This window comes from Aliibacillus thermotolerans, from assembly GCF_027853235.1.
Taxonomy (GTDB): domain Bacteria; phylum Bacillota; class Bacilli; order Bacillales; family Marinococcaceae; genus Aliibacillus; species Aliibacillus thermotolerans.
This window is the reverse complement of record NZ_WKJG01000083.1, coordinates 1-114,785: the sequence shown is the minus strand read 5'-3', so window position 1 is coordinate 114,785 and position 114,785 is coordinate 1. Positions and strand designations below refer to the sequence as shown.

The window sequence follows — 114,785 nt, the reverse complement described above, 5'->3', positions numbered from 1 at the left end:
TTCTTCTTTTGTTGATTACTTGGAAGAAGGAGATACCGTCGTACTAAATGATACGAAAGTGCTTCCTGCTCGTTTGTTTGGACAAAAAGAAACAGGTGGACAAGTGGAAGTGCTTTTACTTCATGAAGACAAAGATGACGAGTGGGAGACGCTGATTAAACCAGCGAAAAGAGTGAAAGTGGGAACGGTTCTCTCTTTTGGTGACGGGAGGCTAAAGGCGGAATGTATCGAAATGTTAGCTCACGGAGGAAGAAAGCTCCGTTTTTATTATGATGGAATTTTTTTAGAAATATTAGAATCCCTTGGAGAGATGCCCCTTCCACCATATATTAAGGAAACGTTATCAGAAAAAGATCGTTATCAGACGGTGTATGCAAAAGAAGTAGGTTCTGCCGCAGCTCCTACAGCAGGACTTCATTTTACAAAACATACGTTACAACTGTTGAAAGAGAAAGGGATAAACATTGCGAACATCACGTTGCACGTCGGCTTAGGAACATTTCGTCCAGTGACAGCTGAAACAGTGGAAAAGCATCAAATGCATCGGGAATTTTATCAAATGACAGAAGAAGTAGCGACCCTTCTGAATGAAACAAAAAAGAACGGCAAAAAAATCATTCCGGTAGGAACTACCTCTTTAAGAACGTTAGAGACGGTGATTCAAAAAGGAAAAGGGCAATTTCAAAAAGATGCAGGATGGACAGACATTTTCATTTATCCTGGCTATACATTCCAAGGAATTGATGGACTCTTAACAAACTTCCACTTGCCTAAGTCGACATTAGTGATGTTAGTGAGTGCCCTTGCTGGAAAAGATTTTTTATTTGACGCATATGAAGAAGCCATTAAAGAAGAATATCGCTTTTTTAGTTTTGGTGATGCGATGTTGATTATGAAAGGAAGTCATCATGTATGGCAGCAGTAACCTATGAACTAATAAAAACGTGCAAGCAATCCGGGGCACGTTTAGGAAAAATACACACCCCTCATGGGACGATTGACACGCCCATATTTATGCCGGTTGGTACCCTTGCCACCGTGAAAACGTTAAGCCCGGAAGAGCTCAACGAAATGTCGGCACAAATCATTTTAAGTAATACGTATCATCTTTGGTTGCGCCCCGGTGAAGAGATTGTGAAAGAAGCAGGGGGACTTCACTCATTTATGAATTGGCACAAACCGATTCTTACGGATTCCGGGGGTTTTCAAGTATTTAGTTTAAGCAAACTAAGGGATATTCAAGAGGAAGGCGTGTACTTTCGCAATCACTTAAATGGTGAAAAGCTATTTTTATCCCCGGAAAAAGCAGTGGAGATCCAAGAAGCACTAGGGGCGGACATTATCATGGCTTTTGATGAATGCCCTCCATATCCTGCCGAAGAGCCTTACATGAAATCCTCGGTAGAACGAACTTCCCGGTGGGCAGAGCGTTGTTTAGAAGCGCAAACGAACTCTGAAAACCAAGCATTGTTTGGAATTGTGCAAGGAGGAGCGTACGAAAAATACCGAAAGCAATCGGTCAATGATTTGTTGTCGTTAGATTTTCCGGGTTATGCCATAGGAGGATTATCGGTAGGAGAGCCGAAAGAAATCATGTATGAAGTATTGGAAATGACGACTCCTTTGTTGCCAGACGATAAACCGAGGTATTTAATGGGAGTAGGATCTGCCGATGCATTAATTGAAGGCGCCATTCGTGGCATCGATATGTTTGATTGTGTGTTGCCAACGAGAATTGCTCGAAACGGCACGTGTATGACAAGTACAGGAAGACTTGTTGTCAGAAACGCGAAATACGCCCGGGATTTTCGTCCAATTGATGAAAATTGTGATTGTTATACGTGCCGTAACTACAGCCGCGCCTATATTCGTCATTTAGTCAAAGCAAATGAAACTTTTGGTTTTCGACTTACTTCTTACCATAATCTCTATTTCTTGTTAAACTTAATGAAGAATGTTCGTGATGCTATTCAAGAAGATAGATTGCTTGACTTCAAAGAAGAATTTTTTGAGCAATATGGTTTCAACAAAGAAAATGCAAAAAATTTTTAAACAAGCGCATCACTAAAAATATGTGTAGATGAATGGAGGGAAATAACATGGAAGCGATTATAATGCTTATCTTAATGTTTGCGATTTTTTACTTTTTGCTCATTCGCCCCCAACAGAAAAGACAAAAAGAAATTCGAGAAATGCATGCGAATTTGCAAAAAGGAGATCAAATCATTACGATTGGCGGACTGCATGGCACAATTGAAGCACTTGATGAAGAGACAGTTGTTTTATCTGTCGGAAATAATCAAAAGCTCACTTTTGATCGCAACTCCGTCCGCGAAGTTGTCAACGAAGATTAACGTACATAAAAAAGGGACATGGACGAAAAATCGTCTATGCCCTTTTTTAAGAAGTCTTGTACTCTACATTTTGCGAAGCCGGATGGAAGTGGAGGATCCATTGACTGCGGACAAGGACAGGCTTTGTCTTGTTCAACTGTTCCGAAATTACACTCGAGGAGACCGGGGTTGCGAAGGCGTAGAAACGAGAAGTCTTCCACTAGCTAGTTCATTCTCCCACATTTACCCCGATGACCCCTCCAATCGAAGCGGAAAGAATAAAGCCTAGAAAGAGAAGCGCTTGGGTACTACCAACAGAAGTATCATACCCGAGAAATTGATAAACGATAAAAAGTAAAATTGCACCAAGGGCAGTAATGACTCCTGTAATGAATCCTTTTTCTTTCGTTTTTCTGCTTGCAATCCACCCTCCAATAAAAAAAATAATACAAGCGATACCTGTTAAAATCCATTGTAAAGATTGTTCGGCAATGGATGAGAAACGGAGTATCGTAGAGAAAATAACACTCATGATAAGAAACAGTACGATAATGACGACAATCCCTTTTCCGATCCCCGACAAATGCTCCATTTTTGGCATATCTATCCTTCCTTTCCCTTTTGTTACCCATTATTATGGACGAACAAAAGAAAATAGAAGCTTGACTTGAATAATTGTTGAAAGTGGGTGAATGATACACATAATGGCTTCATGAAAAGAAGGTGAAAAGCGATGGAATTTGGTACGATTATCGTCCGAACTGTCGTCGTTTACTTTTACTTATTAATGACGCTTCGATTAATGGGAAAGCGAGAAATTGGTGAATTGTCGGTGTTAGATTTTGTTGTTGCAATTATGTTTGCGGAATTTGCCGTCATTTCCATTGAAGATTTATCCAAACCGCTGTCGGTCACTTTTATCCCTATTTTTGTGTTGCTCATTATTCAAGTATTGCTCGCTTTTCTTTCTTTGAAATTCCCTCGTTTTCGTGAATTCATAGATGGAAAACCGTCATTTTTAATAAAAAATGGAAAAATAAATGAAAAAGAAATGAAAAAGCAACGATATAACTTTGATGACCTTCTTATGCAAATTCGCGACAAAAATATTAAAGATGTGGCGGATGTAGAATTTGCTATTTTAGAACCCACCGGGGAGTTATCGGTGTTTCCGAAAAAAGAGAAAGATCGAATTTCTTCTCCTTTTCCCCTTCCTCTCATTCTTGACGGAGAAATACAACGAGATCATTTGGAGGAAGCGGGAAAAGATGAATTATGGCTAAGAAGAGAACTACGAAAAGCCGGAATTACAAATATTAAAAAAGTTTCTTATTGCACGTTACAGGAAAATGGAATTTTATTTATCGATGTCAAAGATGACAATTTATAATCGATTCGTTGGAAGGATTCGTTTTATTTGATCCCATGGAAATACCCCAAACATTGAAAGTAACAGCATATATAAACTACCTGATAGGAGAGCGGAAAAAATGGTAGTCAAAAGAAGGGAGGTGTTTAATAATACCGTTGTTACAAATAAATAAGTGCTCATCATGGAAATAAAACCAGCAATGATCGTAAGAAAAATGAACTTCCCCTCAAAAATAAATCCGACCGCTTTTGTTATTACGTAAAAATGCAGTAACGTAACGAGAACCATATTGATAGCAATGGCAAGGGCAGCTCCTTCTATCCCTAATTCCGGTTGAGACGTCAGCATAAATAAAGCGATCATTTTAATCATGGCGCCAATCAATGTGTTCGTCATTGCTTGGCGAGCTAAATTTAATCCTTGTAAGACCGCTTGTAAAGGTCCTTGAACGTATAAAAATAAACTAAAGAGAGAAAGTATTTTTAAATAATACGCGGTTTCTGGTGCGTTGTATATGACAGTCATCACATGTTCCGCAAAAAAGTATAAAAAAAGAGCAGAAAAGCTTCCGGCGACGATTGCTGTTCGTAATGTTTGTCTTAGACGATGTTGAATGACATCGTATTTGTTGTTTAAGGCAGCTTCACTTACAGTCGGAACGAGGGTAACGGAAAAAGAATACGTAATAAAAGTAGGTAACGTTAAAATGGGAATGACAAATCCGCTTAACACCCCGTATTGGGCGGTAGCTACCGCAGTGGAAACGCCAGCTAAAGCAAGACTTTGAGCAATGATAATGGGTTCAAAAAATAACGAAATAGATCCGATCAATCGACTGCCAGTAGAAGGGAGTGCAATTTCCATTAACTCTCGGAATGTCCGCTTCCCCTGTCTTAACGTGCGAAAAAAAGCAGCTCTCATTTTCATCGGCTTTGTTTGTTTAAAAGTCTGTGCCATATAGAGAAGAGAGGCCATCTCTCCTATGACAGAAGCAATCATCGCCCCAGCGGCAGCGAATTCGAGACCATAGGGAAGCAATAAATTTGTACATATAAACACAAAAGTAATGCGAACAATTTGTTCCAACACTTGTGCAATTGCTGGAGGTTTCATGTTTTGACGCCCTTGAAAATACCCTCGTAGAACAGCCGATATGGCGACAATAGGTATAATTGGAGTGATTGCAAGTAATGGATAAAGGGCACGTTCATCGGTGAGGAAGTAGCCGGATAATATCGGTGCCAACCCCATTAACAGCGCTGTAAATATGATGCTTAAAACCCCCGTCACACTGATGGAAACGACGAGAATTTGCTTCATTTTTTCTTTATCATGACGGCTATCTGCTTCCGCAATGAACTTAGAGATTGCAACTGGGAGCCCTAACTGTGTTAATGTAATAATTAACAGCAATGCGGGAAAAGCCATCATGTAAAGACCTACTCCTTCAGCCCCTAAGATGTTTGCAGTAACAATTCGATTGATAAACCCAAGGCCACGAGTAAGAAGGCCTGCAATAATAAGGATCACTGTTCCTTGGATGAATGTTTGTTTTTGCATTCCATGTCCCGCCCTCACAAGATAGTGGTAAAATAGAAATATTCCTTTCTATATCTATGCGAAGGGGAAAGACAAGCATTCCATTTATAAAGAAATATTTTTACTTTCAAGGAGGTAATGGAGATGGATGTCACTCCTTTTTCCATGTGGCGAGAAGAAGTAGACGTTGTGTTAGAAAGCAAGCGCGAAGAGTTTGCCTTGCTAGGATATACGAAAGCAACCAAAGAAGATATTTGGAATTGTGTGATGGAAAAGTTAAAGAAAAAAGAGGTGTCGGTTCGTTTACATGTGTTAGTGAATGATATTTTGTCCCTTCGTCTCAACGAATATATGAATAAAGTAACAATTGACTCGTATAAAGAAGGAAGTACGTTCGCTTCTAACGTCGATTTGAACGATTTAATCGAAGATATTGAAACATATGCGTCAAACAATCGTCATTGACATCAATTTATGACCATCCGTATAATTGACATGTTGCATATAGGATGTTTCGTTACATAGGGTATGTCGTTGACCTAGGAACGGTCGATTTGAGGGAGGATAACATTCATGGTGAAAAAGTCGAGGATTATTTCCTTTTTTGTCATCGTTATCGCATTGGGCGTTTTAATTGCGCAAACGGCAATGGATACAGCAAAAGGAATCAACTTAGGACTAGATTTACAAGGTGGATTTGAAATACTATATGAAGTTCAACCCGTAGATGGAGAGGGAGAAATTACCGAAGATTCGTTACAAGCGACTGTTAGTGCACTAAACCAACGGGTGAACGTGCTCGGAGTTTCCGAACCGAATATTAGCATTGAAGGAGAAAATCGGATCCGGGTCCAGCTGGCTGGGGTAGAAGACCAGCAAACAGCGCGAGAATTGCTCTCGACAGAAGCAAATTTAAGTTTTCGAGATGTAGAGGATAATGAGCTATTATCCGGTGCCGATTTAGAGGAAAACGGGGCAGGTGTCGGTTTTGATCAAAATAATCAACCTGTTGTTACGGTCACATTGAAAGATGGAGACGCTTTTGGAGAAGTGACGGAACAAATTTTAGAAAAATATGAAGCACCGAATAATCGACTGGTCATTTGGCTCGATTATGAAGAAGGTGATTCTTTCGTTGAAGAGTCTCAAAAGCCGAATCCGAAATATTTATCTGCACCAGTAGTACACACTCCTCTTTATCATAAAAATATTCAAATTGAAGGGAATTTTGAATTACAAGAAGCTGAGTTTCTTGCAGAAGTGTTGAACTCCGGCTCATTGCCGGTGCAATTGGAAGAAGTGTATTCGAATGCAGTTGGTGCATCTCTTGGGGAAGAAGCGATGGAAAAAACGATTTTTGCGGGGTATATCGGTATCGCTCTCATCTTCCTCTATATGATTTTCTACTATCGCTTTATGGGAATCATCTCGGTCATTACATTAAGTGTGTATATTTACCTTGTCTTACTCGTATTTAACTGGATGGAAGGTGTCCTTACTTTACCTGGTATTGCAGCTCTTATTTTAGGGGTTGGAATGGCGGTTGACGCAAACATCATTACCTTTGAACGAATTAAGGAAGAAATTCGTGTTGGTAAATCCATTATGTCCGCCTTTAAATCAGGATTGCGTCGTTCACTTTCCACTATTTTGGACGCAAATATTACAACGATCATCGCTGCTGGTGTCTTGTTTTATTACGGAACAAGTGCCGTACAAGGGTTTGCGGTCATGTTAATTGTGAGTATTATCATTAGTATGATTACGTCTGTATATTTTACTCGTTTATTGCTTGGTTTATGGGTCAACAGCCGCATCTTCAATAAAAAACCGCGGGTGTTTGGAGTAAAGGAGAGTGAAATCAGTGATCTTTGATTCTAGAAAGAAAGTCATTCCATTTGTAAAACATCGAAAAAAGTTTTATATTTTCACACTGATTGCGACTCTCTTAGGAATTGTCCTTCTGTCAACCGCAGGACTTAATTTAGGTATTGACTTTGAAAGTGGAACACGAGTGGAAGTGATGGCAGAGGAGACATTAACGGAAGAAAAAGTGATGGAGGACTTTTCAAGTGCCGGTCAAGGATACGAACCGGATGACGTTACCTTGGCAGGAGAATCCAATCAAATGGCCCATGCCACGTTTATTGGGACATTGACACAAGAAGAAATTTTTGAAATTCAGGCATATTTTAGTGAAGCGTATGGGTCAGAACCAAGTGTGAGCACTGTATCGCCACAAGTAGGACAGGAACTTGCAAAAAATGCCTTTATTTCTGTCTTGATCGCCTCTCTTGGAATCGTTATTTATGTGAGTATTCGCTTTCATTATTTATTTGGTATTTCTACTATTATTGCTTTGATCCATGATGCATTTTTCATTATTGTGTTGTTCTCTCTCGTTCGATTTGAGGTGAATGTGCCATTCATTGCAGCAGTACTCACGATTGTCGGGTATTCGATCAATGATACAATTGTTACCTTTGATCGAATCCGCGAAAATTTGCGTGCCACAGACAAAATAAAAAATTTTGATGATTTGGCCTATGTCGTGGATCTTAGTTTAACGCAAACATTATCGCGAACGGTAAATACGATTCTAACGGTGATCTTTGCAGCTTCGGCTATTTTTGTATTCGGAGGAGAAGCAATACGATCTTTCGCTTTTGCGTTACTCGTTGGATTAATTGCAGGTACCTACTCTTCTTTATTTTTAGCGGCACAAATTTGGACGGACTGGAAGTGGAAAAGTATGCAACGAGAAAAAAAGAAGCCGAAAAAACAAGAAGAAGAGCTTGAACCTGAAATTTAATGCGAGTGTTTTCGGCGTAAGATGGTGAAAATAGTGAGAGGTCATGGTATTTACCGTGACCTCTTTTTTAGTAACGATCTTTGGAAGGCGAGTAACAAAGAGGTGATGATGTGACTCGTTATGAAGAAAAAAGATACAAAATGGTAAAAATCGGAGCGTATATTGGGATTATTGGAAATATTATATTAGCTCTTGTGAAAGGAGTGGTGGGAATCGTTGCTGAAAGTCGAGCGTTGATCGCGGATGCGATTCATTCCACTTCCGATGTCATAAGTTCGATTGCTGTTTTTATCGGAGTGCGAGCAGCGAAACGCCCACCTGACCGCGATCATCCGTATGGTCACGGGAAAGCAGAAACGTTAACTGCCATCATTGTTGCTGTATTGCTTTTTCTTGTAGGTGCGGAAATTGGCATCGAAGCGGTGAAAGATATTGGCAAAGAAGCAACTGTCCCTCATGCAATGGCACTTATTGCGGTTATTTTTTCTATTGTCGTCAAGGAAGGGATGTTTCACTATAAATATCAACTTGGTAAAAAGTATAAGAGCGATGCACTGATTACCGATGCATGGCATCATCGTTCCGATGCTTTTTCTTCCATCGCAGCGTTCGTAGGGATTGGCGCATCTCTTTTAGGTGATTGGATCGATGTTTCGTGGTTATTGTATGGAGATGTGATGGCGGGACTTTTTGTTGCTATTTTAATCATGAGAATGGCGTGGAAGCTTGGAAAAGATTCCATTCATAATGTGCTGGACCACGTGCTTCATGAAGAAGATACAAAAGAAATGCGCGAGATTGTTATACAAGTGGATGGAGTCCGGCGCATTGATGAGTTTTTCGCTCGCGAGCACGGATATTATGTGATTGTTGACATTAAAATTGCCGTAGATCCATCGATTACAGTAGAAGAAGGTCATGCGATTGCGAAAAATGTCAAAGAAGCATTGTTAACGATAAACAATGTGAAAGATGTGTTCGTGCATGTTAATCCAGATGTATCACCAGAAAAAAGGAGTGAGTGAAATGAAAGTGCAAGGGATGATGATATTAAGCCTCCTTCTCGCTTTACTTATTGCGATATTTGCTGTGGTCAATGTAGAAACGGTGGAAGTAAACTATATATTCGGTCAAGCAAAGTGGCCGCTTATCTTAATTATATTAGGTTCGGTCTTTATTGGAGCAACGATTACCGGATCCCTCAGCTTCCTTCGGATCTATCGCTTAGAACAAGAAATCAAACAATTAAAAAAACAAACAACGACAAGACAGGCGAACGAGGATCATCAAAATAAAGATCGGCCATTCGGCCAAAAAAACAGCAAAAAATAAATAGGAACGGTATTTCAAGATTGTAGTTTACCGAAGTTTATCGTTCTTGTTAATATTTGTCACCCTTCTGTGCCTCTAGTATAATTGAAAGGTCAGGGGTGTTAACATGTTACGACCAAAAATGAAATGGTTATTACAGGAAAACAATATGTCAGGCTATGATAAGCTGCAAAAAGCGCTTGGTGTTTCTTCGTTAACGGCCAAATTTCTTTGGAGCCGTGGTTTTCGTCATGAAGATGAAGCGAAGGAATGGATGTATCCGACAGATGAACAGTATCATGATCCTTTTTTACTCGATGATATGGAAAAAACGGTTGCTCGCATTCAACAAGCGATTGAATCGAATGAAAAAATATTAATTTTTGGTGACTACGATGCGGACGGTGTTACCAGTACGTCCATGTTAATGATGGCGCTCTTAGAGTTAGAAGCGCAAGTAGATTGGTACATTCCGAATCGTTTTACAGAAGGATACGGACCAAATATTCCTGCGTTTGAACGAGCAAAAGAGAATGATGTATCACTGATTATTACGGTAGATAATGGGATTGCAGCGGTTGCGGAAATTGAGGCTGCAAATGACCTTGGGATGGACGTGATTGTGACCGATCATCATGAACCCCCTCCTGAGTTACCGAACGCGTATGCGATTATTAATCCTAAAAAAGAGACTTGCGCTTATCCTTATAAAGAGTTGTGTGGCGCTGGGGTCGTATTTAAGTTGGTACATGCTTTACGCGGAACGTTCCCTCACGACCTATTAGATTTAGTGACGATTGCTACTATTAGCGATTTAGTATCCCTCACAGGGGAAAATAGAGCGCTCGTACAACAAGGATTAAAAGCATTATCCAACTCCAAACGACCGGGAATAAAAGCTTTAATGGATATAGCACATGTAAGTGGAAAAGTGGTGAATGAAGAGCACATCGGATTTGTATTGGGACCTCGTTTAAATGCAGCAGGACGTATAGACTCAGCGAATCCAGCAGTGCATTTACTTCTCTCTGAAACAATGGAAGAGGCCCTGACTTGGGCACAAGAATTGGAAAAAATTAATACAGTACGAAAAAACCTAGTGGACGACATTGCAAAAGAAGCAGTGAGAGAAGTAGAAGAGACATTTTCGGAAAACGATAAAGTAATTGTGATCGGAAAAGCCAATTGGCATAGTGGTGTCATCGGCATTGTGGCATCGCGTTTGTTAGAGCGTTTTTATCGTCCGGTGATTGTTTTTTCCATTGATGAAGAAGCAGGCGTTGCGAAAGGATCGGCAAGAAGTATAGAAGGATTTGATATGTTTCAGGAACTGTCTAAAAACAGAGATTTATTCATACATTTTGGCGGTCACGCCATGGCTTGTGGCTTAACGATGAAGACTGAGGATATAGAAACGTTGCGAATCCGTCTTTGTGAACAAGCAGAAGTTTCCATGAAAGAAGAGGATTTTATTCCCAAACTACCAATGGATGTCTCCCTATCAGTAGAAGATGTTACGGTGGAAGCGTTAACGGAGTTAATGCAACTTGGTCCATTTGGAATTGGAAATCCAAAGCCGATGTTTTTGTTTGAAGATGTCACCATTGTTTCCAAAAGGAAAATTGGAAGTGACAACAATCATATGAAGATGGAATTGTCATCGAACGGAGCGATGCTGGAAAGTATTGGTTTCCAATTCGGTCATTTGGTTGATCAATTAACAGAGGGTGTCACGGCCTCCGTTGCAGGAGAATTGTCTGTGAACGAATGGAATGGCTTTCGTAAGCCCCAACTGCAATTAAAAGACATGACTGTGACAGAATGGCAATTATTTGATTATCGACGTATCCGTCATTTGCGCGACATATTTTCTCACTTACCAGATGAAGAAGAAACATCCGTTATTTGTTTTCAAGAAAAGACATACGAACAACTACAGTCGTTTAGGCTTGACAACCTATATATGCACGACGAACTAAAAAAAGAAATGAACGGTCGAATGATCGCTATTGCTGATATGCCTCACGCAGTAAAAGAACTCACGGATGCATTAACTGCTTTTTCCCATATCGAACGTATTTATATGTTTTTATATGATACGGAAGAGACGTTCTTCCAACCCCTTCCGACGAGAGAGCAGTTTAAATGGTATTTTGCTTTTTTAAAAAACCAAAATCCGTTTCATTATGAAAAATATAAAGAAGTGCTTGCGCGAAAAAAAGGATGGACGGTCGAACACCTTTCTTGGATGACAAAAGTGTTTCTTGAGCTTCATTTTGTTACAATGGAGAATGGAGTAGTCTCATTAAATCCCGCGCCCGAAAAGAAAAGTTTAATGGAATCTTTTCATTATCGCAAGCGGCTGGAGAAACAAGAGGCAGAACAAAAATTACTTTATTCTACATATGCTGAATTAAAAAAGACGATTGCTCCATATATTCAAGTGAGGACAGAAATAGGTACGAAGGAGAAGGTTGGGAATGGATTATAAAAAACATATTACAGTGATTGAAGACTATCCTCAAAAAGGTGTAAGTTTTAAAGACATTACGACTTTAATGCAAAATGGGGAAGTATACCAACAAGCGATTCATGACATGGCAGCATTCGCACGGCAAAAAAATATCGATGTAGTTGTTGGTCCAGAGGCGCGAGGGTTTGTCGTAGGATGCCCGATTGCGTACGCACTTGGAAAAGGATTTGTTCCTGTGCGAAAAAAAGGGAAGTTACCTCGAGAAACGGTCGATGCCGATTACGGGTTAGAATATGGCAAAGATACATTATCCATTCATAAAGATGCGATTCAAGCCGGGCAAAGGGTATTAATTACAGATGATCTGCTTGCGACAGGCGGCACGATTCGAGCGACGATAGATTTGGTGGAACAATTAGGTGGTGAAGTGGCAGGTCTTGCTTTCTTAATTGAACTTCGTTACTTGGATGGCAGAAAAGGAATCGATCAATATGACTTATATTCATTAATGATATATGAATAAATATCATCGTGTGAAAACAAGGGAGGTGTCCAAAAGGATACCTTCCTTTTTATTCAAACATTGAATGAAGTTGTGATGTCTAAATACTTTACAGATTGATGATTTTTAAAGATAATGTAAGAAATATGCTCTATAGAAAGGCAGTAAAGGTGATTTCATGAACATCACTGAAGTACTAGATGAAGCGCGGAAATATTTATCGGAAGAAAATGTGGCTTTTTTAAAGAAAGCCTATGTATTTGCGAAAAAATCCCACGAAGGCCAATATCGAAAATCGGGGGAGCCGTATATTCATCATCCCGTGGAAGTAGCCGGAATTTTAGTCAAACTACAACTGGATCCAAATTCCATTGCCGGTGGCTTTCTTCATGATGTCGTAGAAGATACGGAGGTTACGTTAGAAGAACTGGAAGAAGAATTTAATGAAGAAGTAGCCATGCTTGTTGATGCTGTGACGAAATTAAAAAAAATAAAATATAAATCAAAAGAACAACAACAAGCAGAAAATCATCGAAAAATGGTAGTAGCCATGGCGCGCGATATTCGGGTCATTTTAATTAAGCTTGCTGACCGTTTGCACAATATGCGCACATTAAAACATCTTCCTCCGGAAAAACAGCGACGCATTTCCAACGAAACGTTAGAAATATTCGCTCCTTTAGCGCATCGACTCGGGATCTCGACCATTAAATGGGAACTAGAGGATACAGCATTACGTTATTTAGACCCACAGCAATATTATCGTATTGTTCATCTAATGAAGCAAAAACGGGCGGAACGAGAACAATATATTGAAGAAGTCATTGAAGATATTCGGAAAAGCATGAAAGATATCAATGTTACGCCGATTGATATTTATGGACGGCCAAAACATATTTATAGCATTTACCGAAAAATGAAGCTGAAGAAAAAACAATTCAATGAAATATATGATTTACTAGCTGTTCGCATCATTGTAAAAAATATTAAAGACTGCTACGCTGTGCTTGGTGTGATTCATACGTGTTGGAAGCCGATGCCCGGACGCTTTAAAGATTATATCGCGATGCCGAAAGCGAATATGTATCAATCACTGCATACGACGGTGATTGGACCAAAAGGAGAACCGCTTGAAGTACAAATTCGCTCGGAAGAAATGCATCGCGTGGCAGAATACGGGGTGGCTGCTCACTGGGCTTACAAAGAAGGTAAGAATGCTGCCAATAAAAAATCGTTAGAAGATAAATTAACATGGTTTCGTGAAATTTTAGAATGGCAAAATGAAACAAAAGATGCGGAAGAATTCATGGAATCATTGAAAATAGATTTATTTTCAGATATGGTGTTTGTTTTTACTCCGAAGGGAGATGTGATTGAGTTACCTCGGGGGTCTGTACCGATTGATTTTGCTTACCGCATTCATACCGAAATCGGGAACCGCACCATTGGGGCAGTTGTGAACAATAAAATGGTTCCGTTAGATCATGAATTAAAAACCGGTGACATTGTCGAAATTAAAACTTCGAAACATTCTTATGGTCCGAGTAAAGATTGGTTGAAATTAACCCAAAGTTCTCACGCAAAAAATAAAATCAAGCAATTTTTCAAAAAAGAAAAAAGAGAAGAGAATATTCAACGCGGAAAAGAGCTGGTGGAACAGGAATTAAAGGCACAAGATATCGACCCAAAAGAAGTGTTAACGGAAAAAAATAAGCTAGAAGTAGCTGCGAAGTTTAGTTTTTCTGGTGAAGATGATATGTTTGCTGCCGTTGGTTATAATGGGATTAGCCCAAAACAAATTGTAACCCGACTTACCGATGAATTGCGTCATAAAGATGATAAAGAAGAAAAATCATTGGAAGAAGCAGCAAAAGACGTTTCTACCAATCAGATTGTTAAGAAACAAAGCACCGGCGTTCGCGTCAAAGGAATGGACAACTTGCTCATTCGTTTATCGAAATGTTGTAACCCGGTACCAGGGGACGATATTATCGGTTATGTTACAAAAGGGCGAGGAGTATCCATTCATCGAAAAGATTGCCACAATGTCAATACAGAAACTGCGAAAAATCGTCTCTTGTCGGTTGAATGGGAAGGAGAAGCACAGCGAAGAAAAACATATAATGTGGATATTGAAATAACAGGTTATGACCGACGCGGTTTACTGAATGAAGTATTACAAACAGTTACAGAAACCCGTACGAACATTACTGCGGTTACTGGCCATTTAGAAAAAAATAATTTAGCCGTCATCGACATGACCATCGCTATTCGAAACGTTGATCATTTACATCATGTAGTAGAAAAAATTAAAAAACTACCTGATGTTTATGCCGTACGTCGAGTGATACACTAATCTTTTTAAAATTATCATCGTTAGTGAGGGAGAATAGCATGAAAGTAGTGTTGCAACGAGTGAAAGAAGCGAAATGTACTATAGGGAATGAAGTAGTAGGAGAAATAAAAAAAGGTCTCGTCTTACTCGTCGGTTTTACGCATGAAGACACAGTGAAAGATCTTGAATGGATGGTTCATAAAGTGATTCATTTACGTATTTTTGAAGATGAAGAAGGAAAAATGAATCGTTCCATTGTAGATACAGGAGGAAGCATTTTATCCATCTCCCAATTTACGCTCTATGGAGATGTGCGCAAAGGTAGACGTCCGAACTTTATGCAAGCAGCGAAACCAGAACAAGCCTCCGCTTTATATGATCAATTTAATGACATGTTAAGAGCGGAAGGCATTCAAGTGGAGACGGGACAATTTGGAAGCATGATGGATATATCTCTTACCAATCATGGTCCAGTGACGCTCATTCTTGATAGTCATACGGATGCATAGGCGGGTTGACAAGTGGTGAAACGATTCGTATGATGTATGAAGGGAAAATTGCATGACCGGCTGATGAGGGAGAAAGTAAGCAAGAGAACACTTATAACAGAGAGGAACTACGAGGCTGGAATAGTTCTATAAGTGACTTGCCGAAAGACGCTCCGTAGGCTTTTATTCTGAAAAACAGAGTAGGAATAAACGTATCCAGGCGTTAACTGTTCAAGTGGAAGCTTTCATGCTTCAATTAGGGTGGCACCACGGTCAATCCGTCCCTCGTTTGACACGAGGGATTTTTTTATTCAATCAAGAACAGCAAATGAAAGGAGTTTTAGGATGAAAATCCAAATTCCACGTGGGACGCAAGATATTTTGCCGATAGATGTGAAAAAATGGCAATACATAGAAAGAAAAGCTCATGAACTATGTGAGCGATATCGTTATGAGGAAATACGCACTCCGATTTTTGAACATACCGAGCTATTTGAGCGGGGAGTAGGAGATACAACTGATATTGTGCAAAAAGAAATGTACACGTTTAACGACAAAAGAGGTCGGAGTTTAACTCTTCGCCCCGAAGGAACTGCTTCGGTCGTACGTTCCTACGTTGAAAATAAATTATATGGTGCCCCGACTCAACCGCAGAAACTGTACTATATTGGTCCGATGTTTCGCTACGAACGACCACAATCCGGGCGCATGCGCCAATTTGTCCAGTTTGGAGTGGAAGCAATTGGAAGTGAAGATCCGACGATTGATGCGGAAGTGATTGCCCTTGCGATGAATTTTTATGAAGAACTTGGCTTAAAACGATTAAAACTAGTCATTAACAGTCTCGGTGACGAAGAAAGTCGACATGCTCATCGCGACGCATTAGTTCGTCATTTTGAACCGGTGAAAGAGGAACTATGTGCGGATTGTCAGTCTCGCTTACAAAAAAATCCTCTTCGCGTGTTAGATTGTAAAGTGGATAAGGATCATCCTGCCATGAAAACAGCTCCTTCTATTCATCGTTATTTGAATGAGTCGTCAAAGAACTATTTTGAAACGGTGAAATATTTACTGGATGAGATGGGAATTGCCTATGAGGTAGACCCGACTTTGGTTCGCGGTCTTGATTATTATAACAATACAGCGTTTGAAATTATGATTGATGAGGAAGGTTTTGGTGCGATTACGACCTTAATGGGTGGAGGTCGCTATAATGGGTTGGTGGAAGAATTAGGAGGTCCAAGTGCTCCTGGTATCGGCTTTGCGTTAAGCATTGAACGTTTACTATTAGCGTTAGAGACACAAAAAGTAACGCTTCCTGTTGAAGAAGGAATGGACTGTTTTATCGTCTCAATTGGTGCGGAAGCTGAGAAAAAAGCAGCGGTGTTACTAGCAAAATTACGTCAAGCCGGTATTTCGGCGGATAAAGATTACACCGGAAAAAAAATAAAAGGGCAATTGAAAATGGCAGATCGTCTTCAAGCAAGATTTTCGATTGTGCTTGGAGAAAATGAACTCAAAGAAGGAATAGCCAATGTGAAAGCAATGAAAACCGGGGAACAAGAAGATGTACCATTGGATCAATTAATCGAAGTCTTGACCCAAAAATTAAAGGAGGAACAACAATGAGAGGACGCACTCATTATTGTGGACATATATCGGAAGCATTGATTGGAGAAAAGGTAGAATTAAAAGGGTGGGCACAAACGAGACGAGATCTCGGTCAAGTGATTTTTATTGATTTACGTGACCGTACTGGCATCGTACAAGTGGTAGCAAACCCGGAAATTTCAGAAGAAGCATTACAAGTTGCTGACCGCGTGCGAAATGAATACGTCCTTTTTGTGAAAGGGACAGTAGTAAAACGCGATGAAGAAACTTACAACGAAAAACTGGCGACTGGAACGGTAGAAGTGTATGTGGAAGAAATGGTTATCTTAAATGAATCGAAACCAATTCCATTTCCAATGGAAGCAAATATCGATGTTTCCGAAGATGTACGATTAAAGTACCGTTATCTTGATTTGCGCCGTCCGGATATGAGAGAGACATTTCGACTTCGTCATCGGATCACGAAGATTGTCCGTGACTTTCTTGATGAGCATGATTTTTTAGATATTGAGACACCGATGCTTACTAAAAGCACACCAGAAGGAGCGAGAGACTACCTTGTTCCAAGTCGGGTGCATCCAGGGGAATTTTATGCTTTGCCTCAATCACCACAGCTGTTTAAACAACTACTCATGGTCTCAGGTTTTGAACGATATTATCAAATTGCGAGATGTTTCCGTGATGAAGACTTGCGGGCGGATCGACAACCAGAATTTACACAAATTGACATTGAAGCTTCCTTTTTAGAAAAAGAAGATTTGCTAGCAATGATGGAAGCAATGATGAAGCGCCTGATGAAAGAAATTCACGGCATAGACATTGAAACCCCATTCCCTCGACTTACTTATGAAGAAGCGATGAATCGTTACGGCTCTGATAAGCCCGATACTCGTTTTGGATTAGAATTGGTGGAATTATCGGAGATTGTAAAAGACAGTGATTTTAAAGTGTTTACGAATGCCATTAAAAACGGAGGGATTGTTAAAGGGTTAAATGTCAAAGGGGCAGCGGATAAAATGTCTCGGAAAGAAATTGAGGATCTGGCGGATTTTGTCGCAATTTACGGTGCAAAAGGTTTAGCATGGTTAAAAGTAGAAGAAACGGAATTAAAAGGACCTATTGCGAAATTTTTCTCTGAAGAAGAAACGGCACAACTTCGGGAAGCACTTGATGCAGAAGTCGGAGATTTGCTTTTCTTCGGAGCAGACAAAAAAGAAATTGTTTTTGCTTCCTTAGGTGCTCTTCGCCTCAAGTTTGGAAAAGAGTTTGGACTCATTGATGAAAATAAATATCATTTCTTATGGGTGACTGAATTCCCATTAATGGAATTCGATGAAGACGAAAAACGATATGTTGCGATGCACCATCCGTTTACGAGACCAGTGGACGAAGATATTGAGCTGTTACAGGAGCACCCTGAAAAAGTACGTGCGGAAGCATATGACCTCGTTCTAAATGGCTATGAATTAGGAGGAGGTTCGCAGCGGATATACGAGCGCGACCTTCAAGAAAAAATGTTTCAAGCGCTAGGCTTTACAGAGGAAGAAGCGCGAGAACAGTTCGGTTTCTTATTAGACGCTTTTGAATATGGCACCCCACCACATGGAGGTATTGCGTTCGGATTAGATCGAATCGTGATGCTCCTTGCGGGACGAGATAACTTACGGGATACGATTGCGTTTCCAAAAACGGCAAGCGCTAGCGACTTACTCACCGGAGCACCAGGAAAAGTGAGCGATGAACAATTGGAAGAGCTTTCCATAGAACTATTAACATTTGATGAAGAAGAATAACAACAAACGTATGCTTTTATGTATTAGAGAAGTTTAAATGAGAAAACTTGCCGGGTTGAATCAGATTTTTTCTTGACGATGGCGTTAGTGAAATGATATGATAGGAGTAACGAAAGATAGTTATAACACAACTTGAAGAGTCCTGAGGTGTACGTGGGACACTGATCGTTTTGAGCCAACACCAATTAAAACGGGAGCCTGCTGTTTCATTCTGAATAACAAGCCTCTTCTAAGTGGACGTTTTGCAGGAATGAACAAGGCACCCACCTGCGGAGAGCAGGCTTCAAAACTAAGTTCGTTTAACGGCACATCGGGACTCTTCACTATACATAAGATGCATCATAAAAGTCTATTTTAAAGGAAAACCTTTAAAATAGACTTTTATGTTTTAAGAGGAATTTGAAAAATTTTTGAGAGTGTTGTTTGTTTCCATTGGAAAAACATGAGGAAGACGGGATTCTCCTTCTTGATTAGATAGTTGTCGCACCCGGTTCATCATGGAAAGAATCATTGTGTATTCCTGATGAATTTCTTCCATGTGCTCTGTTAATTGTTTCACTTGTTCTTCTAATTGTTCTTTCTTTCCTTTTAATTCTTTCACTTCATTTTCTAGCTTTTCCGGAGAAGACTTATTTTCCTTCATTACTAATTTCATTTTTTCTAAATAGGAAATCACTTGTTCTAGAGTGAGTTCTGTTTGTTCCATTTGGGGAGTAGTGATTTGATGTGCTGCCCGTCTTGCTTTGTTCCGTATTCTTTGTTTTCGTTCCCGCTTTGCTTGTTTAATTTCTTCTTCATACTTTTGACGAATCAAGGCGTTCCATCGAAAACCACAGGCAGCTGAAGTGCGATCAAGTTCATCACCCACTTGATCAAAAGCTTTTAATTGGGTGCTTCCTGAGCGTATGTGCTCCAGTACCACTTCCGCTAACCGTCTATCTTCTTGATCCGACCATGCATCTTGACGATGAATCATCGTATTCTCTCCTTTAATTACTAGATTTACAGTTACTAGTATGGACGGATAAATTTGGTATTATACGTAAGTTTTTATCTTCCTTTTCCTTTCCGAATATTTTGATAGACTTCCTGGAGTGTTTTTTCAAATTTGCTCGTTTGTTTTGGAAAATAGTATTGATCGTTTTTTAAGTCATCCGGTAAATATTGTTGTGGGACCCAGCCGCGTTCATCATCATGAGGATATTGGTAGCCTTTTCCTCTTCCAAGCGTTTTTGCCCCTTTGTAATGAGCATCTTTTAAATGAAGAGGTATTTCTGGAGTTCCTTTTTCTAATAGGGCACTCCGGGCTTTATCCAATGCTTTATATGCACTGTTGGACTTCGGCGAAAGGCATAATTCTACAACGGCGACGGCAAGAGGAATTCTCGCTTCTGGAAAACCTAGTCGTTCCGCAGCTTCCACTGCTGCTAAGGCACGAGGTCCTGCTTGTGGACTGGCAAGGCCAATATCTTCATACGCAGTTACAATGAGTCGTCTCCCGATACTCGTTAAATCTCCTGCTTCAATGAGGCGTGATAAGTAATGCAGTGCTGCGTCCACGTCGCTACCTCGTATGGACTTTTGAAAAGCCGATAGCACATCATAGTGGGCATCGCCATCTTTATCGTGTTGAAAACGCTTTTTTTGAATACATTCTTCTGCAATTTCCTCATCAATAACAATGGTTCCGTCTTCATTATCGGGAGTAGATAACACCGCCAGTTCCAAAGCGTTGAGAGCACTTCTTACGTCTCCTCCGGCAGCTTCAGCTAAATGAAAAAGAGCCTCCTCGGTAATGGAGATGTTATATTTTCCTAACCCTCGTTCATGATCATTGATCGCTCGCACGAGGGCTTCTTTCACTTGTTCCGTCGTTAGGCGTGTTACTTCAAAAATTTGACAGCGACTGCGAATAGCAGGATGAATGGCATGATAAGGATTTTCAGTTGTTGCGCCAACAAGAATAATTAAGCCGCTTTCCAAATGAGGTAATAGGAAATCTTGCTTCGTTTTGTCTAAACGATGCACTTCATCCATAATCACAATGAGTTGATTAGATATTTTCGCTTCTTCCACCGCCATTTCCATATCTTTTTTATTATGAACGACTGCATTCATCATTTTATAAGGGGTTTCGGTACTCCCTGCAATAGCGGAAGCGATGGATGTTTTCCCTGTTCCAGGAGGACCATATAAAATCATGGAAGATAATTTTTTCGCTTGAATCATGCGGCGGAGTAACTTTCCTTCCGCTAATAAATGAGTCTGTCCAATCACTTCTTCAATAGACTTTGGTCTCATGCGATAAGCCAATGGTCGATGAGTCTTCAACAGTTTTCACTCCTTGTAGACAGTAGCCTTTTTCTAATATAACGCAATAATAGCGAGAAAGCATAGAGAAACAGTTGCCTATCGATGCAAAGGGATTTGTATTCATGATATAATATGAGCGGAATAAAACAACGGAAATGTAGAAAAGAGAGGGTTACATGGAGAGGACATTTAACCGAGGGGAACACCTATTTCTTCGATGGATGGTGTTTACAATAGGACTAATCATCATGGCGTTTGGCATTGCATTAATGATTAGAGCGGAATTAGGAAGTGCGCCGTGGGACGTTCTCCATGTGGGACTTCATTATCAAATCGGCCTGACAGTAGGAACATGGAGTATTATGATCGGTGTTATGATTATTACTCTGACCTCGATATTGGAAAAAGAATGGCCTCAAGTGGGTGGCATCGTCAATATGCTCACACTTGGTATTTTTATTGACATTTTTCTCTTTTTTCTATCCACCCCAGAATCACTTGTGTTAAAATTTGTCATGTTAATTGCCGGAATTATTTTCATCGCATATGGGATTGGAATTTACATCGCTCCACAATTAGGAGCGGGACCGCGGGATAGTTTAATGATTGCTATTCATAAAAAAACCGGTTGGAAAATAGCGCGAGTACGTGGATTAATGGAGATAACTGTCTTGCTTCTTGGTTGGTTGTTCGGAGGGCCTGTGTTTATCGGAACGCTCATTTATTGTTTTGGAATTGGTCAAATTGTCGGGATAGCTATGCCGCAATGCCAGCAAGCCGTTTATCGGATGATTAAAAGAGGTGATCAAAATGAAAATTTCTACAAAGGGTCGGTACGGACTGACCATTATGATGGCGTTAGCGAAAAAATACGGTGAAGGACCGATATCTTTAAAATCCATCGCAAAAGAACATGATTTATCTGAACATTATTTGGAACAATTAATAGCACCACTTCGTAATGCTACGCTAGTCAAAAGTGTACGGGGGGCCTATGGTGGGTATATGCTTGCTAAAGATCCAAAAGAAATTACAGCAGGAGACATTATTCGTGTTTTAGAAGGCCCTATTAGTCCTGTCGAAGTGTTGGAAAATGAAGAACCTGCTAAAAGGGATTTATGGATGAAAATCCGAGATGCGATTAAAGATGTGTTGGATAATACAACGTTAGAATATTTGGCAACATATGAAGGGGACGACGAAGACCAAGAGTATTATATGTTTTACATTTAACTCAGTTAGGAGATGTACGTACTGGCGGTGATGGAATGGAAAAAATTTATGTCGATCATGCTGCTTCTACCCCGATAGATGAGCGGGTAATCACAACTATGATAGAAGCAATGAAAAATCAATATGGGAACCCATCTAGTATTCATTCTTTTGGAAGAGATGCCCGAAAGCTGTTAGATGAAGCACGTCAGACACTTGCACAAACCATTGAAGCGAAACCGAATGAAATCGTCCTTACAAGTGGTGGAACCGAAGCAAATAATCTTGCCATTTTTGGTTATGCGAGAGCAAATAAGGCGAAAGGGAATCATATTATTACTTCGGCCATTGAACATCATGCCGTATTAGATGCGTGTAAACAGCTTGAAAAAGAGGGCTTTCGTGTTACTTATCTCCCGGTCAATAAAGATGGGTATATCACGAAAGAGCAAGTGGAAGAAAATATGACGGATGAAACGATTCTCATTGCAATGATGCATGCGAACAATGAGACTGGCGTCATCCAGCCGGCGAACGAGATTGCTCGCCTTGCCAAGGAAAAGAACATTGCATTTCATACGGATGCCGTGCAGACGTATGGCGTGTTACCAATATCGGTAAAAGAAATGCAACCAACGATGATGGCGGTATCTTCTCATAAAATTAACGGTCCTAAAGGAATCGGTTTTTTATATGTAAAAGAAGGGACAAAACTCATCGCGACGTTTGCTGGAGGAGAACAGGAGAAGAAAAGACGACCAGGGACTGAAAATTTGCCGGCAATCGCCGGTTTTGCCACCGCTGCAAAAGTTGCTTTAGAAGAGAGGGAACAGCGGGGCTCTTTTTATCAACATTTGACCGATTCTTTTGTATCTGCTTTAAAAGAAGAAGAGGTACCATTTCAAATAAATGGAGACGCTAATCACCGCGTTCCCCACATTGTAAATATTTATTTTCCATGGACGACGGTGGAATCCTTTCTCGTTCGCTTAGACTTTGCGGGAATTGCAGCTTCCAGTGGCTCAGCTTGCACCGCGGGGTCCCTTGACCCTTCGCATGTGCTTACTGCCATGTTTCCTGAAGAAGGACGTGCCCAGTCATCTGTTAGATTTAGTGTCGGCAAAGGAAACACGAAAGAAGAGATGGAATATATCGCTCGGGAAATAAAAAAAATGATGAAGACAATATAAAAGAAAGGAGGATAAGAATGTCGGTAAAACGAAAAGAAGATACGAGAGTTGTTGTCGGTATGTCCGGTGGCGTAGATTCCTCGGTGACCGCTGCGCTACTCAAAGAGGAAGGATATGATGTCATCGGCATTTTTATGAAAAACTGGGATGACACCGATGAATTTGGGGTTTGTACGGCGACAGCGGACTACGACGATGTCATTGCAGTGTGTAACCAGCTAGATATCCCGTATTATGCGGTGAACTTTGAAAAAGAGTATTGGGATCGGGTCTTTACGTATTTTTTAAACGAGTACAAAGCCGGTCGAACTCCAAATCCAGACGTGATGTGTAATAAAGAAATTAAATTCAAAGCATTTTTAGATCATGCATTAACACTCGGTGCTGACTTTTTAGCAACCGGTCATTATGCCCGCACGAGACGAACTGCTGATGGAAAAGTACAATTGCTACGTGGAGTTGACGACAATAAAGACCAAACGTATTTTTTGAACCAATTAAGCCAATCGCAATTAGAAAAAGTGTTGTTTCCCCTTGGCGAATTAACAAAAAAGGAAGTTCGCCATATTGCAAAAGAAAAAGGACTTGCCACTGCTCATAAAAAAGATAGCACCGGTATTTGCTTTATCGGTGAGCGGAATTTTAAAGAATTTTTGCAGTCCTATTTACCTGCTCAACCAGGAAAAATGGTGACCCCTGACGGAGAGATAAAAGGAGAACACGATGGACTGATGTATTATACCATTGGTCAACGCCAAGGACTTGGTATCGGTGGTGCAGGGGAACCGTGGTTTGTAGTCGGTAAAAATGTAGAAAAAAATGAATTGATTGTTGGCCAAGGATTTGAGCATCCTGATTTATATTCGGAAGGATTATACGCTTCTTCTGTTCATTGGATTGCAGGAGAGGAAATTGAACAACCATTGACATGTACGGCGAAGTTTCGCTACCGCCAACCGGATCAACAAGTAACCGTTTATCCAGCAATAAATGGAGAAACAAAAGTGATTTTCGAGGAACCGCAACGGGCAATTACCCCTGGACAATCAGTCGTTTTTTATGACGGAGAAGTATGTTTAGGCGGTGGAACAATTGAACGAGCAGTAAAAGGGGAAAGCGTCCTTCAATAAACGTTTTCCCCTCTTTCTCGTGAAACGAAAAAGGAGGACGATTTTTTGGGTAAAAATGAAGAGGCCATAGCGCTTATGAAAGAAGGAAAGATAGAAGAAGCATTTCAAACATTAAATGATGCTATTAAAGAAAACCCCGACGATCCCGTCCCTTTCATTAACTTCGGCAATTTACTTGCCCATATGCATGAAAACGAAAAGGCATTAAATTTTTATCAAAAAGCGGTTGAACTTGATCCATATGCAGGTTCTGCTTATTATGGAGCAGGAAATGTTTATTACAATAGTGAAAAATATAGTGAGGCGTTAACGATGTATCAACAAGCTCATCGAACCGGTTTAGACGACGCAAGTCTTCACTACATGATGGGGCTTTCATACTATCAAAGCGGACGTCTCCCTCATGCGTTGGCATCCTTCAAACGGGCATTGGAATTGGATGACACCGATACCGAAGCTAGATTTTATTATGGGTTATGTCTTGCACGACTCGAACAAACAAATGAGGCACAAGCTGCATTGATGCGCGTCGTGAAGGAAAATCCAAACCATGCTGATGCATACTATAATCTTGGGGTGATTGCGACTTTTGAAAATTCCTATGAAGAAGCGCTTGACTTTTTTCATCGTGCCGTAGAAATACAGCCAGATCATATCCTCGCTGTACACGCAAAAAAACAAGTGGAAGAACGTATGAAACAAGAGGATGAGTAACACGGAGGTTTTTCTTTCATGTCTGATACAATTACTTCTCCGCATGAAATGGAGGAATCTTTTATAACAGGAACGGCCGTGCATATTATTTTTCGAAATGAAGAGAACGGTTACTCCGTTGTGCTCGTTCGAGTAAAAGACTCCTTTCCTAAGCTAGAAGCAAAGAAGGTAACAGTTGTTGGTTATTTTCCTGCAATAGAAAAAAATGAACGATATCGTTTCGAAGGGTATTTTAAAGAACACCCTCGCTTTGGGAATCAGTATTACGTTACCTATTACCAAAAAGAGATACCGACAGAAACAGAAGCGTTAATTACATATTTATCTAGTGATCGTTTTCCTGGTATCGGAGAAAAAACAGCAGCGACGCTAGTTGAAAAATTTGGAAAAGACGTAATTTCTATCATTTTAGACGATCCGGAAAAACTTACCAAGATTCCCCACATGAACGAGAAAAGAAGAAATCAAATTTATGAAGCAATGATGGAAAACCAAGGGATGGAACGAGCGATGATGTCCCTTACTCGCTATGGATTTGGAATGGAATTGGCCGTGAAAATTTATCAAACCTACAGGGAAAAGACGCTTGAAATCATTGAAGAAAACCCTTATCAACTCGTTTGGGACGTGGAGGGAGTCGGATTTCATAAAGCAGATCAATTAGGGACTCGAATGGGAATCGAGAAAAATAATCCGGATCGATTGAAAGCGGGAATACTTTACATCTTGTATGAAAAAACGTTACAAGAAGGTCACGTCTATGTTCCGCGGGAAATCATGGTCAATGAATCGTTACGCTTATTAAATGACCGAGGGAAATCTATTACGACAGAAGATGTCAAGCAAGCGATGGAGTTTTTATTAGAAGAGGACAAAATTGTCGAAGAAGAAGATAGAATTTATATGAAATCGTTATATTTTGCGGAAATTGGGTTTGTCTCAAAGGTACGAAAGCTTCTGGATGCAAAGGAAGAGCGTACTTTTTCTGAGGCGGAATTTTTAAAAGCGCTCGGGGAAACGGAAGAAAAATTTCAAATTCAATATGAAACACAACAAGTCGAAGCAATAAGAAAAGCGATAGAATCACCTTTCATGATTTTAACCGGTGGACCAGGCACTGGGAAAACAACGGTGATTCGAGCCATTGTCGAAGTGTATGCTTCTTTGGAAGGGTTTTCTCTTGACCGTTCCACGTATGAAAAAGAGGAGCCGTTTCCAATACTGCTTGCTGCCCCCACAGGGCGAGCGGCCAAACGAATGAAAGAATCGACTGGACTATTAGCCACTACCATTCATAAATTATTAGGATTTAATGGACTTGATGGAATGGAAAAGTTTGAAAGAGATGAAGAAAATCCGCTCCAAGGGAAGCTTTTGATTGTCGATGAAGTGTCTATGGTTGACATGTGGCTTGCGAACCAACTGTTTCGCGCGATTCCGGAAGGGATGAAAGTCGTGTTAGTCGGTGATGAAGACCAACTTCCTTCCGTCGGTCCTGGACAAGTGTTACGAGATGTACTTATCGCTCAAAAAGTTCCGACAGTCACGTTGTCTGTCGTCTATCGCCAAGCAGAGGGGTCATCGATTATTCAATTGGCTCATGCGATGAAACAAGGTTCGTTACCTTCTGATTTAAAAAAACCTTTTCCAGATCGCCGCTTTTTTGTTTCTACGACAGATAATTCGTTGGATGTCGTTGTCCAAGTGTGTAAAGGAGCTTTAAACAAAGGCTATTCCCCAATGGACATTCAAGTGCTTGCCCCGATCTATCGTGGTCCTGTAGGAATTTATCGTATCAATCAAGAATTACAAACTCTCTTTAACCCTCACCAAGACAAAAAACGGAAAATCACGGTAGGAGAGACGATATATTCCACGGGAGATGTCGTGTTGCAATTGACGAATAATCCGGACGAAGAAGTCTTTAATGGAGATCGAGGAATCATAAAAGGCATCATTGACGCAAAAGAAACCGTCGAAAAACAGACGCAAATTGTCATTTCTTTTGATGGGAAAGAAGTGACCTATACGAAAAAAGATATGAATCAAGTGATGCTTGCTTATTGTTCCTCGATTCATAAAGCACAGGGGAGTGAATTCCCCATCGTGATTGTGCCAATGTTAATGTCTTATCGCCGGATGCTAGCACGCAATTTAATATACACAGCCATCACGAGAGCAAAAGATTATTTAATCCTTTGTGGAGAAGAACAGGCCTTTCAATTTGCCGTGGATAATGTACAAAAAGAAGAGCGATTCACGACGTTGAAAGAACGATTGCTTGGGGAAATATAGAGATGAAAGTTATAAAATGTTCCGTAATAGGACAGACTGAATACTATCTTTCAAACATGAGAGCAGAAAGGAAAGATAGTAACGATGGTTTGTCCTTATTGTTCTTCAAAAGAAGTTGGAAAAATCGGGGTAGCGCAATATTATTGTTGGAATTGTTTTCTCGAATGGGAGATAGATGAAAACGGAAAGTGTATTTTTTATCAAGTGGAAGAGGATGGCTCGTTAAGTTGCTTGAACGATATATTTGGGGATGACTGGTTTAAAGAAGCGTAGATTCCTACTTCGTATAAATGAGTTGTTTTGTCTCATTCTATAATAGAAGGAGGAAATGAGATGGACACTCAGAAAGAATGGATTTGGTTAAGACGCTTCATTCTCATTATTCTCGTGTTGTTAACGATCTATTTACTTATTCTTATCAAACCCGTTTGGTCCACCGTTTTTCTCGTTCTCGGAAAAGTAACTCTCCCATTTTTATTAGCAGCGATCATTGCTTATTTATTACATCCCATCATTGAAAGTTTACAGCAAAGACATATCCCCCGTCCTATTGCTATTTTAGGAGTGTATGTTCTTTTTTTTGGAGGGGGAGCCATTCTCATATGGTATTATAGTCCAGCAATATACTATCAATTGACACGTTTTATGGAACAATTGCCCGCTTATTTTCATCAGTGGCATTTGTTTTATTCAGAGCTTCATCATCGCATCGATCATTTACCTGTAGCATTACACGACCGCATTGAAAATATCTTTTTTACGACGGAACAGTATCTTACAAGCCAAACGGATCAACTGATTTATAAATGGAGACAATTTGTCGATTTTATTGTATTGTTGCTGTTGTTACCATTCCTTGTGTTTTACTTATTAAAAGATATTAAAGCCATTGAAAAATTAGTGAAGAAGCTCACACCGAAACAATGGCATGATGAAGGAGAATTACTTGCAAAAGCGACCGACCAAGCATTAGGAGACTACATTCGAGGACAAGTGATTGTCGCTGGTTCAGTCGGTGGACTGTCTGCCATCGCTCTTTGGTTGATCGGAATGGAGCATGCTTTTTTACTCGGAGCCTTCATTGCGGTAATGGATGTTATTCCGTACATTGGACCGATTATCGGGGCAATACCGGCCATTATGGTGGCTTCTACGATTTCAACGAGTAAAGTCATTTTAACGCTGATCATTTTGTTTGTCATTCAACAAGTGGAAGGAAATTTTTTGTCTCCCTATGTTGTCGGGAGAACGGTCAATCTTCATCCCCTTGTCGTCGTATTTGCATTACTACTAGGGTTTGAAACCGCTGGATTCATCGGACTATTACTTTCCGTACCATTATTCGTCGTCATCAACAACATTTATCACACGTTTAAGAAAGAACAACAATGATTGACATGAGAAGATATTTTTACTATAAATAGAAAGAGATAAATGGAAAGCGATGATGAGACAAGTATGTTGAAGCCCTCTGTACAGAGACCGTTTTAGTTTGCTGAAATAAAACGGCAGAGAAGATCAACAGAAAGCTATCTCGGAGTGTAGGCAAAACCTACCGTGAACCTGCGTTAACGGTGTAAGTTGGCAAGCATCTCGCTTGCAAACAGGGTGGTACCGCGAGTAAGCCTCGTCCCTGCATGTGGGAGGAGGTTTTTTTGTACTGTGAAAAAGTTGAAAACATCCGACATGCGCTTTGTGGCTTGGCAACTAGCTTTTTTCTCATATAGAAAATGTACAAGTGGAGGAGAGACTTATGAAGAAACTATCATCCCAACAAGTTCGTCAACTCTTTTTAGATTTTTTTAAAGAAAAAAATCATAAAATAGAACCGAGTGTACCGTTAGTACCGCAAGATGATCCATCTCTTTTGTGGATTAATAGTGGGGTTGCTACGTTAAAAAAATATTTTGATGGAAGACTCGTGCCGGAGAATCCCCGCATTGCGAACGTGCAAAAATCCATTCGCACAAACGATATTGAAAACGTCGGAAAAACAGCCCGTCACCACACATTTTTTGAAATGCTTGGTAACTTCTCCATTGGAGACTATTTCAAAAAAGAAGCGATTGAATGGGCGTGGGAATTTTTAACGGATGAACGTTGGCTCGGGTTTGATCCAGAACGATTATCGGTGACGATTCATCCGGAAGATGAAGAAGCATATAATTTGTGGAAAAATCATATCGGTTTAGAAGAAGAGCGGATTATTCGTTTAGAAGAAAATTTCTGGGATATTGGCGTAGGTCCAAGCGGTCCGAACACGGAAATTTTTTATGACCGGGGTCCGGAATACGGGGACGATCCAAACGATCCGGAACTTTATCCTGGAGGAGAAAATGAACGCTATTTAGAAATATGGAACTTAGTGTTTTCCCAATATAATCATCAAGAAGACGGCACTTATACTCCATTACCGAAAAAGAATATTGATACGGGGATGGGGTTGGAACGAATCGTATCTGTTATACAAGATGTGAAAACAAACTTCGACACTGATTTATTCATCCCGATCATTCGTAAAATAGAAGAGATAGCAAACGAGACTTATGGAAAAGACAAGGAAAAAGACGTTGCTTTTAAAGTGATTGCAGATCATATTCGTACGGTGAGTTTTGCCATTGGAGACGGGGCCCTTCCTTCCAATGAAGGAAGGGGATACGTACTTCGTCGCCTTCTTCGTCGGGCAGTTCGTTATGCGAAACAACTTGGAATTGAACGCCCATTTATGTATGAGTTAATCGCTACGGTTGGAGAGACGATGAAAGAGTTTTATCCAGAAGTGAGTGAAAAGGAAAGTTTTATCCAAAAAGTAGTTAAAAACGAAGAAGAACGATTCCATGAAACCCTCGCAGACGGTCTCGCTATTTTGTCTTCTATCATCGAGAAAGCGAAATCAAACGGGGAAAAAGTCCTTTCAGGAAAAGATGTGTTTATGCTGTATGATACGTATGGTTTTCCGGTGGACTTAACCGAAGAATATGCTGCAGAAAGTGGTCTTACTGTGGATCAAGAAGCATTTGAAAAAGAAATGGAAGCCCAACGAACAAGAGCACGGGAAGCTCGCAAAGAAGAGGCTTCTATGCAAACTCAAGATGGGATTTTAACTGATATTACAACGGAAAGCGAATTTATCGGCTACGAAACGCTTGAAAAAGAGACGATGGTAGAGACAATCATTTACGATGGTGAAATGATTGACACCGTATCTGCCGGTAAAAAAGTGCAACTGCTTTTAAAAGAAACACCATTTTATGCAGAGAGTGGTGGACAAGTGGCTGACACGGGGAAACTGTATAACGATCAAGTGGAAGCAAGTGTATTAGATGTCCAAAAAGCTCCGAATGGTCAGCATCTTCATACGGTTGAAATTACCCAAGGAACGCTTCGAAAAGGTGCCACGATAACGGCGGAAGTAGCGCGAGAAAGCCGCTTAGATATTATTAAAAATCATACGGCAACCCATTTACTGCACCAAGCATTGAAAGATGTATTAGGCGAGCACGTGAATCAATCCGGTTCCCTTGTGGAAAGCGAACGACTTCGCTTTGATTTCTCTCACTTCGGACAAGTGACAGAAGAAGAAATAGAAAAAATTGAACACATCGTCAATGAAAAAATTTGGCGTGCCATTCCTGTCGTCATTGAAGAGATGCAGTTAGAAAAAGCACAAGAAATCGGCGCCATGGCGCTATTTGGGGAAAAATATGGTGACATCGTGCGCGTGGTACAAGTAGATGATTATAGTATTGAATTATGTGGTGGCTGTCACGTTCAAAATACCGCTGAAATCGGCATGTTTAAAATCGTTTCTGAAGGCGGTGTCGGTGCAGGTGTTCGGAGAATCGAAGCAGTAACAGGAAAACGTGCCTACCAATATATGAATGAACAATATCGCTATTTAAAAGAAGCCGGAAAACGATTAAAAGCGAAACAATTACGAGAAGTACCGGAAAAAATTACTTCCCTCCAACAACAAATTCGTGCCTTAGAAAGAGAAAACGAATCCCTTCATGCCAAGTTAGGAAATATGGAAGCGATGGAGATTCTTGAGAGCGTACAAGAAGTAAACGGAATTCCAGTAATAGCGGCACAACTTTCTTCTCAAGATATGGACGGACTTCGTCATACCGTCGATGAACTGAAACAAAAATTAAAATCAGGTATTATCGTCGTCGGAACAGTAAAAAATAACAAAGTAAATCTCGTTGCCGGTGTCACAAAAGATATAGTGGCAAAAGGATATAAAGCGGGGCAAATAGTTAAAGAAGTGGCGCAAATATGCGGAGGAGGCGGTGGCGGCCGTCCTGACATGGCGCAAGCTGGTGGGAAACAACCGGAAAAATTATCAGAAGCGATAAAAGAAGTGCCAAATATTATTAAATCCATTTCCTAAAAGAGAATATTTGGTGTACAATGAGGGAAAGATGTGGAAAGTCATGCTCGGCCATTTCAGCAAGGGAGGTGTATGGAATGGGGTCAAATGACAACACAATGAAATTTAACGTTCAAGACGATCCATTAGATATAAATGCAGAAGAAGTACTATTCACTGTTTATGAAGCGCTCGAAGAAAAAGGGTATCACCCGATTAATCAAATTGTAGGCTATTTGTTGTCTGGTGATCCAGCATACATTCCTAGATATAAAGATGCTCGGAATTTGATACGTAAAATTGAAAGGGACGAGCTGATTGAAGAACTGGTACGATCTTATTTGACGAGTCACGGGAAGGTGCAGGAATGAAAATATTGTCTTTAGACGTTGGAATGAAGCGTATTGGCGTGGCCGTTTCCGATGAGCTCGGTTGGACCGCACAAGGATTGGAAACGATTCACATAAAAGGGGAAGATCCAAAGGAATCGTTTGCGCGCATTCGTTCCCTCGTGAAAGAACATCATGTCACAGAAATTGTCGTTGGACTTCCTAAAAACATGGATGGAACGATTGGTCCCCGCGGAGAACAATGTCAACAATTTGCAAGCGCGTTACAGAAGGAATTACATCTTCCGGTAAACATGTATGATGAACGTTTAACGACACAAGCTGCTGAAAGAACGTTGCTTGAAGCAGATATGAGTCGTAAAAAAAGAAAAAAAGTGGTAGACAAAATGGCTGCTGTGATGATTCTCCAAGGATATTTGGAACACCGAAAGATGAAGCAATCATAAAGAAAGAGGTGTTTTTTGTGGCACAAGAAGAACAAGAGCGCATTGTCATCCCCGATGAAGAAGGAAATGAACATTTATTTGATGTGTTGTTCACCTTCGATGTGGATGAAACGGAAAAATCGTATATCGTCTTGACAGAAGCAATGAAAGAAAACGAAGAAGAAGAAGAAGTTGAAGTGTTTGCTTTTGAATATAAAGAAGACGGAAAAGATGATTCGGACATTACGTTAATTCCGATTGAAACGGAAAGCGAATGGGATATGGTGGAAGAAATGATTGAAACGTTCAGTGCGAGTGAAGATATATAACATATACGACTAAAATAACTGTCCCGAATTTCAATCTTTCGGGACAGTTATTTGTTCTTTCATCGTCATGAATCATTTATTATTGTTAAAGGGGGGAGAAATGATGGGGAATAAAAAAAAGAGAAAAGGTTTCCGTGTTCTTTTGGGAGCATTTTTTGTTGTGGTTGTCATTGGAGTTGCAGGTTATTTTTACATATCTTTTTTATTACAGCCGGTGGATGAGACCGATACCGCCTCGACAGAAGTAGAGATCCCGCTCGGTTCATCTACGAGTGACATTGCGAAGAAACTTTCTGAACACGGTTTAATTCGCAATGCACAAGTGTTTGAATATTACATAAAGCTACAAAACGAAAATGGGTTACAAGCAGGTACATATGAATTGTCCAAATCAATGTCTGTCGCTGAAATGACAGAGGAGTTAAAAAAAGGAAAGGTCATTCAGGAAGCGCCCGTTACGTTCACGATTCCAGAGGGTAGTAATTTCGAAACGATTGCTGCTATTATTGCGGAAGCGACCACTTTTAAGGAAGAAGAGATAAAAGAAACATTCACACAGGAAGAAGTAATCAAAGGTCTCATTTCCAAGTATGACATTCTTACTGAAGAAATACTCGATGAACAGGTGCGCTATCCATTAGAAGGTTATCTTTTCCCAATGCGATATGATTTTTACGATGAAGATATTTCTATGGAAGAAATAATTGGTGCAATGATTGAACAGATGGAAAATATTTTATTACCGCAAAAAGACAGCTTAGCAAAGAAAGATTTGTCGTATCATGAGGTGCTAACATTAGCTTCTATCGTTGAAAGGGAAGCAAAGGAAGCTAAAGACCGACCGTTCATTGCAGGGGTGCTTTTTAATCGATTGGAAGAAGGAATGCGCTTAGCTGTCGATCCTACAGTTGCTTATGCATTAGGGGAACATCGCTATATGACTTCCTATGAAGATTTAGAAGTGGATTCTCCTTATAATACATATAAGTATGAAGGATTACCGCCGGGACCAATTGCTAGTCCAGGAGAAAAAGCAATTCAAGCAGTAATTCATCCGAAGGAAAGCAATTATCTCTTTTTCTATGCTCGTCCAAATGGAGAAGTGATCTATAACGAAACGTATGAAGAACATCGGAAAGTACAAGAAAAATACCGAAGTGAATGGGAAGAAGGTCGCCCAGACTCTTAATACGAATGTTACGACCGTAAGGAGATGAGGAAATGGAAGATATTACGACCTATGTCGATCAATTAAACAATATAGATTCCCATTTATTTCAGGAAATGGAGGAGTATGCAAAGGAACATCGTATTCCTATCATAGATAAAGACTCCCTTACTGTTTTATTAGAGCTTCTCCGTATCCATCAAAGCAAAAAAATTATTGAAATTGGTACTGCCATTGGATATTCTGCATTACAGATGGTGCATCACTTACAAGATTTGAAAGTAATTTCTTTTGAAAAAGATGAAAATCGCTATCAAGTTGCCATGCGGTTTCGCGATAACAGTAAATACCATGACCGGGTGACATTTGTGCATGAAGATGCCTTAACTGCCAATGTGATTCAAGAGAATGACTATGATGCATTATTTATCGATGCTGCGAAAGGAAAAAATCAATCCTTTTTTGAGAAGTACACCAACTATTTACGACCAGGCGCGCTCGTTATTACCGATAACGTTTTATTTAAAGGATACGTATTGCATCCGGAGTTAGCGCCAAAACGATGGCGTTCTCTTGCGAAAAAGGTACAGGCTTACAATGAATGGTTAAAAAATCACCCCGGTTACGAAACGACATTTTTAAATATAGGAGATGGGCTTGCAGTAAGTAGCAAAAAAGAGACATGAATATCACCTTCATTGCATAACTTGCAATAACGATGATAACAATACAAAATCATTGTATTTCTGTATAAACATGCGTATGATAATGTCAGAAATATTATCTCATAGAGTGATTATGATATTAGGAGTGACGGGACATGGCTGATGAGAAACAACATTACATGACAAAAGCTGGAAAAGAAAACTTAGAAAATGAACTTCATTACTTAAAAACAGAAAAACGTCAAGAAGTAGTAGAAAGAATAAAAGTAGCGAGAGCATTTGGCGATCTCTCGGAAAACTCCGAGTATGATGCAGCGAAAGATGAACAAGCCTTTGTAGAAGGACGTATTAATCAAATTGAAAAAATGTTAAAAAATGCAATTATTATTGAGGATGACGAAACAAATAAAACAGAAGTGGCGCTCGGAAAATCGGTGAAATTTAAAGAACTGCCGGATGGAGAAGAAGAAACGTATACGATTGTCGGAAGTGCGGAGTCCGATCCGCTCGAAGGTAAAATTTCAAATGATTCACCGATGGCACAAAGTCTTCTCGGGAGAAAAGTAGGGGAAATTGTAACGGTTCATACACCAGGCGGGGAGATTGAAGTCGAGATTCTTGAAGTGCATTAGCCGATGGAAAAAGCAGTGTTGTTTTTTGTAAACACTGCTTTTTTGACTTGTTAAGAGATGCAATCTTTCATTTCGTCAGGGACAAAACTCCTATCGCATCTTGTCGAAAAATTTTATATGATGAAAAGGGTGAAAGAGAAATGGTAGGTGATGATTTTGGAAGATAAAGAAGAATTGTCCCGTCAAGAAATGAGAAAAAGAAAACAAATGAATCGTTTATTAAATACAGCCATCGTTGTTGTCGGTGGTCTTATTCTCTTTTTTGCGGTTCAATTGTTTTTTATGAATGAGGAAGCTTCCATTGAAGAAGCAGATGACGATAGGATAGAGGAAACAGAACGAGCACCTGAATCTCCCCCTGAAACGAATGAACCAAATGAACGAGAAAACAAAGAAGAAGAGGAAGATACAGATGAAAAGGTAGGTGGTCCTGATCTAGGAGAATGGGAACCAGTAGGAACTTCTCAGACAGGTCCATTTCAACATGATTTTAATAGAGGAAGTCAAAATTGGAAAGAAATGGAGAACGCTCTTCGTTACGCCACTGCCATTCCAATGGAAGAAATGACAATTTGGCGTTTAGAAAATGGAGGAGAAAACATCGCAATCGGAACGGTAAGTGATGCGTCTACCCATGACCAGCCATATCAAGTGACAATGCAATTTGTTGAAAATGAAGGTTGGCAACCAATTGAAGTGATACAATTAGACCATAACCCATATCAATAAAAAATGACAAAGGAAGTGGAACAAATGAAGATAGCTGTCATTGGAGCAATGGATGAGGAAGTGGAATTATTAAAAAGTAAGATTGACGATCGTATTGATGAAGAAATTGGTGGTGCTTTTTTTCATCGTGGCCATATTGATCAACAAGAAATCGTTCTTGTCAAATCAGGAATTGGAAAAGTGAATGCGGCCATTAGTACCGCCATTTTAATTCATCAATTCCAGCCTGACGTTGTGATTAACACAGGAGCAGCCGGCGGTTTTAATCCGGAACTGGAAGTAGGAGATGTAGTTATTTCAAATGAAGTAAGATATAACGATGTGGATGCAACCGTCTTTGGTTATGAGTATGGACAGGTTCCACAAATGCCTGCCCGATATGTTGCAGATGAATCGCTGATTCAAATTGCAAAAGAAGCGGTAAAAGAAGAAGGTTTATCGGTGTTTGAAGGGTTAATATTATCAGGAGATTCCTTTATGAACAATGAAGAAAAAATCAAGTTTTTAAAGTCTTCGTTCCAAGATCCACAATGCGCCGAAATGGAAGCTGGAGCGATTGCGCAAGTCTGTTATCGATTCGATATTCCTTTTGTTGTCATTCGTTCTTTAAGTGATATAGCCGGAAAAGATGCCCGAGAATCTTATGACCAATTTCTTGAAAAAGCAGCTGTTCATTCTGCCAATGTTGTTTTAAAAATGATCCATTCGTTAAAAACATCAAAAGATAGGAATGTGTAACAGAAGAGCGAACCGATATCGTATGAAGCAATCGGTTCGCTCTCTCTATTGTTTTCACCGGTTATAATTCTTCAACAAAATGTCTCATAATACGTGCTGTAAGTCCCCAAATACAATAGTCTTCATAAAAATAAAAGTATTCGGGCATCGCTCCTTTTTTCCATGGATAATTTTTACCATGAGGAATCCATTCATACGGAAAACCATTTTCGGGTTCTACTTTTAAGTGGACATCGTAGCGTTTTGGTTCTGTTTCAAGGAAAAAGGAAAGAGGTACCGTAAATAGTTCATCGACCTCTTCTTGGTTAGGACAAAACGTTGCATTTTCATTTAAAAAGCCTACAAAGGGATAAATGATTTGATTAAAAGGTGAAATGATTTTGTCTAAATGACCAACAAGCTTCGTATCTTTTTCCGTTACGCCGATTTCCTCGCACAATTCTCGAACTGCAGCCTGAGCAGGAGAAGGATCACTTGCGTCTATTTTCCCGCCGGGAAAACAAATTTCTCCCGGTTGACGGTTCATATGTTTTGCTCGTACTTCAAATAGAACGTGTAATCCTTCTTCTTTTTTATCGATAATCGGCAAATATATCGCATACCTTTTCATATGGCGTTCATCAATAATGCCGTCTTTTCGGTGTTGGAACCGTTGAATCAATGATTCTTTTCGAATCATCTCATCATTTATCTTCATTGCTTCACCCCTCTCCCACAATACGGAAACCTACTCTCATCATAACAAATTTTTTCAATTCCATCATGAACAATGATTCATTTGAATTGCTATCCAACCATTACTTCATTCCAAGAAGATTGTAGAAAGAAATATTATTTTGGGATAAAATACAAGATAATGAGGAATATAAATATAAAAATAAGAAAAAAAAGGAAATTTCGGGGGAGAGATTGAATGAGGAGGAGTCGGAAACGAGAAACAATATTTTATACGTTAAAAAAGACATTTGAAGAAGAACTCGGCAGACCATTGAAAAAAGAAGAACAAGCCTTCCTTGCTGAAATGGTTCGCAACCAATGGAAAGAAAATGTAAGGCTTCGTAGCAAAAAGTAAGTAAATGAAAAGGACAAACAAAAAGCGTCATCTTCTTGCATAGGCTAGAAATAAGGCCGTGGACTTCACTGAGGAGGCGGTACCAATGTCTAGCTTACTTGCTCTATTCGTATATTTGTTTAAGGAACTGGCGCTTTTTGTTTCCTACGTAAAAAACAATGCTTTTCCTCAACCGTTGTCAAAAGAAGAGGAACAACGCCATTTAGAAAATATGCAAAAAAATAATAGTAAAGAATCAAGAAATATTTTGATTGAACATAATTTGCGCCTCGTTGCCCACATCGTGAAGAAGTTTGAAAATACGCGAGAGGATACGGAGGATTTAATTTCCATTGGCACAATTGGCTTAATCAAAGGGATTGAAAGCTATTCTCCGGAAAAAGGAACGAAGCTAGCCACGTATGCAGCGAGATGCATTGAAAATGAAATACTTATGCATTTACGCTCGTTGAAAAAAGTACGGAAAGATATTTCGTTGTACGATCCGATTGGAAGTGACAAAGAAGGAAATGAATTAAATTTAATGGATGTGCTTGAAGAAGATGGACCAGAGATTGCCGATATCATTCAGCTAAAAATGGAACAACATAAAGCGTATGAATTTATGAGCGTGTTAGATGAACGAGAAAGAGAAGTAATTATTTATCGTTTTGGGCTCGGGGAAGTAAAAGAAAAAACACAACGCGAAATTGCGAAAGAATTAGGAATATCTCGTAGCTATGTTTCACGAATTGAAAAGCGAGCGCTACTCAAATTGTTTCAAGAATTTTATAAAGAGGAAATGAGCGTTCCTTCGAAAGAGCGATAAACGCGACGTGGAAGTAAAGAAGCTTTTCTTCATGTTGAAATGAACGAAAAGCTTCTTTATCATGTATCGTGCAAATCAAAAAGCATGGAGATCATTGCCGAAGGAGACTGTAACATTAGCATCCAAACGACATGCTCTCTCTACTTTAATTTACAGCGTCTTTTAATTGTTTACCAGGACGGAAAGCAGGGTTTTTTGAAGCCGGAATTTCAATTTCTGCTCCTGTTTGCGGATTACGTCCTTTACGGGCTGCACGTTCACGTACTTCAAAACTTCCAAAGCCAACAAGTTGAATTTTGTCGCCTTTTTTAAGCGATTCTGTAATGCTATCGAAAACAGCATCTACAGCTCTTGCAGCGTCCTTCTTTGAAAGCTCTGCTTGTTCAGCGACTGCATTAATAAGATCTGTTTTGTTCATGCAAAAACTCCCTTTCATTCCTAATATTATCGAGTCCGTACACTACAAATTTACTTAGGAATCCTTGATATGTCAAGTGTTGACGCGGAATTTCCGTGAAATTAACGACGATATAAATGTATTATAAACAAAATCTTCCTTTTTTAAACGTATTTGTGCGAAAAAACTTGATAAACAGGTCTTTCTACATGCGAATTACGATGTTTTTGTCCGCTCTTTGTCTTTCTTTTCTTGCAGTTCATCGCGAATGCTTTCTTTACTTAATTGGACTCCTGAATAATGAGCAGCTCGAATCATTAAGTGCCCACCGACTGGCGCTGTCAAAAAGATGAACACAATCCCTAGCAAAACCCGTGCACTAACGTATCCTTCTACGAAAGCAAAGTAAAGAAAAACCCCTGTTAACACACAAAGTACACTAAAGGTAGCCGATTTGGTAGCTGCATGAGAACGTGTATAAACATCCGGGAATCGCACGACACCAATGGCACTAATAAAACTAATAAGGGCGCCAATGAAGATGAGTATTCCGACGATGAACAAGCTAATCTCGTTTCCGTTCAATGACAACACCCTTTGTAATAAATTTTGAAAATGAAACGGTACCAATGAAAGAGAGAATGCTTAACAACAATATTACTTCCAGAAAAGCGGTTGTGTTTAAAATGAGGGTAATGACTGCAACAAGACTAATTAAATTGACGCCAATCATGTCTAATGTGATGACACGATCGGGATTGGAGGGCCCTTTTACGACACGATATAACCCGATCAGACTAGATAAAACAATCAATACTGCAGAGATGTTTAAAATGATCGCAAACATTAAGGGGTCACCTCCTGAATCGCTTTCACAAACGTATTATTAATGTCATCTTTCGCTTTTTCAATGTCCGGTAAATGGATGGCATGAACGTATAACGTTTTATTGTCTTCCGAGATGTCCACGACGACAGTTCCTGGTGTTAACGTAATAAGAGAGCTTAATAGTGTAATTTGCCAATCTTTTTCTAAATCGACATCCATCGCAAAAATACCGGGTTGAATTTGCAACTTAGGGCGAATAATTTGACTCACAACAGAGACGGTGGATAAAAATAGTTCTCGTAAAAAAATGAGTAAAAGCTTCAGCGCAGCAATGACAAAATATACATATAATCGTTGTGGAAAGAATCCCCGAATAAGATATAGAATCGCTAAGCCGATGAGAAAACCACTGACGAAAGTCTGCAGTGTCCATGCATTGTTCAAAAACATCCAAAGGAAGGCAATAATAAAATGAATGATCATTTGAAATGCCATTTGAACTACTCCTTTAACACAGCATTAATATAAAGCTCCGGTTGTAAAAGTACTTCAGTAGCTGTTTGTACAAATGGATATAAAAATTCTGCTCCGATTCCTAATAGAACGGACAGCGCAATGAGAAGAGAAATCGGAAATAAAAGTCCTTTTGTGGTGCCATGTTCTTCTTTTGACGACAAGACGGATTTTCCGTAAAAACCTTGTAGAAAGATTCGTATCATTGAGTAGAGAACAAGGAGACTTGCGACCATCATTAGAAAAACAATCCAATAATCTCCAACTGTCGTTCCTCCTTGAATGAGAAGAACTTTCCCAATGAATCCACTTAATGGTGGAATTCCGACGAGGGCAAATACTGCAACAAGAAATAGCCAACCAAGGGCAGGATGGTATTTAATGATTCCACCCATTTGTTTTAAATATTTCGTTCCACCCACAGTCACTAAAGCCCCGATAAGGAGAAAAAGAGCCGCTTTAATGATCATATCGTGAATAACATAGTAAATGGCTCCTTGGTATCCAGCTTCTGTCATAGTAGAAACACCAAAGAGTACAAATCCAACCGCCACAATGACGTTATAGACGAGTATTTTGGTGACGTCTTTATGAGCAACAGCTCCGATGACACCAAATATCATTGTCAATGCTGCAAGTACCCCAAGAACGGTATGGGTATAAGCTGGATCATGAACAAAAATGATAGAATACGTTCGAAAAATAGCATAGATTCCCACTTTTGTTAAAAGCGCCCCAAACAAGGCACCAATCGCTGTTGGTGGAGCTGTATAAGAGGCAGGCAGCCAAAAATAAAGCGGGAAAATCGCTCCTTTTAGCCCAAAAATAATTAGAAACATGAGCGCAATTACCGTTAAAATAGGGGCAGGTTCTGTAAGACTGGCAATTCTTTCTCCTAAATGAGCCATATTCAATGTACCAATGACCGCATATAAATAAGCAACTCCAATGACGAATAAAGCGGAAGATAGGATATTAATTAACACATATTTAAAAGATTCTCTGAGTTGTTTCTGTGTACTACCGTGAACGATGAGCACATAAGAAGAGAGTAAAAACACTTCAAAGAAAACGAACATGTTAAACAAGTCACCGGTTAGAAAAGCACCTAACACGCCCGTTACCAAAAAGAAAAAGATGGAATAATAATATTTTTTTTCTCTTTCCACTCCAATTGAGGAGAAAGAGTAAATGAGAATAGGGATTATGACAAGTGCTGTTGTAAGAACGAGTAAACCGGAAAGCATGTCCCCAACAAGAATAATTCCAAAAGGAGGAGCCCATCCTCCAAGCTCCATTTTTTGAATGCCTTCTGTTTGTATTTGAAAGACGAGTAATACTGTATTTATTAATAAGATGATGCTTGCAATGATGCTAATCGTCCGTTGTAAGATCACTCTTTGAGGAATAAATAGCATGATAATTCCTGCTAGTAAAGGAATAAGTAATGTCCAAATCACATAGTTAGTCATATGAATCAGGTCCCCTTAATCCATCTGTGTTATCCGTTCCTGTAACTTTATATGTCCGATAGCCTAACACAAGGAAAAAAGCAGTCACACCGAAACTAATAACGATAGCTGTTAAGATCAGCGCTTGCGGCAGTGGGTCTGTGTAATTGGTTGCTTCCAATCCTAACAAAGGGGGTGCCCCTGTCTTTAACCCAGCCATTGTCAGAATGAGGATATGCGCACCATGACTGATAAAGTTTGTGCCTAGTACGATCCGAATCATATTTTTCGATAAAATCAAATACGTTCCAACCATGAATAAAATTCCTGCAATGACTGACATTAATATTTCCATTATTGATCGCCCCCAATCATTTCGATGATGGTAAGGGCGGACCCGACAACAACGAAATAAACGCCAAGGTCGAATAGGAGCGCAGTCGCTAGCTCCACTTCACCAAAAAAGGGAAGGTGAACATAACCGAAAGTATGACTCAAAAACGGGCCACCGAAAACGAGTCCGCCCATCCCTGTTAACGTAGCGATCAGCATTCCACTTGCGGTAAGTATTTTGAAATCAATAGGTAGAATTCGTTTGACCGTCTCAAAATCAAAAGCAAGCAATAGTAGGGTGATTGCCGCACTGGTCATTAAACCTCCGATAAAACCTCCACCTGGATGATGGTGACCATTGAAAAATATGAAAATAGAGAAGGCCAAAATTATAAATAAAACGAACTTTGTTGTGGTCTGAATGACGATATCGTTCAGTTTCATCATCGCTCCTCCTTTTCATTCAATCGAAGTTTAATGACGACAAATATCCCAATCGATGCGATCGTTAGTACAAGGATTTCAAATAACGTATCAAATCCTCTAAAGTCAACAAGGATAACATTCACCATATTATTTCCTCCGGCTTCGTCGTAGCTTGCTTTTGGAAAGAAATCAGCGATTGATTCAAACAGACGCGTGCTACTTGCCGATATTCCAATAACAGTGACGGTAAATCCGACGAGAAATGAAATAATAAAGTTTTTAACTTGAAAACGTGCCTTTTTAAAGTTCTCAGCAATTTCAGGCAAGTGATAAAAACCTAGGAGAAACATGACGACAGAGACTGTCTCAATGACTAATTGAGTCAAAGCTAAGTCAGGCGCCCGCAAAGTCACGAAGAATAATGCCACTGAATAACCTGAAACACCAAGAATGATTAATGTAGCCAATCGATTTTTGGCAAACATGATGGCAATTGCTGATAAAGCAAGCACGATGGCGAGTAACCACTCATACATACTAATGGGTGCTAAATGATCAGTATTCAATGCAAATGCATCTGTAGAAAACAGTACATATAAAAGGAAAATGGAGAAGAACGTTAAAATATATATTAAGTAATGTTTTACAGAACCTGTCATGTACATGCCAGTCACTTTGGCAGATAAACTTTCGCCACGAGTGATGGTCGTATCATATAGGTGATTGAAGGACAAGTGCTTTGGAAAGAGCGAGTAAATACTTTTCCATTTTCTTAAAGTGAGATAAAGCACCGTTCCAATGAGCACGACACCCATTGTCATAAACAATTCAACCGTCCATCCGTGCCAGAAATAAATATCAACGAGAAAATGCTCTCCATTTCTTAAAAGAGAAGGTAAAATTGATGCCATGGCCGGTTCAATAACGGTATACGCGAGAATATTTGGAAAAAAGCCAAAAACAATGACTAAACTGATTAAAATAATCGGAGAAAGTAACATTCCAAACGGTGCCTCGTGTGGTTTTTTCTCCAATTGTCCTAGTTGCAGTTTTCCTCCAAAGGTTTTAAAGACAAGCATCATGCTATAAATAAACGTAAAAACGCTTGCAACCCAAGCTACAACAGGAAACAATACACCAAAGGTATCCATGTTAAATTGTTGGAAGGAAGCAACATCGACCATCGCTGTAAAAAACATTTCTTTACTTAAAAATCCGTTAAATGGCGGCAATCCGGCCATGGAAAAACTTCCAATCACCGCGATCGTAAAAGTGATCGGCATGATTGTCATTAAACCACCAAGTCGACGAATGTCTCTCGTTCCTGTTTCATGGTCCACAATACCGACCATCATAAATAAACTGCCTTTAAAGGTAGCGTGGTTCATGAGATGGAAAAGAGCGGCGGCTGTGGCTCCGATGTATACATTGTTGTCAATGCCATCAAAATGCAAAGCAAGAGCTCCGACTCCGAGCATGGAAAGAATCATTCCTAATTGACTCACGGTAGAAAAAGCGAGAATTCCTTTTAAATCCGTTTGTCGGACGGCGTTAAATGATCCCCAGAAAAGAGTGGTGATTCCAAAACCGGCCACAAGCCAAAGCCATTCGCCGCTAATGGCAAAAATCGGGCTTAATCTTGCTACTAAATAGATTCCTGCTTTTACCATCGTGGCAGAGTGTAAATACGCACTGACTGGTGTTGGCGCTTCCATCGCGTCCGGCAACCAAATATGAAATGGAAATTGCGCAGATTTTGTAAAAGCCCCAAGCAAAATGCATAGCATCGTTGGTAAAAAGAGCGCATGTTCAGTGAAATCGTCAACAGACTGAATCATGGTTTGAATGCTAAAGGTTCCAGTCATCTGATAAAGGAGGATGAAACCAACAAGCATCGCAAAACCACCAACAACGGTAATAAGAAGAGATTTCATTGCGCCATATCGGGACTTGTCCCGTTCATACCAATAGGAAATGAGCAGGAAGGAAGAAATACTTGTCACTTCCCAAAATACATATAAGACGAGTAAATTATCTGACAATACAACCCCTAACATCGCTCCCATAAACATGAGCAAAAACACATAAAAACGGTTGAGGGCTTCTTGTTCCTTTGACAAATAGTAAATGGAATATAAGACGACAAGGCTACCAATTCCCGTGATAAGGAGCGCAAATAAAAGACCCAAGCCGTCAACATAGGCTGTAAACTGGATGCCAAGAGAAGGGATCCAATCAAAAACCGCGTGATATGTATTCCCGTTAGAAGTTTCAGGGATAAACCGTAAAAAATACAAAAACAATAAAATGGGTACAAACAATACGAACCAACCAGTGTGTGTCCTTGGAAAATATTTGTATAGAATTGGTACGACGATAGCGATGAAAAATGGAGCGATAATCGCTAAGTGTAATGTAGTAAACATGTAAGGCCTCCTTTAAAACAGGTGATGAATACATAAAGGGTCCATAAGTATGGTCCGTTTTCAATTCACTTTTTAGAAAAAAACACTTTTAATATTATAACTGAAATATGCACAGGAGAAAACTTTTCATTTCAAAAAGAAACGTTCTTTTGGAGTCTCTAATTAATAGGTAGAAGTACGCCAAAAGAGAATAAAATTCTTTTTGTTATTCCACACTAAAAGGTAAAAGGAGCTGAAGAAATGGAAAGAAGAAATACGATTATTTTCTTCTGTGTCTTTTTTGCCTTGATGTATAGTGGAGCGATGTTTCATCAATATGTTGAACAACATCGGATTGAAAAATTCTATCAAGAACCTTCCCTCCTTTCTTTATCCCATCACGAAGAAATCGAAAGGGAAGTATTTGATTCACGGGAGTATGTAAAAATAAAGAGCCTTGCCAATTAAATGGAAGGCTCTTTGTTATATACAAGTTTTTTGCTGGACGGTGTTTCCCATAGGAATTGCTCGTTTTTTTAGTTCTTTTTCAATTAAAGCAACGAAATCATCACTTAATTTCAGTCGTTTTGCTTTTTCATACGCTTCCATGAGCAGTTCATCTGATAATTGGTCCATGATTTTCCCTCCTACAAACAATCCATTGAAATAATATATATATCACGTGTATTACGGTGTATGTGAAAGTGTATAACTATTTTATCATTTAATGGGCTGTAGAACAATCGTTCGTTTATCCACATAATGAAGTGGATAAATTGTTTATAACACTTGAAAAACGTAGGGAAATCTATATTCAAGTGGGATTTCACTGTTGATTCAGGTTATCCACAGTAAGGCGAACAAAAAATTTGTCGAACGATTTTTGTCATTCAAAAATCATAAAATTTCCCGATGAAAGAAGATGGTTCACAAAAGAACTGATTAGCGATATACTCAGTGATTAGTAATATTGTGATAAAGGGTGGGAATGAAAAAACTGTGTTAAAATATTTTTTACCTGATCAATACTTGCAGTCTGTCTATCATCTAAATTTGAACGATTTGCGTAAGAAAAATATTAAAGGGATCATTACAGATTTAGACAATACGTTGATTGAATGGGATCGACCAGAGGCTACCCCAGAATTGCTAGATTGGTTTCGATTAGTAGAGCAACAAGGATTTCAAGTGACGATTGTGTCAAATAATAAGAAAGAACGGGTGGGAAAAGTATGTGCCCAAGCGAACATCCCTTTTATTCACTCAGCAAGAAAACCACTTAGGAAAGCATTTATCAAAGCGCAGAAAAAAATGAAGCTACCGAAAGAACAAGTCATCGTCATAGGAGATCAAGTGTTAACAGACATTTTTGGTGGAAATCGCGCTGGCTTTCATACGGTGTTAGTTGTTCCCGTGTCGTCCAGTGATGGATTTTTGACGAAGATTAATCGAAAAATTGAACGGAGAGTATTGAAACGGCTTAAAGAAAAAGGACTCATTCCATGGGAGGAATCGTCTTGAAAAGGAAATTCATATGCGCAGGTTGTGGAACAACGATCCAAACGGAAGATAAAAAGAAACCCGGTTACACTCCACCACAAGCGTTACAGAGGGAAGTCGTCATCTGCCAACGATGTTTCCGGTTAAAACATTACAATGAATTACAAGATGTGCCTGTTGAGAAAACGGATTTTACGAATCAATTACATGAAATTGGAAAGAAAAATGCCCTCGTCGTAAAAATAGTAGATGTTTTTGACTTTGAAGGAAGTTGGATTCCGGGTTTTCAGCGGTTCATTGGAAAGAACGATGTCCTCATTTTGGCTAATAAAATAGATCTTTTGCCGAAATCGACAAAACAACATAAAATAAAATTATGGATAAAAAAACAAGCGGTGGAGCATGGCATTGCCGTAAAGGACGTTCTGCTTATGAGCGCAGAAAAAAATATCGGTATTAAAGATGCAGCCAAAGCAATAGACATGTATCGAGCAGGTCAAGATGTCTATATTACCGGTTGTACAAATGTGGGGAAATCCACATTTATTAACCAACTGATTTTAAATTTTGGCGGAGATGAAAACCAACTTCTCACCACTTCTCATTTTCCAGGGACGACATTGGATCTTGTTGACTTGCCATTAGATGATGGACGTCATATGTATGATACACCGGGAATTTATAACGAAAAGCAAGTAGCTCATTTTTTACATCCAATAGAATTAAAAGAAATTACACCAACGAAAGAAATTAAGCCAAGAGTCTATCAATTGAACGAGCGACAGACAATATTCATTGGGGGCATTGTACGCGTCGACTTTGTGAAAGGATCTCCTCACTCCTTTGTTTTTTATGTCGATAACGACTTACGTCTACATCGGACAAAGTTAGAAAAGGCAGACCAATTGTATGAAAAACATAAAGGAGAATTGCTCTCTCCTCCATCGAAAAAAACACTTGCGCAAATCCCGCCTTTTGTGAAACATTCCTTTACGATCAAAAAAGGAAAAACAGATGTAGTGATTCATGGGCTTGGCTGGATGGCGGTCACGGAACCGGGGGTACATGTCGTCATTCATGCTCCTCGTGGTGTTGGTGTATCGATAAGGGAGGCAATTATATAGATGTTAGGACAAAAAGAAAAATTGTTTGCACTGCTTGGACATCCAGTGAAACATTCTTTATCACCCCTGATGCATAATGATCAATTTAAACGGTTCAATCTACCTTATTACTACCATGCTTTTGATGTCGCACCAAAGGATTTGAAAGATGCGGTAAATGGGATGAAAGCACTGGGGTTCTCCGGCTTTAACGTAACCGTTCCTCACAAAGTAGAAGTGATGAAATACATTGATGAAATAGAGGAAGATGCTGAGAAAATAGGAGCAGTGAACACTGTCGTGTACGAGGAAGGAAAATGGGTAGGGTGCAATACGGATGGCATTGGATACGTTGCTTCGCTTGTGGCGGAAACAGGAGAAGCATTAAAAGATTATCGCGTCTTAATGATTGGAGCGGGAGGAGCGGCGAGAGCGGTTGCTGTAGGACTAGCACGATACGGGGTAAAAGAACTCGTAATAACAAACCGGACATTATCGAAAGCTGAAGACATTGTTCATCATCTTCCCGGTGAAGGAACGTACCGTGTTTTAGATAAAAAAGAAGCGGAAAAAGAAACGCCCACATTCGATGTCATCATTAATACGACATCTATTGGAATGTCTCCAAACTTAGAAGAGACTCCGTGGACGGTAGATCCATTGAAACCGAATTGTTTATGTAGCGATTTAATTTATAATCCACGCATGACGAAGTGGCTCAAAGAAGCAAGAGAAAAAGGAGCGCGCGTTTTGAATGGTGTGGGTATGTTTGTCGGACAAGGAAGTGCTGCTTTTGAGCGGTGGACAGGAATAAAACCAGACACGAAGCGAATGACAGAAGTCGTTCATTCACATTTAAAGGAGTCAAGTGATGTTAACAAATAAACAAAAACGTTTTTTACGAAAAGAAGCACACAGGTTAAAACCCGTGGTACAAGTGGGAAAATCAGGTGTCAATGAAAACGTCATCCAAACGACAAAAGAAGCGATTGAAGCACGCGAGTTAATAAAAGTGAATGTGTTACAAAATTGTTTAGAAAGAAAAGAAGATGTTGCTCATACATTGGCGGAAAACATAAAGGCAGAGATTGTACAAGTGATTGGAAATATTATTATTTTATACAAAGAATCGAAAGAAAATAAACAAATAGAATTGCCACAATAAGGGGGAGAAGATGGGTAAAAAAATTGGCTTACTTGGAGGCACCTTTGACCCACCCCACCTTGCGCACCTGATCATTGCAGAAGAAGTGCGAACGAAATTACATTTAGACGAAGTGTGGTTTATTCCAGTGTATCTTCCCCCACATAAAACCCATGATTTTATGGCTAGCGCAGAAGATCGTCTTGAAATGGTGAAAAGAGCTACAGACCATCATCCGAATTTTACTGTTTCGACGATTGAGTTAGACCGCAAAGGACCATCTTACACTATTGATACGATGGAAGAATTGACAAAAAAATATCCAGATGTTTCCTTTTACTTTATTATCGGTGGAGATATGCTAGAAAGCCTTCATACGTGGAAGGACATTGAAGAATTACAAAAACTCGTTACTTTTGTTGCGGTGGATCGGCCAGGCTATCGTTTCAAAGAAAAACGAGACCATCTTATCTGTATTGACATTCCCACCATTGATATATCTTCCACAGAGATTCGCACACGGGTACAAAGGAAAGAAACGATTCGCTATTTTGTCCCGGACCGGGTGAGAAAGTATATCGAGGAGAGGTCGCTTTATGGATAAAAAAATAGCTTTGGCGAAAGTAAAACCGCATCTAACAAATAAACGTTACGTGCATACAATAGGAGTATTAAATACTGCTGTTTCATTAGTAGAAGAGAAGGAAATAGATATAGATATAGAGGCGATTCGTTTAGCTGCTATTTTTCATGACTATGCGAAATATCGCCCCGCTGAAGAATTAAGAAATATTTTACAGGAGAACGGACAAGATCAATTTCTCCATTATGGCGAAGAAGTGTTACATGCCCCGGCAGGAGCATACTTGGTGCGGAAAGAATTAGGCATTACAAATGAAAAAATATTATCGGCGATTTTTTGGCATACTACCGGAAAAAGAAATATGAATATGTATGAAAAAATATTGTATCTTTCCGACTATATCGAACCGAACCGCTCGTTTCCCGGGGTGGATGAAGTAAGAGAGGTTGCAAAAGAAAGCATCGATCAAGCGATTGTTTTGGCGCTTCGAAATACGATCACTTTTTTAGTGAACAAACGACAGTTAATTTTTCCGGAGACTGTTCATGCCTATAATGACATGTTAAACCAATTAAAAAGAGAGGATGATTCGGGAGAATGAATGGAGAGGTACTGTTAGAAATGGCTGTGAAAGCAGCGGATGAGAAAAATGCCAATGATATCGTTGTACTGAACATGGAAGGGATTTCGTTGATTGCGGATTTTTTTCTCATTTGTCATGGAAATTCCAGCAAACAAGTACAAGCAATTGCGAGAGAAATTAAAGATCGCGCGCAAGAAAATAACTATCCAGTGAAGCGATTAGAAGGATTTGCTGAAGCAAAATGGGTGCTGATTGATTTAGGAGATGTCATCGTTCACGTTTTTGATAAAGATGAACGTGCTTATTATAACTTAGAAAAATTATGGGGAGATGCGACTGAGGTCGAATTGAGTACCGTGCTCTCTTCTTAAACAAAGGAGAATACATGGTGTACGATCATTTTGCCAAAGTCTATGATGAGCTGATGGAAAACGTGCCTTATGACCAGTGGTTGAATTGGTTTGAAGAAGGCTTGCAAAAGTATCATTCGACTACCCCGCGGATCTTAGAGGTAGGGTGTGGTACGGGCACGTTGCTCAAAATGTTATTGAAGCACGGCTACGATGTGGACGGGGTAGACATTTCCAATGAAATGTTAGCAATCGCAACAACGAAAATACGACCACTGTCTTCCGAACCGTTGCTGATGCAACAAGATATGCGCTCCTTAAACATTGGAAAAACGTATGATGTCGTGATTGTGTTTTGCGATAGTTTAAATTATTTAACGGAGAAAGAAGATATACGCCGTGCTTTCCGTTCTTTTTGGCGCCATTTAAACAATGGAGGCTTGCTTTTCTTTGATGTTCACTCTGTTCATTATGTAGAAGAAATCCTTCACGGTTTTTCTTTCGCGGAAGACCGAGAACATGTTGCATACATATGGAATATTTTCCCAACCACAAGAAAAGGAGAAGTATTACAAGAACTCACTTTATTTTTCGAACGAGAACCATCCTTTTATGAACGCTTTTTTGAAGTGCATCAGCAAAGAACTTTTTCCATTGACACATATCAAGAGCTGTTGCATTTAGAACATTTTGACACCCTTGGTACGTACGCTGATTTCACATGGCTTCCACCAAAACCTCATAGTGAGCGCCTCTTTTTTGTCGCAAAGAAATTATAATTGCTGTTTAAAATCATATTTCCTCTGTCTCTCTTTGATGTCGTATGGTATAATACAGCCAGGAAATAGAAAGGGGCTGATGGTTGCACGTTGGAGTGTTTGCCATCAGCAGATTTTCTTCCTCTCTTAACATAACAATCTTTTCATTTCTTTTTGATCTGCAGCAAATTTCTTATGTGTTTCACGAAAGACTTCCTCGAACATCTCTTCTGTATATTTGTCTAACACTTGCAATCCTTCTCCTGTAATCCCGCCGGGTACATTTACTTTTTCCGTTAAACTCCTCAATGTATAGTACTCTTGTCTTAGTAACTCTCCATAGGAAATCATCATTGTTTCCGTTAGCTTGGTGGCTGTTTCACTTGAAATGTCTGTTTCTTTGGCTGCTGCTTCAATCAGCTTTTGTAACAGAAAACTGATGAAGGCTGGTCCGCAACTCACAATATCACTGGAGACGCGTAATATCGTATCGTCAATGGGAATTGGTTCAGCAAATTGATCGAGCCAAATGGTAAATGACTGCTTTTCTTCTTCCGTCCACCGATGACCGAATGTTAATAACATTGGTCCTTTTCCTGTTCGATTGACGATACTCGGAACGGTGCGCACAATCCGCCGAGCCGGCAGTTCTTCTAAATCTTCTAAACGAACCGGACTAGTAATGGTTGCGACAATATGATGTTCCGTAAGCGACCAGTGTAAATCATCGATAATATCCTTATATTGACCTGGCCGAACGCAAATAAACACAGTATCTACTTGTTTTAGAAATGATGGGATGTCGGAGGCGAGATGAACTTGTGGGAATCGCTCACGAATGGCTTCATTCCGGGATGGTGTGCGATTATACACATAGAGATTCGTTTCATTGATTTTTCCATGTTCAATCATTGTTTCAAGAAGCATGCCTCCCATATTTCCTGTTCCTAATATCCCTACTTTTTCCATACCCTTCACCTCCCTAATCTTCACTGATAAAAATTTCTTTCTCCTGAAGTATATGATTGCAATGGAATAAACATGTCACAAAAAGAAAGAGGGGATAGACATGCACTCTATTTGGAAAGAGCCAAAATGGCTTATTGGCGGAGTAGCAGTTGTGCTATTTATCGTATTTTTATTCGTCCCATTTCCATTGAAAAATCATCAAGAGACAGAAATAGAAGCGTTATTGTTAACGGAAAAGGAAGAAGAATTGATGGATAACTCCGCCTCTGAAGCCTCCGAGCAAAAAGAAACAGTGGTCATAGTAGATGTAAAAGGGGAAGTAAAAAACCCCGGGGTATACGAATTAACAGAAGGAGATCGAGTAAAAGATGCCATTGAAATGGCTGGTGGGATCAACGCGCAAGGCGAAGAGAATGGCGTGAACTTAGCAGAACGATTGTATGACGAAATGGTCATTTATGTTCCGAAAGAAGGAGAAGAGGTGGAATTTGCAGGAGGAGGGGACAAAGAAGGAGAGAAAGTAGATTTGAATCGCGCGGATCAAACAGAACTAGAGACATTACCTGGTATCGGACCAGCGAAAGCAGAAGCAATTATTCGCTACCGAGAAGAACACGGACTTTTTCAGTCGCCTGAAGAAATTAAACAAGTGTCAGGAATTGGAGAGAAATCGTTTGAACAATTACAAGATTTAGTCACCGTTCGTTAATTTTAGTTTCATCTTTTGCAATGTTTTGATAATGTTAGAGGGAAGGATGAAAAAGGAGGAATGAAAGTGTCGAAAGAACAATGGAAAAAAGAGACAATTGCAATACACGGAGGGCAAGAAATTGATCCAGCAACACAAGCCCGTGCCGTACCAATTTATCAAACCACGTCATATGGGTTTAAAGATACCGATCATGCAGCAAATCTTTTTTCATTATCCGAACCGGGAAATATTTATTCACGCATTATGAACCCCACAACAGACGTGTTTGAAAAAAGAATGGCTGAATTAGAAGGCGGAGTGGGAGCTCTTGCGTTGGCAAGCGGCAGTGCTGCGATTCACCTTGCGATCTTAAATATTGTAGAAGCAGGAGAAGAAATTGTAGCATCCAGTGGTTTGTACGGAGGAACGTACAACTTGTTCGTTCATACACTTCCGAAAATGGGAATTAACGTTCATCTCGTGGAAGGAAATAGTCCAGAAGAATTTGAAGAAAAGATTACAGATAAAACAAAACTCATTTTTGGCGAAATGATTGGAAATCCGAATGGTGAAGTTTTCGATATTGAAAAAATTGCTGAAGTTGCCCATTCCCATGGCTTGCCACTGATGGTTGATGCCACGGTCGTCACGCCGTTTATATGTCGTCCGATTGAATATGGTGCGGACATTGTCGTCCATTCTGCGACGAAGTTTATCGGCGGTCATGGAACTACAATGGGTGGAGTGATCGTTGATTCAGGCAAATTTAACTGGGCGAATGGAAAATTCCCTACTTTTACGGAGCCAGATCCAAGTTATCACGGTCTCCAATATACAGAAGCTCTCGGAGAATTGGCTTATATTATGAAAGCTCGTGTCCAGTTATTACGCGATCTCGGCCCGGCGATGGCTCCAATGAATGCATTTCTCTTATTACAAGGATTAGAAACGCTTCATTTGCGCATGGAACGCCACTCTGAAAACGCACAAAAAGTAGCGGAATACTTAGAAAAGCATGATTTAGTGGAATGGGTGAGCTATCCGGGTCTGTCATCTCATCCAACGCATGAACAAGCAAAGAAATACTTATCCAATGGCTATGGAGCCATCTTAACCTTTGGAATTAAAGGTGGCATTGAAGAAGGTAAGAAATTTATTAATGCTTTAAAGCTTCATTCCCACGTCGCAAATATTGGCGATGCGAAGTCCCTTGTCATTCACCCAGCAAGTACGACGCATCAGCAATTGTCGGAAGAAGATCAAAGAAAAGCCGGAGTTGCTCCTGAATTAATCCGACTTTCCATCGGAATTGAGCATATTGATGATATTATTGCTGACATAGAACAAGCACTTAAAGAGAGCCAACAGTAACAAGAAAGTAGGTGGTCATCTATGGAACGGCTCTCTTGGGATCAGTACTTTATGGCTCAAAGTCACTTATTAGCTCTCCGAAGCACTTGTCCTCGTCTTGCCGTTGGAGCAACGATTGTTCGAAGTAATCGCATTATCGCCGGTGGCTATAATGGCTCGATTTCTGGAGGAGAGCATTGTACCGACGCCGGTTGTTACGTAGTAGATAACCATTGTATACGAACGATCCATGCCGAAATGAATGCGCTATTGCAATGTGCGAAATTCGGTGTTTCGACAGAAGGGGCAGAGATGTATGTGACCCATTTTCCGTGTGTCCATTGTACAAAATCAATCATCCAAAGCGGCATTAAAAAAGTGTCGTATGCTAAGGATTATCACAACCATCCTTATGCTGAAGAGCTCTTTCAAGATGCAGGAATTCAGACGGAAAAAGTGATATTGGAAGAAGGCGTCTTAGATATAAAAAACGAAGAAAAACTTTCTTTTACATCAGAGTTACTGCAACGGCTTGAACAAGCTGGTGTTTCAAGTGAAGAAATGAAAAAGTTGCATGAGCGAGCGAATCAATTATTCACTAATGCGTGAAGGTGATTGTGTGAAACAACAACCACTCTTATTCGTCGGATGGGGAATTGCCGCAGTAAGTGTCGCACTTACCGACTTCTCAACGGGAGCGCTTTCTTTTGCGGCGTTCCTTCTTTTATTTACATTCATCGTCGGAAGGAAAAAGCATTTGATGTTTTCTTTACTCCTCGTTTTTCTCCTTTTTTATATGCGGGCAGACATGGTAGAAAAGATGAATATCACGAAATTGAGCGGGGAAGAAAATATCCTTGCCGGCTCAATCATTGATGGTCCCTATCGAGATGGAAACCGTGCTCAGTTCGAATTAAAAACGACCTATGATGAAAAACTTCTTGTGACCGTTTTTCTTCATGAAGCAAAAGAAATCGCCCAATTGCGTGAAATAACCCCTCATTCTTCTTGTGTCTTACGTGGTGAATTGAAATCACCGCTTCCCTCCACCGTAAATTTCCATGACTTTGATTATGCAACGTACTTAAAAATGAACCGTATTCATTGGCTGTTTGAACTCTCGTCTATCCGGGACCTCACTTGTCAGCAATCTTCCTCTTTTGATTTATTTACCCTCGTGAAATTATATCGTCACTATGGGTTAGAAAAACTTGATACTCTTTTCGAAGAACCTATGAAAGGAATTGCTGGAGCACTCATTTTTGGTGAAAGACATTTTCTTTCTGCCAATACTGAAGAGGCCTATCAAAAGCTCGGTCTAATCCATATTTTGGCGGTGTCTGGTCTTCACGTTGGATTGATCAGCGGAGTCGTTTTCTTTGGGCTTATTCGCTCTGGGATCATGCGGGAGAGGGCGGAGACGATTCTTTTATGGATTTTACCGTTGTATATGATTGTTGCAGGATTTGCTCCTTCAGTCATTAGGGCTGGAACAGTCGTGATGTTATATATCATTTTCCGAAAAATGAACGTCTCTATTCCTCCTTTCCCTCTTCTTTGCTACATTGCGTTAATTCTCCTCTTTATCCATCCTTATTATCTTTTTCATGTCGGCTTTCAATTATCTTTTTTAATTAGTGGAAGTTTACTATTATCTCGTTTCATTCTTGCCAAAAGAACAAGAATGACGCAAATGGTGCTCGTCACGGTGATTTCACAAATAACCGCATTTCCTGTATTGTTATATCATTTTTATGAATTTTCATTGCTGAGTTTTGTTCTCAATTTGATCATTGTTCCGGTTATTGCATTTCTTATCTTGCCGGTTGTTTTTCTATTATTTTTCCTTTCTTTTTTGAATGTTTCGATCATGAAAATGTTCTCTCAACCATTTAATATTCTCATAGAAATAATTCATCGTTTTTTAGTAGAAGCAACTTCTTGGCACATGTTTCATCTCGTTTTTGGTAAACCGAATACTTTTTTTCTTTGGCTGCTATCTTTCACTATTTTCTGGTGGCTGTATCGACTCGATCGTTTTTCTATTCGTAAACAGAAAATGATTGCTCCTACGATAGCGGTGATTTTCGTATGTACAAGCACAATGATTGCACCGTATTTCAATAAATATGGAACGGTGACAGTTTTAGACGTTGGTCAAGGGGATAGTATCGTGATTGAACTGCCGTACCGAAAAGCGGTGTACGTCATTGATGGAGGAGGAGTGCTTCCTTTTGCGAAAGAAGAATGGCAAAAAAGAAAAAATCCTTATGATCCGGGCAAAAGCATCGTTGTTTCTTATTTAAAAGCACGCGGTATTGGAACCATCGATAAAGTGGTAGTGACTCACGGGGATTTTGATCATTATGGTGGCTTGTATTCCGTATTACATGACATGCGGGTCAAAGAACTGTTGTACGGAGCAGGAGACACTTTTAAAGAAGGTGAGCGTCATTTTCTTCAATACGTGAATGGTTTAAATATCCCGATTCAATGGGTCAAGGAAGGGATGGGATGGAAAAAAGATTCATATTCTTTTCATGTGTTATGGCCGGAAAGGAATATGCCGCCGGGAAATCAACGTTCCATCGTCATTTATACAGAATTAGGTGGAGTTGGTTGGTTATTTACTGGAGATATAGAAGAAGAAGTGGAAGAAATGCTGCTTCAACATCATCCCCATCTCCGTGCCGAATTTTTAAAAGTGGGTCATCACGGAAGTAGAACGTCCACTACTTCTTCCTTTGTGCAACAATTACAACCAGTGGCTGCTTTCATTTCGGTAGGGAGATGCAATCGATTTGGTCATCCCCATAAAGAAACGCTGCAAACTTTAGCAACTAACGGAGTGAATGTGTATCGTAGTGACGAGGACGGCGCGATTCAAGTGACGTTTTCAGACAACCATATACATGAACTGAAAAAAGCCACAGAAATGACCGGTCAAATAAAAAAACCTTGTTCTTAACAACAAGGTTTTCTTTGAAGGAATGATTAATATAAAGTGCCACCTGCGACATCTAACACGATGCCAATGAAGAAAATTAACGTAAAGAAAACGAATGAAACGACTGCAGCTACCACCGCGTCATTAAAGTCATTTCTTTTAGATTGCACATCTTTTTCAAATTCATTCATTTCCCTTTTCCCTCCTTGTATCATCTGTCCTTAGTATAAGACAAGATTTTGCAAAAATCCACGTTCGTTTTAAAAAATGTGTGTCATTTCTTCTGATGTAAAGAGTTGTCACCTATAACAATCGACAACATAGGATATTCTAAGAAACAAATCCCGTTAGTGAAAAGGGTTCCTAGGCCTTTTCACTAACGTTTATATAAATGGAAAGTGCTTTTATGGCACTTTCCTTTTCTCCTGTAAGACGGTTGCGAAAAATGACGACAATCGTTACGATAAAACTAAGCGTCGGCAAATTCATGAACGAGGTAGGGAACAGATGGATTATTTCTCATTCGTCAAAGAAATAGAAAAAAATCGTATTCACCCATTATATTTATTGTACGGAAAAGAAGACTTTCTCATTAAAGATAGTGTTGACAAAATCGTGTCCACTTTACTCACCGAAGAAGAAAAAGATTTTAATTACTCCATTTATGATATGAAAGAAGTGCCAATACAAGTAGCGGTGGAAGAAGGAGAAACACTTCCTTTTTTTGGGGAACGTCGCGTCATTTTTTTAAAAAACTGTTACTTTTTAACAACCGTTAAAGAGAAAGAAAAAGTTGAACATGATCTTTCTACATTCGAAAAATATATTCAATCACCAGCAGAAGAAACGGTCATGATTGTTTCCGTGGGGCACGAGAAACTCGATGAACGAAAAAAAATCGTGAAACAATTGAAAAAAAACGGTGTCTTTTTAGAAGCAAATGCGTTTCAAGAAAAAGAACTTCGCCAATGGATAGATAATTTTGAACGAGAAATTTCCCTCCAGTTAGAGGAAAAAGCAAAAAATAAATTAGTGCAATTGACCGGAAGAAACATGATGACATTAACGTCTGAACTAAACAAACTTTCTTTGTATGGGGAAGAAGGGGGAGTGATTACGGAAGCGGACATCGAAGAACTAGTACCTCGGACGTTAGAAGACAATATTTTTGAGTTAGTGGATAGTGTTGTCCGTGGTAAAGCAGAACGAGCGATGGACATTTTTTATGACTTAATCAAACAAAAAGAAGAACCCATCAAGATAGTTGCCTTATTAGCAAGGCAATTTCGCATTATTCTGCAAGCATCTTATTTACATAAGAAAGGTTACACCCAGAAACAAATCGCCTCTCAAATCAAGGTGCATCCCTATGCAGTAAAAATGGCTTTGGCGCAAGGAAAACGATTTGATGAACGGCAATTGACGAATATTTTACAAACGTTAGCGACGGTTGATTACGACATGAAAACCGGAAAGATGGAGAAACAATTGCGGCTCGAACTTTGCTTATTAGAATTATTACACGAGTAAAAAAACGACCCTTTAAGGAGTCGTTTTTATTTTGCAATACGATGAAGTTTTTTTGCCATGCGAGATTTTTCTCTTGCAGCTGCGTTTTTATGAATCATTTTTTTACCAGCTGCTTTATCTACTTGTTTCGTCGCTAAAATGAATAATTCTTTCGCGCCTTCTACGTCACCATTTTCCACTTTTTTATTGAATTCTTTTACGGCAGAGCGCATAGACGATTTGAAAGCACTTTGTTTTACACGTACTTCTTCGCTTTTCACAGCGCGTTTTTTCGCTGATTTAATATTTGCCATTCCGATTCCTCCTTTGCTTTGTCTTCATAAACAACAGGTGTAAGTACAAGAGGATTCTACCAAAAATCATCCCTTGGTGCAAGGAAGAATAAAATGATGGGACGCTTTGCATAATACGAAGTAGGACGGTGAAAGTAGGTGAAAGGAATTGAAGAAAGATTTGGACTTATCCGCATACTCAGTACGAACGGATTTAGCGCTCGAACAAAAGGAACTATTGGAAGAAAAAGAAACATCTACCTTAGAAGGAATTTTTCATAAAGTAAAAGAGACGAATGGAGTAAAAGTGACATTCGTAACCATCGATGAGAAAGGGGCAAAACAATCAGGCAAAAAAGCAGGGGAATACGTGACGATAGAAGCAATTGATATGAGAAAGCAAGATACAGAAGTGCAAAAGAAGATAGAACAAGTTTTTGCAGAGGAGTTTGCACATTTATTAGAAAAGCTGTCGATCCCAAAAGATGCCACCTGCTTAATTACCGGTCTTGGTAACTGGAATGTTACTCCTGATGCACTTGGTCCAATGGTGGTCGAAAAATTAGTCGTCACGAGACATTTGTATGAAGAAGCGCCGGAATATGTTGAAGAAGGGTTTCGCTCTGTCAGTGCTTTTGCCCCTGGCGTGATGGGAATGACCGGGGTAGAGACAGGAGATATTATCCATGCTATTGTCAAGAAAATACAACCAGATTTTCTCATTGCCATCGATGCTCTTGCATCGCGCTCATTAGAACGTTTAAATGCAACCATTCAAATTTCAGATACTGGCATTCATCCTGGAGCAGGAGTTGGAAACAAACGAAAAGAATTAAGTAAAGAAACCCTCGGAATTCCCGTGATTGCTGTTGGTATCCCGACAGTTGTTGATGCGGTGTCGATTGTTAGTGATAGTATTGATTACTTATTAAAACATCTCGGAAAGGAAATGTCGTCTCAACATCAAGCCCGCCATGCGCTCTTTCCTACGGGAATCCCTTTTGGAGAACGGACTGTATTAACAGAAAAAGATTTGCCCGATGAATCAGAACGAGAAGCAATGATGGGAATGGTAGGTCGATTAACGGAAGAAGAAAAACGACAGCTCATTTATGAAGTATTGACTCCAATTGGTCACAATTTAATGGTTACCCCAAAAGAAGTAGACGTCTTTATGCGAGACATGGCAAACATCATTGCAGAAGGATTAAATGCAGCTTTACACGAAGAAATCAATCAAGATGAGACAGGGACGTATACGAAATAGCAATTGCTTACTCGGTGCAAAGGAAGTAGCGTAACGTCCTAAAGTTTCACTTGTCCTTGTGATTACCCGGTGCAACGGAATCGAGTGCTGAAAAATTGAGAATCCAATCCTCCAAGGAATCATACGACGGTTCCCTATTTTATCAAGCGAAAAAAAGTGTCGTATGATTCATTCATGGTACCTTTTTTTCGAAAATATTTAATTAAGTAGTCGCATGGAAGCGTAGGTTCGTCATAAGTATGCGATGTAAGCTTTGAATGTTACGGTTTACCGTTTCATGCGACACATTAATATGAATAAAAGAGAAATAGACGTCGCATGAGCGCTTTATGCGACGTCTATTCACATTAGAATCCCGAATAAGTGCCGTATAGCTGATGAAAATGGAAATAATGAGGGAGCTGTCCAAAAGTCATGATTGGTGACTTTTTGGACATTTTTTTGTGACCCCTTCATCAAAAATTGCTTCTGGAAACGCCTCTTGGCCGAATAGGCATGTTTCCAACACCAAAATGTTGATGGAAATAAGTCATGGATAGTCATGCCAACGTTTGATCAAAGTATTGCTTGTGAAAGCAAGCCATGGATGAGTAATGGCACCGTTTCATTCAAAAATAGTTTGTGAAAACAAGCTATGAATGGATCATGGCACCGTTTCAGCGCTAATTGATTGTTGAAAGGAACGCTCGATTTATTTATCAGGACTTATTAGACAGCCCATGTTCATACGACTTGTTATTGCTAAGAAATATTTTATATAAAACCTATTGAGTGGTCCTATGACATTCATAACTTCGAAAGCGAATCACTCGAGCGTTTTGGATCGCTGAAGAAGCCAAATAGTGGCTTCTTTCACTTCTCCTTCAGCGTTTGTCGCGGTTAAACGTTTTTCTCCGAAACCAGGCGCTTGGTCGGGCAAAAGTAGAAAGAGCGGACTTTTATTCCCGATCCTTCTATCGCCATCACGCCGATACAATCCCTCTGATTTTTTTAAGTTCTATTTTTCCTTTTGTTTTGCATAGAGTGGAGTGAGGGGGAGTTGCGATGGTACATAGAGAAGTGAGAAGGACGAGCATTCGAAAGGTGTTTGTTGTTGGTATTATTGGTTACGTGTTCGTCATTTTTTTGTTAGCGATGTTAACAACAATTGAACAAGGAAGATACTTTTCTTCCCGCCAGTTACATTCGTGGAGCACCAACATTCAAAAGGAGTTGCTCGGCTCATTTTTTACTTATGAAAACCGGTATTTTTCTGTCCCTGAGACAGAGACATTTGCCGGGGTGACGATTTCTAATATGTTGTTTGAATTTGCCACAAGGGTGAATTTGCAAGAACCTCGGACGTTATTAGTAAGAGAATTACCAGGACTTGCTTCATTTGATGGAAATATTGTCGTTGCTGGTGATGGCGCGGATATTACGAGCATGCCGATTGAATCGGCCCCGCCACTTGATGTTTTAATGGAGGAAAGGGAAGCGATTAGAAAACCGTTAGAGATTATGGGAGGAGCGGACAAGCAGTCATCCTTTTCATCACAGGCGCCTATTGCACATATTGTTCATACGCATAGCCGTGAATCCTTTTTGCCTGAATTAGAAGGCTCAGAAAATGTAGCTTTTCATCCGGAAGTTAATATTACGTTAGTTGGTCAACGACTAGGGGAGAAATTAAAAGAAAAAGGTGTACCTACCTTGGTCGATACGACAGACGTGGAAAAGAAATTACAAGAAAATAATTGGGAGTATCATCGTTCGTATGATATATCTCGGGAAGTCGTCCAAGAGGCAATGGCAGAAAATGACCAATTACAGTTGTTTTTTGATATTCATCGAGACTCCCAACCGCGAGATATTACGACCGTTACCATTAATAACGAAACGATAGCGCGAACGATGTTTGTAATTGGAGAGAATAATCCGAATTATGAAAAAAACTTAGAAATGGCCAAGGATTTGCATCACCGTCTCCAAGAAAACTACCCAGGTTTAAGCAGAGCGGTCATTACAAAAGGCGGGCATGGTTCAAATGGTCGGTACAATCAAGATTTGTCAGAGCATTCGATTTTAATTGAAATTGGCGGCATGGAAAATACGTTGGAGGAAGCGTTTCGAGCTGCCGATATTTTGGCAGAAGTCATCAGTGAACAATATTTTGAAAACCAGTCTGAAGAGGGAGGAAAAGAAGAATGAAGATGCTTGTTGGAATCCTATTTAGTGGGTTATTATTTTTTTTCGGTATGATGACTGGTCATTATTACGCCTATGTCAGTTGGCAATCCCTCGGGTTGATTCCCGAAGAAGAAACGGAAGCGAAGGAAGAAACAGAAGAACTAGGAATCGAAAAGGAAGAGAAAAATAACTGGAAAGAAGAATTACTTTATCGACAAGAACTATTAAAAGAGAGCAAAAGGGAAAATATTTTTTCTTCCATTGGAAAGTCTTTGGATATATTTCCGTCATATGAGGATGTCAAATAGAAATAGTACATTGAATGAAAACAATTGATAACATCGGACGTGGTAGGTGCGAACAGACTCACTTGCGTCATGATTGAATAACGCTGGATGGATTGATATAATTAAGGTTACTTTTCCGGTTATGGTAAGTTTGGCAGGAGTGAATGAAACGATGAACAATCAAGAACGGTTAGAGAGACAAAAAAAGATAAGGAACTTTTCTATCATTGCTCATATCGATCACGGAAAGTCGACCATTGCGGACCGGTTGTTAGAAGCAACGAGTGCCCTTTCTGAAAGGGAAATGAAAGAACAAACCCTTGATGCGATGGATTTAGAACGTGAGCGAGGAATCACCATTAAATTAAACTCTGTTCAGCTTGAGTATGAAGATGAAGATGGCGAAAGATATACTTTTCATTTAATTGACACACCGGGACACGTCGATTTTTCCTATGAAGTGTCACGCAGTTTAGCAGCGTGCGAAGGCGCTTTATTAATTGTTGATGCAGCGCAAGGCATTGAAGCGCAGACCCTTGCTAATGTATATCTGGCTCTTGATAATGATCTTGAAATTATACCGGTAATCAATAAAATCGATTTACCTAGTGCAGATCCGGAGCGAGTAAAAAATGAAATTGAGCAAGTCATTGGCATCGATGCTTCTGAAGCGGTGCTTGCCTCTGCAAAAAATGGCATTGGAACAGAAGACATTTTAAAAGCAATTGTAACCAAAATTCCCGCCCCAACTGGAGACCCTAGCGCGCCTCTTCAAGCGCTCATTTTTGATTCTTTGTATGATTCGTATCGAGGGGTGGTTGCGTACATACGTATTAAAGAAGGAACGGTAAAACCCGGGGAAAAAATTAAGATGATGGCCACAGGGAAAGAGTTTGAAGTAACCGAAGTTGGTGTATTTACCCCTGAACCGGTCGCTACGAACGAATTAACAGTCGGAGATGTCGGTTATTTAACAGCTTCGATAAAAAATGTAGGGGATACCCGGGTGGGGGATACGATTACTCACGCCGATCGTCCAGCAGAAGAACCGTTACCAGGTTACAAAAAAATGAATCCAATGGTTTTCTGCGGGATGTATCCGGTTGATTCTAACGATTACAATGCTTTACGAGATGCGTTAGAACGATTGGAATTAAATGATAGTTCTCTTCAATACGAACCAGAGACTTCTCAAGCATTAGGTTTTGGGTTCCGTTGTGGGTTTTTAGGTCTCCTTCACATGGAAATTTTACAAGAGCGAATTGAACGAGAGTATGGAATTGATTTAATCACGACGGCACCAAGTGTGGTTTATCACGTTTATTTAACGGATGGAGAAATGATTGAAGTGGACAATCCGTCACATATGCCGGAACAACAAAAAATTGACGTTGTGGAAGAACCTTTCGTGGAAGCAAGCGTCATGGTTCCGAATGATTTCGTCGGCGCAGTGATGGAAATTTGCCAAAATAAACGTGGCGAATTTGTCGATATGAAATATTTAGATGAAAATCGTGTAAATATCATTTATCATATGCCAATGACGGAAATTGTCTATGATTTTTTCGATCAATTGAAGTCAAGCACGAAAGGATATGCTTCTTTTGATTATGAATTGATCGGCTATAAAGAGTCGAACTTAGTAAAAATGGACATTTTATTAAACGGGGAAATTGTCGATGCATTGTCTGTCATTGTACACCGAGACCAGGCGTATGAACGAGGGAAAGCAATTGTCGAGAAATTAAAAGATTTAATTCCTCGTCAACAATTTGAAGTGCCCGTTCAAGCGAGCATCGGACAAAAAATTATTGCCCGTTCGAATATTAAAGCGATGCGTAAAAACGTACTTTCTAAATGTTATGGGGGAGACGTCTCTCGGAAAAGAAAATTGTTAGAAAAGCAAAAAGAAGGAAAACGCCGAATGAAAAGTGTAGGAAAAGTCGAGGTACCGCAAGAAGCCTTTATGTCGGTCTTACGTATGGACGATTCATGATGCGATCTGCTCCCTCACAGTTAGGGAGCTTTCTTTTTTAAATAAAGGAAGTGAGCACGTATGCCAACCGCGATGTATATTCACATCCCGTTTTGTGAGCATATTTGTTATTATTGTGATTTCAATAAATTTTTTATTCAAAATCAACCGGTAGACGACTATATCGAAGCTTTAAATAAAGAAATCAACGAAAATATTTCTCGAACCCATCCGCCATTTCAGTCGATTTATATTGGTGGAGGTACGCCGACTGCCTTATCAGCCAATCAGCTGGAAAAATTGTTAACGAATGTATTTGAGCGCATTTCCGTCCATCCAGAACAGTTGGAATTTACGGTGGAAATGAACCCCGGAGATGCAGATAAAAATAAATTAAAATTACTGCGAGACTTCGGTGTGAATCGTTTGAGTATTGGGGTGCAAAGCTTTCACGATGATATGTTAAAGAAAATCGGGAGAGGTCACACGGCAAGTGATGCACGTAAAACAGTCTCTTTCGCGCAAGAAACGGGATTCAAAAACATTTCGATTGATTTAATGTATGGTTTACCTGGTCAAACAATGACGATGTGGCAAGAGACCATTTCGGAAGCGTTGCAATTAGAGGTTCAACATATGTCTGCTTATTCTTTACTCCTTGAGACAAATACGATGTTTTACAATTGGTATCGAAAAGGAGAATTACAGTTGCTATCGGAAGATACCGAAGCGGACATGTACGAATATCTTGTTGAAAAATTGAGTGTTCATGGCTATGAGGCATATGAATTAAGTAATTTTGCAAAGCCTGGGTTTGAGTCCCGACATAATCAAACGTATTGGAAAAACAATCATTATTATGGGTTCGGAGCAGGAGCTCATGGCTATGTCAACGGGATAAGATATGAAAATATAAAACCCCTTCCCCATTATATCGAAGCCCTTAAGAAGAACGAATCCCCGATAAAAGAGCAACATCAAGTGACAAAAAAAGAAATGATGGAAGAAGAAATGTTTATGGGGTTGCGAATGAGCAAAGGTGTGTCTCAGAAGCTTTTTTATGAAAAATATCAGGAAAAAATGGAAGAAATATTTGGAAAGCAAATCAATCGCTTATTAGAAGAACGATTAGTGGAATGGAAAGATGATTCGCTTTCCTTGACACCAAAAGGGAAGTTACTGGCGAATGAAGTGTTTGAAGCATTTTTGCTATAGTATCTTCTTTCATTGACAAAAGTTTCTCCATTTGATAATTTTATTGTAGATTTAGCACTCGAAATTGCAGAGTGCTAACAGAGGTGATTTTTATGCTGACAGATCGCCAAATGCTGATATTGCAAGTGATTGTTGACAGTTATATACAATCAGCAGAACCAGTTGGATCACGGAGTATTTCAAAGAACGAAGATATAAATTACAGTGCAGCAACGATTCGAAATGACATGGCGGATTTGGAAGAGCTCGGTTATTTAGAAAAACCACATACTTCATCCGGCCGAATTCCCTCGGAAAAAGGGTATCGTCATTACGTGGACCATTTATTGCTCCCACACCATTTGTCCGAAGAAGAATTGCAAAATATGAAAGCATTGTTTACAAAAAATATTGTAGAAGTAGAACAAATTATTAAAGAGTCAGCCACCATTTTATCAGATTTAACGAGTTATGCTTCCATCGTACTCGGTCCGGAAATTTTTGAATCAAAACTGAAACAAGTACAAATCATACCTTTATCGGAACAAGTAGCAGTTGCTATTCTTGTCACAAATACCGGACATGTCGAAAACCACACCGTTACAATGCCGTCTACGTTAAATAGCAGTGATGTCGAAAAAATCGTGAACATTTTAAATGAAAGGCTCGTAGGCGTTCCGTTATATCAATTAGAGGAAGCGATTCAAAAAGAAGTTGCCGGTGTGTTAAGACAACATATTAAAAGTTACAAAGACGCTCTCATATTTGCGGAAGAAACATTACAAAAAACGAAACAAGAAAAAGTGTTTTATGGCGGGAAATCTAACTTATTAATTCAACCGGAGTTTCATGATATTAATAAAGTAAAAGAGCTTTTAGAAGTTTTTGAAGAAGATGAAACAATTTTCGATTTGTTAAAACCGGAACAAGATGGACTTTCGATTCGCATCGGACAAGAAAATGGAAACGAAGCATTTGAAGATTGTACCGTTATTTCAGCCACTTATTCCTACAAAGGGAAGCCGGTTGGAACGATTGGAATTGTCGGACCGACGAGAATGGAATATCCTCGTGTCATTGGGATTGTCGATCATTTGTCAAAAGGAATTTCACAAGCATTAACTAACTTGTATAGATGAAGTGGTTCGTGGTAAGATGAATGATTGGTAATAGAGGAGAGTTCGTCTCTCCTCTCTTTGTGCCAAAAATAACGTAGGGGGTGAACCAGGATGAGCGACGAAAACAAGCAAACCGAAGAGACAAAGGTATTGAATGATGAACATCAAGAGGAAGAGGTTAACGAAAATAAACAGGAAGAAGTCGTCGCAGAAGAAGAGCAGACGACAGAAACTCATCCTGAGGAAATAGAAGACAGGACAGAAAATAGTGAAGAAGAAAGTGAAAAAGAAACGGAAACGAACGCTCACGAAGAAGAAATTGCATCATTAACAAAAGAAGTAGATGAGTGGAAAAATCGATATTTACGGGCACAAGCAGACATGGAGAATTTAAGAAGACGCACGAAAGAAGAAAAAGAAAAAGCATTAAAATATAGCACGCAAAGTTTGATGGAAGCATTGCTTCCGGTTATTGACAATTTCGAACGAGCCCTGAATATCGAAGCAAAAAGCGAAGAAGCTTCCTCGATATTAGAAGGAGTTCATATGGTGTATGAGCAACTTCTTTCCGCTTTAGAAAAAGAAGGAATGGAAGTTATCCCAGCGAAAGGCGAAATTTTTGATCCGCATGTTCACCAAGCAGTGATGCAAGTAGAAGAAGAAGAGTTTGCATCAGGTGAAATTGTGGAAGAATTACAAAAGGGTTATAAGCTCAAAGACCGTGTACTTCGACCATCCATGGTAAAAGTAAATGCATAACTACATACAAAAGATAGGAGGATGTCAATCATGGGCAAAGTTATTGGAATTGATCTAGGAACAACAAACTCATGTGTTGCAGTGATGGAAGGAAAAGAAGCGGAAGTGATTCCGAATCCGGAAGGAAATCGCACGACTCCTTCTGTGGTTGCCTTTAAAGACGGAGAGAGACAAGTAGGCGAGGTAGCTAAGCGCCAAGCGATTACAAACCCAAACACAATTCAATCGATTAAAAGACACATGGGAACTTCTTATAAAGTGAATGTTGACGGAAAAGAATATACCCCGCAAGAAATATCTGCCATTATTTTACAGAAATTGAAAGCTGATGCAGAAAGTTACTTGGGGGAAGAAGTGACAAAAGCGGTTATTACAGTTCCCGCTTATTTTAATGATTCCCAACGACAAGCAACCAAAGATGCAGGTAAAATTGCCGGGCTGGAAGTAGAGAGAATTGTAAACGAACCTACGGCAGCGGCCCTTGCTTATGGATTGGATAAAGAAGACGATCAAACGATTCTCGTTTATGACTTAGGGGGAGGAACCTTTGACGTTTCCATCCTCGAACTTGGAGACGGCTTTTTTGAAGTAAAATCGACTTCCGGAGACAATAAACTTGGTGGGGACGACTTTGACCAAGTGATTATTGATTATTTAGTAGATGAATTCAAAAAAGAAAATGGCATTGATTTGTCTCAAGATAAAATGGCGATGCAACGACTAAAAGATGCAGCCGAAAAAGCGAAAAAAGATTTATCGGGAGTTACGCAAACGCAAATTTCTCTTCCGTTCATCACAGCAGATGCTAGTGGTCCAAAACATCTAGAGTTGACTTTAACGCGGGCGAAGTTTGAAGAGCTATCTGCCCATTTAGTAGAAAAAACGATGGGACCTACTCGCCAAGCGTTGGAGGATGCAGACCTTAGCCCATCAGAGATTGACAAAGTCATTTTAGTAGGTGGATCCACTCGGATTCCAGCAGTGCAAGAAGCGATTAAAAATTTAACTGGAAAAGAGCCTCATAAAGGAGTCAATCCGGACGAAGTAGTTGCGCTCGGTGCAGCGGTGCAAGCCGGTGTCTTATCTGGGGATGTAAAAGATGTGGTGCTGTTAGACGTCACCCCGCTTTCCTTAGGAATTGAAACGATGGGAGGCGTATTTACGAAACTGATCGAACGAAACACGACCATCCCTACAAGCAAGTCGCAAATTTTCTCCACTGCAACAGACAATCAGCCTTCTGTTGATATTCACGTACTTCAAGGGGAACGTGAAATGGCAGCGGATAATAAAACGTTAGGACGCTTCCAATTAACGGATATTCCGCCAGCACCACGCGGAGTTCCTCAAATCGAAGTAACTTTTGACATTGACGCAAACGGTATTGTCAATGTTCGGGCGAAGGATTTAGGAACGAATAAAGAACAATCCATTACGATTACTTCTTCTTCCGGTCTGTCAGAAGAAGAAATCGAGCGAATGGTAAAAGAAGCAGAAGAGCATGCGGAAGAAGATAAAAAACGGAAAGAAGCAGTAGAACTTCGCAATGAAGCGGATCAGCTTGTCTTTACAACGGAAAAAACTTTAAATGATCTCGGTGATAATGTCGATGCCGCGGAAAAAGAAAAAGCAACCGAAGCAAAAGACGCATTGAAAAAAGCGCTGGAAGGCGATGACCTTGATGAAATTCGTGCCAAAAAAGACGAGTTGCAAGGAATTGTTCAACAACTCACAACGAAATTGTATGAACAAGCGGCACAACAAGCACAAGCGGCGCAAGGAAATGATAATGCCCAAAATGCTCAAAGTAAAAACGCCGATGACAATGTTGTAGACGCCGAGTATGAAGAAGTAGATGATGACAAAAAAAATAATTAATATGTACAGACGATAATCCTTACAGGGGGCTGTCCCACAATGAAGATAAATATGTTGCTTCATTAAGGGCAGCTCCTTTTCTTCATGTGATAGTTGAAGAATTTTCACGTATAATGATAAGATTATCGTTGTACTTTAAGTAAGTTTTATTATATTGAGGAATAAAGCATAGCTCTAACGAAGGCTTGGTGATAAGCCAAGTTTGTTGATGGATATGGGAACGGGAGTGAAATGGATGTCGAAACGTGATTTTTATGAAGTATTGGGAGTGAGTAAAGACGCCTCTCCAGAAGAAATAAAAAAGGCATATCGCAAACTAGCACGTAAGTACCATCCCGACGTGAATAAGTCGGAAGATGCAGAAGAAAAGTTTAAAGAAGTAAAAGAAGCGTATGACACGTTAAGTGACCCTCAAAAACGCTCTCATTATGACCGTTTTGGACATACAGATCCGAATCAAGGCTTTGGAGGAGCTGGGGGAAGCGCAGATTTCGGTGGCTTTAGTGATATATTTGACATGTTTTTCGGCGGTGGTAGTCGAAGAGACCCGAATGCACCGCGCCAAGGAGCAGATTTACAATACACGATGACATTGACTTTTAAAGAAGCGGCGTTCGGTAAAGAGACGCAAATTGAAATTCCACGAGAAGAAAATTGCAACACGTGCCACGGTTCCGGAGCAAAACCTGGAACAAAACCAGAGACTTGTACGACTTGTGGAGGAACCGGCCAATTAAATGTGGAACAAACAACGCCTTTCGGTCGAATTGTCAATCGCAGAGTGTGTAATCGCTGTAACGGTTCGGGTCAATTCATTCGAGAAAGATGTACAACGTGTGGAGGAAAAGGAAAAGTTCGTAAAAACAAGCGCATTAATGTAAAAGTACCGGCGGGAGTTGACGATGGTCAACAAATTCGTGTGGCCGGCCAAGGGGAACCAGGAAAAAATGGTGGACCGCACGGAGATTTGTACGTTGTCTTCAAAGTGCAACCGCATGAGTTCTTTGAACGAGACGGTGACGATGTACTTTGTGAGATGCCGCTTACTTTTACGCAAGTTGCCCTCGGAGATGAAATTGAAGTGCCGACATTGTACGGAAAAGTAAAATTGAAAATACCAGCCGGGACACAAACGGGCACAAGTTTCCGATTACGAGGAAAAGGAATTCGCAATGTTCATGGACGGGGACAAGGAGATCAACATGTGATTGTACGAGTAATTACGCCGAAAAAATTAAACGAGAAACAAAAAGAACTGTTGCGAGAACTGGCTAGAGTGAGTGGAGACCGAGGAATAGATGAACAAACGAATAACTTCTTTGATAAAGTGAAGCGAGCTTTTAAAGGAGAATAACCACCTGGAGTTGGTATAAATTGTACTGGATAGAATGTTCTGTTCATACGACGAGAGAAGCGATGGAGACTGTTTCCCATATCTTACATGAGATGGGAGCAGCTGGGGTCGTCATTGAAGATAAGGAATCATTGGGAGAAGATATGAATGTACGCTCGTTAGAAGATTACGTAACAGTAAAAGCATACTTCCCAGAACAAAAAATAACGGAAAAAATGATCGATCTCGAGCAGGCGTTAGAATCACTGCCTCAATTTCATGAACATATTGGAAGAAATGAAATTACATTAAACAAAGTGGCCGAAGAAGATTGGGCAGAATCTTGGAAAAAGTACTATAAACCAACTTCGGTGACCGATACATTAACGATTGTACCGACGTGGGAAAAATATGAGAAAGAAACCGGAGAGCATGTGATTGAATTGGATCCTGGCATGGCGTTTGGGACAGGAACGCATTCTACGACCATTCTTACTTTGAGAGCGTTGGAAAAAACGATTCAAGGGGGAGAATCCGTCATAGATGTCGGCACTGGTTCCGGCATTCTTGCGATTGCAGCAGCAAAGTTTGGTGCTCGAAATGTTCTCGCTCTTGACAATGATGAGACAGCGGTGAACGTAGCAAAAGAAAACATTGCCCATAATGAAGTAGAACATCTTATTTCCGTGGAACAAAATGATTTGCTAAAAGGAATTACAACTCGTGCGAACGTCATATGCGCCAACATACTGGCAGAAGTGATTACGGAATGTGCGGAAGATGCGTATCGTCTCCTTACACCTCATGGGATTTTCATCGCTTCAGGGATTATTGAACATAAATTGGAGGAAGTTCATCGCTCGCTAATGGATGCTGGATTTTCGATGAAAGAAACGTCCAAAATGGGAGATTGGGTGTTAATCATTGCGATAAAAAAGAACAATGAAGAAAGATAGGACGAAACGCTATGCAACGATATTTTGTAGAGCCCAGCAATATGGGAGAACGGGAAGTAATGATTGAAGGAAATGACGTCAAACATATCACCAGAGTGATGCGTATGGGCGTAGGAGACCATATTATTTGTTTAAATAATAACGGACGAGAAGTGTTGGCTCAAATTGACAAAGTGGAAAATCACCGGCTCGTTGCGAAGATTGTCAAAGAGCATAAAAATTTATCGGAATTACCGGTTTCTGTTGCGATCGCCCAAGCATTGATAAAAGGAGATAAGTTAGACTATGTCGTCCAGAAATGTACGGAATTTGGGGCGAAGGCTATTTATCTCTTTGCGTCCGATCGTTCTGTGGTAAAATGGGATCAACAAAAATCCGCCAAAAAGATAGCACGTTTAAAGAAAATTGCTAAAAAAGCAGCGGAGCAATCCGGTCGCTTGTTTATTCCGGATATTTCTTTTACCTCTCATTTGGTAGAAGCAACAACCGAGGTGGAGATGCGTTTGTTTTTAGATGAAGAAAAAGCGAAGAAGCACGATCATACCGGACTATTTGATGCGCTTCATCAACATCCTTCCTCTCTTCTTGCGGTAGTAGGACCAGAAGGAGGACTTAGTGAACAGGAAAAAACCATCTTTTGTGAACACGGTTTTCAAGGGATCAGTCTCGGTCCACGAATTTTACGAAGTGAATCAGCAGCCATATACACTTTATCTGCTCTATCTTATCATTATGAGTTATCGAGGTGACAAACAATGACATCAGTAGCTTTTTATACGCTCGGATGTAAAGTGAATCATTATGAAACAGAAGCTATTTGGCAACTGTTTAAAAAAGCCGGATATGAAAAACAAGAATTTGATAAACATGCAGATGTGTATGTCATTAACACATGCACTGTTACAAATACGGGAGACAAAAAAAGCCGTCAAATTATTCGCCGAGCGATTCGAAAAAATCCGGAAGCCATCGTGTGTGTAACCGGCTGTTATGCTCAAACGTCCTCCGCCGAAGTGATGGACATACCGGGAGTTGACATCGTTGTAGGCACACAAGACCGTGCGAAATTAATCGGTTATATAGAAGAATTCAAAAAAACACGCGAGCCGATTAATGGTGTGAAAAACATTATGAAAAATCGCGTGTACGAAGAATTAGACGTCCCAAACTTCACCGACCGCACCCGAGCTTCTTTGAAAATTCAAGAAGGATGTAACAATTTCTGTACATTTTGTATCATTCCTTGGGCAAGAGGACTGCTCCGTTCACGTCAGCCAGAAGAAGTAATAAAACAAGCCAATCAACTTGTTCAAGCCGGATACAAAGAAATAGTATTAACGGGGATTCATACAGGCGGTTACGGCGAAGATATGAAAGATTACAATTTCGCAATGTTGCTAAGAGACTTGGAAAAAGTAAAAGGATTAAAACGCATTCGTATTTCTTCGATTGAAGCAAGTCAAATCACAGATGAAGTGATTCAAGTCATTCATGACTCAGAAAAAATCGTCAACCACTTACACATCCCGCTACAATCCGGGTCTGATCAAGTCCTCAAGCGTATGAGAAGAAAATATACGACAGCGTTTTATAGAGAGCGTGTCGAAAAACTGAAAGAAGCCCTTCCCGGTCTTGCGGTGACAACCGACGTTATCGTTGGATTTCCGGGTGAAACAGAAGAAGAATTTCAGGAGACTTATCAATTTATTTCAGACATACAATTTTCCGAACTTCATGTGTTTCCATACTCTAAACGGACAGGTACTCCGGCTTCCAGAATGGAAAATCAAGTGGATGACGAGACAAAACAAGAACGGGTGCACACTTTAATTGCCTTATCAAATCAACTGGCAAAAGAATACGCTTCTTCCTATGAAAGAGAAGTGCTGGAAGTGATTCCTGAAGAGCGCGATAAGGAAACAGGTTTGCTTACTGGATATACTCCAAACTATTTACGAATTCGTTTTAATGGCAGTGACGATATGATTGGAAAAATTGTTAAAGTAAAAATGACGAAAGCAGATTACCCATATTGTGAAGCGGAGTTTGTACGAGTGATGGAAGACGATGAAAACATCGTTTCTGCTTAAGAAAGGAGTTATTCATGGAATCTACATCTTTAGCCAAGGTCATTGACCATACTCTCCTCAAACCAGAAGCAACGGTGAGCGATGTAGTAGCATTGGCAAGAGAAGCGAAACAGTATGGCTTTTTCTCAGTATGTGTTCAACCATCCATGGTGAAAACTGCCTATGAGATATTAGCAGATACTGATGTCAATGTTTGTACCGTCATCGGTTTTCCATTGGGAGCAACTTTTACTTCGGTAAAAGTGTTTGAAGCAAAAGAAGCGATCAACGCTGGCGCATCGGAATTGGACATGGTGATGGCTATTGGCGCTTTAAAAGCGGGGAATGATGAGTATGTCAAACAAGATATTCAATCAGTGGTCGAAGCAGCTAAAGATCAAGCGATAGTAAAAGTTATTATTGAAACAGCGTTGCTTACGGATCAAGAAAAAGAAAAAGCTTGCCAGTTAGCAGTAGAAGCAGGTGCTGATTTCGTTAAAACTTCTTCGGGATTTTCCGGAGGAGGCGCGAAAGTGGCAGATGTAGAACGGATGAAAAAAATCGTCGGAGAGAAAGCAAAAGTAAAAGCAAGTGGAGGTATTCGTACGAAAGAAGCAGCGCTTGAAATGCTTGAAGCAGGTGCCGATCGTTTGGGCACAAGCGCAAGCCTTTCCATCATTGAAGCAATGACATATAAAGGGGATACAAATCACTGATATCGTAACAATGAAGTTCATCCTGTCATATTGCATTTTTTCCTTATTTGATTTATAATTTGTAAAAATGACTGACTTTTTTACTCTTTATGTGTGGAAGGTATTGGGGGGAAGTTACGTTACCTGAAAAGAGTAGGAAGCGTCAGTAGCTGTCCGGAGGGAGGGAATCCTATGGCTGAGACCCGCGTTCGTAAAAATGAAAACATCGATACCGCTCTTCGCCGTTTTAAGCGCACTTTGTCAAAAGAAGGGACAATGGCTGAGGTACGTAAACGTAAATATTACGAGAAGCCGAGTGTAAAACGGAAGAAGAAATCAGAAGCGGCAAGAAAACGGAAATATTAGTCCAGTAAACGGATATGGAAGACACCTTTCTCAGGAAGGGTGTTTTTTATTTTGCCAGACAAAAGGTTGGGCAAATAGGTATTAATACTTATGAAAATGTGCTAACAATCATCCAAAGGGGTCAATCTATACACTGTTCTATCGGGAAGATGGAAAAAATGATATAATGTAAAAACGGTTAAACATTGATAGGAAAGGAGGGTTTTAGTTGCAGAATCGTTTCGTCATCGCTATGTTCCTTGTGATTATAGGACTGTTTTCTGTCGTGTCCACTTATCATTTAACCGAAGCGACAGAGAAAAAAGTGTATGTCATCCCAGTGGAACAAACGGTGGAGAGAGGGTTAGAAGCATTTTTAGAGCGATCACTTGCTGAAGCAGTGGAAAATCATGCCGATCATGTTATTTTAGAAATTGATACGCCAGGAGGGGCAGTGGACGCAGCCAGCAACATTGCGTCGATTATTCGAAACACTCCGACTCCTGTTACGGCATTTGTCGTCAATGAAGCGTTGTCTGCGGGAGCATACATATCTCTCAATGCAGATGAAATTGCGATGGCCCCTGGTACGGAAATGGGTGCAGCTCAAGTCATTGATGGAAGCGGAAACGCAGCAGAGGATAAAGTGCATTCTGCTTGGGTAGCTAATATGATGAGTGCTGCTGAATTGAATGGTCGAAATCCCCTCTACGCCCAAGCGATGGCGGACCCAGAAATAGATTTAGAAGAGTATCGTGCAGGAAAAGGAAAACTGCTCTCTTTCACTGCGTCCGAAGCATATGAAGTGGGCTATGCAGAATATCTGGTTGACAATCGGGAAGAGCTATTAATAGAGCTAGGTTTAGAGGAAGCAAATGTTCAGGAATTAGAAGTTAGCTTTTCTGAACACATTGCCCGTTTTGTTACCCATCCAGTTGTTATACCAATATTGTTAAGTGTAGGAAGTTTAGGAATTGTATTAGAGTTATATTCCCCTGGCTTTGGAGTCCCAGGAATAATGGGCATCAGTGCTCTTCTTTTATTTTTCTTTGGCCACCTCATTGCCGGCTTTGCAGGGATGGAAGCAATGGTGTTGTTTGTCGTTGGAATGATCCTTCTCATCATTGAATTGTTTGTACCCGGATTTGGTATATTTGGTGTTTTAGGGATTGGAAGCATGATAGGAAGTATGATTTTAGCCTCGTATTCAACGATACATATCGTTGTTTCTATCTTGATAGCGGCGGTGATTACAATTGTCGTTGCGATGATGATGTTTAAAACCTTTGGAATGAAAGGACCGATGAAACGGTTAGTGTTAACAGAATCATTGACGACAAAAGAGGGGTTTGTGTCCCATGAAACGAAAGAAAATATTGTTGGAAAGAGAGGAAAAGCTGTCACTCCTCTGCGCCCATCTGGAACGATTATGATTGGCAAAGAACGCTTAGATGCGGTCTCAGAAGGTGATTATATTAGAGAAGGGGAACAAATAGAAATCATTGCAGTGGAAGGAGCTCGCACAATCGTTCGAGCACTAGTAGAGAAAAATAAATAAGGGAGGATCAAGATGCCGATTGATATTACGTTAATTATTGTACTTGCTTTAGTGATTATCGCTTTAGGTATACTATTTACTTTTGTACCGGTTGCACTTTGGATTTCTGCGTTAGCAGCAGGAGTAAAAGTAGGAATTTTTCAACTTGTTGGGATGAGACTCCGTCGCGTCATTCCGGCACGTGTCGTAAACCCGCTCATTAAAGCGGAAAAAGCCGGGTTAAATCTTGAATTAAACAAATTAGAAGGTCACTACCTAGCTGGTGGGAATGTAGATCGGGTCGTCAATGCTTTGATTGCAGCCCAACGAGCAAACATTGATTTAACTTTTGAACGTTGTGCAGCCATTGATTTAGCAGGACGAGATGTATTAGAAGCGGTACAAATGAGCGTTAATCCAAAGGTCATCGAAACGCCATTTATTGCCGGTGTTGCAATGGATGGAATTGAAGTAAAAGCGAAAGCACGAATTACGGTGCGGGCAAATATTGATCGCCTTGTCGGGGGTGCTGGTGAAGATACGGTGATCGCCCGGGTCGGAGAAGGAATTGTTTCCACCATCGGTTCTTCCGACGATCACAAAGAAGTGTTAGAAAATCCTGATAGCATTTCTCAAACGGTGTTAAGTAAAGGGTTAGACTCCGGGACTGCTTTTGAAATTTTGTCGATTGACATTGCGGATATTGATATTGGTAAAAATATTGGAGCTGGACTTCAAACAGATCAAGCAGAAGCGGATAAGAAAATTGCGCAAGCGAAAGCAGAAGAACGTCGTGCCATGGCAGTAGCTCAAGAACAAGAAATGAAAGCTCGCGTAGAAGAAATGCGTGCGAAAGTAGTAGAAGCCGAAGCAGAAGTACCACTAGCGATGGCAGAAGCGTTAAAATCCGGGAATATTGGTGTCATGGACTACATGAACCTCGAAAATATTCAAGCGGACACTGATATGAGAGATTCTATTGGAAAAAGTACGAAACCAAAAGATGACTATCAAGGTCCAACCGATCCGACAAAACGCTCGTAACTTAAAGAGGGGGACCTCCAATGATTAATTTTATCGAATTTATTTTGAGCAATTTCTTTTTCCTCGCTCTTCTCATCGGTGCGATCATTTCTGTTATAAATCGACAATCAAAAACAGGGAAAAAGGTAGAAAGAAAACAACAAGAAAAACCAACTTTTCAATGGGAAGATTTATTTGATCCGGAGACATATCAAAAAGAAGAGTCTCCTTCGCCTGCAGCACCATCTTCCGAGAATACACCACCATCTGAACCAGTGACATCCCCGCGGCAAACGGAGATGGAAGCTTATTATGAACAAAAGGAAGCGCTGGAAAGAAAAAAGCAACAAGCGGAAGAAAGGCTAAAACATTTGAATCCGTCCCCTCTTTTTGAAGAAAGACAGACAACGGAAAGGGGTGCTTCCACACCTAGTCACGCATTTACCGTGACGAATAAAGATGCAGTACAAGGTGTGATTTGGTCAGAGATATTAGGAGAGCCAGTGGCAAAAAGAAAATTACATCGAAGAAAAAATAACATATCATGAATTTTGAAAGAGCTGTCCAGAAAGTCTTAAATGATGACTTTTTGGACAGTTTTTTTTTGAAAGAGTTGGTTGCTGATGGCACTGTTTCCTTAAAAAACAGCATCTGGGGCCGAGTCATGGCGCCGTTTCATCTCAACAATACTTACGGAAGCGAGTCATAGATCAAACATGGCACCGTTTCCTCCAAAAATTGATTGCAGAAACAAGTCATAGCTCAATCATGGCACTGTTTCATCCTAACATTGCTTGTGGAAGCAAGTCATGGACGTCTCATGTCATCGTTTCAACCAAATATTGCCTGTGGAAACAAGTCATGAATCGATCATGGCACCGATTCAATCCAAACACCGTTGTGAAAGCAATCCATGCACCGTTTATGGCACCTTTTCAGCGTCAAATTGCTTTTGAAAGCAAGCCATGACCAGTCACGGCACCACTGTAACCGGTTCATGATGTCACTTCCACCTTCAACACCTTATGAATCGATACCATGAGTGAAAAAATTGTGTGAAACAATGGCATAAAGCAGTCATTATATTGATTTAAGTCCCCCTTTGTCCTTTTTATTTTCCATGCATGCACTCTCTCTTTATCAAGTGATAGAACATCACTTTCAACATATAAATAAAAAGTAAGGGGGCGTAACTATGCTAAATCGGCTCAAGCAATCTACGAAAGATTGGATGATTAAAAAGATGAATCTTCCCGAAGACGTGATATTGGATGTTCCCCGTTTAACAATGGTGGGGCAAGTGCATGTACTGATAGAAAATCATCAAGGGATTCTTCATTTTTCCAGTGAACACGTTCGCTTGAAAGTCGTTTTTGGTGAGTTGTCGATTCAAGGAACTGGTTTAACCATAAAAAATATATTGCCTAATGAGCTGTTACTTGAAGGAACAGTTGAAGAAGTTCGTTATCTTAATCGAAGGGATTCGATGCAATGATGAATGGACGGGGACCTTCTGAAGTGATTGTGCAAATACGAGGCGAGCAGTTAGAATATGTTTTAAATGAATGCATGAAGACAAACTTACCAATCAAACATGTGCAACGAAATAATGAAACAGTAACATGTATCATCCATCGAAAATATTTGTCCCAATTAGATCGTATTGTATTTGACAGTGATTGCACATGGGAAGTGGTGTCTTTATCTTTTTTTGAAAAGTACAAGCTTCTCGTAAAAGAGAGGATTGGATTTTTTATCGGAATGGCTGTTTTTGTTGCGATGATGATCCTTTTGTCACAAATGATTTGGAAAGTAGAAATCCGTGGAGCCAATCCAGCGCTGAAGCATGAAATTTCACAAGCAATTGAAGAAATAGGAGTATCAGTCGGAAAGTTTTCATTTCTTCTTCCCGGCTTAGAAGAAATCCAATCTCAACTTCTCGATCAATTAGAAGGAATTACTTGGGTAGGAGTGCAAAAACAAGGTACGACTTATCGTTTTGAAGTAGTCGAACAAACATTGCCGAAAGAACGGGAAGATGCCGCTCCTCGTCATTTAACGGCCAAAAAAACGGCAGTGATTCACTCCATTTATGCAGAAAAAGGACAAGTGCTCGTGGAAGAAAATGAACTGGTTCATCCTGGAGACATGCTTATTTCAGGGTTTATTGGCAAAGGGAAACATGCAAAAATGGTAGCTGCCACCGGGAAAGTCTTAGGTGAAACATGGTACCAAGCGACCGTAAACATTCCGCTAAAACAACGAGTAGATACGCTCACAGGAAATGTTGAAAAATCATATGCTCTGCAAATCGGTTCATTTCGCCTTCCAATTTGGGGTTTTTCTCAAGAAAAATCCTTTTCAAGCGTCGCACCATCCGAAACGATGAAACAGCCTGCTCTCTTTGAAAAATGGAATATTCCCATTTCCCTTTCCATCGTTACTTGGAATGAAAGTCAATCGCTTTCTCCTCCTGTAAAAAGGGAAGATTTGAGAAAAGTTGCAAAGGAAAGAGGGAGAAGTGAGTTAAAGAAAAAAATATCAGATGAAGCAACAATTCTAAACGAAAAAATTTTGCACGAGCAGTCGGAGAATGGTAAAGTGAAAATAGTTATTCATTACCAAGTAATTGAAGACATTACGTCGGAAACACCGATAATTCGAGGAGAATGAGAATGACGTCAAAAAAACAAGAAATTTCGTTACATGTAAATGACGCCCATGAAATTCAATCATTATTCGGACCAAATGATACTCATTTAAAACGAATGGAAGAAAAATTAAATATTACAATTGTGACTAGAGGAGAATCCCTTGTAGTAGATGGAGATAAAGATAAAGCACGGTTATTAGAAGACGTCTTCTATGCGCTCATTCGTTTGCTAAGAAAAGGAGTAAAATTGTCAGAAAGAGACGTAGTCTATGCCATTCAATTAGCACAAGAGAACAAACTGGACCGACTCGAGGATTTATACCAAGAAACGATCGCCGTAAACACAAGTGGTAAACCGATTGTAGCTAAAACGCTTGGACAAAAAGAATATATAGATACAATCCGTAAAAAAGATTTGATTTTTGGAATTGGTCCTGCTGGTACGGGAAAAACGTATTTAGCGGTAGTAATGGCTGTGAATGCGTTAAAAGAAGGAGTGGTTAAACGCATTGTTCTTACGCGTCCGGCAGTGGAGGCAGGAGAGAGTCTCGGCTTTCTTCCAGGAGATCTGAAAGAAAAGGTCGATCCTTACTTGCGCCCGCTTTATGATGCGCTTCATGACATTTTTGGAGTGGAGCATACGGCGAGACTGATGGAACGAGGCACGATTGAAGTTGCTCCCCTTGCTTATATGCGCGGACGAACATTAGAAGATGCGTTCGTTATTTTAGATGAAGCACAAAATACGACCAAAGAACAAATTAAAATGTTTTTAACACGACTCGGATTTGGCTCCAAAATGGTAGTGAACGGAGATTTAACTCAAATTGACTTACCGAAAGGGCAACAGTCGGGATTGAAAACGGCCATTCACGTTTTAAATCATATACCGAGCATTGGATTTGTTTATTTACAATCTACCGACGTTGTGCGTCATACATTAGTGCAACAAATTCTCGATGCATATAGTGAAAAAGAAGAAGAATTAAGAAGAAATCGTTTTTCCCGCTCGGACGAAAAGAGGAATGGACATGCAGATTGATTTCATCGATGAAACCAATTCATTGACGAATAAAGAGAAAAAAGATGTAGAACAATTACTCCAATTAGCAGCAGAAATGGAGAAAGTAAAAGAACGAGCAGAACTTTCCATTACTTTTGTGGATAATGAAAGCATCCGTTCTTTAAATAAAGAGTATCGCGGGATAGACCGAGAAACGGATGTTCTTTCTTTTGCATTAAATGATGGAGAAGAGGAAGTCGATCATGACTTTGAGGAAATGCCTGAATTATTGGGAGACATTGTTGTAAGTGTTGAAAAGGCAGCCACTCAAGCAGAGGAATATGGACATTCTTATCAAAGAGAATTAGGTTTTTTAGTCGTTCACGGTTTTTTACATCTATTAGGATATCATCACGAGGAAAAAGAAGCGGAAAAGATCATGTTCGCTCGTCAAGAACAAATATTGAGTGCCTATGGTTTGGAAAGATAAAAAGATAAAAGGTTGGCGTCGCTTTTTCCACTCGTTTCGGTATGCGATCAAAGGTTTGATACATGCTCTCCAGTCAGAGCAAAACATACGGATTCATCTTGCTATTGCATTTGGTGTCATCATTTGCGCTTATCTGTTATCCATTCCTTTCGTTCAGAAATTGATACTATTTTTAACGATTGGAATGGTGATTGCTTTAGAATTGATGAATACAGCTGTGGAAAGAATTGTCAATTTGGTGACGGAAGATTATCATCCCTTGGCGAAACAAGCAAAGGATGTGGCAGCAGCTGCTGTATTGATTGCCAGTATCATGGCAGTGATCATCGGCGTTCTTATTTTTTATAAACCACTTATAGCCTACTTCGTTGAGGTGGTGACAAAATGACGATAGCATTAGTAAAAGAAGCAATAGAGGCTCGTTCCTTTGCCTATGCCCCGTATTCTCGCTTTTCAGTGGGGGCTGCAGTACAAACAGCCAAAAACCACATCTATACAGGCTGCAACATTGAAAATGCTTCCTATAGTTTAACGAATTGTGCAGAACGTCTTGCTATCTTTAAAGCAGTGAGCGAAGGAGAGCAAAAGATTGACAAGTTAGCAGTCGTAGCGGATACGTTAGAACCGGTAACTCCTTGTGGTGCTTGCAGGCAAGTGATGGCGGAGTTCATGCCACCAGATGGGATGGTTTATTTAGCAAATATAAATGGGAATGTAATGACAATAACAGTAAAAGAGCTTTTACCAGGAGCATTTCAAGCGGAGGATTTCAAACGATGAATGAAACTTACAAATCAGGTTTTGTAGCGCTTGTCGGTCGTCCGAATGTCGGGAAATCAACCCTCTTGAACTACATTGTTGGTGAAAAAATTGCAATTATGAGCGATAAGCCTCAAACAACAAGAAATAAAATACAAGGAATATATACAAGTGAGACAGCTCAACTGATTTTCATTGATACTCCAGGAATTCATAAACCAAAACACCAACTCGGTGACTTTATGGTCCGCGCTGCTCTCTCGACGTTTCGGGAAGTCGATCTCATCTTGTTTGTAGTGGATGTGAATGAGCCTTATGGCCAAGGTGAAAAGTTTATATTAGAAAAACTAAAAGAGACGAACACACCTGTTTTTCTCGTATTAAACAAAATTGATCGAATGCATCCGGAGCAATTGCTAGAAAAAATTGCCGCATATCGTGAGTTATATCAGTTTGCAGAAATTATCCCCGTTTCTGCCTTAAATGGCAATAACGTGACCACCTTAATGGAGCAAATCATCCGCTATATGGATGAAGGACCTCAATATTACCCGGCGGATGAAATAACCGATCATCCGGAACGTTTTATTGTCAGTGAGTTCATTCGCGAAAAAATTATTCATTTAACGGAAGAAGAAGTTCCTCATTCGATCGCTGTCGTGATAGAAGAAATGAAAGAGCGTAAAGGTGGAATGGTCTATATTTCAGCGCTTGTTCTTGTGGAGCGCCAGTCTCAAAAAGGAATCATTATTGGAAAACAAGGAAACATGTTGAAAGAAATAGGAAAGCGTGCGAGAAAAGATATCGAAGCTTTATTAGGTTCGAACGTGTATTTAGACTTATTTGTTAAAGTAGACAAAAATTGGCGGAATAATCGCCGTCAATTAAGTGAGTATGGATACGATCAAACGCATCTTGAATAAGCGTCGGATGCGGGTAGTAAGAGGGAAATTTTACAGCTTATGCTTTTCTTATAATGAGCCATTCTATAAAAGAGACCATATTGAGAAAATCCAAATCCTATGGAAAGAAAGGATGGTTCTCTCATGAATGACTATGATGCATCTTGGAATTATTTCTTTCTTACTGGTAGTATCGAAGCGTACTTATATACAAAGGAATTAGAGGAATATATGGAAAGAAAAGAAGACTACATGTCTTTTCAGGAGGAGATTCCCCCTATCGATCAATAGAGGAGAAAAAGATGCTTGAAAAAGCGGAAGGCATTGTGCTTCGTACGATAAATTATGGAGAATCGAATGTGATATTGACATTGTTTACGAGGGAGTTCGGGAAAGTAGCGGTCATGGCCCGAGGAGCAAAAAAAACTAGAAATCGCTTCCGTAGTGTGTCCCAACCTTTTGTACACGGGATATTTCTTTACTATAAAGGTAGAGGAATGAGCACATTAAATCAAGGAGATGTGCTTCACTCTTTTCCGGACATTCGTCAACATATCGTTCGTATGTCCTATGCGGCCTATATGGCCGAGTTGTTAGAAAAGACAGTAGAAGAACGGGAAAAAAATCCGTATTTGTTTGAGTTGTTTCTGACGCTTTTAGAACAGATGGAATTCGGTCATGACCCTGAAGTATTGACGAGTATTTTTGAAACGAAAATGACATTGCAAGCCGGGATTCAACCAGAACTGACGAAATGTGTCTGTTGTGGTCAAACAGACCAAATTGTAAGTTTTTCAGTGAAGGAAGCGGGCTTTTTATGCAAGCGATGTACCGATCAGGATCCATATGCTATCCATCTTCATCCGAAGACGATTCATTTATTGCGCCTATTTTTGCATATAGATGTCCAACGAATTGGATCCATTTCTTTACAGAAGGAAACAAAAGAAGAATTAAAACGAGTGATGGATGCGTACTACGAAGCTTATGGAGGATTTGCGTTAAAATCGAAACGATTCCTTGATCAACTGGAAAAGTGGAACTGGTAGTACCTTGACACGCTCCGCATGATTCAGTATGATTTGAGTGGAAGTGCATGACACGAATATTTTTGCTATGAAGGAAAGTAGTAATCGTTCCCTGTTTCCCGAGCGAGTGCAGACATGGTGGGAGCTGCATGAAACATAGCGGTGAAGGCGTTCCGGAGCAAGTAAGGATAAAAGAGGCTGTCTTTTATTTAGGGCAGCAAATAGGGTGGAACCGCGGGTCTATCTCGTCCCTATATGCCGGTATTTTGGCGTATACGGAACGGGATTTTTTTATTTTAGAATAGGGGGGATTTCGATGAATGTACAAGAGATGATACTAACATTACAAAATTTTTGGGCGCAACATAACTGCTTAATCATGCAAGCGTATGATGTGGAAAAAGGAGCAGGAACGATGAATCCAATGACGTTTTTACGGAGCATAGGCCCTGAACCTTGGAATGTCGCTTATGTGGAGCCGTCTCGTCGTCCTGCCGACGGAAGATATGGAGAGAATCCAAATCGGTTGTACCAACACCATCAATTTCAAGTGATTATGAAGCCTTCTCCTAAAAATATTCAAGAAATGTATTTGGACAGTTTAAAAGAACTCGGGATTGACCCGAAAGCGCATGACATTCGCTTTGTGGAAGACAATTGGGAAGCTCCGACATTAAGTGCATGGGGACTCGGTTGGGAAGTATGGTTAGATGGAATGGAAATTACTCAATTTACTTACTTCCAACAAGTTGGTGGGATTGATGCCAATCCGGTTGCGGTGGAAATTACATATGGAATAGAGCGACTTGCATCGTTTATTCAAGAAAAAGAAAATGTGTTTGATTTAACGTGGGTCGATGGCTTTACTTATCGCGACGTATTCGGTCAACCTGAATACGAACATTCCAAATATACATTTGAAGTTTCTGACCAAGAGATGTTGTTTGAATCTTTCCATACGTACGAAAAAGAAGCAAAGCGAGTTTTGCAAGAAGAGCTTGTCTTCCCGGCGTATGATTACATTTTAAAATGTTCGCACGTTTTTAACTTACTTGATGCGCGAGGTGCTATTTCAGTAACTGAGCGTACCGGTTATATTGGTCGTGTTCGCAACCTTGCAAGGGAATGTGCGCTTCTTTACTACAAAAAACGTGAAGAATTAGGCTTTCCAATGTTGAAGGAGAAAGAGGGTGGACAAAATGAGACAAAATAATCAATTTTTGTTGGAAATCGGGATGGAAGAGTTGCCGGCACGTTTTGTCACTCCTTCCATTCAGCAATTAAAAGAACGCATGGAAGAGTGGCTTCAAGACAAAGACATTCCATATGAATCGGTGGATGTTTTCTCCACACCTCGGCGCCTTGCTGTCCGCGTGAACGGTTTGGCGGATCAACAAAGGGATAAAATAGAAGAAGCACGCGGGCCGGCCAAAAAGATTGCCCAAGATGAAAACGGCGAGTGGACGAAAGCGGCCATCGGATTTGCAAAAGGAAAAGGAGTCGATACAAACGATCTATATTTTAAAAAAGAAAAAAATACGGAATACGTGTATGCTCGTATTGAAGAAAAAGGAAAGCAAACGAAAGAATTGTTAAAAGACGTATCCTACATCGTGAAAGACATGAACTTTCCTAAAAATATGCGTTGGGGTAGCTTTGATTTGAAATATGCTCGTCCGATTCATTGGATCATTGCTTTGTGGAATGAAGAAGTAATTCCTTTTGAAATTACTGATGTAAAAACGAGTCAAGTGTCCCAAGGTCATCGTTTTTTAGGAAGCCAGATTACCATTTCGCATCCACAAGAATATGAAGAAAAACTGCGAAATCAATTTGTGATTGCCTCAGCTGAAGAAAGAAAAGAAATGATCGTTTCTCAACTGAAAGAATTAGAAGAAAAACAAGGATGGAATATTCCTATTGATGAAGATTTGCTTGAAGAAGTGAATCAGTTAGTGGAGTACCCGACGGCGCTTTTCGGGCAGTTTGAATCGACCTTTTTATCCTTGCCGGAAGATGTGTTAATCACTTCGATGCGAGAACATCAACGCTATTTTCCAGTAAAAGATAAAGACGGAAAGTTGCTTCCATATTTTATCACGGTGCGTAATGGCAACGATGATCATCTTGACATTGTACAAAAGGGGAACGAAAAAGTACTGCGGGCACGTTTAGCGGATGCGATGTTTTTCTTTGAAGAAGACCAAAAACTACAAGTACAAGATGCAGTGAAAAAATTAGATGCCATCGTCTTTCACGAAGAACTTGGTACCATTGGTGACAAAGTGAGAAGATTGGAGCAAATCGTCACTACTTTTGGAGAGAAGTTTTCATTAAATAAAACAGATCAACACCATTTAAAACGAGCAGCACAACTTTCGAAATTTGATCTCGTCACCCTCATGGTGGATGAATTTCCGGAACTACAAGGAAAAATGGGGGAAACGTATGCATTACTTGCCGGAGAAAATGAAGCAGTTGCTCGCGCTATTAAAGAGCATTACGAACCAAAATTTTCCGGGGACCTTGTTCCGGAAAGTCAAATTGGTGCCCTCTTGTCTATTGCTGATAAATTAGATACGATCAGTGCTTGTTTTGGCATTGGTCTTATCCCAACTGGTTCAGGGGATCCGTATGGTTTAAGACGACAGGCTTTTGGAGTAGCACAAATTTTACTGGATCATGAGCTGCCACTTCACCTCGATGAATGTTTTGATATGGTGTTAAATATTTTACAAGACGCTAACATATTACAGCGAGACAAAGAAGAAACAAAGAAGGAAATGTTGTCCTTTTTCCGTGTTCGCTTGAAAAATATTTTTGATGAGAAAGGAATTCGTTACGATATTGCCGAAGCGGTCCTTGAAACGATGGACCATCCTGTTTTGATCTTGCTTAAAAAAGCAGAGTTCCTTCAACAAAAAGTGGCGGACATTGATTTTAAAGCGACGGTCGAGGCGTTGAGTCGAGTGACAAACATCGCGGCCAAACAGGAAAAAGAACAAGATGTACAACCAGATTTGTTTCAACAATCAGTCGAACAAGAATTGTACGATCAGTATAAAAAATTAGTAACAGAGCTACCGGAACAATTGGAAGTTGGAAACGTGGAAGAAGCATATCGTTTGTTCACAGAAATAAATCCATTGATTCATCGTTATTTTGATGAAGTGATGGTGATGGTCGATGATGAAGCTATCAAAGGAAATCGATTGGCACTAATGAATCGATTGTCGGAAGTAATTCAGCAGTTTGCACATTTCCAACATATCGTCTTCTCTTCCTAAAAAGCGTTCTTTTTCTATTCTTGTCGGTTAATAAGCTATAATATATATAAAAGAATATAAGAATAAGGAGCTGTCCCACCAGTCGTATATTTGCAACTGGAAATACTCGAAGTCGAAAAGTATTTCTGGGACAGCCTCTTAAGGCGGTGGTGACAATCGAACTTACAGGGAGACAAGAGCGGATACTTAATATCGTGAAAGATAGCGGACCGATCACCGGCGAACAAATTGCTGAAAAATTATCTCTCACAAGAGCGACGCTTCGCCCGGATTTAGCGATCTTAACAATGGCAGGTTTTTTAGATGCAAGGCCACGGGTCGGATATTTTTATACTGGCAAAACGGGTACGCAACTTTTAACAGAAAAAATTAAAAAATTAACGGTCAAAGAATACCAGTCCATTCCCGTTGTCGTAGAGGAATCCAGTTCTGTATACGATGCCATCGTCACGATGTTTTTAGAAGATGTTGGAACGTTATTTGTCGTTGATAAAAACTCCTTATTAGTCGGAGTTCTCTCCCGCAAAGATTTATTACGGGCAAGCATCGGAAAACAAGAGCTAGAATCGATGCCAGTCAGTGTCATAATGACAAGAATGCCAAATATTACAATGTGCGAAAAGGACGATTCAATTATCGATGTCGCCTCAAAACTCATTGAAAAGCAAATTGATGCGCTACCGGTCGTGAAAAAAAGAGGAGAGCAAGAATATGAGGTAATCGGTAGGATTACGAAAACGAATATGACGAAAGTATTAGTTGATATCTCACACGATGAACTCGATTAGTTGTAGGTGGGGAGGAGGCAAACAGAATGGAAGAGCGCCCGATTGTTTACGTTGTGTCGGATTCTGTCGGTGAAACAGCAGAATTAGTAGTGAAAGCAGCAGCAAGTCAATTTGGAGAACAAGAAATAGAAATACGACGGATTCCGTATGTTGAAGACGAGCATACCATTGATGAAGTCATTAATTTAGCAAAAGAAATGAATGCTTTTATTGCATTTACTCTCGTCATTCCGGAAAAAAATTATTATTTAAGAAAAAAAGCAGAAGAAGCCGGTGTCGAAACAGTGGATATTATCGGTCCGATGTTAAATAAGATGATTCGACTCACAGGGTTGGAGCCAAAATATGAACCAGGTCTCGTCTACCGTTTAGATGAAGACTATTTTCGAAAAGTAGAAGCGATTGAATTTGCCGTCAAATATGATGACGGTCGTGATCCTCGTGGGATTACCCGGGCTGATATTGTCTTAATTGGTGTATCTCGTACATCAAAAACCCCACTATCCCAATATTTAGCACATAAGCGATTAAAAGTAGCAAATGTTCCTCTTGTTCCTGAAGTGGACCCACCAGAAGAGCTGTATCGTATCCCGCCGGAAAAATGTATCGGTTTAAGAATTAGTCCGGAAAAATTAAATGAAATACGAACGGAACGACTGAAATCTCTCGGTTTAAAAGCAGAAGCAAACTATGCAAAATTAGAACGGATTAAGGAAGAGTTGGCTTATTCAGAAAAAATTATGAAAGACATTGGTTGTACGGTCATTGATGTGTCTAATAAAGCAGTAGAAGAAACAGCTAATTTGATATTTAATATGTTCCAAAAAGGATTAAAATAAAGCTGCTGATCGATTGCAGCTTTTTTTTGAGCACGGCACTTGTCCTATTGTAAAAGTTAAGTATAATAGAATGTTGTGTTCTTTTGTCGAATCTATGAAAACGAAGTGATGAAAAATTATCAAAAAATCAAGCAGGAAAGTGTCTCACTCTGTCGAATAGTTCATTGACAGCCGTACAATTCTTTTGTACGACATATTCGTCCGGTTATATAAGTAAAAAGTTGGATAAACTAGTGCGACATAGTAAAGATAGGACATTCCGTAAGCGGTGGTGATAAACGTTTGGGACAGTTTTTCTCGGAAGAAACCATTGCGAACATTATGCAAGCGGTAGACATCACAGACGTGATTGGTGAAAAAGTACAATTAAAAAAACAAGGGAAAGATTATATCGGTTTATGTCCTTTTCATGAGGAGAAAACCCCTTCTTTTTCCGTCTCTCCTGATAAACAACTGTATTATTGTTTCGGTTGTCAAGCAGGAGGGAATATGATTACTTTCGTCATGGAAACGGAAGGATTATCTTTTCACGAGGCAGTCGTTAAATTAGGAAAACAGGCAGGAATCGACATATCCTTACCAGACCGTTTTCATGAAAAAGAAAAAGATTCAAAAACGACTCGTTTTATCGAAGCACATGAATTAGCAGCGAGATTTTTTCACCATCTTCTCATGAACACTGAACAAGGAAAAGTCGCTTATGATTATTTGATGGACAGAGGGATTTCTCCTGATGTAATGAAACAATTCCAACTCGGTTACGCGCCAAAGGAACAAACGGTATTAAAAGAACTGTTGGAGAAGCGTCAATTTGATGCGCAAGAAATGGAAGAATGTGGCTTGTTAAGGCGTGTAGAAGCAACGTGGGAACTGGAAGATCGCTTTCGACATCGCATTATGTTTCCCATTTGGAATATCGACGGAAAAGTGGTTGGCTTTGGAGGAAGAATAATTACCGATGGACAACCGAAATACGTAAACACACCGGAAACACCCATTTTTAAAAAGAATGAACTGTTGTATGGATTTCATCTTGCCCGCCCATTTGTTCGAAAGAAAAACCGTGTCATTTTATTTGAAGGATATGTGGACGTGTTGTCTTCTCATCTTGCTGATCTGCCTTATGCGATTGCGACATTAGGTACGTCTCTTACAAAAAGACAAGCCCAAATTATTCGGCGCAATACGGAGCGGATTACGATTTGTTATGATGGTGATCGTGCTGGAGAAGACGCGACGTTAAAAGCAGCCAACCTTCTTCAACAGGAAGGGCTGCAAGTGGAGATTGCAATACTTCCTGAGGAAGAAGATCCCGATCAATACATTCGCACATATGGAAAAGAACGATTTCAAAAAGAGATTATCGAAGCCGCAGTTCCTCTTATTGTATTCAAAATGCATTTGTTTAAAAAAGAAAAAAATTTAAACGATGAAGGAGAAAAACTGCAATATGTGGAAGAAGTGCTTCATGAAATTGCATCTCTTTCCACTTCCGTCGAACAAGATATTTATGTGAGACATCTTTCGGAAGAGACTTCTGTTTCATTGGAAGCACTGAAGCAAGAATTGGAACGAAAGATTCGCGCCAATCACCGAACGAGCCATTCCACTAAAACGAAAAACAAGCGTTGGCAAATCGCGCCTTTGAAAAGACAATCTTTGCGACCAGCTTACCAAAATGCTGAACGAATGCTCCTTGCACATATGATGCATGATAAGAGTGTTGCCGAAGCAGTGAAACAAAAAATCGGGGGGCATTTCCCTACAGAGGAATATATGGCCATTGCCGCATATTTATACGCATTCTATGCTGAAGGACATCCAGCAGACCCGAATGCATTTCTTCTTTATATGGAAGATAAAGACTTAGTACAGACAGCAACAGAATTGTTAATGCTTGACAGAACGAATGAATTATCGGAAAATGAATTGATTGACTACATGGATCAGATTAATAATCATTTAAATTGGGTAAAAATAGAACAGATAGAACAAAAGTTGAAAGAAGCGGAACGAAGACAAGATTTGGAAGAGGCCGTGCAATTAGCGACACAATTAATAGACATGAAAAAAGCCACTCAAAAATAAACTCGTTAAAGTTGGGTATCTTCATACCCGTTTTTTAAGAGTGAATATTTGCTGTGAGCATTTCAAATAGAAGAGAAAACTGTTTAAAAACGGATGTCGTGAGAAGAATGGAAGGAGGAGATCGAATGGCTGAGAAACCTATTCGCCCACTAGCGGAAGGTGACATGTCTATCGATCAAGTCAAGGAACAATTGCTTGAATTAGGAAAAAAGCGCGGGGTTCTTTCTTACGCGGAAATTACTGAAAAACTTGCTCCGTATGATCAAGATTCTGAACAGATGGACGAGTTTTTTGAATTTTTAGGGGAGCAAGGAATCGATCTTCTCAATGAGGGAGAGGAAGTCCCAAGCATGGAGCAAGTGGAGAAGGAAGAGCTTGATTTAAACGATTTAAGCGTCCCGCCAGGAGTTAAAATAAATGATCCCGTTCGGATGTATTTGAAAGAAATCGGTAGAGTGCCTTTGCTCACTGCGGAAGAAGAAATCGAATATGCAAAGCAGATTGAAAAAGGAGACGAGGAAGCAAAACGTCGTTTGGCTGAAGCAAACTTACGTCTTGTTGTCTCCATCGCCAAAAGATATGTAGGAAGAGGAATGTTATTTTTAGACCTCATCCAGGAAGGAAATATGGGTTTAATTAAAGCAGTAGAAAAATTTGATTATGACAAAGGTTTTAAGTTTAGTACGTATGCAACGTGGTGGATTCGCCAAGCAATCACACGTGCGATCGCTGACCAAGCTCGTACGATTCGTATCCCTGTTCACATGGTAGAAACAATTAACAAGTTAATTCGAGTACAGCGTCAGTTGTTACAAGATCTTGGTCGCGAACCAACTCCAGAAGAAGTGGCGAAAGAAATGGATCTCACACCAGAAAAAGTCAGGGAAATTTTAAAAATTGCCCAAGAACCAGTTTCCCTTGAAACACCGATAGGAGAAGAAGATGATTCGCATCTCGGTGATTTTATCGAAGACCAGGAAGCGGTCGCTCCATCCGATGCAGCTGCCTATGAACTTTTAAAAGAACAGTTAGAAGATGTACTCGATACTTTAACGGACCGAGAAGAAAATGTGCTGCGTCTTCGTTTCGGTTTAGATGACGGCAGAACCCGCACACTTGAAGAAGTTGGAAAAGTTTTTGGCGTAACGAGAGAAAGAATCCGTCAAATCGAAGCGAAAGCGTTACGCAAACTTCGCCATCCAAGTCGGAGTAAACGGTTAAAAGACTTTCTTGATTAATTGTTCCAGCGGGAAAAGGGTTGTCTTTCACACATTAGGCAATCCTTTTTCTTTCCTACATATATGTTTTTTGGAATCAAAATTCACGTTGTTTGAAAATGAAAAGAGTGAATCATGATGGATGAGGAAAGAAGAACGATTATTATTAACGAGATAAAATACTGGAAGAAAAATCAACTGCTTCCAGAACATTATTGCAATTTTTTATTAATGCTTTATACCGAAGGAGAAGAAATACCGGAGGAAGAGCAAAAAAAGAAGCAATTTTCTAACGTGATAGTTCTCCTCATCGGTTTTCTGGCATTATTTTCTACCTTTCTTATCATTTATTTTACTTCTTTCCCTCTTCCATTGCAAATTATTGTCTTTTTAGGAATTGTTTGTGTTGTCATTAGTGCCATGTTGTACGTGAGAGCGAGAGACCTTATCATTTTTCATATTTTATTATCCATTCTCCTTTTAATATCACTTATGGCAAGCATACATATTGTTTACTTCCTGCTTGAAAGTAGTAGTGCCGTGATTGGGACAATTGCCATCCATTGCATGATTTGGTTTATCATCGGCTTTTATTATCAACTCGTTTATTTGAAATGGGCCGGACCAATTGGTTTTTTATTCGCGGTTTTCTTTTATTGGTTTTCTTAAGCACTCCAATTAAGGATATGGTATAGTGGAACGTATAATTGAACAGGTAGTGACAAAAGCTATAAAAGTATGGATTTAACTTTTCTATTTTGCAATAATCAAGTAAAATGGAAAAGGAGTGCGGAATTATTCGTAGGATGAATACATAAGGAAAAAGGGGGAAGCAGCATGAAGGGAAAGCCACTCATTCCATTTTTCTTAATTGCCATGCTAGGACTTATGCTTACGTTAGGTTTATCCCTCATCGGTGTATACCAACAAGCAGATGATGGAGAAGAAGATCCTGCTTCGATGGATCCGGTGGAATATGGCGAAGAGTTAGTGAACTCTAACTGTATTTCTTGCCACGGGGAAAACTTAGAAGGGGCAAGTGGTCCTGCTATCGCTGATGTTGGTTCGCGCTTAAGTGAAGAAGAAATTATCGATATCTCTGTCAACGGAATCGGAAGCATGCCAGCAGGGATAGCAAACCCAGAAGAAGCGCAAGCCATTGCACAGTACTTATTATCACTAGAAGAATAAGAAAATGAAGAAGGAGGGATATGTCCCTCCTTCTTATTTCCATTCCCGCGACGAAAAAAGAGAGGATTTCCACGATGAAGAAAAATTCGTTGTCAAAAAGATTGTTAACGATAGCAAATGAAATTAAACAAGCCCATTCATTACTTGATATCGGAACAGATCATGGATACTTGCCCATCCATTTGGTGCAAAGCGGGAAAATAAAGCAAGCGATTGCAGCGGATATCAATGAAGGTCCGTTAACCCGCGCAAGGGAAAATATTGCAAAAGCAAACCTCACCACACGGATTCAGACGAGAATGGGGAACGGATTCTCCGTGTTAGAAGAAGGAGAAACCGTCGATGTAGTTGTGATTGCCGGAATGGGAGGTGCACTTATTACTGATATTTTACAACAAGGGGTAGAAGCACAAGAACGAGCAAAAGTAGAACGGTTCGTTTTGCAACCGAATGTTGGCTCGGCTATCGTCCGACAATGGTTATTTGAACATGGATGGCAATTAATGAATGAACACCTCGTAGAAGAAGATGAAAGAATATACGAAATTTTGACGGCAAAACGAGGAGATGCTCAATATCCTTATCGCGTAAACGGAGTTGATGTAGAAGCTGGTTTTCTTTTTGGACCATGGCTCATGAAAGAACGATCTTCCCTTTTTAAGAAAAAATGGCGTAGTGAACAACAAAAATGGGAACAAATTTTAGCGCAGTTGCACGAGGCGACGGAATCAGTTGAAAACGTCAATCGAAAGGCGCATTATGAAAAAAAGTTAGGATTATTAAAGGAGGTTTTAAACGATGAAACCGGCTAGTGGACAATGGATTATTGAAGAATTCGAAAAATGGGCGCCTCGCTCTTTGGCGGTGGAAGGTGACCGAGTTGGGTTAATGGTCGGTACATTAAATAAACCTGTAAAGAAAGTCATGATTGCGTTAGATGTGCTGGAATCGGTGGTAGATGAAGCGATTGAAAAAGACGTAGATTTAATTATCGCTCATCACCCGATCTTATTTCGCCCGATAAAACAATTAGATGTGACGGAAGGACAAGGACCGATTATTGAAAAATGTATTAAAAATAACATCACCGTTTACGCCGCGCACACAAATTTAGATATTGCAAAAGGTGGAGTGAACGACATGCTCGCTTCATCTCTCGGTGTAGAGAACACAAAAGTTCTCGTTCCAACGGATGAAATACCTTTAAAAAAATTAGTAGCCTTTGTTCCAGAGGGACATGTAGAAGAAGTAAGACAAGCATTAGGGGATGCTGGAGCCGGTTTTATCGGCGGGTATAGTCATTGCACGTTCGCCAGTGAAGGAGTTGGAACATTTATTCCAGGAGAAGGAACCAACCCATATTTAGGAAAACAAGGAAAAATGGAGTTTGCTCAGGAAAAAAGAATCGAGACGGTGGTGCCAGAACCACTCGTAAAAAAGGTAACGAAGACGCTTGTTGATGTACATCCTTACGAGGAACCAGCGTTTGATTTGTATCCTCTTGATTTAGAAGGAGAGAAAGTCGGTCTCGGTCGTATCGGAGAGTTGCGAGAAGAAATGACGCTTGAAGCTTTCGCAGAACATGTGAAAAAATCCCTTCAAGTGCCGTTTGTACGAACGGTTCGTGCCAATGATCGAATGATTAAAACAGTGGCGATCCTTGGTGGAGATGGAAATAAATATTGGTCTTATGCACAGCGAGCAGGAGCTGACGTATACGTGACCGGAGATATCTATTATCACGTCGCTCACGATGCTCAAATGGAAGGCTTAAATATGATAGACCCTGGTCATCATATGGAGAAAGTGATGAAAGAAGGGGTTCAAAAAGAACTGGAGAAACGACTTTCATCGAAACCGAATGCGCCAACGGTGATTGCATCCGAAGTGTCCACGGAACCTTTTATTTGTATGTAAGCCCAATTACTTTGGCATGGTCATATGTGAAACATATTGGGACATTTTATCCCGGATAGTGCGAGACAACAAACATATATTCGCCCGTTAACTCAAAAGAAACACGGTTGGATGCGAGCCGTGTTTCTTTTTGATACTCATTTATTTCGTTTTAACTTTCGGTAAAATTTTGGAGTTTTCCACTTGTTTTTCTGTTTTCCAAGTAGAAGGATCATTTTTATCATATTGTTCCAAGAACTTGATTACTTCTTTTGTAATCGGAGTTGGCGTAGATGCACCAGCAGTGACAGCAACTTTTTCTACATTTTCTAACCATTCCAGTTTTAATTCGGAAATATCCGCAATACGGTGTGCAGGAGTTTTGGCAACATCTTCGGAGACTTGTGCGAGTCGGTTGGAATTATTACTTTTTGGGTCGCCGACAACAAGTAATAAATCCGCCTCTTTTGCCTGTTCTGCGACCGCTTCTTGACGAACTTGGGTTGCCATGCAGATTTCTTTATGTGTTTCCGCTTGCGGAAATTTTTTTAATGCCGCTTCCATAATGTCAGCCACGTCCCATTGGCTCATTGTCGTTTGGTTTGTGATCGTAATTTTATCACTGATTATATTTAATTTTTCAATGTCTTGAACGGATTCAACGAGATGAACGTGATCCGGTGCGACACCAATGGCTCCTTCTGGTTCCGGATGCCCTTTTTTACCGATATAAATAATTTCATATCCTGCTTTTGTTTTTTCTTTAATCAAATCATGAGTACGGGTTACGTCCGGACATGTTGCGTCTACGGTCGTCAATCCTTTTTCTTTGGCAAGTTTTCGAACTTCCGGAGACACTCCGTGGGCGGTGAAAATGACAGTTCCTTTATCTACTTTCTTTAAAATCTCTAGCCGGTTCGGACCATCTAGAGAAATAATTCCTTCTTCTTTAAATGCTTCAGTTACGTGCTGGTTGTGAACAATCATTCCCAAAATATAAATAGGCCGTGGTAAGGTAGGGTCGTTTGCAGCATGTTTTGCCAGCACCATTGCATCTACGACTCCGTAACAATAGCCTCTTGGGGAAATCTTAATTACTTCCATAACGTCCTCCTTCTCCCCGGATCTAACTTCGGTTCAGTGAAATTTTCTGAACTACCGCCATTATACTAGCTATGAAAAGAAATGTAAAAGAGGTTGTCCAAAAGAGTTCCTTCACTTTGTTCCAGAAGCATTGCTGCAGTGTCACCTCACAATAACGTGGGGTTTCAAATCGGTTTGTGCCCTAAAACATGGATCGCAAGCGTCCACGTAGTGAAAGCTTATATGTTTTGGGCAACACGCTGTTTGTGCTATCACATGTCCCCACACTAATTGATTTGAGGCTGTCCCAAACGGTGACTTTTTGGGACAGTCTCTGTTGTCATGGGGATCACTTGCAGAAGTATCTAGAATGACGGGAAATGTTAAATGTATAATTTTGGTGGTGGGGCAAAGGCATGATAAGAGGAATAAAGTTGATTTGTCACTTTTTTTTCTTCCTGTTCGCTAATGTTGTTTGTTATCTCCTTGTTTTTGACATCTGTTTTCTCTTCCGTAGAAATTGCTTCTTGCCCCTCTTCGTTTGCGTCGTTACTTTTCGATGCGGCGGACAGCATCTTCCAAAGCATTGGCAGTTGTTTTACTAGGGGATAGTATTGTTTCACCATTGGTGTTACTGTTTGAGCTGTGTTGAGTACTTTTTGAATTGTTGGTATGACAGTAGACAATGACTGGCCGGAAGAAGCCCCCGACGGAAAGAGAGAAGACAGTATTCCTCCACTTTTTCCAACATATCCCGGTGTTTGCATAGGAAAGGGCGGTGGAGGAGGTGGCATGGGTGGATACATAAAAAAAGGTGGACGGTTCATGATGAACACCCTCTCTATATCTATAAAAGCTGTGTTTTTGTCACGTTTATGATAAAATATGATGGCAATTGCCGAGACGTGCATGAGAATATCGGTAATTACATGGCCCACTCTGGAAAAAGAAAGGTGGTGATGGGAATGAAAGCTTTTGAAAGCTTTGGCTTCCCCTCTTTTTTAATCAATGCCCTTAGAGATCAACATATAAAAACCCCCACGGAAATACAAGCGCGGGTCTTTCCTTCGATGTTAAAGGGAAAAGATGTGGTTGGTCAATCACAAACTGGATCTGGAAAAACACTTGCCTATGCTCTTCCAATTATTACGAATATAAAACAAGATTTGCCCGCGATTCAGGCAGTCGTATCGCTTCCAACGAGAGAGTTAGCTCAACAAATTTACCAAGTATTTCGGACCTTTCTCTCTTATGCCGAGAATGATCAACTTCGTGTAAAAGTAGTCACTGGTGGTACGGATCGTAAAAAAATGATTGAACAGCTGGAACGACCGCCCCACATTCTCATTGCCACGCCTGGACGTTTAAAAGATTTGAGCGACAATCAAAGCATTGATCTTCGACATACGAAAACGTTCGTGATTGATGAAGCGGATCAAATGTTGGAACTCGGTTTTTTAGAAGTGCTAGACCCTGTCCTCGGGAGAATACCGGAAGGCCTTCAAATGGCTGTTTTTTCAGCAACGATTCCAGAAAAATTAGAGCCTTTTTTACGCAAATATTTGGACAATCCTCGCTTTGTGCAAGTAAATAAGAAAAAAACAGTAAATGAATCGATTGTTCACTACATCATCCCGTTAAAATATCGCGACAGGACGGAATTAACCGTTCGATTAGCACAACATATTCGGCCATACCTTGCTTTAATATTTACGAACACGAAAGAAGAAGCGGATGAAGTCGTTACTCAATTGTTAGCAGCTGGTTTGGAGGCAGACGTACTGCACGGCGGCTTACCACCAAGAAGACGAAAACAAGTGATGCGAAAATTGGAGAAACTTCAGTTACAATATTTAGTAGCGACGGACTTGGCGGCAAGGGGAATGGATATTCCAGGAGTTACGCATGTCATCAACCATTCCTTGCCGACACATTTGGAATACTATATCCATCGAGTTGGGAGAACCGCAAGAGCAGGAGAAACAGGAGAAGCTTATACGTTAGTGGAAAAAACAGAGTATGACAAGTTACAAAAACTAGAGAAAAAAGGTACAACTTTTCAATTTCTTGATTGGAAAGATGGAGAGCTTATGTCAATGAAGCATCCATTGAAGAAAAGAAATTTTTCAATAAAAAACAAAAAAAGAAAAAGAATATAATGGGGGAAATGGAATGTTATTAGGTTCGCATGTATCAATGAGTGGAAAAAAGATGTTGCTTGCATCTAGTGAAGAGGCGACTTCTTATGGTGCAACGGCAATGATGGTTTATACTGGTGCACCACAAAACACCCGCAGAAAACCGATTGAAGAACTAAATATCGAAGCAGGACAACAGCATATGAAAGAGAATGGAATAAAGGAAGTTGTGGTCCATGCGCCGTATATTATAAATATCGGCAACACGAAAAAACCCGAAACATTCAAATTGGGGGTGCAATTTTTACAGTCAGAAATTGAAAGAGCAGAAGCATTAGGGGCAAAGCAAATTGTTCTTCACCCGGGTGCTCACGTTGGAGCTGGTGTAGATGCGGCGATTAAAAAAATAATTGAAGGTCTCAATGAAGTCATTCAACCGGAGCAAAATGTCCAAATTGCTTTAGAAACAATGGCAGGGAAAGGTTCTGAATGTGGACGTACGTTTGAAGAATTAGCTCGTATTATCGATGGGGTGACCCATAATGACAAATTAACGGTATGTTTTGATACGTGCCACACCCACGACGCCGGTTATGATATTGTCAATCAATTTGATGAAGTATTGGAAGAGTTTGATCGTATCATTGGTATGGAGCGTTTAAAAGTCCTTCACATTAATGATAGTAAAAATGAACGAGGTGCGAGAAAAGACCGTCATGAAAACATTGGTTTCGGTCATATTGGCTTTGAAGCGTTAAACTATATCGTTCATCACCCGTCATTTACTGACATACCAAAAATTTTGGAAACACCGTATGTTGGAACAGACAAGAAAAATAAAAAACCACCGTATAAACACGAGATTGATATGCTTCAGTCCAAAACTTTTAACGAGACGATGAAAGATACGCTTCTCGCTCTATAATTATATTACAACGTAGATGTTACAAAACCGCCTTCTTTCACAAGGGCGGTTTTGATTACCTATGATAAATATTCGTCGTATAGTTCCTTTAACACTTGATATGCTTGGGGAGATACAATTTGCTTTGCTTGTTGCAACAATGTCTGTAATGACTGTTTATCATTGAGTGACCAATTTGACTGTTGGACGAGCTGAAGAATTTGCGCCGCCTCTTGATAAGAAACGGAAAGACCATACATCGCGCCATAATGGATGAGATCTTTTGGATGAAGTTGGGAAATTTTATATTTAATCCATTGTTCTTTCCATTCATTCACAGAGATCTCTCCTTTGTAAACTGATATTTCATCCTACCGATGTATCATATGGAAAATAAATGAATACGTGCATAGGGAGTCATGAATTGGGTTTTTTCATGATTTTTAGTATAATTGTAGTCGGTTCTCGAAAATGAACATAAGTTAAAAAATGACACATACATGTAATGGAGAGATGGTATTTTCGTGAGATTGTTCGTAGAGGAGGGGTTGTATGCCGGAATCATTAACCACGCTAAGCACTCTCAATTTTCAAGAAGATTTTCAGCAATTACAATCATCCATTGAATTGGTATTGGATAAAAAAGGGAATATCATTGCTGCTAACGACGTCGCGGAAGAGATCGGGATTTTTGCAGGGTCTTTTTTCCATACAGTTCCAGCGAGTTTTGTTCATGAAACGTATCGTTTTATTAGCCAAATAAAAAGTATGAAAGGGATAATCGGTTGCTATTTAATCCATGAAGTACAAGGGAATGAATGGCACGTTCATTATCGGGGGAAAGAAAAAGACAAATATATTTTATTAAGCGGTTACTTGCATGAGTGTCCCTACACAAAAGAAATAAGAGAAGCAATTTCCCAATTTGAACATCCGTCTGTGCTCATTAACGATCAGTTAGAAATTATTTATTCCAACCCATCATTTGAGCAACATTACCTTGAAAAAAGAGCAACAAAAGACATTCTTCTGCATAAAGTTTTTCAAGGGGAGAGTTTTGCGAACATTCCTTCCTTAGTGCGAGAGGTATTCAGAAAAAAGAGAACGTTGGAAATTAATATTACGAATGAAAATAGCGATCATTATTTGGTCAAAGGAATATTTTTGAGAAATAATAACCTGATATTACTGATGATTTATGATTTTTCTTATGAAAAAAAATATGCCAATTTGCTCGCTTATCAAGATCAAATGAAGTCTGTGTCTTATTTATCGGCGGGGGTTGCCCATGAATTACGAAATCCTTTGTCTGTCATTAAAGGGTTTTTACAATTATCGATGTTAACCGATAGTTTTGATAAATATGCGCAGACGATTTTATCAGAAACAGATCGGATGAATGAAATCATTGACAATTTTTTGTCTGTCGCCCGTAAAAAAATGAAAAAAGAAATCATGACACCGAAATATTTGTTAAACAGTGTGATCGATATCATTCGCTCTGAATGTTTAATGCAAGGTGTTCATTTTCAATCGAGAGTAGAACCAATCACAGGACAATTAGAAGTAAACGAATCATCGTTCAAGCAAATTATTTTAAATGCATTGCGCAATTCAATTGAAGCGTTTCCAGAGGGAAGAAGAAGAAATATTTTTTCTTTACAAAGTTATCAAGAAGGAGATACCATTGTGATTGAATTAAGCGACAACGGGTCTGGAATACCGGAAGATGTACTTGAGGAAATTGAAAAGCCTTTTTACACGACGAAAGAAAAAGGGACAGGCATTGGCATTCCACTATGTAAAAAAATTATGGACGACCATGACGGAACTTTCCAAATTGACAGTACAGTTGGAAAAGGGACAACCATTACATTACGATTTCCGTTGTTTGAAGAAGAATCAAAGTAATCGATTGTAATAGAACGAAATATTCGAACAATCTCTATTAGATAAAGCATCCTTCATTGGGTTGCTTTTTTCTTTTGTGATAAACAATTGAATTTGTAATACATATTCCGTATACTAAAAATTATAAATCGTAATCATTCTTAATTAGTAAAGGAGTTCTCAGATTGAAAGAAAACGATTGTATTGATGAAGTGGTCCGTGTGAAAGATGTTTTTTTTCAATATCATGGTCAACCAGTCCTTGAAAACATTGCATTCGTCATCAAAAAGGGATCGTTTACTGGACTTGTCGGACCAAATGGCTCGGGAAAGTCTACCTTAATTAAACTTATCCTTGGCTTATTAAATCGTCGGGAAAGAGGAGAAATTTATTTATTCGGTACTCCCCTGGAAAAATTTAAACAATGGTCAAAAATTGGTTATGTTTCTCAAAAAGCAAACAGCTTTAATAGTGGCTTTCCGGCGACGGTTTTTGAAGTTGTTGCGATGGGTTTATATGGGAAGATGGGGCTATTTCGTTTTTTGCGGAAAGGGGAAAAAGAAAAAATTGATGAAGCATTAAATACGGTCGGAATGCTTCCTTTTAAAAAGCGTCCCATTGGTGAATTATCAGGAGGACAACAACAACGGGTATTTATTGCTAGAGCGCTTGTAAGCGAACCGGAATTTCTCATATTGGACGAACCAACCGTTGGTGTGGATGCAGCCTCGGTAAAAAAATTTTATCAATTGTTACTGAAATTAAATCAAGAAAAAAACATTACTTTATTGTTAGTCACCCATGATATTGGGGTGATGACACGCTATGTTACCGATGTGCTCTGCTTAAATAAAACGTTGCATTTCCACGGAACTGCCCAAGATTTCGAAACGAGTGACCTGTCTTCTGTGTACAAACATGACGTTCAATTAGTCACTCATGAGCATGGGGGATTTCACACGTGATTGAGGCGCTCTTGAAGTATGAATTTCTTCAGCATGCATTTTTGGTCGGTGGATTGATTGGCTTTTTAGCTCCAATGCTAGGCGTGTTTATCGTAGTGAGAAAATTATCGTTAATTGCCGATACACTTTCGCATCTAACGTTAACTGGAATTGCATGTCATTTATTTCTTACCCAGCATTTTTCTTTTTTCCTCCAACTTCATCCACTTTGGATGGGAATGAGTTTTTCGGTCATTGGAGCAGTACTTTTGGAAAAATTACGGCACATCTTTCATTCTTTTAAAGAATTTGCCATTCCCGTTGTATTATCTTCAGGAATCGGATTAGGCGTTGTGTTTTTGTCTTTGGCAGATGGATTTAATAATGACTTGTTTCAATATTTATTTGGAAGCATGATTGCGGTGACGAAAGAAGACGTGTGGACCGTTTTTTTTGTGACCGTCATCGTGATGGGCTTATTAATGTTGTTTTATAAAGAAATATTGTTTTTATCTTTTGATGAAGAACAAGCACGAGTGAGTGGAATAAGAAGCAATTTTTCCCAATTATTATTTATTGTCATGACCGCACTAGTGATTTCTATCTCGATGCGAATAGTCGGTATTTTACTCGTTTCTTCGTTAATGATTTTACCTGTAGCGACTGCATTACAATTTGCTAGAAGTTTTAAACAAATGTTTGCATATGCCATTATATTTGGAGAACTTGCCGTCGTGTTCGGGATGTGGGCTGCCTTTTCTTTTCACATTGCCCCGGGTGGAACGATTGTTGTGTTATCGTTACTTCTGTTCATCGTTTTATTAAGTGGCAGAAAATTATTAGGTTTACCTGTTCGTGTCTACCGCTCTAAGAAGGAAGAGATGTAAATGTTTGAACTGTCCTTATCTTTTATCGAACGAGGGATTGTAGCAGCAATGATCGTTGGTGTCATTGCCCCATTAGTGGGAGCAATGTTATTTGTGCGCAGATCATCGGTGGTTTCAGAATCTTTGTCTCACGTCACGTTAACAGGGGTCTCAGCCGGTGTGTTACTAGCACAAGTGATGGAGACCATACCGATGAATCCATTATATATCGGTTTTGGATTTGCTCTTGTCGGTTCCTTATTGATAGAAAAGTTAAGACAAACTTTTCACCATTTTCAAGACTTAGCTGCACCGATGATATTATCCGCAGGGATTGGACTGAGTGCGGTGTTGATGAGCATATCCACTGCTGGTTATAATGAATGGTATGATTATTTGTTTGGAAGCATTATTTCCGTTAGTCCGTCAGATCTTCGTTTTATTATGATAACAGCTTTTATTGTATTACTCATTTTTTATTTTTTTCAAAAAGAATTAATCATTGTTTCTTTTGATGAAGAATTTGCGAAAGTGTCCGGTGTATCGACAAAAGGAATGAATTTTTTGTTTTCGATCCTTGTTGCCCTCGTCATTTCCATGTCGATGAAAGTTGTTGGCATCTTGCTAGTCGGAGCGCTTATTTCGCTTCCGGTTGCTGCTTCGCTAAAAGTGGCACGAAGCTTTCGGCAACTGCTTGTATGGAGCGTAATATTAGGGGAAGTAGCGGTCATGAGCGGGGTGTATTTTTCTTACCATTATTCGATTGCCCCAGGAGGAATGATTGTCGTGATGTCTGTGTTACTTCTTTTATTGTTTCTTTTGCTTCCGTCTTTAATGCATCGAAAACAGGAGGGATCATCATGAACGTTGAACAAGCGATGGATACGTTAAAAAAAGAAGGGTACAAAACAACGGGTAAAAGGGAACAACTTGTGAAAATTTTTGCCAATGAAAAAAGGTATTTAACTGCTAAAGAAGCGCTGATAAAACTACAACAAACGTATCCACGCGTCAGTTTTGATACAGTGTACCGAAATGTATCTTTGTTTGTTGATATGAATATTTTAGAGGAAACGGAATTAGATGGAGAGCGATGGTACCGATACCGCTGTGCTACTTCGAAGCATCACCATCACGTCATTTGTGTAGAGTGTGGAAAAACAAAACAAATTGAAGCTTGTCCGATGGATATGTTATCTCCTCAAACAAATGGAGAGTTTCAAATTATTGATCATAAATTTGAAATTTATGGATTGTGTTACGTTTGTCAACCATAAGTGTGTCCCTCTTTTCTTATTACTTGATATTGCCAGAGTGAAAAAAGGTGATGTCGGAGAATATAATAAATGCTCGTTCTTCACTAAAGAAGGGCAGGGAGGGGCAGCAAGATGGATGAGTACAGAGACCGTCATGAAAGCGATCAAGATGAAACAACGGAAAAGTCCCGAAGTGAAATGGACGAGACGGATTTTACAATAGAAACCGCTTCTGAAATCGCTTCTCCGGGAATGGCTAACCGCCAAAATATTGAAAAAGAGGAAGATAGAGAACAAAATGAAACAGAAGAGATGAACGATCTCTCTGTTGGTCGCGGATTAGGAATTGTTGCTATTATTTTAAGTATCAGTTCCTTGTTCTTCCTTCCGTATATTATGGGTGCAGCGGGAATCATTCTCGGTATTTTAGCAGTAAGAAGAGAAGCGCGAATGAGCGGGTATTGGTCGATAGGTATCGGGGCTTTTTCGATCTTGATGACGCTTTTCTTTGCACCGTTTTATTAGCCCGTTCTGTAAAAAGCTGTTCCGTGCATTCGGAACAGCTTTTTTAAACTTGTTTGGCTTTTTCTTGTTTATATTCTTCTGCAATCGCATCGATTTCTTTTTTCAGTTCTTCTACCATTGTTTCTTCCGGAACTTTGCGAATGATTTCACCGTGTCGAAATAGTAATCCTTCTCCTTTTGCACCAGCAATCCCAATATCCGCTTCTCTTGCTTCCCCTGGACCGTTTACGGCACATCCAAGTACGGCCACTTTAATCGGTGCTTGAATCTTGGAAATATATTCTTCTACTTCATTGGCAATTTTAATAAGATCAATTTCAATTCGGCCACACGTTGGGCAAGAAATGAGTGTCGCCGCATTCGAAGCAAGACCAAAGGATTTTAACAATTCTCGGGCTACTTTCACTTCTTCTGTCGGGTCTGCACTTAAAGAAATACGAATTGTGTTACCGATACCTTTATTTAATAAAACCCCAAGACCTGCGGCACTTTTAATCGTACCTGCAAATTGAGTACCGGATTCGGTAATTCCTAAATGAAGCGGATAGGAAAAGGATTCGGCAGCTTTTTCGTACGCTTCAATTGCTAAGTTAATATCTGATGCTTTCATCGATACGATGATATCATAAAAGTCAAGATCTTCTAAGATTTTTATATGGTGAAGGGCACTTTCCACCATGCCATCTGCTGTTGGGTATCCGTATTTTTCCAAAATGCGTTTTTCAAGCGAACCAGCATTAACGCCAATACGAATAGGAATATTTTTCTCTTTCGCTGCTTTGACGACGGCTTCCACTTTTTCTTGCGTTCCAATATTTCCTGGGTTAATGCGAATTTTATCTGCTCCACCTTCAATTGCTTTTAAAGCGAGACGATAATCAAAATGAATATCGACTACAAGTGGAATATGAATGCGTTTTTTTATTTCAGGAATCGCGTTCGCTGCTTTCATGTTTGGACAAGCAACGCGCACGATTTGACAACCTGCTTCTTCTAAACGTAATATTTGTTGAACGGTTGCTTCCACGTCTTCTGTTTTAGTTGTCGTCATACTTTGTACTACGACTTCATTATTTCCTCCGATGACTAGGTCCCCAACTTTCACCGGCCTAGTTTCTGTACGATGGGTGATTTGCATCTCGATCCAGTCGCCCCTTTATGTGTATAAAATTAGCTGACTTAACATTACTATTGTATCAGCGATGGGATTCATTTGGCAAGCAAGCCTATGCTGTTCTCTCGACCCTAAAGCGCCATGTTTCCATCTTGAAAGAAGGGATGCTACAATGAGAATCATTGAAATAGAGACGGTTCGTAAATTGGAAAGTAGTACGATTGATCTACTTCAATTGCCTCTGGGGCTGTTCCATCGTTTAGTTTTTGAAAATCTTCTGCGATTTGTTCTATAGAAACAGGAACTGGTCCTTCGTGCAATTGCTCTACGATAGATAACACGGTTTGACCAGGTTCTACAATTACCTCTTGCACAGGTTGGTCAGGGGATGGTGCTTCTTCACGTGGTGCTTGTCCATTTGTTGGTGTACTTTCATTTGTTAATGTACCTTCTGTCAAATCAAAATAGACGGAGAGACCTAAAATCACAATGCCCATTATTATGAAAAACTTTTTCATTATTTTTCATCCTTTACTAAACACTTAATCGTTATAATAATGAATATGAAGAAAATATAAATTCATGATGAAATGTTCCTTTAAAGGAGTGAGAGAAATGAATCGTTGGAAAACATTCATTGCATGTATGACGGCACTGTGCATGGTGTTACATATGCCTTCCATAATCTTTGCTGATGCAATTGAAGGAGAGTCCATTGTGACGCTAGGGGAAGATTTAAGCAGCGAGCAAAGAAGTCAATTATTAGAAGAAATGAGTGCGACGGAACAGGATCATATTATTACGGTTTCTAATAGTGAAGAACACGAATATTTAGGGGATTTTATGAGTCGAGCAGATATTGGAACAAACGCTCTCTCATCATCAAAAATCACCGCATTAAGTGAGGGAGAAGGAATTCATGTCCAAACAAATAACATCACGAAAGTAACTGAAGGCATGTATGCCAATACGCTTGTGACAGCAGGGGTGGAAGATGCGGACGTGTATGTAACCGCTCCTTTTCCAGTATCCGGGACAGCCGCGTTAACCGGTTTAATTAAAGCGTATGAAGTTCAAAACGACATTATCATTCCGGAAGAACAGAAAAAAATAGCGAATGAAGAAATGGTAAAAACTTCTGAATTAGGAGAGCGAATCGGAACGGAAGAAGCAACCGAATTAGTCACTCGCATTAAAGAAGAAATTGGAGACGAACCAATTGAATCAGAAGAAGACATTCGCGATTTAATACAGCGAATCGCTCGGGAATTGGGCATTGAATTAACGGAAGAAGAACTCAATGGACTGGTTTCTTTATTTAACCGAATGAAAGATTTGAATATTGATTGGGATCAAGTGCAAAATCAAATTACACAAATTCGAGATAACTTAGGCGACTATTTAAATAGAGAAGAAACTCAATCTTTGATCCAACGCGTGCTTGATTTTTTAAATGAATTGATTGAATCCATCAAAGGATGGTTTGAAGGTGAAAGTGAGAATGCTTAATCGTTGGACTTGAGAACTGGCTTTGGGATGCTTCAAGAAGTGAATGTACCGAATTTTACGCTACGATTTGATTTTCACTGAAAAGATGTCTAGAAGAACCGAGTTATGCTAGCCTTTTCTTGTCAATAAAAGCACTGCTTCAAAAGCTGGGACGTCCAAAATTTTTAAAGATATTTTGTGGACGCAGGTGACCCCGGCTTTTTTTTGTGTGAAAATAGGGGAGAAAGCGTTAAAATAATAGTAAGGGGAGAGAGGGATTTTGGTGAAAGGAGCTTGATCATATGGCGTGGTTAGATTACGCGAGTATCGGATTTCTTGTTGTGTTTTTAGGAACCGTTTTTTTAGTTGGCGAGTTACTCGTTAAAGCAAAAGGTATTTTTGCTATTTTAGGGATCTTATTAATGAGCCTGTTTTTCTCTTATCACATTGACTCCATCTCTGGTCTGTGGATTATATTACTTTACATTGTTGGACTTGGACTCATTATTTTAGATGGAAAAGTGATTAGTGATGGTACGATTGCGATATTGGGGGCCGTTTTAATGAGCTTCGGTTTAGCGGTTCCGGTTCCGGGTTTTACCTATGGTTTACTCGTTATCTTTGGTTTTGTGATTGGATTATTTGCTTCTTCACTCTTTTTAAAAGTGTTTCCAAGAAGGAATCTTTGGTCAAAAATTACGTTGCGGGACCGATTAACGGGAGAAGAAGGTTTCAATTCTTTGAATGAAACGTATACTGGATTAGTAGGTAAAAAAGGAAAAACATTGACTCCTTTTCGTCCCACTGGTACGGTAGTTATTGATGGGAAGCAATATAGCGCAACAAGTGGGGCGCAGTGGATTGAGCCAAATGAAGAAGTGGAAGTCATATCCGTAGATGGCACAAGAATTCTCATTAAAAAAATGAATCAAAAAGAAAAAGAGGAACTCAATGGATGACTCCTCTTTTTTATTTTTCAACTTGTGGGCTTTTCCGTTTAGGAGTTGGCAACTTTTTATATACGACAAAAAGCATTGTAATGGCAATCAGCCAATATAAAAAGAAATTGGCTGCAGTAAGGAATGGGATACGTAAAATATCGATGATCATCGATAGAACGGTGGGAAGAGTGACAGTGTATGCAGACAATATCCATATATGTCGATACGTAAGAGAAATAGGAGCGCTTCTTTTCATTAAATATCCGATTAGAGATAGAAAAGTAATTCCGACAAATTTTAACCCTGTAGAAAAAATATAGAAAATAATTAAATAAACCGGGATAAAAATGGGTAGTAGTTGTGTAGCTGAATCAATAAACTGACTGATTTCATCTTTTGTGAGCGCGATGTTACCTGCTTGATCATATCTAAATGTGTAAGTTTCATTATGGCTTGCGATGTAAATATCTTCCTGTAGTAAAGCAAATACTTCTTCATCTTCTTTTAGATCAGAGATCGTTATTTCACCAGTGGAGTCAAAGATGACACGAGAATTGTCTTTCTGAAAGAAAAGCGGCTCTTCTTCTTCGGACTGTAATTTTCCATTTTGAATGGTGAAATCAGGAAGATTGAGCGCAAGGGCATCTTTTACCAGATTGGTTGTAGATATCACAGTCTGCGTAACAATAACACTTGCAGGAATACTGACAATCAACATGAGGAAAAATACATAACCAATGGTTTTACCAATACCTAAAAAACGAAATCGACCGATATATGTAGGGGAATATAAACTTTTGAAAAACGCAACAAATATATTCATGAAGTACCTCCTTCTATCTCCCATATTTTACATGAGAAAGAAGAAACAAGAAAGCGATGAAGCAATATTAACATTCTTAACAAAATCTTTACATAAATGATACAAAATCTCAACAATCTCAACGTACGATGGAAGAGGTTTGTCGAAAGCAGAGAAATACATACACTGAAGGGATGAAACAATTTGGATCTTCAGACGATTCTTTTCACGTTTTTCGGCGGAATAGGAATATTTTTATTCGGCATTAAGTTTTTAGGAGATGGTTTACAAAAAATCGCGGGAGATCGTTTAAGGGATTTATTAGATAAATATACGAGCAATCCCTTATTGGGAGTACTTACTGGAGTTTTAGTGAGCGCATTAATCCAATCAAGTACGGGAACGACAGTCCTTACCGTAGGGCTAGTGAATGCAGGATTTATGACCTTAAAGCAAGCGATTGGCGTCATCATGGGAGCAAATATTGGAACGACTGTTACTGCTTTTATTATTGGAATTAAAATTGAAGAATACGCCCTTCCGATCATTTTTATAGGAACGTTTTTCATTTTCTTTTTCAAAAACAAGAAAGTGAATAATGTCGGACAAGTGTTCTTTGGATTAGGTGCACTGTTTTTCGGACTATCTCTCATGGGGGATGGAGTAGCGCCTCTTCGTGATTCCAGTGCATTTCGAGATTTAACGATCAATATGAGCGATAATCCGCTGTTTGGGGTTGTCATTGGGGCCATCTTTACTGCTATTATCCAAAGTTCTTCTGCTGCAATTGGACTACTACAAGAATTGTATGCTCAAGGCGCAGTCACGTTGGGTGCAGCTTTACCGGTGTTGTTTGGTGATAATATTGGAACGACGATAACAGCGGTCATCGCAGCATTAGGATCTTCCATAGCAGCAAAAAGAGCAGCGTTAACTCACGTTATGTTTAATCTCATTGGTGCGACGATTGTGATTATTTTCATTGTGCCTTATACTGGACTCATAGAGAACATTCAAACGTGGCTCGATTTAAACAGGCCGATGACGCTTGCCTTTGCCCACGGGATTTTTAACGTATCTAACACAATTATTCAATTGCCGTTTATCGGTGTGTTGGCATGGATCGTCACGAAATTAATCCCAGGTCAAGATACCGAAATTGAATTCAAAGCAAAACATTTAGATGTCAGCTTTATTCAACGCTCCCCATCCATTGCGCTAGGACAAGCGAAATCTGAAACATTACGAATGGCTGAATTTGCCGAAAAAGGGTTAATTGAAGCAGAACAATATTTAATGACAAACCATAAACGACATGCGGAATTAACATTTCAGTATGAAGAAGCAATTAATAATTTAGATAAAAAAATCACTGACTATCTCGTGCAAATTTCTGAACGTTCGTTATCAGATGATAATTCCCGCATGCATTCTGTCTTAATGGATACTGCCCGGGATATTGAACGAGTCGGTGACCATATGGAGAACATTGTAGAATTAGTAGATTATCAATTAGCGAATAAAGTTGTGCTTTCTGATGAAGCATATAAAGACTTGAAAGAAATGTTTGATTTAACGATTTCGACATTGCAAAATGCGATTGTTTCGTTAGAAAATGACGATATGAATGAAGCGGAAAAAGTGGTTAGAAAAGAAGAAGAAATTGATAAGATGGAACGGAAATTAAGAAAACAACATATTCTACGCTTGAATGAAGGGTTGTGTTCTGGCTCGGCAGGAATTGTATTCGTAGACATCGTGAGTAACTTAGAAAGAATTGGAGATCATTCGGTAAATATCGCTTACGCAGTTCTTGACGAATACATTTAAGGGGAGGCTGTCTAATAAGTCCTGATAAATAAATCGAGCGTTCCTTTCAACAATCATTTAGCGCTGAAACGGTGCCATACATCGTGCATGGATTGCTTTCACAATGGTGTTTGGATTGAAACGGTGCCATGATCCATTCATAGCTTGTTTCCACAAACTATTTTTGAATGAAACGGTGGCATGAGCGATCCATGACTTGCTTTCATCAGACATTTTTGAATGAAACGGTGGCATGAGCGATCCATGACTTGCTTTCATCAGACATTTTTGAATGAAACGGTGGCATGAGCGATCCATGACTTGCTTTCATCAGACATTTTTGAATGAAACAGTGTTATGAGTCATCCATGACTTGCTTCCATTAGCTATTTTTGAATGAAACAGTGTTATAAGCCATTCATGGCCTGCTTCAATTAGCTATTTTTATATGAAATGATGGCATGACCCATCCATGGGTTGCTTCCACAAACAATACTTTGATGAAACGATGGCATGACTATCCATGACTTACTTCCATCAACAATTTGGTGTTGGAAACATGCCTATTCGGCCAAGAGGCGTTTCCAGAAGCAATTTTTGATGAAGCGGTCACAAAAAATGTCCAAAAAGTCACCAATCATGACTTTTTGGACAGCTCCTTCAAAAAAACATTTTAAAAATTCTTGACGAATGTGACCAAACATGGTAGTATATTCATTGTCGTTCAGAGATATATTCCACAGTAGCTCAGTGGTAGAGCAATCGGCTGTTAACCGATTGGTCGCAGGTTCGAATCCTGCCTGTGGAGCCATTTGGCGGCGTAGCTCAGCTGGCTAGAGCGTACGGTTCATACCCGTGAGGTCGGGGGTTCGATCCCCTCCGCCGCTACCAATGTGGATATGGCGGTTGTGGCGAAGTGGTTAACGCACCGGATTGTGGCTCCGGCATTCGTGGGTTCGATTCCCATCAACCGCCCCATTAAATATCATCCTCATTTGATTGAAAGCAACGAGCGCTACACCAAAGAATAGTCAACGAGTTGTCCCGACGGACCTAGCTCCGAAGCAAAAGCTATCAGAGGAAGGGACAGACCTTACTAAAATCGTTCATGCAACATAAATTTGAAAATCTAAACCTATCATAAGGACCCTTCACTCAGTTGGTTAGAGCAACGAGCAAACCATCGTCGAAATCACTACGAGTTGTCCCGACGGACCCAGCTCCGAAGCAAAAGCTATCAGAGGAAGGGACAGACCTTACTAAAATCGTTCATGCAACATAAATTTGAAAATCTAATAAACCTATCATAAGGCCCTTCACTCAGTTGGTTAGAGCAACGAGCAAACCATCGTCGAAATCACTACGAGTTGTCCCGACGGACCCAGCTCCGAAGCAAAAGCTATCAGAGGAAGGGACAGACCTTACTAAAATCGTTCATGCAACATAAATTTGAAAACCTAAACCTATCATAAGGACCCTTCACTCAGTTGGTTAGAGCAACGAGCAAACCATCGTCGAAATCACTACGAGTTGTCCCGACGGACCCAGCTTCGAAGCAAAAGCTATCAGAGGAAGGGACAGACCTTACTAAAATCGTTCATGCAACATAAATTTGAAAATCTAAACCTATCATAAGGCCCCTTCACTCAGTTGGTTAGAGCAACGAGCAAACCATCGTCGAAATTACTACGAGTTGTCCCGACGGACCCAGCTCCGAAGCAAAAGCTATCAGAGGAAGGGACAGACCTTACTAAAATCGTTCATGCAACATAAATTTGAAAATCTAATAAACCTATCATAAGGCCCTTCACTCAGTTGGTTAGAGCAACGAGCAAACCATCGTCGAAATCACTACGAGTTGTCCCGACGGACCCAGCTCCGAAGCAAAAGCTATCAGAGGAAGGGACAGACCTTACTAAAATCGTTCATGCAACATAAATTTGAAAATCTAAACCTATCATAAGGACCCTTAGCTCAGTTGGTTAGAGCAGACGGCTCATAACCGTCCGGTCGTAGGTTCGAGTCCTACAGGGTCCACCATGTTACAAAAGCATGTCAACCACGTGCTTTTTTATTTTGGCTAGACATGATATGGAGGAATACCCAAGTCCGGCTGAAGGGGGCGGTCTCGAAAACCGCTAGGACGTTTTTTAAACGTCGCGAGGGTTCAAATCCCTCTTCCTCCGCCATACATCATTGTGATGTGACTCGGGTTGCAGCGGTTCCTTATTGGTAGCAACAAAGTGATATGAGTAAAAAAGTGCGCAAATAAAACGGTGAAATGCAAAAATACATACAATATACTCAGCCCTCTAGGCGCTTAAAAACGTCTAGGGGGTTTTTTGTGTCTAAAAACGTACATATGTTGAGGGCGAAAAGCTAAGTTTAGCGTAGACTGTCGCAAAGAAACGAGTCATTGAAACAATAGATAACGCTCCTTGAGAAAAATGCACTTTAAGCTGCACATCTTAAAGGATTATGAGGTACAAATGGGCTATTTTTGAGAATGGTTTTTATTGATCAATTCCCTCATAGATGAAGCTTTTGTTGCCTTCTAATATATATATCTTTATTCCTAAAATATATATTTCATTCCTTCTTCTCATTCAAATATCAAATAATGAAAAAATTTTGATATATCATGATATAATTAAAAGAATTTTTTACACATCCATACAAAATTCTATGATATAATCCAAATAGTTTGCTTTAAAACAATACTGTGTTCGGAGGTTGCTGTACTATGCGAAGAAACGATTAGTCTTAGGGAAATCATTGATACGTTAAAAAAGCGTATTGTTATGATTGTATTAATTACTGCTGTTTTTGTAGCGGCAAGTGGTTTAGTGAGTTATTACGTATTGACACCGGTTTATAAAAGTTCAACGCAAGTACTGGTGAGCCAGCAGGCAACAGGAGCAGCATCTGCACTTCAAGCCGCAGGATTTGATACAGACTCAAAATATATCGATACGTATAATGTCATTATGAAAAGCCCTTACATACTCAATCAAGTCATTGATGAAATGGGGTTAGATAGAACCCACAATCAATTGAACAAGCAGATTAGTGTAGCGCAAGAAGGCGAATCTTCTCCACCACGGTGGGGAACCTTGCTGTAGTGATGGCACAACAAGGAAATAAAGTTCTCCTGATGGATACGGATTTACGAAAACCGACCGTTCACTATATTTTCAAACAGACCAATAACCGCGGTCTTACAAATATTCTTACGCATCAAAAGAGACTCGAAGAATGTACATTAACAACGGAAGTAGAAAATTTATACATTTTGCCAAGTGGTCCGATCCGTTGCCAAAACTCTATAAAACTCTAAAGTTTTGTTTATTTCCTGCTTCAACGTGTCCGATTTTGCCGAAGCTACTCTCGTTTGGTATAACACTCCACAGGCGTTAATTCGGGTACAACGAACCC

122 protein-coding genes, 5 tRNA genes, 1 other RNA gene and 3 other annotated features (1 of these 131 running past the window's edge) are annotated in these 114,785 nt (G+C 39.8%); of the genes, 104 read left to right on the top strand and 24 right to left on the bottom strand.

The genetic code is table 11. From position 1 onward, the window contains the following. The 3 genes in view from queA to yajC are tightly spaced (at most 47 nt apart) and all read left to right on the top strand, a layout consistent with a single transcriptional unit that may run on beyond the window. Positions 1-925, top strand: the 3' portion of a protein-coding gene (gene queA / locus GJS40_RS12635) for a tRNA preQ1(34) S-adenosylmethionine ribosyltransferase-isomerase QueA (RefSeq protein ID WP_270898210.1). It extends 128 nt beyond the left edge of the window; only the last 925 of its 1,053 coding nucleotides appear in the window; its start codon lies off the left edge, out of view; it ends in the stop codon at positions 923-925. Beyond that, the gene (gene tgt / locus GJS40_RS12630) at positions 913-2,052 is read left to right on the top strand and encodes a tRNA guanosine(34) transglycosylase Tgt (protein WP_270898209.1); all 1,140 of its coding nucleotides are present in this window, start codon (positions 913-915) and stop codon (positions 2,050-2,052) included. Before queA ends, tgt begins: the two co-directional genes overlap by 13 nt. A 47-nt stretch (positions 2,053-2,099) precedes the next feature. Further along, positions 2,100-2,354, top strand: a complete 255-nt coding sequence (yajC, locus tag GJS40_RS12625; protein WP_270898208.1) for a preprotein translocase subunit YajC — start codon at positions 2,100-2,102, stop codon at positions 2,352-2,354. Positions 2,355-2,562: 208 nt separating this feature from the next. On the opposite strand, the gene GJS40_RS12620 is transcribed toward yajC, so the two are convergent. Next, positions 2,563-2,934: a TIGR04086 family membrane protein gene (locus tag GJS40_RS12620; protein WP_270898207.1), complete on the bottom strand. Its 372-nt coding sequence runs from the start codon at positions 2,932-2,934 to the stop codon at positions 2,563-2,565. A gap of 132 nt (positions 2,935-3,066) precedes the next feature. Here GJS40_RS12620 and GJS40_RS12615 point away from each other — a divergent pair, with 132 nt between their 5' ends. Then, positions 3,067-3,723 carry a DUF421 domain-containing protein gene (locus GJS40_RS12615; RefSeq protein WP_270898206.1) on the top strand — a complete coding sequence of 219 codons (657 nt, stop codon included), beginning with the start codon at positions 3,067-3,069 and terminating at the stop codon, positions 3,721-3,723. Here GJS40_RS12615 and spoVB read toward each other — a convergent pair. Beyond that, entirely contained in the window at positions 3,718-5,265 is a 1,548-nt protein-coding gene (gene spoVB, locus GJS40_RS12610) for a stage V sporulation protein B (RefSeq protein ID WP_270898205.1), read from the bottom strand. The two genes, GJS40_RS12615 and spoVB, sit on opposite strands and share 6 nt — an antisense overlap. Before the next feature lie 123 nt (positions 5,266-5,388). On the opposite strand from spoVB, the gene GJS40_RS12605 reads away from it, so the two are divergent. From GJS40_RS12605 to ssrS, 12 genes are all read left to right on the top strand, one after another. Further along, on the top strand, positions 5,389-5,709 hold the full coding sequence (locus GJS40_RS12605; protein ID WP_270898204.1) for a post-transcriptional regulator: 321 nt from the start codon (positions 5,389-5,391) through the stop codon (positions 5,707-5,709). Between the two features lie 108 nt (positions 5,710-5,817). Then, positions 5,818-7,119, top strand: a complete 1,302-nt coding sequence (secD, locus tag GJS40_RS12600) for a protein translocase subunit SecD (RefSeq protein WP_270898203.1) — start codon at positions 5,818-5,820, stop codon at positions 7,117-7,119. Beyond that, positions 7,100-8,056, top strand: a complete 957-nt coding sequence (gene secF / locus GJS40_RS12595; protein ID WP_333723936.1) for a protein translocase subunit SecF — start codon at positions 7,100-7,102, stop codon at positions 8,054-8,056. Before secD ends, secF begins: the two co-directional genes overlap by 20 nt. 140 nt (positions 8,057-8,196) lie before the next feature. Further along, positions 8,197-9,081, top strand: a complete 885-nt coding sequence (locus GJS40_RS12590; RefSeq protein ID WP_270898236.1) for a cation diffusion facilitator family transporter — start codon at positions 8,197-8,199, stop codon at positions 9,079-9,081. Between the two features lies 1 nt (position 9,082). Then, positions 9,083-9,388 (top strand): LapA family protein, encoded by a 306-nt coding sequence (locus GJS40_RS12585; protein WP_270898202.1) that lies wholly within the window; start codon positions 9,083-9,085, stop codon positions 9,386-9,388. A 106-nt stretch (positions 9,389-9,494) separates the two neighbouring features. Next, positions 9,495-11,858 carry a single-stranded-DNA-specific exonuclease RecJ gene (gene recJ, locus GJS40_RS12580; protein WP_270898201.1) on the top strand — a complete coding sequence of 788 codons (2,364 nt, stop codon included), beginning with the start codon at positions 9,495-9,497 and terminating at the stop codon, positions 11,856-11,858. Continuing rightward, entirely contained in the window at positions 11,848-12,363 is a 516-nt protein-coding gene (locus GJS40_RS12575) for an adenine phosphoribosyltransferase (RefSeq protein ID WP_270898200.1), read from the top strand. Before recJ ends, GJS40_RS12575 begins: the two co-directional genes overlap by 11 nt. A 157-nt stretch (positions 12,364-12,520) precedes the next feature. Further along, entirely contained in the window at positions 12,521-14,698 is a 2,178-nt protein-coding gene (locus GJS40_RS12570) for a RelA/SpoT family protein (RefSeq protein ID WP_270898199.1), read from the top strand. Positions 14,699-14,736: 38 nt separating this feature from the next. Beyond that, a complete protein-coding gene (gene dtd / locus GJS40_RS12565; RefSeq protein ID WP_270898198.1) occupies positions 14,737-15,186 on the top strand; it encodes a D-aminoacyl-tRNA deacylase in 450 nt (149 codons plus the stop codon). 53 nt (positions 15,187-15,239) lie between these two features. Beyond that, positions 15,240-15,454, top strand: a binding site (T-box leader). 56 nt (positions 15,455-15,510) lie between these two features. Continuing rightward, positions 15,511-16,794: a histidine--tRNA ligase gene (gene hisS / locus GJS40_RS12560; RefSeq protein WP_270898197.1), complete on the top strand. Its 1,284-nt coding sequence runs from the start codon at positions 15,511-15,513 to the stop codon at positions 16,792-16,794. Beyond that, on the top strand, positions 16,791-18,569 hold the full coding sequence (gene aspS / locus GJS40_RS12555) for an aspartate--tRNA ligase (protein WP_270898196.1): 1,779 nt from the start codon (positions 16,791-16,793) through the stop codon (positions 18,567-18,569). The genes hisS and aspS overlap by 4 nt, the downstream gene beginning before the upstream one ends. A 136-nt stretch (positions 18,570-18,705) precedes the next feature. Further along, a non-coding RNA gene (ssrS, locus tag GJS40_RS12550) (6S RNA) lies at positions 18,706-18,890 on the top strand. Between the two features lie 67 nt (positions 18,891-18,957). Here the strand turns inward: ssrS and GJS40_RS12545 are convergent. Together GJS40_RS12545 and GJS40_RS12540 are read right to left on the bottom strand one after the other, a co-directional pair. Then, the gene (locus GJS40_RS12545) at positions 18,958-19,545 is read right to left on the bottom strand and encodes an RsfA family transcriptional regulator (protein WP_270898195.1); all 588 of its coding nucleotides are present in this window, start codon (positions 19,543-19,545) and stop codon (positions 18,958-18,960) included. Between the two features lie 74 nt (positions 19,546-19,619). Continuing rightward, positions 19,620-20,870 carry a replication-associated recombination protein A gene (locus GJS40_RS12540; protein ID WP_270898235.1) on the bottom strand — a complete coding sequence of 417 codons (1,251 nt, stop codon included), beginning with the start codon at positions 20,868-20,870 and terminating at the stop codon, positions 19,620-19,622. Between the two features lie 260 nt (positions 20,871-21,130). Here GJS40_RS12540 and GJS40_RS12535 point away from each other — a divergent pair, with 260 nt between their 5' ends. The 17 genes from GJS40_RS12535 (at position 21,131) to mtnN (ending at position 36,831) form a co-directional block, all read left to right on the top strand. Continuing rightward, the gene (locus GJS40_RS12535) at positions 21,131-21,760 is read left to right on the top strand and encodes a YczE/YyaS/YitT family protein (protein ID WP_270898194.1); all 630 of its coding nucleotides are present in this window, start codon (positions 21,131-21,133) and stop codon (positions 21,758-21,760) included. Further along, a complete protein-coding gene (gene cymR, locus GJS40_RS12530) occupies positions 21,693-22,115 on the top strand; it encodes a cysteine metabolism transcriptional regulator CymR (RefSeq protein WP_270898193.1) in 423 nt (140 codons plus the stop codon). The genes GJS40_RS12535 and cymR overlap by 68 nt, the downstream gene beginning before the upstream one ends. A gap of 35 nt (positions 22,116-22,150) precedes the next feature. Continuing rightward, entirely contained in the window at positions 22,151-23,284 is a 1,134-nt protein-coding gene (locus GJS40_RS12525) for a cysteine desulfurase family protein (RefSeq protein WP_270898192.1), read from the top strand. A gap of 17 nt (positions 23,285-23,301) precedes the next feature. Next, positions 23,302-24,414 carry a tRNA 2-thiouridine(34) synthase MnmA gene (gene mnmA / locus GJS40_RS12520; protein ID WP_270898191.1) on the top strand — a complete coding sequence of 371 codons (1,113 nt, stop codon included), beginning with the start codon at positions 23,302-23,304 and terminating at the stop codon, positions 24,412-24,414. A 45-nt stretch (positions 24,415-24,459) separates the two neighbouring features. Beyond that, positions 24,460-25,128, top strand: coding sequence for a tetratricopeptide repeat protein (locus GJS40_RS12515; RefSeq protein ID WP_270898190.1), 669 nt, complete (start codon positions 24,460-24,462; stop codon positions 25,126-25,128). Positions 25,129-25,146: 18 nt separating this feature from the next. Further along, positions 25,147-27,423: an SF1B family DNA helicase RecD2 gene (gene recD2, locus GJS40_RS12510; protein ID WP_270898189.1), complete on the top strand. Its 2,277-nt coding sequence runs from the start codon at positions 25,147-25,149 to the stop codon at positions 27,421-27,423. 84 nt (positions 27,424-27,507) lie between these two features. Beyond that, on the top strand, positions 27,508-27,696 hold the full coding sequence (locus GJS40_RS12505; protein ID WP_270898188.1) for a hypothetical protein: 189 nt from the start codon (positions 27,508-27,510) through the stop codon (positions 27,694-27,696). Positions 27,697-27,756: 60 nt separating this feature from the next. After that, entirely contained in the window at positions 27,757-28,815 is a 1,059-nt protein-coding gene (locus GJS40_RS12500) for an AI-2E family transporter (RefSeq protein WP_270898187.1), read from the top strand. A gap of 43 nt (positions 28,816-28,858) precedes the next feature. Beyond that, positions 28,859-29,061 (top strand) — a binding site (T-box leader). Between the two features lie 115 nt (positions 29,062-29,176). After that, entirely contained in the window at positions 29,177-31,816 is a 2,640-nt protein-coding gene (gene alaS / locus GJS40_RS12495; protein WP_270898186.1) for an alanine--tRNA ligase, read from the top strand. Positions 31,817-31,893: 77 nt separating this feature from the next. Continuing rightward, positions 31,894-32,166, top strand: a complete 273-nt coding sequence (locus tag GJS40_RS12490; protein WP_270898185.1) for an IreB family regulatory phosphoprotein — start codon at positions 31,894-31,896, stop codon at positions 32,164-32,166. After that, a complete protein-coding gene (ruvX, locus tag GJS40_RS12485; protein WP_270898184.1) occupies positions 32,163-32,591 on the top strand; it encodes a Holliday junction resolvase RuvX in 429 nt (142 codons plus the stop codon). Before GJS40_RS12490 ends, ruvX begins: the two co-directional genes overlap by 4 nt. A 17-nt stretch (positions 32,592-32,608) precedes the next feature. Then, entirely contained in the window at positions 32,609-32,899 is a 291-nt protein-coding gene (locus tag GJS40_RS12480) for a DUF1292 domain-containing protein (RefSeq protein WP_270898183.1), read from the top strand. A 103-nt stretch (positions 32,900-33,002) separates the two neighbouring features. Next, positions 33,003-34,088, top strand: coding sequence for an endolytic transglycosylase MltG (gene mltG / locus GJS40_RS12475; RefSeq protein WP_270898182.1), 1,086 nt, complete (start codon positions 33,003-33,005; stop codon positions 34,086-34,088). A 32-nt stretch (positions 34,089-34,120) separates the two neighbouring features. Continuing rightward, complete coding sequence (locus GJS40_RS12470; protein ID WP_270898181.1) at positions 34,121-34,753, top strand: O-methyltransferase; 633 nt, start codon at positions 34,121-34,123, stop codon at positions 34,751-34,753. Between the two features lie 134 nt (positions 34,754-34,887). Further along, the gene (greA, locus tag GJS40_RS12465; protein WP_270898180.1) at positions 34,888-35,364 is read left to right on the top strand and encodes a transcription elongation factor GreA; all 477 of its coding nucleotides are present in this window, start codon (positions 34,888-34,890) and stop codon (positions 35,362-35,364) included. Positions 35,365-35,514: 150 nt separating this feature from the next. After that, the gene (locus tag GJS40_RS12460) at positions 35,515-36,093 is read left to right on the top strand and encodes a YrrS family protein (protein ID WP_270898234.1); all 579 of its coding nucleotides are present in this window, start codon (positions 35,515-35,517) and stop codon (positions 36,091-36,093) included. Between the two features lie 24 nt (positions 36,094-36,117). Further along, positions 36,118-36,831 (top strand): 5'-methylthioadenosine/S-adenosylhomocysteine nucleosidase, encoded by a 714-nt coding sequence (gene mtnN, locus GJS40_RS12455; RefSeq protein WP_270898179.1) that lies wholly within the window; start codon positions 36,118-36,120, stop codon positions 36,829-36,831. 61 nt (positions 36,832-36,892) lie between these two features. Here the strand turns inward: mtnN and GJS40_RS12450 are convergent, their stop codons facing one another. Next, positions 36,893-37,528: an NUDIX hydrolase gene (locus GJS40_RS12450; RefSeq protein ID WP_270898178.1), complete on the bottom strand. Its 636-nt coding sequence runs from the start codon at positions 37,526-37,528 to the stop codon at positions 36,893-36,895. Positions 37,529-37,744: 216 nt separating this feature from the next. Here GJS40_RS12450 and GJS40_RS12445 point away from each other — a divergent pair, with 216 nt between their 5' ends. Both GJS40_RS12445 and sigK read left to right on the top strand, forming a co-directional pair. Continuing rightward, positions 37,745-37,903, top strand: coding sequence for a hypothetical protein (locus GJS40_RS12445; protein WP_270898177.1), 159 nt, complete (start codon positions 37,745-37,747; stop codon positions 37,901-37,903). A gap of 85 nt (positions 37,904-37,988) precedes the next feature. Beyond that, on the top strand, positions 37,989-38,711 hold the full coding sequence (gene sigK, locus GJS40_RS12440) for an RNA polymerase sporulation sigma factor SigK (protein WP_270898176.1): 723 nt from the start codon (positions 37,989-37,991) through the stop codon (positions 38,709-38,711). A gap of 145 nt (positions 38,712-38,856) precedes the next feature. Here sigK and GJS40_RS12435 read toward each other — a convergent pair whose 3' ends face one another. The 8 genes from GJS40_RS12435 to GJS40_RS12400 all read right to left on the bottom strand — a co-directional run bounded on the left by GJS40_RS12435 (position 38,857) and on the right by GJS40_RS12400 (position 45,085). Then, positions 38,857-39,129 carry an HU family DNA-binding protein gene (locus GJS40_RS12435; protein WP_270898175.1) on the bottom strand — a complete coding sequence of 91 codons (273 nt, stop codon included), beginning with the start codon at positions 39,127-39,129 and terminating at the stop codon, positions 38,857-38,859. A 195-nt stretch (positions 39,130-39,324) separates the two neighbouring features. Beyond that, complete coding sequence (gene mnhG, locus GJS40_RS12430) at positions 39,325-39,693, bottom strand: monovalent cation/H(+) antiporter subunit G (RefSeq protein WP_270898174.1); 369 nt, start codon at positions 39,691-39,693, stop codon at positions 39,325-39,327. Next, positions 39,674-39,955: a Na(+)/H(+) antiporter subunit F1 gene (locus tag GJS40_RS12425; protein ID WP_270898173.1), complete on the bottom strand. Its 282-nt coding sequence runs from the start codon at positions 39,953-39,955 to the stop codon at positions 39,674-39,676. Before GJS40_RS12425 ends, mnhG begins: the two co-directional genes overlap by 20 nt. After that, complete coding sequence (locus GJS40_RS12420; RefSeq protein ID WP_270898172.1) at positions 39,955-40,431, bottom strand: Na+/H+ antiporter subunit E; 477 nt, start codon at positions 40,429-40,431, stop codon at positions 39,955-39,957. The genes GJS40_RS12425 and GJS40_RS12420 overlap by 1 nt, the downstream gene beginning before the upstream one ends. Positions 40,432-40,436: 5 nt before the next feature. After that, positions 40,437-41,921: a Na+/H+ antiporter subunit D gene (locus GJS40_RS12415; RefSeq protein WP_270898171.1), complete on the bottom strand. Its 1,485-nt coding sequence runs from the start codon at positions 41,919-41,921 to the stop codon at positions 40,437-40,439. After that, positions 41,914-42,255 carry a Na(+)/H(+) antiporter subunit C gene (locus tag GJS40_RS12410; protein ID WP_270898170.1) on the bottom strand — a complete coding sequence of 114 codons (342 nt, stop codon included), beginning with the start codon at positions 42,253-42,255 and terminating at the stop codon, positions 41,914-41,916. The genes GJS40_RS12415 and GJS40_RS12410 overlap by 8 nt, the downstream gene beginning before the upstream one ends. After that, positions 42,255-42,677 (bottom strand): Na(+)/H(+) antiporter subunit B, encoded by a 423-nt coding sequence (locus tag GJS40_RS12405; protein WP_377902125.1) that lies wholly within the window; start codon positions 42,675-42,677, stop codon positions 42,255-42,257. Before GJS40_RS12405 ends, GJS40_RS12410 begins: the two co-directional genes overlap by 1 nt. Next, positions 42,677-45,085: a Na+/H+ antiporter subunit A gene (locus GJS40_RS12400; RefSeq protein ID WP_270898168.1), complete on the bottom strand. Its 2,409-nt coding sequence runs from the start codon at positions 45,083-45,085 to the stop codon at positions 42,677-42,679. The genes GJS40_RS12405 and GJS40_RS12400 overlap by 1 nt, the downstream gene beginning before the upstream one ends. 240 nt (positions 45,086-45,325) lie before the next feature. On the opposite strand from GJS40_RS12400, the gene GJS40_RS12395 reads away from it, so the two are divergent. After that, positions 45,326-45,532: a hypothetical protein gene (locus GJS40_RS12395; protein WP_270898167.1), complete on the top strand. Its 207-nt coding sequence runs from the start codon at positions 45,326-45,328 to the stop codon at positions 45,530-45,532. 15 nt (positions 45,533-45,547) lie between these two features. Here GJS40_RS12395 and sda read toward each other — a convergent pair whose 3' ends face one another. Continuing rightward, complete coding sequence (gene sda, locus GJS40_RS12390; RefSeq protein ID WP_270898166.1) at positions 45,548-45,700, bottom strand: sporulation histidine kinase inhibitor Sda; 153 nt, start codon at positions 45,698-45,700, stop codon at positions 45,548-45,550. A gap of 363 nt (positions 45,701-46,063) precedes the next feature. Between sda and GJS40_RS12385 the strand changes: the two genes are divergently transcribed. The 8 genes from GJS40_RS12385 to GJS40_RS12350 are packed head-to-tail and all read left to right on the top strand — an operon-like array spanning position 46,064 to position 51,106. Then, positions 46,064-46,585, top strand: a complete 522-nt coding sequence (locus tag GJS40_RS12385; protein ID WP_270898165.1) for a YqeG family HAD IIIA-type phosphatase — start codon at positions 46,064-46,066, stop codon at positions 46,583-46,585. After that, positions 46,582-47,688, top strand: a complete 1,107-nt coding sequence (yqeH, locus tag GJS40_RS12380; protein ID WP_270898164.1) for a ribosome biogenesis GTPase YqeH — start codon at positions 46,582-46,584, stop codon at positions 47,686-47,688. Before GJS40_RS12385 ends, yqeH begins: the two co-directional genes overlap by 4 nt. Continuing rightward, positions 47,689-48,552, top strand: coding sequence for a shikimate dehydrogenase (aroE, locus tag GJS40_RS12375; RefSeq protein WP_270898163.1), 864 nt, complete (start codon positions 47,689-47,691; stop codon positions 48,550-48,552). It begins immediately after the preceding gene. Next, on the top strand, positions 48,539-48,832 hold the full coding sequence (gene yhbY / locus GJS40_RS12370; RefSeq protein WP_270898162.1) for a ribosome assembly RNA-binding protein YhbY: 294 nt from the start codon (positions 48,539-48,541) through the stop codon (positions 48,830-48,832). The genes aroE and yhbY overlap by 14 nt, the downstream gene beginning before the upstream one ends. A gap of 10 nt (positions 48,833-48,842) precedes the next feature. Next, the gene (locus GJS40_RS12365) at positions 48,843-49,415 is read left to right on the top strand and encodes a nicotinate-nucleotide adenylyltransferase (RefSeq protein ID WP_270898161.1); all 573 of its coding nucleotides are present in this window, start codon (positions 48,843-48,845) and stop codon (positions 49,413-49,415) included. Then, positions 49,408-49,995: a bis(5'-nucleosyl)-tetraphosphatase (symmetrical) YqeK gene (gene yqeK / locus GJS40_RS12360; RefSeq protein WP_270898160.1), complete on the top strand. Its 588-nt coding sequence runs from the start codon at positions 49,408-49,410 to the stop codon at positions 49,993-49,995. Before GJS40_RS12365 ends, yqeK begins: the two co-directional genes overlap by 8 nt. Continuing rightward, entirely contained in the window at positions 49,992-50,348 is a 357-nt protein-coding gene (gene rsfS / locus GJS40_RS12355; protein ID WP_270898159.1) for a ribosome silencing factor, read from the top strand. The genes yqeK and rsfS overlap by 4 nt, the downstream gene beginning before the upstream one ends. A 17-nt stretch (positions 50,349-50,365) precedes the next feature. Further along, positions 50,366-51,106 carry a class I SAM-dependent DNA methyltransferase gene (locus tag GJS40_RS12350; RefSeq protein ID WP_270898158.1) on the top strand — a complete coding sequence of 247 codons (741 nt, stop codon included), beginning with the start codon at positions 50,366-50,368 and terminating at the stop codon, positions 51,104-51,106. 126 nt (positions 51,107-51,232) lie between these two features. Here GJS40_RS12350 and comER read toward each other — a convergent pair whose 3' ends face one another. After that, on the bottom strand, positions 51,233-52,054 hold the full coding sequence (gene comER, locus GJS40_RS12345; RefSeq protein WP_270898157.1) for a late competence protein ComER: 822 nt from the start codon (positions 52,052-52,054) through the stop codon (positions 51,233-51,235). Positions 52,055-52,154: 100 nt separating this feature from the next. On the opposite strand from comER, the gene GJS40_RS12340 reads away from it, so the two are divergent. The 4 genes from GJS40_RS12340 (at position 52,155) to GJS40_RS12325 (ending at position 57,063) form a co-directional block, all read left to right on the top strand. Next, positions 52,155-52,763: a helix-hairpin-helix domain-containing protein gene (locus GJS40_RS12340; RefSeq protein WP_270898156.1), complete on the top strand. Its 609-nt coding sequence runs from the start codon at positions 52,155-52,157 to the stop codon at positions 52,761-52,763. Between the two features lie 66 nt (positions 52,764-52,829). After that, complete coding sequence (locus GJS40_RS12335; RefSeq protein WP_270898155.1) at positions 52,830-54,116, top strand: homocysteine synthase; 1,287 nt, start codon at positions 52,830-52,832, stop codon at positions 54,114-54,116. Between the two features lie 21 nt (positions 54,117-54,137). Then, positions 54,138-54,704, top strand: coding sequence for a ComE operon protein 2 (locus GJS40_RS12330; protein ID WP_270898154.1), 567 nt, complete (start codon positions 54,138-54,140; stop codon positions 54,702-54,704). Positions 54,705-54,714: 10 nt separating this feature from the next. Next, positions 54,715-57,063 carry a DNA internalization-related competence protein ComEC/Rec2 gene (locus GJS40_RS12325; RefSeq protein ID WP_270898153.1) on the top strand — a complete coding sequence of 783 codons (2,349 nt, stop codon included), beginning with the start codon at positions 54,715-54,717 and terminating at the stop codon, positions 57,061-57,063. A 26-nt stretch (positions 57,064-57,089) separates the two neighbouring features. Here the strand turns inward: GJS40_RS12325 and GJS40_RS12320 are convergent, their stop codons facing one another. Beyond that, positions 57,090-57,233, bottom strand: coding sequence for a YqzM family protein (locus GJS40_RS12320; RefSeq protein ID WP_270898152.1), 144 nt, complete (start codon positions 57,231-57,233; stop codon positions 57,090-57,092). A gap of 316 nt (positions 57,234-57,549) precedes the next feature. Between GJS40_RS12320 and holA the strand changes: the two genes are divergently transcribed. Beyond that, positions 57,550-58,572: a DNA polymerase III subunit delta gene (holA, locus tag GJS40_RS12315; protein WP_270898151.1), complete on the top strand. Its 1,023-nt coding sequence runs from the start codon at positions 57,550-57,552 to the stop codon at positions 58,570-58,572. 26 nt (positions 58,573-58,598) lie between these two features. On the opposite strand, the gene rpsT is transcribed toward holA, so the two are convergent. Then, positions 58,599-58,865 carry a 30S ribosomal protein S20 gene (gene rpsT, locus GJS40_RS12310; RefSeq protein WP_270898150.1) on the bottom strand — a complete coding sequence of 89 codons (267 nt, stop codon included), beginning with the start codon at positions 58,863-58,865 and terminating at the stop codon, positions 58,599-58,601. A gap of 148 nt (positions 58,866-59,013) precedes the next feature. Here rpsT and gpr point away from each other — a divergent pair, with 148 nt between their 5' ends. From gpr to GJS40_RS12125, 37 genes are all read left to right on the top strand, one after another. Then, on the top strand, positions 59,014-60,111 hold the full coding sequence (gpr, locus tag GJS40_RS12305) for a GPR endopeptidase (RefSeq protein ID WP_270898149.1): 1,098 nt from the start codon (positions 59,014-59,016) through the stop codon (positions 60,109-60,111). 1,044 nt (positions 60,112-61,155) lie between these two features. Further along, on the top strand, positions 61,156-62,301 hold the full coding sequence (gene spoIIP / locus GJS40_RS12300) for a stage II sporulation protein P (protein WP_270898148.1): 1,146 nt from the start codon (positions 61,156-61,158) through the stop codon (positions 62,299-62,301). Then, on the top strand, positions 62,298-62,588 hold the full coding sequence (locus GJS40_RS12295; protein ID WP_270898147.1) for a hypothetical protein: 291 nt from the start codon (positions 62,298-62,300) through the stop codon (positions 62,586-62,588). Before spoIIP ends, GJS40_RS12295 begins: the two co-directional genes overlap by 4 nt. Positions 62,589-62,739: 151 nt before the next feature. Further along, on the top strand, positions 62,740-64,563 hold the full coding sequence (gene lepA / locus GJS40_RS12290) for a translation elongation factor 4 (protein ID WP_270898146.1): 1,824 nt from the start codon (positions 62,740-62,742) through the stop codon (positions 64,561-64,563). Positions 64,564-64,623: 60 nt separating this feature from the next. Then, positions 64,624-65,757 (top strand): radical SAM family heme chaperone HemW, encoded by a 1,134-nt coding sequence (gene hemW / locus GJS40_RS12285; protein ID WP_270898145.1) that lies wholly within the window; start codon positions 64,624-64,626, stop codon positions 65,755-65,757. Between the two features lie 92 nt (positions 65,758-65,849). Next, complete coding sequence (gene hrcA / locus GJS40_RS12280) at positions 65,850-66,875, top strand: heat-inducible transcriptional repressor HrcA (protein WP_270898144.1); 1,026 nt, start codon at positions 65,850-65,852, stop codon at positions 66,873-66,875. A 90-nt stretch (positions 66,876-66,965) separates the two neighbouring features. Further along, on the top strand, positions 66,966-67,613 hold the full coding sequence (gene grpE, locus GJS40_RS12275) for a nucleotide exchange factor GrpE (protein WP_270898143.1): 648 nt from the start codon (positions 66,966-66,968) through the stop codon (positions 67,611-67,613). A gap of 30 nt (positions 67,614-67,643) precedes the next feature. Next, positions 67,644-69,491: a molecular chaperone DnaK gene (dnaK, locus tag GJS40_RS12270; protein WP_270898142.1), complete on the top strand. Its 1,848-nt coding sequence runs from the start codon at positions 67,644-67,646 to the stop codon at positions 69,489-69,491. A gap of 235 nt (positions 69,492-69,726) precedes the next feature. Next, on the top strand, positions 69,727-70,845 hold the full coding sequence (gene dnaJ, locus GJS40_RS12265) for a molecular chaperone DnaJ (RefSeq protein WP_270898141.1): 1,119 nt from the start codon (positions 69,727-69,729) through the stop codon (positions 70,843-70,845). A gap of 20 nt (positions 70,846-70,865) precedes the next feature. Further along, positions 70,866-71,780, top strand: a complete 915-nt coding sequence (gene prmA, locus GJS40_RS12260) for a 50S ribosomal protein L11 methyltransferase (RefSeq protein ID WP_270898140.1) — start codon at positions 70,866-70,868, stop codon at positions 71,778-71,780. A gap of 11 nt (positions 71,781-71,791) precedes the next feature. Next, positions 71,792-72,529 (top strand): RsmE family RNA methyltransferase, encoded by a 738-nt coding sequence (locus GJS40_RS12255; RefSeq protein ID WP_270898139.1) that lies wholly within the window; start codon positions 71,792-71,794, stop codon positions 72,527-72,529. Positions 72,530-72,535: 6 nt separating this feature from the next. Next, complete coding sequence (gene mtaB / locus GJS40_RS12250; protein WP_270898138.1) at positions 72,536-73,870, top strand: tRNA (N(6)-L-threonylcarbamoyladenosine(37)-C(2))-methylthiotransferase MtaB; 1,335 nt, start codon at positions 72,536-72,538, stop codon at positions 73,868-73,870. Between the two features lie 14 nt (positions 73,871-73,884). Beyond that, on the top strand, positions 73,885-74,565 hold the full coding sequence (deoC, locus tag GJS40_RS12245; RefSeq protein WP_270898137.1) for a deoxyribose-phosphate aldolase: 681 nt from the start codon (positions 73,885-73,887) through the stop codon (positions 74,563-74,565). Positions 74,566-74,736: 171 nt separating this feature from the next. Continuing rightward, a complete protein-coding gene (gene rpsU, locus GJS40_RS12240) occupies positions 74,737-74,910 on the top strand; it encodes a 30S ribosomal protein S21 (RefSeq protein ID WP_270898136.1) in 174 nt (57 codons plus the stop codon). Between the two features lie 208 nt (positions 74,911-75,118). Beyond that, positions 75,119-76,447, top strand: a complete 1,329-nt coding sequence (locus tag GJS40_RS12235; protein ID WP_270898135.1) for an NfeD family protein — start codon at positions 75,119-75,121, stop codon at positions 76,445-76,447. A gap of 12 nt (positions 76,448-76,459) precedes the next feature. Further along, positions 76,460-77,470 carry a flotillin-like protein FloA gene (floA, locus tag GJS40_RS12230; protein ID WP_270898134.1) on the top strand — a complete coding sequence of 337 codons (1,011 nt, stop codon included), beginning with the start codon at positions 76,460-76,462 and terminating at the stop codon, positions 77,468-77,470. Positions 77,471-77,490: 20 nt separating this feature from the next. Further along, entirely contained in the window at positions 77,491-77,997 is a 507-nt protein-coding gene (locus GJS40_RS12225; RefSeq protein WP_270898133.1) for a hypothetical protein, read from the top strand. A gap of 220 nt (positions 77,998-78,217) precedes the next feature. After that, positions 78,218-78,418 carry a hypothetical protein gene (locus tag GJS40_RS12220; RefSeq protein ID WP_270898132.1) on the top strand — a complete coding sequence of 67 codons (201 nt, stop codon included), beginning with the start codon at positions 78,218-78,220 and terminating at the stop codon, positions 78,416-78,418. A 226-nt stretch (positions 78,419-78,644) separates the two neighbouring features. After that, positions 78,645-78,944, top strand: coding sequence for a sporulation protein YqfC (gene yqfC, locus GJS40_RS12215; RefSeq protein ID WP_270898131.1), 300 nt, complete (start codon positions 78,645-78,647; stop codon positions 78,942-78,944). Next, positions 78,941-80,122, top strand: a complete 1,182-nt coding sequence (gene yqfD / locus GJS40_RS12210; protein ID WP_270898130.1) for a sporulation protein YqfD — start codon at positions 78,941-78,943, stop codon at positions 80,120-80,122. Before yqfC ends, yqfD begins: the two co-directional genes overlap by 4 nt. A 2-nt stretch (positions 80,123-80,124) precedes the next feature. Then, complete coding sequence (locus tag GJS40_RS12205; RefSeq protein WP_270898129.1) at positions 80,125-81,144, top strand: PhoH family protein; 1,020 nt, start codon at positions 80,125-80,127, stop codon at positions 81,142-81,144. After that, positions 81,128-81,595, top strand: a complete 468-nt coding sequence (ybeY, locus tag GJS40_RS12200; RefSeq protein WP_270898128.1) for an rRNA maturation RNase YbeY — start codon at positions 81,128-81,130, stop codon at positions 81,593-81,595. The genes GJS40_RS12205 and ybeY overlap by 17 nt, the downstream gene beginning before the upstream one ends. Then, positions 81,579-81,983 (top strand): diacylglycerol kinase family protein, encoded by a 405-nt coding sequence (locus GJS40_RS12195; RefSeq protein ID WP_270898127.1) that lies wholly within the window; start codon positions 81,579-81,581, stop codon positions 81,981-81,983. Before ybeY ends, GJS40_RS12195 begins: the two co-directional genes overlap by 17 nt. Further along, on the top strand, positions 81,980-82,375 hold the full coding sequence (locus tag GJS40_RS12190; protein ID WP_270898126.1) for a cytidine deaminase: 396 nt from the start codon (positions 81,980-81,982) through the stop codon (positions 82,373-82,375). Before GJS40_RS12195 ends, GJS40_RS12190 begins: the two co-directional genes overlap by 4 nt. Next, positions 82,372-83,277: a GTPase Era gene (gene era, locus GJS40_RS12185; RefSeq protein ID WP_270898125.1), complete on the top strand. Its 906-nt coding sequence runs from the start codon at positions 82,372-82,374 to the stop codon at positions 83,275-83,277. The genes GJS40_RS12190 and era overlap by 4 nt, the downstream gene beginning before the upstream one ends. 123 nt (positions 83,278-83,400) lie before the next feature. Further along, positions 83,401-83,547, top strand: coding sequence for a YqzL family protein (locus GJS40_RS12180; protein ID WP_270898124.1), 147 nt, complete (start codon positions 83,401-83,403; stop codon positions 83,545-83,547). Positions 83,548-83,558: 11 nt separating this feature from the next. Then, positions 83,559-84,305: a DNA repair protein RecO gene (gene recO, locus GJS40_RS12175; protein ID WP_270898123.1), complete on the top strand. Its 747-nt coding sequence runs from the start codon at positions 83,559-83,561 to the stop codon at positions 84,303-84,305. 58 nt (positions 84,306-84,363) lie between these two features. Continuing rightward, positions 84,364-84,540 (top strand) — a binding site (T-box leader). Between the two features lie 60 nt (positions 84,541-84,600). Then, the gene (gene glyQ, locus GJS40_RS12170; RefSeq protein WP_270898122.1) at positions 84,601-85,497 is read left to right on the top strand and encodes a glycine--tRNA ligase subunit alpha; all 897 of its coding nucleotides are present in this window, start codon (positions 84,601-84,603) and stop codon (positions 85,495-85,497) included. After that, entirely contained in the window at positions 85,484-87,571 is a 2,088-nt protein-coding gene (glyS, locus tag GJS40_RS12165; RefSeq protein ID WP_270898233.1) for a glycine--tRNA ligase subunit beta, read from the top strand. The genes glyQ and glyS overlap by 14 nt, the downstream gene beginning before the upstream one ends. A gap of 146 nt (positions 87,572-87,717) precedes the next feature. Further along, on the top strand, positions 87,718-88,359 hold the full coding sequence (locus tag GJS40_RS12160) for a helix-turn-helix transcriptional regulator (protein WP_270898121.1): 642 nt from the start codon (positions 87,718-87,720) through the stop codon (positions 88,357-88,359). 26 nt (positions 88,360-88,385) lie between these two features. After that, entirely contained in the window at positions 88,386-89,198 is an 813-nt protein-coding gene (locus GJS40_RS12155) for a pyruvate, water dikinase regulatory protein (protein ID WP_270898120.1), read from the top strand. Positions 89,199-89,480: 282 nt separating this feature from the next. Then, positions 89,481-91,286, top strand: a complete 1,806-nt coding sequence (gene dnaG / locus GJS40_RS12150; RefSeq protein ID WP_270898119.1) for a DNA primase — start codon at positions 89,481-89,483, stop codon at positions 91,284-91,286. A 125-nt stretch (positions 91,287-91,411) separates the two neighbouring features. Next, the gene (gene rpoD, locus GJS40_RS12145) at positions 91,412-92,524 is read left to right on the top strand and encodes an RNA polymerase sigma factor RpoD (RefSeq protein ID WP_270898118.1); all 1,113 of its coding nucleotides are present in this window, start codon (positions 91,412-91,414) and stop codon (positions 92,522-92,524) included. Positions 92,525-92,641: 117 nt separating this feature from the next. Continuing rightward, a complete protein-coding gene (locus tag GJS40_RS12140) occupies positions 92,642-93,172 on the top strand; it encodes a hypothetical protein (RefSeq protein WP_270898117.1) in 531 nt (176 codons plus the stop codon). 168 nt (positions 93,173-93,340) lie between these two features. Further along, on the top strand, positions 93,341-93,694 hold the full coding sequence (locus GJS40_RS12135; RefSeq protein ID WP_270898116.1) for a c-type cytochrome: 354 nt from the start codon (positions 93,341-93,343) through the stop codon (positions 93,692-93,694). 74 nt (positions 93,695-93,768) lie between these two features. Beyond that, on the top strand, positions 93,769-94,506 hold the full coding sequence (locus tag GJS40_RS12130) for a tRNA (adenine(22)-N(1))-methyltransferase (RefSeq protein ID WP_270898115.1): 738 nt from the start codon (positions 93,769-93,771) through the stop codon (positions 94,504-94,506). After that, a complete protein-coding gene (locus GJS40_RS12125; protein ID WP_270898114.1) occupies positions 94,493-95,611 on the top strand; it encodes a Nif3-like dinuclear metal center hexameric protein in 1,119 nt (372 codons plus the stop codon). The genes GJS40_RS12130 and GJS40_RS12125 overlap by 14 nt, the downstream gene beginning before the upstream one ends. 141 nt (positions 95,612-95,752) lie before the next feature. Here GJS40_RS12125 and GJS40_RS12120 read toward each other — a convergent pair whose 3' ends face one another. Beyond that, positions 95,753-96,694 carry a 4-hydroxy-3-methylbut-2-enyl diphosphate reductase gene (locus GJS40_RS12120; RefSeq protein WP_270898113.1) on the bottom strand — a complete coding sequence of 314 codons (942 nt, stop codon included), beginning with the start codon at positions 96,692-96,694 and terminating at the stop codon, positions 95,753-95,755. A gap of 362 nt (positions 96,695-97,056) precedes the next feature. Then, entirely contained in the window at positions 97,057-97,500 is a 444-nt protein-coding gene (gene vrrA, locus GJS40_RS12115) for a VrrA/YqfQ family protein (RefSeq protein ID WP_270898112.1), read from the bottom strand. 138 nt (positions 97,501-97,638) lie between these two features. Here vrrA and GJS40_RS12110 point away from each other — a divergent pair, with 138 nt between their 5' ends. Next, positions 97,639-98,832: a DEAD/DEAH box helicase gene (locus tag GJS40_RS12110; protein WP_270898111.1), complete on the top strand. Its 1,194-nt coding sequence runs from the start codon at positions 97,639-97,641 to the stop codon at positions 98,830-98,832. 13 nt (positions 98,833-98,845) lie between these two features. Beyond that, entirely contained in the window at positions 98,846-99,736 is an 891-nt protein-coding gene (locus GJS40_RS12105; protein WP_270898110.1) for a deoxyribonuclease IV, read from the top strand. A 59-nt stretch (positions 99,737-99,795) separates the two neighbouring features. On the opposite strand, the gene GJS40_RS12100 is transcribed toward GJS40_RS12105, so the two are convergent. Next, a complete protein-coding gene (locus GJS40_RS12100; RefSeq protein WP_270898109.1) occupies positions 99,796-100,053 on the bottom strand; it encodes a DUF2624 family protein in 258 nt (85 codons plus the stop codon). A gap of 214 nt (positions 100,054-100,267) precedes the next feature. Between GJS40_RS12100 and GJS40_RS12095 the strand changes: the two genes are divergently transcribed. From GJS40_RS12095 to GJS40_RS12070, 6 genes are all read left to right on the top strand, one after another. Continuing rightward, positions 100,268-101,626: a two-component system sensor histidine kinase NtrB gene (locus GJS40_RS12095; RefSeq protein WP_270898108.1), complete on the top strand. Its 1,359-nt coding sequence runs from the start codon at positions 100,268-100,270 to the stop codon at positions 101,624-101,626. Positions 101,627-101,808: 182 nt separating this feature from the next. Then, the gene (locus GJS40_RS12090) at positions 101,809-102,570 is read left to right on the top strand and encodes a metal ABC transporter ATP-binding protein (protein ID WP_270898232.1); all 762 of its coding nucleotides are present in this window, start codon (positions 101,809-101,811) and stop codon (positions 102,568-102,570) included. Further along, the gene (locus GJS40_RS12085; RefSeq protein ID WP_270898107.1) at positions 102,567-103,436 is read left to right on the top strand and encodes a metal ABC transporter permease; all 870 of its coding nucleotides are present in this window, start codon (positions 102,567-102,569) and stop codon (positions 103,434-103,436) included. The genes GJS40_RS12090 and GJS40_RS12085 overlap by 4 nt, the downstream gene beginning before the upstream one ends. Then, positions 103,437-104,279: a metal ABC transporter permease gene (locus tag GJS40_RS12080; protein ID WP_270898106.1), complete on the top strand. Its 843-nt coding sequence runs from the start codon at positions 103,437-103,439 to the stop codon at positions 104,277-104,279. After that, positions 104,276-104,692 carry a Fur family transcriptional regulator gene (locus tag GJS40_RS12075; protein WP_270898105.1) on the top strand — a complete coding sequence of 139 codons (417 nt, stop codon included), beginning with the start codon at positions 104,276-104,278 and terminating at the stop codon, positions 104,690-104,692. Before GJS40_RS12080 ends, GJS40_RS12075 begins: the two co-directional genes overlap by 4 nt. A gap of 111 nt (positions 104,693-104,803) precedes the next feature. After that, the gene (locus GJS40_RS12070; protein WP_270898104.1) at positions 104,804-105,196 is read left to right on the top strand and encodes a DUF308 domain-containing protein; all 393 of its coding nucleotides are present in this window, start codon (positions 104,804-104,806) and stop codon (positions 105,194-105,196) included. 43 nt (positions 105,197-105,239) lie between these two features. Here the strand turns inward: GJS40_RS12070 and ispG are convergent, their stop codons facing one another. Continuing rightward, positions 105,240-106,334, bottom strand: coding sequence for a flavodoxin-dependent (E)-4-hydroxy-3-methylbut-2-enyl-diphosphate synthase (ispG, locus tag GJS40_RS12065; RefSeq protein ID WP_270898103.1), 1,095 nt, complete (start codon positions 106,332-106,334; stop codon positions 105,240-105,242). 155 nt (positions 106,335-106,489) lie between these two features. After that, positions 106,490-106,828 carry a hypothetical protein gene (locus tag GJS40_RS12060; protein WP_270898102.1) on the bottom strand — a complete coding sequence of 113 codons (339 nt, stop codon included), beginning with the start codon at positions 106,826-106,828 and terminating at the stop codon, positions 106,490-106,492. A 97-nt stretch (positions 106,829-106,925) separates the two neighbouring features. On the opposite strand from GJS40_RS12060, the gene GJS40_RS12055 reads away from it, so the two are divergent. Further along, positions 106,926-107,819 carry a DUF1002 domain-containing protein gene (locus GJS40_RS12055; RefSeq protein WP_270898101.1) on the top strand — a complete coding sequence of 298 codons (894 nt, stop codon included), beginning with the start codon at positions 106,926-106,928 and terminating at the stop codon, positions 107,817-107,819. Between the two features lie 281 nt (positions 107,820-108,100). Further along, positions 108,101-108,757 (top strand): NfeD family protein, encoded by a 657-nt coding sequence (locus GJS40_RS12050; RefSeq protein ID WP_270898100.1) that lies wholly within the window; start codon positions 108,101-108,103, stop codon positions 108,755-108,757. A 10-nt stretch (positions 108,758-108,767) separates the two neighbouring features. Here the strand turns inward: GJS40_RS12050 and GJS40_RS12045 are convergent, their stop codons facing one another. Then, entirely contained in the window at positions 108,768-109,562 is a 795-nt protein-coding gene (locus GJS40_RS12045) for a DUF1189 domain-containing protein (protein WP_270898099.1), read from the bottom strand. 183 nt (positions 109,563-109,745) lie between these two features. On the opposite strand from GJS40_RS12045, the gene GJS40_RS12040 reads away from it, so the two are divergent. Next, the gene (locus GJS40_RS12040) at positions 109,746-111,371 is read left to right on the top strand and encodes a Na/Pi cotransporter family protein (protein ID WP_270898098.1); all 1,626 of its coding nucleotides are present in this window, start codon (positions 109,746-109,748) and stop codon (positions 111,369-111,371) included. A 57-nt stretch (positions 111,372-111,428) separates the two neighbouring features. On the opposite strand, the gene GJS40_RS12035 is transcribed toward GJS40_RS12040, so the two are convergent. After that, on the bottom strand, positions 111,429-111,668 hold the full coding sequence (locus tag GJS40_RS12035) for a hypothetical protein (RefSeq protein ID WP_270898097.1): 240 nt from the start codon (positions 111,666-111,668) through the stop codon (positions 111,429-111,431). A 418-nt stretch (positions 111,669-112,086) separates the two neighbouring features. Here GJS40_RS12035 and GJS40_RS12030 point away from each other — a divergent pair. The 7 genes from GJS40_RS12030 (at position 112,087) to GJS40_RS12000 (ending at position 114,687) form a co-directional block, all read left to right on the top strand. Next, positions 112,087-112,161, top strand: a tRNA-Asn gene (locus GJS40_RS12030). Between the two features lie 3 nt (positions 112,162-112,164). Further along, positions 112,165-112,241: transfer RNA gene (locus GJS40_RS12025), tRNA-Met, on the top strand. Positions 112,242-112,252: 11 nt separating this feature from the next. Beyond that, positions 112,253-112,328 (top strand) — tRNA-His (locus GJS40_RS12020). A gap of 985 nt (positions 112,329-113,313) precedes the next feature. Continuing rightward, a tRNA-Ile gene (locus GJS40_RS12015) sits at positions 113,314-113,390 on the top strand. Between the two features lie 53 nt (positions 113,391-113,443). Continuing rightward, a tRNA-Ser gene (locus tag GJS40_RS12010) sits at positions 113,444-113,539 on the top strand. A gap of 480 nt (positions 113,540-114,019) precedes the next feature. Then, positions 114,020-114,472 carry a YveK family protein gene (locus GJS40_RS12005; RefSeq protein WP_333723940.1) on the top strand — a complete coding sequence of 151 codons (453 nt, stop codon included), beginning with the start codon at positions 114,020-114,022 and terminating at the stop codon, positions 114,470-114,472. A gap of 2 nt (positions 114,473-114,474) precedes the next feature. Further along, positions 114,475-114,687, top strand: coding sequence for an AAA family ATPase (locus tag GJS40_RS12000; protein ID WP_333723931.1), 213 nt, complete (start codon positions 114,475-114,477; stop codon positions 114,685-114,687). Positions 114,688-114,785: the final 98 nt, after the last annotated feature.

What these genes read in the sequence shown, in the direction of transcription:
- GJS40_RS12490 (WP_270898185.1), top strand. Translation starts at nt 31,894, where the DNA reads ATGGGGTCAAATGACAACACAATGAAATTTAACGTTCAAGACGATCCA.
- GJS40_RS12615 (WP_270898206.1), top strand. Translation starts at nt 3,067, where the DNA reads ATGGAATTTGGTACGATTATCGTCCGAACTGTCGTCGTTTACTTTTAC.
- yqfC (WP_270898131.1), top strand. Translation starts at nt 78,645, where the DNA reads ATGCTAAATCGGCTCAAGCAATCTACGAAAGATTGGATGATTAAAAAG.
- deoC (WP_270898137.1), top strand. Translation starts at nt 73,885, where the DNA reads ATGGAATCTACATCTTTAGCCAAGGTCATTGACCATACTCTCCTCAAA.
- alaS (WP_270898186.1), top strand. Translation starts at nt 29,177, where the DNA reads ATGAAGAAACTATCATCCCAACAAGTTCGTCAACTCTTTTTAGATTTT.
- aroE (WP_270898163.1), top strand. Translation starts at nt 47,689, where the DNA reads ATGTTAGGACAAAAAGAAAAATTGTTTGCACTGCTTGGACATCCAGTG.
- GJS40_RS12205 (WP_270898129.1), top strand. Translation starts at nt 80,125, where the DNA reads ATGACGTCAAAAAAACAAGAAATTTCGTTACATGTAAATGACGCCCAT.
- greA (WP_270898180.1), top strand. Translation starts at nt 34,888, where the DNA reads ATGGCTGATGAGAAACAACATTACATGACAAAAGCTGGAAAAGAAAAC.
- comER (WP_270898157.1), bottom strand. Translation starts at nt 52,054, where the DNA reads ATGGAAAAAGTAGGGATATTAGGAACAGGAAATATGGGAGGCATGCTT.
- GJS40_RS12575 (WP_270898200.1), top strand. Translation starts at nt 11,848, where the DNA reads ATGGATTATAAAAAACATATTACAGTGATTGAAGACTATCCTCAAAAA.
- GJS40_RS12535 (WP_270898194.1), top strand. Translation starts at nt 21,131, where the DNA reads ATGGCGTTTGGCATTGCATTAATGATTAGAGCGGAATTAGGAAGTGCG.
- GJS40_RS12295 (WP_270898147.1), top strand. Translation starts at nt 62,298, where the DNA reads ATGAAGATGCTTGTTGGAATCCTATTTAGTGGGTTATTATTTTTTTTC.
- GJS40_RS12110 (WP_270898111.1), top strand. Translation starts at nt 97,639, where the DNA reads ATGAAAGCTTTTGAAAGCTTTGGCTTCCCCTCTTTTTTAATCAATGCC.
- GJS40_RS12255 (WP_270898139.1), top strand. Translation starts at nt 71,792, where the DNA reads ATGCAACGATATTTTGTAGAGCCCAGCAATATGGGAGAACGGGAAGTA.
- yhbY (WP_270898162.1), top strand. Translation starts at nt 48,539, where the DNA reads ATGTTAACAAATAAACAAAAACGTTTTTTACGAAAAGAAGCACACAGG.
- GJS40_RS12405 (WP_377902125.1), bottom strand. Translation starts at nt 42,677, where the DNA reads ATGAAACTGAACGATATCGTCATTCAGACCACAACAAAGTTCGTTTTA.
- GJS40_RS12585 (WP_270898202.1), top strand. Translation starts at nt 9,083, where the DNA reads ATGAAAGTGCAAGGGATGATGATATTAAGCCTCCTTCTCGCTTTACTT.
- cymR (WP_270898193.1), top strand. Translation starts at nt 21,693, where the DNA reads ATGAAAATTTCTACAAAGGGTCGGTACGGACTGACCATTATGATGGCG.
- sigK (WP_270898176.1), top strand. Translation starts at nt 37,989, where the DNA reads ATGTCTAGCTTACTTGCTCTATTCGTATATTTGTTTAAGGAACTGGCG.
- rpsU (WP_270898136.1), top strand. Translation starts at nt 74,737, where the DNA reads ATGGCTGAGACCCGCGTTCGTAAAAATGAAAACATCGATACCGCTCTT.
- recJ (WP_270898201.1), top strand. Translation starts at nt 9,495, where the DNA reads ATGTTACGACCAAAAATGAAATGGTTATTACAGGAAAACAATATGTCA.
- GJS40_RS12180 (WP_270898124.1), top strand. Translation starts at nt 83,401, where the DNA reads ATGAATGACTATGATGCATCTTGGAATTATTTCTTTCTTACTGGTAGT.
- hrcA (WP_270898144.1), top strand. Translation starts at nt 65,850, where the DNA reads ATGCTGACAGATCGCCAAATGCTGATATTGCAAGTGATTGTTGACAGT.
- GJS40_RS12460 (WP_270898234.1), top strand. Translation starts at nt 35,515, where the DNA reads ATGATTTTGGAAGATAAAGAAGAATTGTCCCGTCAAGAAATGAGAAAA.
- GJS40_RS12395 (WP_270898167.1), top strand. Translation starts at nt 45,326, where the DNA reads ATGGAAAGAAGAAATACGATTATTTTCTTCTGTGTCTTTTTTGCCTTG.
- GJS40_RS12320 (WP_270898152.1), bottom strand. Translation starts at nt 57,233, where the DNA reads ATGAATGAATTTGAAAAAGATGTGCAATCTAAAAGAAATGACTTTAAT.
- spoVB (WP_270898205.1), bottom strand. Translation starts at nt 5,265, where the DNA reads ATGCAAAAACAAACATTCATCCAAGGAACAGTGATCCTTATTATTGCA.
- GJS40_RS12590 (WP_270898236.1), top strand. Translation starts at nt 8,197, where the DNA reads ATGGTAAAAATCGGAGCGTATATTGGGATTATTGGAAATATTATATTA.
- GJS40_RS12330 (WP_270898154.1), top strand. Translation starts at nt 54,138, where the DNA reads ATGGAACGGCTCTCTTGGGATCAGTACTTTATGGCTCAAAGTCACTTA.
- tgt (WP_270898209.1), top strand. Translation starts at nt 913, where the DNA reads ATGGCAGCAGTAACCTATGAACTAATAAAAACGTGCAAGCAATCCGGG.
- GJS40_RS12505 (WP_270898188.1), top strand. Translation starts at nt 27,508, where the DNA reads ATGGTTTGTCCTTATTGTTCTTCAAAAGAAGTTGGAAAAATCGGGGTA.
- GJS40_RS12605 (WP_270898204.1), top strand. Translation starts at nt 5,389, where the DNA reads ATGGATGTCACTCCTTTTTCCATGTGGCGAGAAGAAGTAGACGTTGTG.
- GJS40_RS12000 (WP_333723931.1), top strand. Translation starts at nt 114,475, where the DNA reads ATGGCACAACAAGGAAATAAAGTTCTCCTGATGGATACGGATTTACGA.
- vrrA (WP_270898112.1), bottom strand. Translation starts at nt 97,500, where the DNA reads ATGAACCGTCCACCTTTTTTTATGTATCCACCCATGCCACCTCCTCCA.
- recD2 (WP_270898189.1), top strand. Translation starts at nt 25,147, where the DNA reads ATGTCTGATACAATTACTTCTCCGCATGAAATGGAGGAATCTTTTATA.
- GJS40_RS12055 (WP_270898101.1), top strand. Translation starts at nt 106,926, where the DNA reads ATGAATCGTTGGAAAACATTCATTGCATGTATGACGGCACTGTGCATG.
- GJS40_RS12225 (WP_270898133.1), top strand. Translation starts at nt 77,491, where the DNA reads ATGATTAATTTTATCGAATTTATTTTGAGCAATTTCTTTTTCCTCGCT.
- GJS40_RS12220 (WP_270898132.1), top strand. Translation starts at nt 78,218, where the DNA reads ATGGCACTGTTTCATCCTAACATTGCTTGTGGAAGCAAGTCATGGACG.
- GJS40_RS12425 (WP_270898173.1), bottom strand. Translation starts at nt 39,955, where the DNA reads ATGTTTGCGATCATTTTAAACATCTCTGCAGTATTGATTGTTTTATCT.
- GJS40_RS12340 (WP_270898156.1), top strand. Translation starts at nt 52,155, where the DNA reads ATGCACTCTATTTGGAAAGAGCCAAAATGGCTTATTGGCGGAGTAGCA.
- GJS40_RS12120 (WP_270898113.1), bottom strand. Translation starts at nt 96,694, where the DNA reads ATGGAAGTAATTAAGATTTCCCCAAGAGGCTATTGTTACGGAGTCGTA.
- mnmA (WP_270898191.1), top strand. Translation starts at nt 23,302, where the DNA reads ATGTCGGTAAAACGAAAAGAAGATACGAGAGTTGTTGTCGGTATGTCC.
- GJS40_RS12450 (WP_270898178.1), bottom strand. Translation starts at nt 37,528, where the DNA reads ATGAAGATAAATGATGAGATGATTCGAAAAGAATCATTGATTCAACGG.
- GJS40_RS12445 (WP_270898177.1), top strand. Translation starts at nt 37,745, where the DNA reads ATGAGGAGGAGTCGGAAACGAGAAACAATATTTTATACGTTAAAAAAG.
- holA (WP_270898151.1), top strand. Translation starts at nt 57,550, where the DNA reads ATGGATTATTTCTCATTCGTCAAAGAAATAGAAAAAAATCGTATTCAC.
- GJS40_RS12045 (WP_270898099.1), bottom strand. Translation starts at nt 109,562, where the DNA reads ATGAATATATTTGTTGCGTTTTTCAAAAGTTTATATTCCCCTACATAT.
- mtaB (WP_270898138.1), top strand. Translation starts at nt 72,536, where the DNA reads ATGACATCAGTAGCTTTTTATACGCTCGGATGTAAAGTGAATCATTAT.
- ruvX (WP_270898184.1), top strand. Translation starts at nt 32,163, where the DNA reads ATGAAAATATTGTCTTTAGACGTTGGAATGAAGCGTATTGGCGTGGCC.
- GJS40_RS12400 (WP_270898168.1), bottom strand. Translation starts at nt 45,085, where the DNA reads ATGTTTACTACATTACACTTAGCGATTATCGCTCCATTTTTCATCGCT.
- sda (WP_270898166.1), bottom strand. Translation starts at nt 45,700, where the DNA reads ATGGACCAATTATCAGATGAACTGCTCATGGAAGCGTATGAAAAAGCA.
- GJS40_RS12365 (WP_270898161.1), top strand. Translation starts at nt 48,843, where the DNA reads ATGGGTAAAAAAATTGGCTTACTTGGAGGCACCTTTGACCCACCCCAC.
- rpsT (WP_270898150.1), bottom strand. Translation starts at nt 58,865, where the DNA reads ATGGCAAATATTAAATCAGCGAAAAAACGCGCTGTGAAAAGCGAAGAA.
- GJS40_RS12070 (WP_270898104.1), top strand. Translation starts at nt 104,804, where the DNA reads ATGGATGAGTACAGAGACCGTCATGAAAGCGATCAAGATGAAACAACG.
- aspS (WP_270898196.1), top strand. Translation starts at nt 16,791, where the DNA reads ATGAGAGGACGCACTCATTATTGTGGACATATATCGGAAGCATTGATT.
- ybeY (WP_270898128.1), top strand. Translation starts at nt 81,128, where the DNA reads ATGGACATGCAGATTGATTTCATCGATGAAACCAATTCATTGACGAAT.
- mltG (WP_270898182.1), top strand. Translation starts at nt 33,003, where the DNA reads ATGGGGAATAAAAAAAAGAGAAAAGGTTTCCGTGTTCTTTTGGGAGCA.
- GJS40_RS12155 (WP_270898120.1), top strand. Translation starts at nt 88,386, where the DNA reads ATGGAAGAGCGCCCGATTGTTTACGTTGTGTCGGATTCTGTCGGTGAA.
- GJS40_RS12105 (WP_270898110.1), top strand. Translation starts at nt 98,846, where the DNA reads ATGTTATTAGGTTCGCATGTATCAATGAGTGGAAAAAAGATGTTGCTT.
- secD (WP_270898203.1), top strand. Translation starts at nt 5,818, where the DNA reads ATGGTGAAAAAGTCGAGGATTATTTCCTTTTTTGTCATCGTTATCGCA.
- GJS40_RS12545 (WP_270898195.1), bottom strand. Translation starts at nt 19,545, where the DNA reads ATGATTCATCGTCAAGATGCATGGTCGGATCAAGAAGATAGACGGTTA.
- GJS40_RS12080 (WP_270898106.1), top strand. Translation starts at nt 103,437, where the DNA reads ATGTTTGAACTGTCCTTATCTTTTATCGAACGAGGGATTGTAGCAGCA.
- GJS40_RS12140 (WP_270898117.1), top strand. Translation starts at nt 92,642, where the DNA reads ATGGATGAGGAAAGAAGAACGATTATTATTAACGAGATAAAATACTGG.
- GJS40_RS12570 (WP_270898199.1), top strand. Translation starts at nt 12,521, where the DNA reads ATGAACATCACTGAAGTACTAGATGAAGCGCGGAAATATTTATCGGAA.
- GJS40_RS12095 (WP_270898108.1), top strand. Translation starts at nt 100,268, where the DNA reads ATGCCGGAATCATTAACCACGCTAAGCACTCTCAATTTTCAAGAAGAT.
- era (WP_270898125.1), top strand. Translation starts at nt 82,372, where the DNA reads ATGAATGAAACTTACAAATCAGGTTTTGTAGCGCTTGTCGGTCGTCCG.
- GJS40_RS12135 (WP_270898116.1), top strand. Translation starts at nt 93,341, where the DNA reads ATGAAGGGAAAGCCACTCATTCCATTTTTCTTAATTGCCATGCTAGGA.
- GJS40_RS12620 (WP_270898207.1), bottom strand. Translation starts at nt 2,934, where the DNA reads ATGCCAAAAATGGAGCATTTGTCGGGGATCGGAAAAGGGATTGTCGTC.
- rsfS (WP_270898159.1), top strand. Translation starts at nt 49,992, where the DNA reads ATGAATGGAGAGGTACTGTTAGAAATGGCTGTGAAAGCAGCGGATGAG.
- mtnN (WP_270898179.1), top strand. Translation starts at nt 36,118, where the DNA reads ATGAAGATAGCTGTCATTGGAGCAATGGATGAGGAAGTGGAATTATTA.
- yqfD (WP_270898130.1), top strand. Translation starts at nt 78,941, where the DNA reads ATGATGAATGGACGGGGACCTTCTGAAGTGATTGTGCAAATACGAGGC.
- GJS40_RS12410 (WP_270898170.1), bottom strand. Translation starts at nt 42,255, where the DNA reads ATGGAAATATTAATGTCAGTCATTGCAGGAATTTTATTCATGGTTGGA.
- GJS40_RS12060 (WP_270898102.1), bottom strand. Translation starts at nt 106,828, where the DNA reads ATGAAAAAGTTTTTCATAATAATGGGCATTGTGATTTTAGGTCTCTCC.
- GJS40_RS12525 (WP_270898192.1), top strand. Translation starts at nt 22,151, where the DNA reads ATGGAAAAAATTTATGTCGATCATGCTGCTTCTACCCCGATAGATGAG.
- glyS (WP_270898233.1), top strand. Translation starts at nt 85,484, where the DNA reads ATGAGACAAAATAATCAATTTTTGTTGGAAATCGGGATGGAAGAGTTG.
- GJS40_RS12075 (WP_270898105.1), top strand. Translation starts at nt 104,276, where the DNA reads ATGAACGTTGAACAAGCGATGGATACGTTAAAAAAAGAAGGGTACAAA.
- spoIIP (WP_270898148.1), top strand. Translation starts at nt 61,156, where the DNA reads ATGGTACATAGAGAAGTGAGAAGGACGAGCATTCGAAAGGTGTTTGTT.
- GJS40_RS12130 (WP_270898115.1), top strand. Translation starts at nt 93,769, where the DNA reads ATGAAGAAAAATTCGTTGTCAAAAAGATTGTTAACGATAGCAAATGAA.
- lepA (WP_270898146.1), top strand. Translation starts at nt 62,740, where the DNA reads ATGAACAATCAAGAACGGTTAGAGAGACAAAAAAAGATAAGGAACTTT.
- hisS (WP_270898197.1), top strand. Translation starts at nt 15,511, where the DNA reads ATGAAAATCCAAATTCCACGTGGGACGCAAGATATTTTGCCGATAGAT.
- GJS40_RS12035 (WP_270898097.1), bottom strand. Translation starts at nt 111,668, where the DNA reads ATGGATCGCTCATGCCACCGTTTCATTCAAAAATGTCTGATGAAAGCA.
- GJS40_RS12415 (WP_270898171.1), bottom strand. Translation starts at nt 41,921, where the DNA reads ATGACTAACTATGTGATTTGGACATTACTTATTCCTTTACTAGCAGGA.
- recO (WP_270898123.1), top strand. Translation starts at nt 83,559, where the DNA reads ATGCTTGAAAAAGCGGAAGGCATTGTGCTTCGTACGATAAATTATGGA.
- GJS40_RS12125 (WP_270898114.1), top strand. Translation starts at nt 94,493, where the DNA reads ATGAAACCGGCTAGTGGACAATGGATTATTGAAGAATTCGAAAAATGG.
- GJS40_RS12190 (WP_270898126.1), top strand. Translation starts at nt 81,980, where the DNA reads ATGACGATAGCATTAGTAAAAGAAGCAATAGAGGCTCGTTCCTTTGCC.
- floA (WP_270898134.1), top strand. Translation starts at nt 76,460, where the DNA reads ATGCCGATTGATATTACGTTAATTATTGTACTTGCTTTAGTGATTATC.
- rpoD (WP_270898118.1), top strand. Translation starts at nt 91,412, where the DNA reads ATGGCTGAGAAACCTATTCGCCCACTAGCGGAAGGTGACATGTCTATC.
- GJS40_RS12195 (WP_270898127.1), top strand. Translation starts at nt 81,579, where the DNA reads ATGGTTTGGAAAGATAAAAAGATAAAAGGTTGGCGTCGCTTTTTCCAC.
- dtd (WP_270898198.1), top strand. Translation starts at nt 14,737, where the DNA reads ATGAAAGTAGTGTTGCAACGAGTGAAAGAAGCGAAATGTACTATAGGG.
- yqeK (WP_270898160.1), top strand. Translation starts at nt 49,408, where the DNA reads ATGGATAAAAAAATAGCTTTGGCGAAAGTAAAACCGCATCTAACAAAT.
- grpE (WP_270898143.1), top strand. Translation starts at nt 66,966, where the DNA reads ATGAGCGACGAAAACAAGCAAACCGAAGAGACAAAGGTATTGAATGAT.
- dnaJ (WP_270898141.1), top strand. Translation starts at nt 69,727, where the DNA reads ATGTCGAAACGTGATTTTTATGAAGTATTGGGAGTGAGTAAAGACGCC.
- hemW (WP_270898145.1), top strand. Translation starts at nt 64,624, where the DNA reads ATGCCAACCGCGATGTATATTCACATCCCGTTTTGTGAGCATATTTGT.
- GJS40_RS12540 (WP_270898235.1), bottom strand. Translation starts at nt 20,870, where the DNA reads ATGAGACCAAAGTCTATTGAAGAAGTGATTGGACAGACTCATTTATTA.
- GJS40_RS12470 (WP_270898181.1), top strand. Translation starts at nt 34,121, where the DNA reads ATGGAAGATATTACGACCTATGTCGATCAATTAAACAATATAGATTCC.
- GJS40_RS12420 (WP_270898172.1), bottom strand. Translation starts at nt 40,431, where the DNA reads ATGGCATTTCAAATGATCATTCATTTTATTATTGCCTTCCTTTGGATG.
- GJS40_RS12050 (WP_270898100.1), top strand. Translation starts at nt 108,101, where the DNA reads ATGGCGTGGTTAGATTACGCGAGTATCGGATTTCTTGTTGTGTTTTTA.
- glyQ (WP_270898122.1), top strand. Translation starts at nt 84,601, where the DNA reads ATGAATGTACAAGAGATGATACTAACATTACAAAATTTTTGGGCGCAA.
- ispG (WP_270898103.1), bottom strand. Translation starts at nt 106,334, where the DNA reads ATGCAAATCACCCATCGTACAGAAACTAGGCCGGTGAAAGTTGGGGAC.
- GJS40_RS12500 (WP_270898187.1), top strand. Translation starts at nt 27,757, where the DNA reads ATGGACACTCAGAAAGAATGGATTTGGTTAAGACGCTTCATTCTCATT.
- yajC (WP_270898208.1), top strand. Translation starts at nt 2,100, where the DNA reads ATGGAAGCGATTATAATGCTTATCTTAATGTTTGCGATTTTTTACTTT.
- GJS40_RS12435 (WP_270898175.1), bottom strand. Translation starts at nt 39,129, where the DNA reads ATGAACAAAACAGATCTTATTAATGCAGTCGCTGAACAAGCAGAGCTT.
- dnaK (WP_270898142.1), top strand. Translation starts at nt 67,644, where the DNA reads ATGGGCAAAGTTATTGGAATTGATCTAGGAACAACAAACTCATGTGTT.